General features: G+C 38.0%; 125 protein-coding genes (2 of these 125 running past the window's edge). 78 read left to right on the top strand and 47 right to left on the bottom strand.

The window, feature by feature from the left end; all coding sequences use genetic code 11:
• From carB to gdhA, 7 genes are all read left to right on the top strand, one after another.
• On the top strand, positions 1-365 hold the final stretch of the coding sequence (gene carB, locus ACHJH3_RS02990; protein WP_407063527.1) for a carbamoyl-phosphate synthase large subunit. Its footprint begins 2,911 nt before the window's first position; the window shows 365 of its 3,276 coding nt (coding positions 2,912-3,276); its start codon lies off the left edge, out of view; the stop codon is at positions 363-365.
• Between the two features lie 98 nt (positions 366-463).
• A complete protein-coding gene (locus tag ACHJH3_RS02985) occupies positions 464-1,168 on the top strand; it encodes a hypothetical protein (protein ID WP_407063526.1) in 705 nt (234 codons plus the stop codon).
• A complete protein-coding gene (locus ACHJH3_RS02980; protein ID WP_169943194.1) occupies positions 1,158-1,340 on the top strand; it encodes a DpnD/PcfM family protein in 183 nt (60 codons plus the stop codon). The genes ACHJH3_RS02985 and ACHJH3_RS02980 overlap by 11 nt, the downstream gene beginning before the upstream one ends.
• A gap of 14 nt (positions 1,341-1,354) precedes the next feature.
• Entirely contained in the window at positions 1,355-2,179 is an 825-nt protein-coding gene (locus tag ACHJH3_RS02975; protein ID WP_407063525.1) for a type II restriction endonuclease, read from the top strand.
• Positions 2,169-2,990, top strand: a complete 822-nt coding sequence (locus ACHJH3_RS02970; RefSeq protein ID WP_407063524.1) for a DNA-methyltransferase — start codon at positions 2,169-2,171, stop codon at positions 2,988-2,990. The genes ACHJH3_RS02975 and ACHJH3_RS02970 overlap by 11 nt, the downstream gene beginning before the upstream one ends.
• 81 nt (positions 2,991-3,071) lie before the next feature.
• Positions 3,072-3,494 carry a Sua5/YciO/YrdC/YwlC family protein gene (locus ACHJH3_RS02965; protein ID WP_169942105.1) on the top strand — a complete coding sequence of 141 codons (423 nt, stop codon included), beginning with the start codon at positions 3,072-3,074 and terminating at the stop codon, positions 3,492-3,494.
• Between the two features lie 250 nt (positions 3,495-3,744).
• Entirely contained in the window at positions 3,745-5,103 is a 1,359-nt protein-coding gene (gene gdhA, locus ACHJH3_RS02960; RefSeq protein ID WP_407063523.1) for an NADP-specific glutamate dehydrogenase, read from the top strand.
• Positions 5,104-5,151: 48 nt separating this feature from the next.
• Here gdhA and ACHJH3_RS02955 read toward each other — a convergent pair whose 3' ends face one another.
• Complete coding sequence (locus ACHJH3_RS02955) at positions 5,152-7,008, bottom strand: autotransporter outer membrane beta-barrel domain-containing protein (protein ID WP_407063522.1); 1,857 nt, start codon at positions 7,006-7,008, stop codon at positions 5,152-5,154.
• A 40-nt stretch (positions 7,009-7,048) separates the two neighbouring features.
• Between ACHJH3_RS02955 and ACHJH3_RS02950 the strand changes: the two genes are divergently transcribed.
• Positions 7,049-7,300 carry a hypothetical protein gene (locus tag ACHJH3_RS02950; RefSeq protein ID WP_407063521.1) on the top strand — a complete coding sequence of 84 codons (252 nt, stop codon included), beginning with the start codon at positions 7,049-7,051 and terminating at the stop codon, positions 7,298-7,300.
• Between the two features lie 478 nt (positions 7,301-7,778).
• Here ACHJH3_RS02950 and ACHJH3_RS02945 read toward each other — a convergent pair whose 3' ends face one another.
• Positions 7,779-7,919 carry a hypothetical protein gene (locus tag ACHJH3_RS02945; RefSeq protein WP_407063520.1) on the bottom strand — a complete coding sequence of 47 codons (141 nt, stop codon included), beginning with the start codon at positions 7,917-7,919 and terminating at the stop codon, positions 7,779-7,781.
• Positions 7,916-8,563 (bottom strand): MerR family transcriptional regulator, encoded by a 648-nt coding sequence (locus ACHJH3_RS02940; RefSeq protein ID WP_407063519.1) that lies wholly within the window; start codon positions 8,561-8,563, stop codon positions 7,916-7,918. The genes ACHJH3_RS02945 and ACHJH3_RS02940 overlap by 4 nt, the downstream gene beginning before the upstream one ends.
• Before the next feature lie 246 nt (positions 8,564-8,809).
• Here ACHJH3_RS02940 and ACHJH3_RS02935 point away from each other — a divergent pair, with 246 nt between their 5' ends.
• Both ACHJH3_RS02935 and ACHJH3_RS02930 read left to right on the top strand, forming a co-directional pair.
• Entirely contained in the window at positions 8,810-9,235 is a 426-nt protein-coding gene (locus ACHJH3_RS02935; RefSeq protein WP_407063518.1) for an isoleucyl-tRNA synthetase, read from the top strand.
• Positions 9,236-9,303: 68 nt separating this feature from the next.
• Positions 9,304-9,456 carry a hypothetical protein gene (locus ACHJH3_RS02930; protein WP_407063517.1) on the top strand — a complete coding sequence of 51 codons (153 nt, stop codon included), beginning with the start codon at positions 9,304-9,306 and terminating at the stop codon, positions 9,454-9,456.
• A 136-nt stretch (positions 9,457-9,592) separates the two neighbouring features.
• On the opposite strand, the gene ACHJH3_RS02925 is transcribed toward ACHJH3_RS02930, so the two are convergent.
• Positions 9,593-10,231 carry a tRNA threonylcarbamoyladenosine dehydratase gene (locus tag ACHJH3_RS02925; RefSeq protein ID WP_407063516.1) on the bottom strand — a complete coding sequence of 213 codons (639 nt, stop codon included), beginning with the start codon at positions 10,229-10,231 and terminating at the stop codon, positions 9,593-9,595.
• Complete coding sequence (surE, locus tag ACHJH3_RS02920; RefSeq protein WP_407063515.1) at positions 10,224-10,997, bottom strand: 5'/3'-nucleotidase SurE; 774 nt, start codon at positions 10,995-10,997, stop codon at positions 10,224-10,226. The genes ACHJH3_RS02925 and surE overlap by 8 nt, the downstream gene beginning before the upstream one ends.
• Positions 10,998-11,125: 128 nt before the next feature.
• Between surE and ACHJH3_RS02915 the strand changes: the two genes are divergently transcribed.
• The 23 genes from ACHJH3_RS02915 to ACHJH3_RS02805 all read left to right on the top strand — a co-directional run bounded on the left by ACHJH3_RS02915 (position 11,126) and on the right by ACHJH3_RS02805 (position 34,139).
• Positions 11,126-11,563: a lysozyme inhibitor LprI family protein gene (locus ACHJH3_RS02915; protein ID WP_407063514.1), complete on the top strand. Its 438-nt coding sequence runs from the start codon at positions 11,126-11,128 to the stop codon at positions 11,561-11,563.
• The gene (gene lpxB / locus ACHJH3_RS02910) at positions 11,560-12,591 is read left to right on the top strand and encodes a lipid-A-disaccharide synthase (protein WP_407063513.1); all 1,032 of its coding nucleotides are present in this window, start codon (positions 11,560-11,562) and stop codon (positions 12,589-12,591) included. Before ACHJH3_RS02915 ends, lpxB begins: the two co-directional genes overlap by 4 nt.
• A gap of 2 nt (positions 12,592-12,593) precedes the next feature.
• Positions 12,594-13,082 carry a transcription elongation factor GreA gene (gene greA / locus ACHJH3_RS02905; protein WP_173031655.1) on the top strand — a complete coding sequence of 163 codons (489 nt, stop codon included), beginning with the start codon at positions 12,594-12,596 and terminating at the stop codon, positions 13,080-13,082.
• On the top strand, positions 13,083-14,087 hold the full coding sequence (argC, locus tag ACHJH3_RS02900; protein WP_407063511.1) for an N-acetyl-gamma-glutamyl-phosphate reductase: 1,005 nt from the start codon (positions 13,083-13,085) through the stop codon (positions 14,085-14,087).
• A 1-nt stretch (position 14,088) separates the two neighbouring features.
• Entirely contained in the window at positions 14,089-14,823 is a 735-nt protein-coding gene (locus ACHJH3_RS02895) for a UDP-2,3-diacylglucosamine diphosphatase (RefSeq protein ID WP_407063510.1), read from the top strand.
• On the top strand, positions 14,816-15,763 hold the full coding sequence (locus ACHJH3_RS02890) for a chemotaxis protein (RefSeq protein ID WP_407063509.1): 948 nt from the start codon (positions 14,816-14,818) through the stop codon (positions 15,761-15,763). Before ACHJH3_RS02895 ends, ACHJH3_RS02890 begins: the two co-directional genes overlap by 8 nt.
• Positions 15,764-15,772: 9 nt before the next feature.
• Positions 15,773-18,118: a hybrid sensor histidine kinase/response regulator gene (locus tag ACHJH3_RS02885; RefSeq protein ID WP_407063508.1), complete on the top strand. Its 2,346-nt coding sequence runs from the start codon at positions 15,773-15,775 to the stop codon at positions 18,116-18,118.
• 3 nt (positions 18,119-18,121) lie between these two features.
• Positions 18,122-18,622: a chemotaxis protein CheW gene (locus ACHJH3_RS02880; RefSeq protein ID WP_169942137.1), complete on the top strand. Its 501-nt coding sequence runs from the start codon at positions 18,122-18,124 to the stop codon at positions 18,620-18,622.
• A gap of 10 nt (positions 18,623-18,632) precedes the next feature.
• Positions 18,633-19,256: a phosphoserine phosphatase SerB gene (serB, locus tag ACHJH3_RS02875; protein ID WP_407063507.1), complete on the top strand. Its 624-nt coding sequence runs from the start codon at positions 18,633-18,635 to the stop codon at positions 19,254-19,256.
• Between the two features lie 11 nt (positions 19,257-19,267).
• Positions 19,268-20,272: a transaldolase gene (locus ACHJH3_RS02870; protein WP_407063506.1), complete on the top strand. Its 1,005-nt coding sequence runs from the start codon at positions 19,268-19,270 to the stop codon at positions 20,270-20,272.
• 17 nt (positions 20,273-20,289) lie between these two features.
• On the top strand, positions 20,290-21,501 hold the full coding sequence (locus ACHJH3_RS02865; protein ID WP_407063505.1) for a type IV pilus twitching motility protein PilT: 1,212 nt from the start codon (positions 20,290-20,292) through the stop codon (positions 21,499-21,501).
• Positions 21,502-21,564: 63 nt separating this feature from the next.
• Entirely contained in the window at positions 21,565-22,101 is a 537-nt protein-coding gene (locus ACHJH3_RS02860) for a 50S ribosomal protein L25/general stress protein Ctc (RefSeq protein ID WP_172201712.1), read from the top strand.
• Between the two features lie 15 nt (positions 22,102-22,116).
• The gene (pth, locus tag ACHJH3_RS02855) at positions 22,117-22,668 is read left to right on the top strand and encodes an aminoacyl-tRNA hydrolase (protein ID WP_407063504.1); all 552 of its coding nucleotides are present in this window, start codon (positions 22,117-22,119) and stop codon (positions 22,666-22,668) included.
• Positions 22,669-22,915: 247 nt separating this feature from the next.
• Complete coding sequence (locus ACHJH3_RS02850; RefSeq protein WP_407063503.1) at positions 22,916-23,977, top strand: LptF/LptG family permease; 1,062 nt, start codon at positions 22,916-22,918, stop codon at positions 23,975-23,977.
• A gap of 56 nt (positions 23,978-24,033) precedes the next feature.
• Positions 24,034-25,272 carry a diaminopimelate decarboxylase gene (gene lysA / locus ACHJH3_RS02845; protein WP_407063502.1) on the top strand — a complete coding sequence of 413 codons (1,239 nt, stop codon included), beginning with the start codon at positions 24,034-24,036 and terminating at the stop codon, positions 25,270-25,272.
• Positions 25,269-26,051: an HAD-IIA family hydrolase gene (locus ACHJH3_RS02840; protein ID WP_407063501.1), complete on the top strand. Its 783-nt coding sequence runs from the start codon at positions 25,269-25,271 to the stop codon at positions 26,049-26,051. The genes lysA and ACHJH3_RS02840 overlap by 4 nt, the downstream gene beginning before the upstream one ends.
• Positions 26,035-27,114 carry a prephenate dehydratase gene (gene pheA, locus ACHJH3_RS02835; protein ID WP_407063500.1) on the top strand — a complete coding sequence of 360 codons (1,080 nt, stop codon included), beginning with the start codon at positions 26,035-26,037 and terminating at the stop codon, positions 27,112-27,114. The genes ACHJH3_RS02840 and pheA overlap by 17 nt, the downstream gene beginning before the upstream one ends.
• A complete protein-coding gene (gene hisC, locus ACHJH3_RS02830; protein ID WP_407063499.1) occupies positions 27,111-28,211 on the top strand; it encodes a histidinol-phosphate transaminase in 1,101 nt (366 codons plus the stop codon). Before pheA ends, hisC begins: the two co-directional genes overlap by 4 nt.
• A gap of 3 nt (positions 28,212-28,214) precedes the next feature.
• Complete coding sequence (gene fliF / locus ACHJH3_RS02825) at positions 28,215-29,912, top strand: flagellar basal-body MS-ring/collar protein FliF (RefSeq protein ID WP_407063498.1); 1,698 nt, start codon at positions 28,215-28,217, stop codon at positions 29,910-29,912.
• On the top strand, positions 29,912-30,943 hold the full coding sequence (gene fliG, locus ACHJH3_RS02820; RefSeq protein WP_407063497.1) for a flagellar motor switch protein FliG: 1,032 nt from the start codon (positions 29,912-29,914) through the stop codon (positions 30,941-30,943). The genes fliF and fliG overlap by 1 nt, the downstream gene beginning before the upstream one ends.
• Positions 30,940-31,824: a flagellar assembly protein FliH gene (gene fliH / locus ACHJH3_RS02815; protein ID WP_407063496.1), complete on the top strand. Its 885-nt coding sequence runs from the start codon at positions 30,940-30,942 to the stop codon at positions 31,822-31,824. The genes fliG and fliH overlap by 4 nt, the downstream gene beginning before the upstream one ends.
• Positions 31,825-31,835: 11 nt before the next feature.
• Complete coding sequence (gene dxs, locus ACHJH3_RS02810; RefSeq protein WP_407063598.1) at positions 31,836-33,665, top strand: 1-deoxy-D-xylulose-5-phosphate synthase; 1,830 nt, start codon at positions 31,836-31,838, stop codon at positions 33,663-33,665.
• Positions 33,666-33,728: 63 nt separating this feature from the next.
• Positions 33,729-34,139 carry a Fur family transcriptional regulator gene (locus ACHJH3_RS02805; protein ID WP_169942163.1) on the top strand — a complete coding sequence of 137 codons (411 nt, stop codon included), beginning with the start codon at positions 33,729-33,731 and terminating at the stop codon, positions 34,137-34,139.
• Between the two features lie 157 nt (positions 34,140-34,296).
• On the opposite strand, the gene ACHJH3_RS02800 is transcribed toward ACHJH3_RS02805, so the two are convergent.
• The 4 genes from ACHJH3_RS02800 to ACHJH3_RS02785 form a co-directional block, all read right to left on the bottom strand.
• Entirely contained in the window at positions 34,297-34,863 is a 567-nt protein-coding gene (locus ACHJH3_RS02800; RefSeq protein ID WP_407063495.1) for a hypothetical protein, read from the bottom strand.
• Positions 34,864-35,111: 248 nt separating this feature from the next.
• Positions 35,112-35,564, bottom strand: a complete 453-nt coding sequence (locus ACHJH3_RS02795; protein ID WP_407063494.1) for a DIP1984 family protein — start codon at positions 35,562-35,564, stop codon at positions 35,112-35,114.
• An 83-nt stretch (positions 35,565-35,647) separates the two neighbouring features.
• Positions 35,648-36,715 (bottom strand): DUF7821 domain-containing protein, encoded by a 1,068-nt coding sequence (locus ACHJH3_RS02790; RefSeq protein ID WP_407063493.1) that lies wholly within the window; start codon positions 36,713-36,715, stop codon positions 35,648-35,650.
• Positions 36,716-36,717: 2 nt separating this feature from the next.
• Positions 36,718-37,749, bottom strand: coding sequence for a DUF6630 family protein (locus ACHJH3_RS02785; RefSeq protein ID WP_407063492.1), 1,032 nt, complete (start codon positions 37,747-37,749; stop codon positions 36,718-36,720).
• A 93-nt stretch (positions 37,750-37,842) separates the two neighbouring features.
• On the opposite strand from ACHJH3_RS02785, the gene ACHJH3_RS02780 reads away from it, so the two are divergent.
• Positions 37,843-38,565 (top strand): ankyrin repeat domain-containing protein, encoded by a 723-nt coding sequence (locus ACHJH3_RS02780; RefSeq protein WP_407063491.1) that lies wholly within the window; start codon positions 37,843-37,845, stop codon positions 38,563-38,565.
• 60 nt (positions 38,566-38,625) lie between these two features.
• On the opposite strand, the gene ACHJH3_RS02775 is transcribed toward ACHJH3_RS02780, so the two are convergent.
• From ACHJH3_RS02775 to ACHJH3_RS02730, 10 genes are all read right to left on the bottom strand, one after another.
• The gene (locus ACHJH3_RS02775; RefSeq protein WP_407063490.1) at positions 38,626-39,174 is read right to left on the bottom strand and encodes a DUF7821 domain-containing protein; all 549 of its coding nucleotides are present in this window, start codon (positions 39,172-39,174) and stop codon (positions 38,626-38,628) included.
• A 2-nt stretch (positions 39,175-39,176) separates the two neighbouring features.
• Positions 39,177-39,848 (bottom strand): DUF799 domain-containing protein, encoded by a 672-nt coding sequence (locus tag ACHJH3_RS02770; RefSeq protein WP_407063489.1) that lies wholly within the window; start codon positions 39,846-39,848, stop codon positions 39,177-39,179.
• Positions 39,838-40,209 (bottom strand): DUF4810 domain-containing protein, encoded by a 372-nt coding sequence (locus ACHJH3_RS02765; protein WP_169942179.1) that lies wholly within the window; start codon positions 40,207-40,209, stop codon positions 39,838-39,840. Before ACHJH3_RS02765 ends, ACHJH3_RS02770 begins: the two co-directional genes overlap by 11 nt.
• A gap of 9 nt (positions 40,210-40,218) precedes the next feature.
• On the bottom strand, positions 40,219-40,890 hold the full coding sequence (locus ACHJH3_RS02760) for a CsgG/HfaB family protein (RefSeq protein WP_407063488.1): 672 nt from the start codon (positions 40,888-40,890) through the stop codon (positions 40,219-40,221).
• A gap of 81 nt (positions 40,891-40,971) precedes the next feature.
• Positions 40,972-41,547, bottom strand: coding sequence for a hypothetical protein (locus tag ACHJH3_RS02755; protein ID WP_407063487.1), 576 nt, complete (start codon positions 41,545-41,547; stop codon positions 40,972-40,974).
• 75 nt (positions 41,548-41,622) lie between these two features.
• Positions 41,623-42,459 (bottom strand): DUF1266 domain-containing protein, encoded by an 837-nt coding sequence (locus ACHJH3_RS02750; RefSeq protein WP_407063486.1) that lies wholly within the window; start codon positions 42,457-42,459, stop codon positions 41,623-41,625.
• Entirely contained in the window at positions 42,456-43,958 is a 1,503-nt protein-coding gene (locus ACHJH3_RS02745) for a DUF1266 domain-containing protein (protein WP_407063485.1), read from the bottom strand. Before ACHJH3_RS02745 ends, ACHJH3_RS02750 begins: the two co-directional genes overlap by 4 nt.
• A 9-nt stretch (positions 43,959-43,967) precedes the next feature.
• Positions 43,968-45,131 (bottom strand): exodeoxyribonuclease VII large subunit, encoded by a 1,164-nt coding sequence (xseA, locus tag ACHJH3_RS02740; RefSeq protein WP_407063484.1) that lies wholly within the window; start codon positions 45,129-45,131, stop codon positions 43,968-43,970.
• Positions 45,125-45,841, bottom strand: a complete 717-nt coding sequence (gene ubiE / locus ACHJH3_RS02735) for a bifunctional demethylmenaquinone methyltransferase/2-methoxy-6-polyprenyl-1,4-benzoquinol methylase UbiE (protein WP_407063483.1) — start codon at positions 45,839-45,841, stop codon at positions 45,125-45,127. The genes xseA and ubiE overlap by 7 nt, the downstream gene beginning before the upstream one ends.
• Before the next feature lie 10 nt (positions 45,842-45,851).
• Positions 45,852-47,279 (bottom strand): CYTH and CHAD domain-containing protein, encoded by a 1,428-nt coding sequence (locus ACHJH3_RS02730; protein WP_407063482.1) that lies wholly within the window; start codon positions 47,277-47,279, stop codon positions 45,852-45,854.
• Between the two features lie 143 nt (positions 47,280-47,422).
• On the opposite strand from ACHJH3_RS02730, the gene serC reads away from it, so the two are divergent.
• Positions 47,423-48,502: a phosphoserine transaminase gene (gene serC / locus ACHJH3_RS02725; protein WP_407063481.1), complete on the top strand. Its 1,080-nt coding sequence runs from the start codon at positions 47,423-47,425 to the stop codon at positions 48,500-48,502.
• A 201-nt stretch (positions 48,503-48,703) separates the two neighbouring features.
• Complete coding sequence (locus ACHJH3_RS02720) at positions 48,704-49,342, top strand: Crp/Fnr family transcriptional regulator (protein WP_407063480.1); 639 nt, start codon at positions 48,704-48,706, stop codon at positions 49,340-49,342.
• Between the two features lie 533 nt (positions 49,343-49,875).
• Here the strand turns inward: ACHJH3_RS02720 and ACHJH3_RS02715 are convergent.
• The 6 genes from ACHJH3_RS02715 to ACHJH3_RS02690 all read right to left on the bottom strand — a co-directional run bounded on the left by ACHJH3_RS02715 (position 49,876) and on the right by ACHJH3_RS02690 (position 53,182).
• On the bottom strand, positions 49,876-50,862 hold the full coding sequence (locus tag ACHJH3_RS02715; RefSeq protein ID WP_407063479.1) for a beta-ketoacyl-ACP synthase III: 987 nt from the start codon (positions 50,860-50,862) through the stop codon (positions 49,876-49,878).
• A gap of 4 nt (positions 50,863-50,866) precedes the next feature.
• Complete coding sequence (plsX, locus tag ACHJH3_RS02710) at positions 50,867-51,856, bottom strand: phosphate acyltransferase PlsX (RefSeq protein ID WP_407063478.1); 990 nt, start codon at positions 51,854-51,856, stop codon at positions 50,867-50,869.
• A 5-nt stretch (positions 51,857-51,861) separates the two neighbouring features.
• A complete protein-coding gene (gene rpmF, locus ACHJH3_RS02705; protein ID WP_169942201.1) occupies positions 51,862-52,008 on the bottom strand; it encodes a 50S ribosomal protein L32 in 147 nt (48 codons plus the stop codon).
• Between the two features lie 11 nt (positions 52,009-52,019).
• Entirely contained in the window at positions 52,020-52,376 is a 357-nt protein-coding gene (locus tag ACHJH3_RS02700) for a DUF177 domain-containing protein (protein WP_407063477.1), read from the bottom strand.
• An 8-nt stretch (positions 52,377-52,384) separates the two neighbouring features.
• Positions 52,385-52,798, bottom strand: coding sequence for a nucleoside-diphosphate kinase (gene ndk, locus ACHJH3_RS02695; RefSeq protein WP_407063476.1), 414 nt, complete (start codon positions 52,796-52,798; stop codon positions 52,385-52,387).
• Positions 52,799-52,897: 99 nt separating this feature from the next.
• Positions 52,898-53,182, bottom strand: coding sequence for a DUF362 domain-containing protein (locus ACHJH3_RS02690; protein ID WP_172201024.1), 285 nt, complete (start codon positions 53,180-53,182; stop codon positions 52,898-52,900).
• 202 nt (positions 53,183-53,384) lie between these two features.
• Between ACHJH3_RS02690 and ACHJH3_RS02685 the strand changes: the two genes are divergently transcribed.
• The 9 genes from ACHJH3_RS02685 (at position 53,385) to ACHJH3_RS02645 (ending at position 62,420) form a co-directional block, all read left to right on the top strand.
• Positions 53,385-53,984 (top strand): peroxiredoxin, encoded by a 600-nt coding sequence (locus ACHJH3_RS02685; RefSeq protein WP_169942208.1) that lies wholly within the window; start codon positions 53,385-53,387, stop codon positions 53,982-53,984.
• Between the two features lie 177 nt (positions 53,985-54,161).
• Positions 54,162-54,872, top strand: a complete 711-nt coding sequence (locus tag ACHJH3_RS02680) for a PilZ domain-containing protein (protein ID WP_407063475.1) — start codon at positions 54,162-54,164, stop codon at positions 54,870-54,872.
• Positions 54,873-54,893: 21 nt separating this feature from the next.
• Positions 54,894-57,182, top strand: a complete 2,289-nt coding sequence (locus ACHJH3_RS02675; RefSeq protein ID WP_407063474.1) for an ATP-binding protein — start codon at positions 54,894-54,896, stop codon at positions 57,180-57,182.
• An 80-nt stretch (positions 57,183-57,262) separates the two neighbouring features.
• A complete protein-coding gene (locus ACHJH3_RS02670; protein ID WP_407063473.1) occupies positions 57,263-57,853 on the top strand; it encodes a hypothetical protein in 591 nt (196 codons plus the stop codon).
• A 94-nt stretch (positions 57,854-57,947) separates the two neighbouring features.
• Entirely contained in the window at positions 57,948-58,562 is a 615-nt protein-coding gene (plsY, locus tag ACHJH3_RS02665; RefSeq protein WP_407063472.1) for a glycerol-3-phosphate 1-O-acyltransferase PlsY, read from the top strand.
• Positions 58,559-58,876, top strand: coding sequence for a dihydroneopterin aldolase (locus ACHJH3_RS02660; RefSeq protein ID WP_407063471.1), 318 nt, complete (start codon positions 58,559-58,561; stop codon positions 58,874-58,876). The genes plsY and ACHJH3_RS02660 overlap by 4 nt, the downstream gene beginning before the upstream one ends.
• A 78-nt stretch (positions 58,877-58,954) precedes the next feature.
• Positions 58,955-59,626, top strand: a complete 672-nt coding sequence (gene hsrA, locus ACHJH3_RS02655; RefSeq protein WP_169942216.1) for a homeostatic response regulator transcription factor HsrA — start codon at positions 58,955-58,957, stop codon at positions 59,624-59,626.
• 38 nt (positions 59,627-59,664) lie between these two features.
• Positions 59,665-60,927 (top strand): sensor histidine kinase, encoded by a 1,263-nt coding sequence (locus ACHJH3_RS02650; protein WP_407063470.1) that lies wholly within the window; start codon positions 59,665-59,667, stop codon positions 60,925-60,927.
• 44 nt (positions 60,928-60,971) lie between these two features.
• Positions 60,972-62,420, top strand: a complete 1,449-nt coding sequence (locus ACHJH3_RS02645; RefSeq protein WP_407063469.1) for a Ppx/GppA phosphatase family protein — start codon at positions 60,972-60,974, stop codon at positions 62,418-62,420.
• Between the two features lie 283 nt (positions 62,421-62,703).
• Here the strand turns inward: ACHJH3_RS02645 and ACHJH3_RS02640 are convergent, their stop codons facing one another.
• From ACHJH3_RS02640 to trpB, 5 genes are all read right to left on the bottom strand, one after another.
• Entirely contained in the window at positions 62,704-63,549 is an 846-nt protein-coding gene (locus ACHJH3_RS02640) for an excinuclease ABC subunit A (RefSeq protein WP_407063468.1), read from the bottom strand.
• Positions 63,546-63,860, bottom strand: a complete 315-nt coding sequence (fliN, locus tag ACHJH3_RS02635) for a flagellar motor switch protein FliN (RefSeq protein WP_407063467.1) — start codon at positions 63,858-63,860, stop codon at positions 63,546-63,548. The genes ACHJH3_RS02640 and fliN overlap by 4 nt, the downstream gene beginning before the upstream one ends.
• Positions 63,857-64,276, bottom strand: a complete 420-nt coding sequence (locus tag ACHJH3_RS02630; protein ID WP_172200989.1) for a chemotaxis protein CheX — start codon at positions 64,274-64,276, stop codon at positions 63,857-63,859. The genes fliN and ACHJH3_RS02630 overlap by 4 nt, the downstream gene beginning before the upstream one ends.
• A 63-nt stretch (positions 64,277-64,339) precedes the next feature.
• Positions 64,340-65,089, bottom strand: coding sequence for a tryptophan synthase subunit alpha (trpA, locus tag ACHJH3_RS02625; RefSeq protein WP_407063466.1), 750 nt, complete (start codon positions 65,087-65,089; stop codon positions 64,340-64,342).
• Positions 65,082-66,263: a tryptophan synthase subunit beta gene (trpB, locus tag ACHJH3_RS02620; protein ID WP_172129296.1), complete on the bottom strand. Its 1,182-nt coding sequence runs from the start codon at positions 66,261-66,263 to the stop codon at positions 65,082-65,084. The genes trpA and trpB overlap by 8 nt, the downstream gene beginning before the upstream one ends.
• Positions 66,264-66,417: 154 nt before the next feature.
• Between trpB and ACHJH3_RS02615 the strand changes: the two genes are divergently transcribed.
• Both ACHJH3_RS02615 and ACHJH3_RS02610 read left to right on the top strand, forming a co-directional pair.
• Complete coding sequence (locus ACHJH3_RS02615; protein ID WP_407063465.1) at positions 66,418-68,412, top strand: DEAD/DEAH box helicase; 1,995 nt, start codon at positions 66,418-66,420, stop codon at positions 68,410-68,412.
• Positions 68,413-68,421: 9 nt separating this feature from the next.
• A complete protein-coding gene (locus tag ACHJH3_RS02610; protein ID WP_407063464.1) occupies positions 68,422-69,069 on the top strand; it encodes a hypothetical protein in 648 nt (215 codons plus the stop codon).
• Here ACHJH3_RS02610 and ACHJH3_RS02605 read toward each other — a convergent pair.
• The 4 genes from ACHJH3_RS02605 to ACHJH3_RS02590 form a co-directional block, all read right to left on the bottom strand.
• Positions 69,041-69,694 carry a phosphoribosylanthranilate isomerase gene (locus ACHJH3_RS02605; protein ID WP_407063463.1) on the bottom strand — a complete coding sequence of 218 codons (654 nt, stop codon included), beginning with the start codon at positions 69,692-69,694 and terminating at the stop codon, positions 69,041-69,043. The genes ACHJH3_RS02610 and ACHJH3_RS02605 overlap by 29 nt on opposite strands.
• Positions 69,691-71,295, bottom strand: a complete 1,605-nt coding sequence (gene trpD / locus ACHJH3_RS02600; protein WP_407063462.1) for an anthranilate phosphoribosyltransferase — start codon at positions 71,293-71,295, stop codon at positions 69,691-69,693. The genes ACHJH3_RS02605 and trpD overlap by 4 nt, the downstream gene beginning before the upstream one ends.
• Positions 71,292-72,560: an anthranilate synthase component I family protein gene (locus tag ACHJH3_RS02595; RefSeq protein ID WP_407063461.1), complete on the bottom strand. Its 1,269-nt coding sequence runs from the start codon at positions 72,558-72,560 to the stop codon at positions 71,292-71,294. The genes trpD and ACHJH3_RS02595 overlap by 4 nt, the downstream gene beginning before the upstream one ends.
• Positions 72,561-72,705: 145 nt before the next feature.
• Positions 72,706-73,143 carry a DUF302 domain-containing protein gene (locus ACHJH3_RS02590; RefSeq protein WP_170018881.1) on the bottom strand — a complete coding sequence of 146 codons (438 nt, stop codon included), beginning with the start codon at positions 73,141-73,143 and terminating at the stop codon, positions 72,706-72,708.
• An 87-nt stretch (positions 73,144-73,230) separates the two neighbouring features.
• On the opposite strand from ACHJH3_RS02590, the gene ACHJH3_RS02585 reads away from it, so the two are divergent.
• Positions 73,231-73,968, top strand: coding sequence for a sulfite exporter TauE/SafE family protein (locus ACHJH3_RS02585; protein WP_172200968.1), 738 nt, complete (start codon positions 73,231-73,233; stop codon positions 73,966-73,968).
• On the opposite strand, the gene ACHJH3_RS02580 is transcribed toward ACHJH3_RS02585, so the two are convergent.
• Positions 73,965-75,572: a methyltransferase domain-containing protein gene (locus ACHJH3_RS02580; protein WP_407063460.1), complete on the bottom strand. Its 1,608-nt coding sequence runs from the start codon at positions 75,570-75,572 to the stop codon at positions 73,965-73,967. The two genes, ACHJH3_RS02585 and ACHJH3_RS02580, sit on opposite strands and share 4 nt — an antisense overlap.
• A gap of 109 nt (positions 75,573-75,681) precedes the next feature.
• On the opposite strand from ACHJH3_RS02580, the gene uvrA reads away from it, so the two are divergent.
• From uvrA to polA, 8 genes are all read left to right on the top strand, one after another.
• On the top strand, positions 75,682-78,528 hold the full coding sequence (uvrA, locus tag ACHJH3_RS02575) for an excinuclease ABC subunit UvrA (RefSeq protein ID WP_407063459.1): 2,847 nt from the start codon (positions 75,682-75,684) through the stop codon (positions 78,526-78,528).
• Between the two features lie 4 nt (positions 78,529-78,532).
• Entirely contained in the window at positions 78,533-79,420 is an 888-nt protein-coding gene (locus tag ACHJH3_RS02570) for an AbiTii domain-containing protein (protein WP_407063458.1), read from the top strand.
• 231 nt (positions 79,421-79,651) lie between these two features.
• Positions 79,652-80,368 carry a hypothetical protein gene (locus tag ACHJH3_RS02565; RefSeq protein ID WP_407063457.1) on the top strand — a complete coding sequence of 239 codons (717 nt, stop codon included), beginning with the start codon at positions 79,652-79,654 and terminating at the stop codon, positions 80,366-80,368.
• A complete protein-coding gene (locus ACHJH3_RS02560) occupies positions 80,365-80,805 on the top strand; it encodes a pyrimidine dimer DNA glycosylase/endonuclease V (protein WP_407063456.1) in 441 nt (146 codons plus the stop codon). Before ACHJH3_RS02565 ends, ACHJH3_RS02560 begins: the two co-directional genes overlap by 4 nt.
• Positions 80,784-81,617, top strand: coding sequence for a hypothetical protein (locus ACHJH3_RS02555; protein WP_407063455.1), 834 nt, complete (start codon positions 80,784-80,786; stop codon positions 81,615-81,617). Before ACHJH3_RS02560 ends, ACHJH3_RS02555 begins: the two co-directional genes overlap by 22 nt.
• Before the next feature lie 81 nt (positions 81,618-81,698).
• Positions 81,699-83,297, top strand: a complete 1,599-nt coding sequence (locus tag ACHJH3_RS02550; protein ID WP_407063454.1) for a hypothetical protein — start codon at positions 81,699-81,701, stop codon at positions 83,295-83,297.
• A 128-nt stretch (positions 83,298-83,425) separates the two neighbouring features.
• Positions 83,426-84,013 (top strand): DJ-1/PfpI family protein, encoded by a 588-nt coding sequence (locus ACHJH3_RS02545; RefSeq protein WP_407063453.1) that lies wholly within the window; start codon positions 83,426-83,428, stop codon positions 84,011-84,013.
• Positions 84,014-84,082: 69 nt separating this feature from the next.
• Positions 84,083-86,731 (top strand): DNA polymerase I, encoded by a 2,649-nt coding sequence (gene polA / locus ACHJH3_RS02540; protein ID WP_407063452.1) that lies wholly within the window; start codon positions 84,083-84,085, stop codon positions 86,729-86,731.
• 34 nt (positions 86,732-86,765) lie between these two features.
• Here polA and ACHJH3_RS02535 read toward each other — a convergent pair whose 3' ends face one another.
• From ACHJH3_RS02535 to ACHJH3_RS02505, 7 genes are all read right to left on the bottom strand, one after another.
• Positions 86,766-87,461, bottom strand: a complete 696-nt coding sequence (locus ACHJH3_RS02535) for a response regulator transcription factor (protein ID WP_407063451.1) — start codon at positions 87,459-87,461, stop codon at positions 86,766-86,768.
• Positions 87,462-87,508: 47 nt separating this feature from the next.
• Positions 87,509-89,431 (bottom strand): ATP-binding protein, encoded by a 1,923-nt coding sequence (locus ACHJH3_RS02530; protein ID WP_407063450.1) that lies wholly within the window; start codon positions 89,429-89,431, stop codon positions 87,509-87,511.
• Positions 89,432-89,584: 153 nt separating this feature from the next.
• The gene (locus ACHJH3_RS02525) at positions 89,585-89,863 is read right to left on the bottom strand and encodes a molybdopterin dinucleotide binding domain-containing protein (protein WP_407063597.1); all 279 of its coding nucleotides are present in this window, start codon (positions 89,861-89,863) and stop codon (positions 89,585-89,587) included.
• A gap of 20 nt (positions 89,864-89,883) precedes the next feature.
• The gene (locus ACHJH3_RS02520) at positions 89,884-90,132 is read right to left on the bottom strand and encodes a hypothetical protein (protein ID WP_407063449.1); all 249 of its coding nucleotides are present in this window, start codon (positions 90,130-90,132) and stop codon (positions 89,884-89,886) included.
• A 36-nt stretch (positions 90,133-90,168) separates the two neighbouring features.
• Positions 90,169-90,921 (bottom strand): molybdopterin-dependent oxidoreductase, encoded by a 753-nt coding sequence (locus tag ACHJH3_RS02515; protein ID WP_407063448.1) that lies wholly within the window; start codon positions 90,919-90,921, stop codon positions 90,169-90,171.
• Positions 90,922-90,962: 41 nt separating this feature from the next.
• A complete protein-coding gene (locus ACHJH3_RS02510; RefSeq protein ID WP_407063447.1) occupies positions 90,963-91,937 on the bottom strand; it encodes a molybdopterin-dependent oxidoreductase in 975 nt (324 codons plus the stop codon).
• Positions 91,938-91,948: 11 nt separating this feature from the next.
• The gene (locus ACHJH3_RS02505) at positions 91,949-92,509 is read right to left on the bottom strand and encodes a hypothetical protein (RefSeq protein WP_407063446.1); all 561 of its coding nucleotides are present in this window, start codon (positions 92,507-92,509) and stop codon (positions 91,949-91,951) included.
• Between the two features lie 402 nt (positions 92,510-92,911).
• Between ACHJH3_RS02505 and ACHJH3_RS02500 the strand changes: the two genes are divergently transcribed.
• Positions 92,912-94,579 carry an anaerobic C4-dicarboxylate transporter gene (locus ACHJH3_RS02500; protein ID WP_407063445.1) on the top strand — a complete coding sequence of 556 codons (1,668 nt, stop codon included), beginning with the start codon at positions 92,912-92,914 and terminating at the stop codon, positions 94,577-94,579.
• 143 nt (positions 94,580-94,722) lie between these two features.
• Here ACHJH3_RS02500 and flhB read toward each other — a convergent pair whose 3' ends face one another.
• Together flhB and ACHJH3_RS02490 are read right to left on the bottom strand one after the other, a co-directional pair.
• Positions 94,723-95,799 (bottom strand): flagellar biosynthesis protein FlhB, encoded by a 1,077-nt coding sequence (gene flhB, locus ACHJH3_RS02495; protein ID WP_407063444.1) that lies wholly within the window; start codon positions 95,797-95,799, stop codon positions 94,723-94,725.
• 13 nt (positions 95,800-95,812) lie between these two features.
• Positions 95,813-95,977, bottom strand: coding sequence for a hypothetical protein (locus ACHJH3_RS02490; protein WP_407063443.1), 165 nt, complete (start codon positions 95,975-95,977; stop codon positions 95,813-95,815).
• A gap of 222 nt (positions 95,978-96,199) precedes the next feature.
• Between ACHJH3_RS02490 and ACHJH3_RS02485 the strand changes: the two genes are divergently transcribed.
• From ACHJH3_RS02485 to ACHJH3_RS02470, 4 genes are all read left to right on the top strand, one after another.
• On the top strand, positions 96,200-97,234 hold the full coding sequence (locus ACHJH3_RS02485; RefSeq protein WP_407063442.1) for a cytochrome-c peroxidase: 1,035 nt from the start codon (positions 96,200-96,202) through the stop codon (positions 97,232-97,234).
• A gap of 145 nt (positions 97,235-97,379) precedes the next feature.
• Positions 97,380-97,694 carry a 50S ribosomal protein L21 gene (gene rplU, locus ACHJH3_RS02480; protein ID WP_169942268.1) on the top strand — a complete coding sequence of 105 codons (315 nt, stop codon included), beginning with the start codon at positions 97,380-97,382 and terminating at the stop codon, positions 97,692-97,694.
• A gap of 11 nt (positions 97,695-97,705) precedes the next feature.
• Positions 97,706-97,963 (top strand): 50S ribosomal protein L27, encoded by a 258-nt coding sequence (gene rpmA / locus ACHJH3_RS02475; RefSeq protein ID WP_407063441.1) that lies wholly within the window; start codon positions 97,706-97,708, stop codon positions 97,961-97,963.
• Between the two features lie 248 nt (positions 97,964-98,211).
• Positions 98,212-98,664, top strand: a complete 453-nt coding sequence (locus ACHJH3_RS02470; RefSeq protein WP_407063440.1) for a hypothetical protein — start codon at positions 98,212-98,214, stop codon at positions 98,662-98,664.
• Here ACHJH3_RS02470 and ACHJH3_RS02465 read toward each other — a convergent pair.
• The 3 genes from ACHJH3_RS02465 to ACHJH3_RS02455 all read right to left on the bottom strand — a co-directional run bounded on the left by ACHJH3_RS02465 (position 98,661) and on the right by ACHJH3_RS02455 (position 100,849).
• Positions 98,661-99,047, bottom strand: coding sequence for a hypothetical protein (locus ACHJH3_RS02465; protein WP_407063439.1), 387 nt, complete (start codon positions 99,045-99,047; stop codon positions 98,661-98,663). The two genes, ACHJH3_RS02470 and ACHJH3_RS02465, sit on opposite strands and share 4 nt — an antisense overlap.
• Positions 99,048-99,295: 248 nt before the next feature.
• Entirely contained in the window at positions 99,296-99,856 is a 561-nt protein-coding gene (locus ACHJH3_RS02460) for a hypothetical protein (protein ID WP_407063438.1), read from the bottom strand.
• A 291-nt stretch (positions 99,857-100,147) separates the two neighbouring features.
• Positions 100,148-100,849: a hypothetical protein gene (locus tag ACHJH3_RS02455; RefSeq protein WP_407063437.1), complete on the bottom strand. Its 702-nt coding sequence runs from the start codon at positions 100,847-100,849 to the stop codon at positions 100,148-100,150.
• 108 nt (positions 100,850-100,957) lie between these two features.
• Here ACHJH3_RS02455 and obgE point away from each other — a divergent pair, with 108 nt between their 5' ends.
• The 17 genes from obgE to tolB all read left to right on the top strand — a co-directional run.
• Entirely contained in the window at positions 100,958-102,010 is a 1,053-nt protein-coding gene (gene obgE, locus ACHJH3_RS02450) for a GTPase ObgE (RefSeq protein WP_407063436.1), read from the top strand.
• Between the two features lie 117 nt (positions 102,011-102,127).
• On the top strand, positions 102,128-102,781 hold the full coding sequence (locus ACHJH3_RS02445; protein ID WP_407063435.1) for an NAD(P)H-binding protein: 654 nt from the start codon (positions 102,128-102,130) through the stop codon (positions 102,779-102,781).
• Positions 102,782-102,785: 4 nt separating this feature from the next.
• Positions 102,786-103,736 carry a methionyl-tRNA formyltransferase gene (gene fmt, locus ACHJH3_RS02440; RefSeq protein ID WP_407063434.1) on the top strand — a complete coding sequence of 317 codons (951 nt, stop codon included), beginning with the start codon at positions 102,786-102,788 and terminating at the stop codon, positions 103,734-103,736.
• A 12-nt stretch (positions 103,737-103,748) separates the two neighbouring features.
• The gene (locus ACHJH3_RS02435; protein ID WP_407063433.1) at positions 103,749-104,384 is read left to right on the top strand and encodes a biotin--[acetyl-CoA-carboxylase] ligase; all 636 of its coding nucleotides are present in this window, start codon (positions 103,749-103,751) and stop codon (positions 104,382-104,384) included.
• Positions 104,381-105,163, top strand: a complete 783-nt coding sequence (locus tag ACHJH3_RS02430) for a ParA family protein (RefSeq protein WP_169942782.1) — start codon at positions 104,381-104,383, stop codon at positions 105,161-105,163. Before ACHJH3_RS02435 ends, ACHJH3_RS02430 begins: the two co-directional genes overlap by 4 nt.
• Positions 105,164-105,166: 3 nt before the next feature.
• Complete coding sequence (locus ACHJH3_RS02425) at positions 105,167-106,027, top strand: ParB/RepB/Spo0J family partition protein (protein WP_172200908.1); 861 nt, start codon at positions 105,167-105,169, stop codon at positions 106,025-106,027.
• 102 nt (positions 106,028-106,129) lie between these two features.
• Positions 106,130-106,552 carry a FoF1 ATP synthase subunit B' gene (locus tag ACHJH3_RS02420; RefSeq protein WP_407063432.1) on the top strand — a complete coding sequence of 141 codons (423 nt, stop codon included), beginning with the start codon at positions 106,130-106,132 and terminating at the stop codon, positions 106,550-106,552.
• A 9-nt stretch (positions 106,553-106,561) separates the two neighbouring features.
• Complete coding sequence (locus ACHJH3_RS02415; RefSeq protein WP_169942776.1) at positions 106,562-107,071, top strand: F0F1 ATP synthase subunit B; 510 nt, start codon at positions 106,562-106,564, stop codon at positions 107,069-107,071.
• A complete protein-coding gene (locus ACHJH3_RS02410) occupies positions 107,071-107,601 on the top strand; it encodes a F0F1 ATP synthase subunit delta (RefSeq protein WP_407063431.1) in 531 nt (176 codons plus the stop codon). Before ACHJH3_RS02415 ends, ACHJH3_RS02410 begins: the two co-directional genes overlap by 1 nt.
• 13 nt (positions 107,602-107,614) lie before the next feature.
• Positions 107,615-109,132: a F0F1 ATP synthase subunit alpha gene (atpA, locus tag ACHJH3_RS02405; protein WP_173031585.1), complete on the top strand. Its 1,518-nt coding sequence runs from the start codon at positions 107,615-107,617 to the stop codon at positions 109,130-109,132.
• A gap of 9 nt (positions 109,133-109,141) precedes the next feature.
• Positions 109,142-110,026, top strand: a complete 885-nt coding sequence (gene atpG / locus ACHJH3_RS02400) for an ATP synthase F1 subunit gamma (RefSeq protein ID WP_407063430.1) — start codon at positions 109,142-109,144, stop codon at positions 110,024-110,026.
• A gap of 15 nt (positions 110,027-110,041) precedes the next feature.
• Positions 110,042-111,439 carry a F0F1 ATP synthase subunit beta gene (gene atpD, locus ACHJH3_RS02395; RefSeq protein ID WP_169942768.1) on the top strand — a complete coding sequence of 466 codons (1,398 nt, stop codon included), beginning with the start codon at positions 110,042-110,044 and terminating at the stop codon, positions 111,437-111,439.
• Positions 111,440-111,456: 17 nt separating this feature from the next.
• Entirely contained in the window at positions 111,457-111,852 is a 396-nt protein-coding gene (atpC, locus tag ACHJH3_RS02390; RefSeq protein WP_169942766.1) for an ATP synthase F1 subunit epsilon, read from the top strand.
• Positions 111,852-112,427: a MotA/TolQ/ExbB proton channel family protein gene (locus tag ACHJH3_RS02385; RefSeq protein ID WP_407063429.1), complete on the top strand. Its 576-nt coding sequence runs from the start codon at positions 111,852-111,854 to the stop codon at positions 112,425-112,427. The genes atpC and ACHJH3_RS02385 overlap by 1 nt, the downstream gene beginning before the upstream one ends.
• Positions 112,427-112,819: a biopolymer transporter ExbD gene (locus ACHJH3_RS02380; RefSeq protein ID WP_169942763.1), complete on the top strand. Its 393-nt coding sequence runs from the start codon at positions 112,427-112,429 to the stop codon at positions 112,817-112,819. The genes ACHJH3_RS02385 and ACHJH3_RS02380 overlap by 1 nt, the downstream gene beginning before the upstream one ends.
• The gene (locus ACHJH3_RS02375) at positions 112,812-113,645 is read left to right on the top strand and encodes a TonB C-terminal domain-containing protein (protein WP_407063428.1); all 834 of its coding nucleotides are present in this window, start codon (positions 112,812-112,814) and stop codon (positions 113,643-113,645) included. The genes ACHJH3_RS02380 and ACHJH3_RS02375 overlap by 8 nt, the downstream gene beginning before the upstream one ends.
• A gap of 14 nt (positions 113,646-113,659) precedes the next feature.
• Positions 113,660-114,280 carry the start of a Tol-Pal system protein TolB gene (tolB, locus tag ACHJH3_RS02370; RefSeq protein ID WP_407063427.1) on the top strand. The gene runs 654 nt beyond the window's last position, so 621 of the gene's 1,275 nt are visible here — the first part of the coding sequence; its start codon is at positions 113,660-113,662; its stop codon lies beyond the right edge, outside the window.

The raw sequence follows: 114,280 nt of genomic DNA, 5'->3' as shown, positions 1-114,280 counted from the left end.
ATAAAATCTATGCCGCATCTCTTGCAAACGAGCTTATAAACCTAGGCTTTAATATAATAGCCACCGGTGGAACGCATAAAATTTTAGCAGACAGCGGCATAGAGGCTGAATTCGTCTATAAGATCAGCGAAGGTCGTCCAAGCGTTGAGGACAGGCTTAAAAACGGCGATATCTCGCTTGTGATAAATACCAGCGATAGCAAATCAAATGCCGAGGACGGAAAGAAAATTCGCCAAAATATCTTGCGCTTTAAAATTCCTTATTTTACCACTATCGCCGCTGCACTTGCTGCCGCAAAATCAATTAGAAGCGTTCAAGACGGCTCTGCTCTTGAGGTGAAAAGCCTGCAGGAGTATTTGGGGTAAATCTAACTTGGCAGGTTGATTTCGCCTGCCGATATTTTAAAAAATAGGATTAAAGTCGTTAAATTTATGGGCTGATTTTGGAGAATTTATAAATTACTATGAAGCAAAAAGATTTTGTCATACAAGCTATGCTGAAAAACGGAAATTTAGCCACTCTTTCTCAGCTTTATAAGCTAACCGACGTTAGTTCGTGGCAGACTAAAACGCCTTTTGCTACGATACGCAGGATAGTTCAGACAAATAAAGAGTTTTTTAAAATTCAGCCCGGGCTTTGGGGGCTTAGCGCATTTAAAGATGAAATTTTGTCAAAATTTAATCTAAAAGAAATTGCGACACAGAGCGAATTTACCCACTCTTATTTTCAAGGCATTATCACACAAATTGGAAATTTAAGAAATTTTCATACCTATGTACCGCCACAAGATAAAAATAAATTGTTTGTCGATAAAAAGCTTCACGAAGTAGCTACAGCTAGCGAAATTTATGAATTTTCATATCCGAAAATTATAAAATTTGCCAAAACCATCGATGTGATATGGTTTAACGAGCGCAAGCTGCCCCATTCGTTTTTTGAAGTAGAACATAGCACCGATTTTAAAAATTCTCTTAATAAATTTTATGAGCTTCAAGACTTTAACGCCAAAATGTTTATAGTTGCTAATAAAAATAGACGAGCACAATTTGAAAGCGTAATAGGCGCATCGATATATGAAAGCATAGCAGGTAGTGTGCGTTTTGTCGATTATGACAGCGTAGTAAATCTATATGAAAAAGAAAATTTAAGGGTACAAGTTGGAATTTGAAGTACAAATCACCGAGACTCTTGTAAAAAAGATCTTTGTTAAAGCTAAAAATAAGGAAGTTGCACGTAAGATCGTAAAATCGGCTTACGAGAAATGCGAAGTGGTTTTAAGTGCGGATGATTTTTATTGTGTGGAGTTTGAAGCCAAAGAGCAATCTAAGCCTGAAATCTAAAATTTAGGTTTTAAATGGGGCCAAATGTAACGAATTTTGATGAGTTTTTGGGACTGCTTAAGAAAACTAATGCGAATTTGAGCTATTTTACCGACTTTGAAAAGTGCGATAAAAATTTGCAATCAGTTTGTATAAAGCTTCATACTCTTAATTTTCTACTCGGTAAAAATGATTTGAAAACAAATATTAACAGACTTTTTAACGAGAACAAAGAGTGCTTTGAAGTGTTAAATTTACTTATAGCGGTTCATAAAGACAATACCGACGTACTTAATAAAAATAACGTTTTAACAAGCGTTAAAGCATATTTTAAAAGTCCTGAAAAAATTTATGAGTTTTTTTGCGAAACTGGACTTGATGAAGTTTTTACGAGCGGAAAAATTAAAAATTTATATGATTATGTATTTGGAGTAGAAGTGGGTCTTGATACTAATGCCCGCAAAAATCGCAGCGGAAAGAATTTCGCTCGGATTATTTCAGAATATTTTAGGAGTGAAAATATTTGTTTTCAAACTGAAGTTAGCAGCCAAGAGCTCAGCTTAAATTTAGGTAGCGATAACAAAGTATTTGACTTTGTAATAAAATCAGATAGCCTAACCTATATGATTGAGACGAATTTTTATAGCGTAGGAGGCTCGAAACTAAATGAGGTAGCAAGAGCTTATACAAAAATCGCTCAAGAAATTTCAAAATTTAACGGATTTGAATTCATCTGGATAACGGATGGGCAAGGCTGGCTAAATGCTAAAAACAAACTTCAAGAAGCCTATGAGAACGTTAAGATTTATAACCTAGCCACGCTTCATCTTTTTGCTCGCGAGATAAAAAATGATAGATAGTATGACAAGCGAGTTTAATCTTATCCAAGGCGATTGCTTTGAAATCTTGCCGAAATTCACAAAAGAATTTGATCTAATCTTTGCCGATCCGCCGTATTTTTTATCAAACGACGGCTTAAGTATCCAAAGCGGGCGGATAGTTAGCGTCAATAAGGGCGCGTGGGATAAGAGTTACGGAATAGACGAGATTGACGGGTTTAACCTAACTTGGTTAAATTTAGCAAAAAATGCGCTAACGGATAATGGGAGCGTGATGATAAGCGGAACGTATCACAATATCTTTTCTATCGGGCGGGCTTTGCAGAAGCTTGATTATAAAATTTTAAATATCATCACATGGCAAAAGACAAATCCGCCGCCAAATTTTAGTTGCAGGTATCTTACCCACTCTACAGAGCAGATCATATGGGCGAGAAAGAGCGAAAAACATAAGCATATCTTTAACTATGAGCTCATGAAAAAGCTAAATAATGATAAGCAGATGAAGGATGTTTGGAGTTTTCCGGCTATTGCGCCTTGGGAGAAAGCTTGCGGTAAACATCCGACGCAAAAACCGCTTTCGCTTTTGGTTAGATTGATATTGATGGCAAGCGTTGAAAATTCCGTCATTTGCGACCCTTTTAGCGGTTCAAGCACAACCGGAATCGCTGCAAATTTACTTGGGCGAAAATTTGTAGGCATAGAAAAAGAGGATGAGTTTATAAAAATTTCTTTGGATAGAAAAAGAGAGTTAGATCAAAATTTGAATAAATTTAAGAGTAAAATTTTCGATTTGAAGCTTATTTCAAAGATAAATTCAAGCCTTATCTAATGTAAATTTATAGATTTAAGCTAGCTATAATTTTACAGCGATAAACTCACAAATAATTTATCTTTAAAGAAAAGGAAAATTTTGATCTACCTAGCGCAAACAGACACTACGGCGGGATTTTTAAGCAAGGATTTTAAGGAGATAAACCGCTTAAAAAACCGCCCTTTGCATAAGCCTTGCCTTATCACTACGTCAAAATTTAGCGAGCTAAAAACTCTTGTGCGGGTTCCTGATAAATTTAAAAATTTGGTGCGCCGAGCAAGAAAAACTACATTTTTATATCCGAATTTAAAGGCCGTGCGGGTTGTCAAAGAGTGTGCGCACGCTAAATTTCTTGATCAAAACGGCTGGTTTTACTCAAGTAGTGCGAATTTAAGCTCGGAGAAATTTGACGAAGTTTGGGCTAGAAGCGTTGCTGATGTCGTTGTCGATGAAAATTTTCAAGAAAATTCAAGCTCGAAAATCTACAAACTCTCAAAAAGAAATTTAAAAAAGATAAGATAGATAAAACTCAAAACACACTTACTTTTTATATATTGAGTAATTAGGTTATATAAAATTTCAATTTATCAAAGTTAAATTTCAAACAAAATATTTTGTTTGTGTAAATTTGTTTCTATTTAAGAAGTTAATTTACTCATAGTTTCGATATGTAACATCAAATAGTTAAGATAAAAATATAAAATTAAATTTAAAAAAATAAAAAATCATATCGTGCTAATATTTCACCATAAATTGTTACAAAGGAGATGGCGTGAGTGAGTATGTAAGCAAAATGATGGAGCATATCAAAAGAGCAAATCCGGGGCAAGATGTGTTCGTGCAAGCTGCAACCGAAGTGCTTTATAGTCTCGAGCCGCTTTTAAAAAGAGAAAGTAAATACCAAAAGCACGCCATCTTAGAGCGCATCACGGTGCCTGAAAGAAGCGTAATATTTCGCGTTACATATACGGGCGATGACGGTAGCGTGCATGTGCATAACGGATATCGCATCCAGTTTAACTCAGCCGTCGGTCCTTATAAGGGCGGGCTTAGGTTTCATCCGAGCGTTGATCTTGGAGTTTTGAAATTTCTTGGATTCGAGCAGATTTTTAAAAATTCTCTTACTGGCGTGCGAATAGGCGGCGCAAAGGGCGGAAGCAACTTTGATCCTAAAGGAAAGAGCGATAATGAGATCATGCGATTTTGTCACTCTTTCATGAACGAGCTTTACCGACATATCGGCGATACGACCGATGTGCCAGCAGGCGATATCGGCGTGGGAGCGCGCGAAATCGGATATATGTTTGGTCAGTATAAGAAGCTTACGGGCAAATTTGACGGAATTTTTACGGGCAAGGGGCTAAACTGGGGCGGAAGTTTGGCTAGGACGGAGGCTACGGGATATGGGGTTGTTTATTTTACGCAAAATATGTTAAGGCGCGCAGGACTTAGCCTAGAAGGTAAAAAATGCGCAGTGAGTGGCTCTGGTAACGTGGCGATTTATACGATTAAAAAGCTTTATGACGTGGGCGCTTTACCCATAACAGCTTCTGACTCTAGCGGGTTTATTTACGATGATGAGGGCATTGATATAAACGCTCTTAGAGAGATTAAAGAGGTGCAAAGAGGGCGTATAAGCGAGTATTTGAAATTTCGTCCGCATGCTAAATTTACTCCTGTTAGCGATTATGAGCAAGGCAGAAACGCGGTGTGGAACACGCCTTGTGACGGAGCTTTTCCGTGTGCAACGCAAAACGAGCTGCGACTTGCGGATATTAAGACGCTTTATGCTAACGGCTGTAGGTTTGTAGCAGAAGGAGCAAACATGCCAAGCACTTTGGATGCGATAAATTTTATGCTGGCGCAAAAGGATTTTTATTTCGCTCCGGCAAAAGCGGCAAATGCCGGCGGAGTCGCTACCAGCGGGCTTGAGATGATGCAAAATGCAAGCATGACTTCATGGAGCTTTGATGAGGTCGATGAGAAGCTTCACGGTATCATGGATCATATCTTTGAGCTAAGCTATGAGACGAGCAAGGAATTTGGCGATGAGGGCAATCTTGTGCTTGGCTCAAATATCGCAGGCTTTAGAAAAGTGGCTGATGCGATGATAGATCAGGGGTATGTGTGATATATAAATAAAATTTCAAGGGAAATAAATTCCCTTGAAATTTATTACCTAAAATCTAAGCGCAAATCCTAATTTTGCACTTGTTTCATCACGTTTGCCTACGATTTGATTTGCCTCTATATTGATTACGCTTGCTTTGCTAGGAGTAAATTTAACGCCCAAACCGGCACCGCCGCTAAATCCTTTTTGGCTAAGATTAATGCCGTTTGGTTGTTGGATTGTTTGCAGTTTTGAATCTCCGTCAAATTCATACTCAAGTTTAGCATTTATGTAAGGAGCAAATTTTTCAAATTCGTTATATGATATAACAGTATCAAATTTTACTCTATTTGAATTTATGCTATTAAATTTAATTTTTTCTTTGTCTATCTCTACATCATCGTCTTTTACATGTGTGAAACTATATCCTAGCTTAGAGTCTAAGTCTACAGCTCCTATATTTGCAAGGTATCCTATACCCACTCCCACACCATAATACATTGCGCTTGTTTTATAGCTAACTTCACCTAATGTTTTAAACACAGAGTCGTAATCGGTTTTATTTTTACCTACTCTTAGATGCCCGTCTATGTATATATTGTTGTCTAAGTTATATTTTGCTAGCGCTCCGACACCTATAGCCTTTGTCTTTCCGTCTGATTTAGCTCCGTTTATGTCGCCGTCAAATTTAGCATATCCGTATTCTAGGAACGCTCCTAAAAGAGAGTTGTCGTAACTCTTAGCAAGCCCGGCAATAGCGTTAAACCCATCGGCATCCACATTTCCATTGTCGTAGTTTGAACTAAAGCCGCTTATATTAGCAAAGCTAATTACGCCAAGATCCGCATCGTAATATGTAGGCTTTATAGCGTCGGTTTGTATATTTGCGGCATGTGCCACCAGCTTGCTATCTAGTCTTCGTTTGATGTCTATCATAGCTCCGTTTATACCGTCATTTAGTCTATTGTTTAGAGTCATAGACGCTACTGAACCGCTTAGTAAAGAGTAGGCTTGTTGATTTATCTTACCCTGAGGCTTTGGTTCTGGTTTAGGCTGTTCAGGCTTTGGTTGCGGTTGAGGTTTAGGCTCAGGAAGTGAATTTAGAGTAGCTACTAGAGTTTTATCTCCCTCTTTTTTAACGCTAAAATCATAAATTGTAGTTACGCCTTTAATAGCCTCTACTTTTATCTTTTCATCGGTGATTATTTTGCCTTCACCTTCACTTTTTATCAGATTTACTTTATCGTTAGCTTTTAGCATAGGAGAGTCGCCTTCTATAGTTACTCCTATTTTTGTATCTATAAGATTAGTATCGTATTTTCCCGTTAATGTTACTATCGTATCGCCGTTTTTCGTATCGCTTGGAAGGTAGAAATTATATTTTTCAAAGTTGCTTAAATATCCTGTTTTTATGTTTTTAGAGTGGATATTTAAAGTATTGCCAAGTGTCGTATATTCGGCTTTAATCTTGTTGTGTTGGTCTATATGCGTAAGTCCGCCTTGTATAGAGTTAGCAACCTCTATATCCCCATATAAATTTACTATGTTGTTTATATTTTTGCCACTTCCGCTTGCGCCTCCGTATATGGAATTAAATTTTGAGTCTTTTACGCTTACTACGTTTTTACTAGCCGAATTTTTATCGGAGTAGCCGCCAAATATATCGTTTCCTTTAGAATTTACTACATTTACGGTATTTTCCTCTACCAAACCGCTGTCAGACTTTCCTCCATATATATTTCTTACGCTAGAGTCAAGCACCTCCGCTTTGTTTCCTCTAGCCTCTTTACCTTTCCACGAATCCCCACCGTCAATACTTTTGTTATAAACTTTTGACTTTCTAACGATTACGGTGTTGAAATTCGCTCTTTCATCCCCATCTCCGCCATTTACTTCTCCGTATATATTTGAGTTATCTACTATCAAAGTATTGTGATTAGAAGAAGTTTCGGAAACCCCGCCTGATGTGTATCCGGCATCTTCGTCTTTACCTGCAGACTCTCTTCCTACCGTAGAATTTGTGATGGTTAGTTTATTGTATTCAGATTTTCCTTTGATGCTACCACCACCTTCTGCACCATCTATTATGGAGTTTTCTACAGCAACGGTATTTTTAGTAGAGTCTTTGCCGTATGATACTGCGCCTATAATATATCCTTTGGAAAGATTGGTTTTGTTTTTGATATTTACGGTATTGCCGCTTGCCGAGCCATCGTAAGAACCGGCTCCTATGATATTTAGATGATTTGCATTATTGTAGTTGTCTATCTCTGTTTTGATACCGCCTATATCTTCACTCTCTTTATATGCTCCAAATATAAAGCCTTCTATTTTTGAATCTGTTTTGTCGTTGATAACTAGAGGATTTTTAGTTCCTGTTCTATATGGATAAGATGTTCCGTCATCTTTATTAAGGTGTTCTACGATTTTGTTGCCTGTATTACTAGGCGGAGTGAGGTCGCTAGCTATTGTCGTTGTCGGAAGCCATAAGGCTACTGCCGCTGATATATATATATATATATCTTTTACTTGTCTGCCTAAAAGAATTTGCTTGAATGCAATCTTTCATATATACTCCTTGGTTGTAAATTATAAATTTTAAAAATTTATTTACGGATTATTATATTTAAAATTTATTGTTTTAAATATTAAACACAATTAAACTTAAATTTTTTATTTATTTAAGTTTCGTTTAGTTACAAGCTTGAAGTTTTTATTAGGAGCTTAAATTTCATATAATTATGGTAAATAAGCTTATGCGCTAGATCAACGCTTGCGTTTAAAAACGCGATAGCAAGATAAGGTAAAAATCCCTTGATGTATAGTAAATTTTTCATCTGTTTTCCTTTTGGTAAAACTCTAATGTATGCATGTTTAGTATGTATGGTTTTGCGATTAGCAAGATGTCAAAGAGGTGTTTTAAGCTTTCATTCCTGCTTGCTTCATCTACGCCTTCAAGCGATTTAAAAGTAAGCGCGACCTCTTCTTTGGCGAGCTTTTTGGCTAAATTTATATAAGCTTTTAGTATCTCAAGCTGGTTTTTATCCGACTTCATGATGATGGCTAAAATTTCTCTTTCTTTAGCCGTAAATTTGCCCTCTCGCGGTATTAAAAAGCCGTCTTTTACATATTTTTCAAGCGTTTTTTGATCTATCTTAAATTCCTTGCAAAGCTCATCGGCGCTATAAATTTGAGTAAGCGATGCTCCCATGACAAGCTCAAGCGTGCCTAAAAGCGCTTCGTATGGGCTTTTGATATCAAAATTTGGATGATTAAAAAGCGCTTTTATCTCCGCTATTGTTGAGTTAAAGTTGTTTTGGAGATATTTTATAAACTCAATTATATCCACGCACTCCTCGCTATAAAGGTGCAAATTCGCTTTTTCTTTAAAGGGCTCTGGCAGTAAGCCTTCTTTGATGTAGTAAAGGATGGTTGATTTGGGCGTTTTGCTACGCTCTATAAGTTCATTCATCTTTAGCATTTTCATGCTCCTTTTTAAAATTTATGAAATCTTACACCTTTTTAGCTTAAAATAGTGTTAAGTGACACTTTACACTATTTATATTTTAACTAGACTCGTTTAGCTTTTAAATTTTGCTTTTGACCTTGATGTTTTCAGATAAAATTTGAGTTTTTAAATTTGATAACTTGCTTTAAGATAGGCTTATTTGAGCCGCACTTTTGAATTCAAAGCCTAATTTCAATATAATTTCTCAAAAGGAATTAGATGAAATTTGTAAATGCGTTTTTTATCGGATTTTTATTTGTCTTAGCCGCTATCTTTACGCTTTTTGTGGGACTTAAGACTAGCTATTTTGATTACTACGGCGTAAATGAATACTTTAACGTCATATTCGTTGATAGCGTGCCGTGGCTTTTGATCTTGCCTATCTCTCTTGTGTTTGGACATCTCATTTTATACGCTCCTTTTAGAAAATTTATACGCGTAGTTTTTGTTTTGATTTTGCTTGTAGCCGCCACTTCTTGGCATGATAGCATTGGCAAAAAGGCCGGAGAAGCGTTATTTGCAAAGCCTACTATGCTAAAAGACGCAAAAGGAAATGAATTAAACGCGATTGAAATTTATAAAGGCAGAAGCAAGATTTATTATTTTGATGAAAATTCTCACAAGGGCTTTGAGAGGAAAATTTAAAGCGCTAGATGAATTTAAAGCCAAAGTGGCAAGTATAAAATTTACGTTGATGCGGATTAAAGAAAGTTATGCAGGAATTTTTACCGGATATCATAAAACTTTTAATGATCTTGGCTGTTGTTTTAGTTCATATTTACAGCCGTAAAATCACTAAAAGCATGGTTGTATTTTTTACGATTATCTCTTTTATCTTGATAATAGAAACATTTAGGGGAGTTTAGAGATGATGGACCGGCTTTTACTGGCAATTTACAGCATTTTTGAGATTGAAAGACGGATAAATAAAAAGACGATTTATCTTAGTATTTTGATTTTTATCGATTATATTTGTCTTAGTATGATTTTTGAATTTTAATTTTACTCGGTCAGCTTTTTAACCGCTAAACTCGCCAAATTTAGTCCAAAAACAGCCGTTACTCCCATAAAGCTTCCAAGCTCTTTGCAGTTTGGCTCTTCGGTTGAAAACACTACTTCAAAATCGCCTTTAAAGCCTGATTTTCTAAGTTCATATCTAAATTTCTTAGCCAAAGGATCATTGCAAGTTTTCCAAACCGAAGCGACGCAAATTTTAGTAGGATCAAGCCTTTTTGCTCCGCCCATCGAGGAGATGAGCTTGCCGTGCGCTGCATTTGCAAGAGCAACCTTAGCTGCCATATCGTCAATCGCATCGATTACCAAATCAAACTCGCTAAAGTTAAAATTCGCCACAAATTCAGGCGTTATAAGTTCGCAAATGGGCGTGATGTTAGGATAAATTTTAGCAAATTCGCCTACCTTCACCTCTCCGACCGCTTCGCTGTAAATTTGGCGATTTTGGTTTGTGATGTCAAATGTGTCTTTGTCTATGATGGTGATGTGCCCCACACCCGAACGAGCAAGTGCATCAACGCAAATTCCGCCCACGCCGCCAACTCCGCAAACTAAAATTTTAGCCTTTTGAAGTTTGGCGAATTTTTCATCGCCCAAAAGCCATCTAACTCGCGTAAATCTATCCATCAAGGCTCTTTTTAAGCGAATTTAAGCTCGCGTGCGCCGTCATATCAAGCATTATGGGCGTTAAGCTTGCGTAGCCTTCGTTTACTACGCTGATATCGCTTGGATCGCCTTGCTCGTAATCAAGCGCGGCAACTCCCAGCCAGTAGTACTCCACCCCGCGCGGATTGCGATTTAGCGTTGCGTGAGTCGCGTAGCTTCGCTTGCCCACAGGCACTACTTGATAGCCTTTAAAATCTTTTTGAGTAACGGCGGGGATATTTACGTTTAAAAACTGCCTTTCAGGCAGGCAAATTTGCCCTTCAAGCACGCGAGGAACGATAAATTTAACTATTTCGCGTGCTAAAGAAAAGCCAAGCATATCGATGCTGTCGTTTTTGTAAAATTGCGAAAACGCTATACTCTTAACTCCTTGTAAAACACCTTCCATAGCCGCTCCGCACGTGCCTGAGTAGGTTATATCCTCGCCTAAATTCGCGCCGTGATTTATGCCGCTTATGATGAGGTCGGGCTTTTTGTTATAAAGTGCGTGAAGCGCTAGATATACGCAATCACTCGGCGTTGCGTCATCGAGTTTAAAGAAGTTATCGTCTATCTTTATAAACCTAAGCGGCTTTGTAAGAGTAAGGGAGTGCGCGCAGGCTGATTTCTCGCTACTTGGGGCTACTATAGTAACGTTTGTATCAGGAATTTCTTTTAAGGCACGAGCAAGCTCATGAAGCCCTTTAGCCTCGAATCCGTCGTCGTTTGTGATAAGAATCTCTTTCAAATTTCACCTTTAAAATTTTTGCTATTTTAACATAGCTTTCGTTATAGCCTCATAAAGCCAAATTTTAAATTTATTATTTATTTAGCCACTTTTAGGGATAATCTTTGTCAAATTCCAAAGGATAAAATGTGCTTAAAAAATTTACATTTATCGTGCTTGCGACAAGCCTTGCTTTTAGCGCGCAGCAGCTTGTTGTTAAAACTGAAAGCGCTCCAAATTTAAGCAAAGGCGCAGCGGATGAATCCGAACTAAGAGTTAAAGCGTGCATAGAGGCCGATAGCTCTACGGCGGGGATGATAGAGTGCATAAATAAAGAGTTTGAAATTCAAGACAAAATTTTAAACGAAACTTATAAAAAAGCTATGAGTGTATTGAACGACGAAAATAAAAAGAGGCTAAAAGATATCCAAAGAAAATGGGTCGCTTATAAAGAGGCTAAATGCCCGTTTGTCCCACCTCAAGGCACGATGTATCTTGTTTATTCGGCGAATTGCTATCTAAAGATGACTAAGGAGCGAACGCAAGAGCTTAAGTATGTCATAGAAGAATTTGAGGGAAATCAGTGAAGCTGCTTGTTTCATGCCTTGAGGCGTCGGCGAATTTGCACTTGGCCGAGGTGCTTGAGTATCTGCATAATTACGAGCTTGAAGGAATTTTTGACGAGAAATTCGGTAAGCCTTTTATGCGAAGTAGCGAATTTTCGGCGATGGGTTTTGTGGAGGTTTTGCCGCTTTATTTTAAGGCAAAACGCGCTATCAAAGAGATGGTAAATTTGGCTCGCGAGTGCGATCACGTCTTGCTCATCGATAGTCCAGCCTTCAATTTACCGCTTGCAAAGGCGATTAAAGAAGCAGGCATTAAAACGCCTATAACTTACTACATCTTGCCGCAAGTTTGGGCTTGGAAAGCGGGCAGAGTGGCTAAAGTGCAGAAGTATTGCGATAACTTGGCTTCGATCTTGCCTTTTGATAAGATGTTTTATAACCGCGCTACTTATGTGGGACATCCTTTGATGGATGAGCTTAGAGTGCGTAAAAATACTCTTATAAATAGCGGCAAGATAGCCTTTTTACCGGGCTCTAGAAAGGCTGAGATAACTAGGCTTATGCCTGTTTTTAAAGAGGTTGCAAGGCAAATAGATGGCGAAAAGCTACTTTGCGTGCCTGAGTTTTTGATGAAAGAGCTTGAAATTTACGGTGATATAAGCGAATTTACGCTTACAAATAACGCACCAAGAGCGCTTTTGCAAAGCGAATTTGCATTTATCTGCTCGGGAACCGCCACGCTTCAATCAGCCCTTATCGCAACGCCGTTTGTGCTAGCTTACAAGGCAAAAGCCATTGATATGTTTATCGCTAGAAGGCTTGTGAAGGTGAAATTTGCAGGGCTTGCTAATATTATTTTTGATTTTTTGGGCAAAGAGCCGCTTCACGCCGAGCTTTTGCAAGATGAAGTAACTGCGCAAAATTTGCTTAAGGCTTATCAAGAGTGTGATAGGCAAAAATTTATAAACGGTTGTGCACAGCTTAGAGAGTACCTTGAGCACGGCTCTGCAAACGCAGTTGCAAATATGATACAAAATAAAAAAGGATAAAAATGACTGAACCGATGACTATATTTGGATACGAAAAAATCACAAACGAACTTAAAAATTTAAAAACCGTGGAGCGTCCCCGCATAGTCGAAGAGATCGACATCGCAAGAAGTCACGGCGATCTAAAAGAAAACGCCGAATATCACGCAGCGCGCGAGAAACAATCCTTCATCGAAAGCAGGATCGCCGAGCTTAGCGACATAGTAAGCAGAGCAAAAGTGATAGATCCCAGCGAATACGAGCATGATAAAGTGAAATTCGGCTCAACGGTTGTGATAATGGACGTTGAAACCGAGATAGAAAAGTCCTATACTCTAGTAGGAACGCCTGAGAGTAACCTGGAGCGAGGCTTAATCTCTATAAACTCACCCCTTGGCAGACAGCTTATCGGCAAGAGCGAGGGCGATGACGTGACGCTAAATTTGCCAAACGGCGCAAGCGAGATAGAGATCATCTCCGTTAGCTATAAACCTATCAAATTTGGAGAGTAGATGATAAATGTAGGCATCATCGGCGTTAGCGGATATACTGGATTTGAGCTTATAAAGCTGCTTTTAAATCACCCTGAATTTAAGATCACTTACCTTGCTGCAAGTTCTGCTTCTAGGATAGAGGAAATTTTCCCCTCTTTAAAAGGCGTTTTTGAGTTTGAAGTAAGTGCTGCAAACGCAAGCGAAGCGGCTAAAAAATGCGAACTTGTCTTTTTGGCGTTGCCGCATCAAGAGGCGATGAAATATGCAAAAGAGCTTTTGAAATTTGGCGTTAAGGTTGTTGATTTTTCTGCCGATTATCGCTTGAGTCTTGAGCTTTATGAGAAAAATTACTGCAAGCACCTAGATCTTGAAAATTTATCAAATGCGGCTTATGGACTAGTAGAGCTAAACCGCGACCGCATAAAAAGAGCAAATTTAATCGCAAATCCGGGATGTTATCCGACAGCTTCTATCTTAGCTATCGCGCCATTTTTGCAGTTTATCGACAGAGAATTTGGTGTGATAATAGATGCAAAAAGCGGAGTTAGCGGGGCAGGTAAAAAACTAAGCGCGACAAGCCATTTTGTGAGCGTGAATGAAAACGCAAACGCCTATAATCCGATAAAACACCGCCATAGTGACGAGATAAAAGAGCAAATTTCACTTCTTGCAGGCAGGCAAATACCTACACTTTTCGTGCCTCACTTGCTTCCTATAACGCGCGGGATGCTAGTAAGTGTTTATGCGAAACTTACTAGCAAGATAGATCCTTGCGAAATTTTAAATAAATTTTATGAAGCTGAAAAATTCGTGCGGATTAAAAATGAACCCGTTAGCATCAAAAGCGTTGCAGGAACGCATTTTTGCGATATAACGGCTTATGTTAATGAGGATAAAATTTTTATAAACTCGGCCATTGATAATCTCTTGCGGGGTGCCAGCTCGCAAGCCCTTGCAAATGCGAATTTGATCTGCGGATTTAGCGAAGATACGGCACTTCCGATCTATACCTGCCTTCCTTAAAATGCAAAATTTGACGATAAAAAATGGCGCGATTTTTATAGCCGATTCTCACGCTAACGAAAATCGCCCCGAATTTTTAAAATTTCTGCGAGCATTAAAAGAGGGCAAAATTTGCGCTCCGCAGCTATTTTTGATGGGCGATATGTTTGATTTTTTATCGGATTACTGCGATTATCCGCTTAAATTTGCAAGCGAGCATATAAGGCTTATAAATGAGCTTTCCAAATGTATAGAAATTTATTATTTTGAGGGAAATCACGACTTTAACCTTTCAAAAATCTTAAAAAACGTGCGAGTCTTTCCAATCACTGCGCAACCTGTCAAATTTAAGAGCGAATGCGCGCAAAACGTGGCTATTGCGCACGGAGATATATTTTTGCCTTTTGTTAGCAAATATGCTTTGAGATTTTTAAGGCTCAAGTTGTTTTTAAAATGTATGAATTTTATTGATAATTTGTTAAATTTTAAAATTTCAAAGGCGCTTTTTAAAAAATTACGACATAAAAATTTAACTTATAAAATTCCAAATTTTAAAAATTTAGCGGCAAAAAGAGTGGCAAATTATACCGAAGAAATCATAATCGAAGGGCATTTTCACCAAGGAGATATATTTGAGTTTCAAAATCAACAATATATCAACGTTCCGAGTTTTGCATGCGAGCAAAGTTATTTTATAGTAGAATACGCACCAAAGATTAAGTTTGCTCTAAAGAGCGCAAGGGGCCAAGATGTTTGATGATAACGTTTTAAAGACCGGTTCAAACGAGATGGAGCTTGTTGATTTTAGAATTTTTAAGCAGACGGGCGACAGAGTATATGAGGGTATATACGGCGTAAATGTCGCTAAGGTCCGCGAAATCATCAAGATGCCAAATTTGACCGAACTTCCGGGTGTTCCTGAATATATAGAAGGAATTTTTGATTTACGGGGCGTAGTGATACCGGTTATAAATTTAGCCAAATGGATGAATATAAAAGAGCCGCAAGAAGCCGTTATGAAACCGCGCGTAATAATTTCGGAATTTAGCGAAATTTTGATAGGTTTTATAGTTCACGAAGCTAAAAGAATTCGCAGAATTAATTGGGCGGATATAGAAGCTGCAAGCTTTTCTGCAAGCTCAGGCACGCTTGATAAAGGCAAAATAACAGGCGTAACTCGCATAGAAAACGATGAAGTTTTGTTGATACTGGATCTTGAAAGTATCGTTGAAGAGCTTGGAATTTATAGTCCTAAGATCGAGGTTGATATAGATGAGGCTAAGAAGCTTCACGGCGTGGCGCTTGTTCTTGATGATAGCTCGACTGCCAGAAAGCTCGTAAAAGATACTCTTGAAAAGATGGGGCTAAAGGTGGTCGAAGCAAAAGACGGTATCGAAGGACTTTCTAAGATGCAAGATCTTTACGAGATGTACGGAGATAAATTAAACGAACATTTAAGGATTATATTAAGCGATATCGAGATGCCTCAGATGGACGGATACCGCTTCGCGGCGACTCTTAAAGATGATAATAGATACTCAAACATACCTATTATCTTTAACTCCTCTTTGAGTAATGTTTATAGTGAGGCTCAGAGTAAAGAGGCGGGCGGTGCTGCGTACTTAACGAAATTTGATGCGACTATTCTTTATAATGAGGTGCTTCGTGTTATCGAAGCGCAAAAATCAGCGAAATAGGGGTAAGATATGGATGATATGAGAGAGATACTTGAAGACTTTTTGGTAGAAGCCTTTGAGCTAGTCGAGCAAATCGACCATGACCTTATCGAGCTTGAGTCAAACCCTGAGGATTTGGAGCTTTTAAATAGAATTTTCCGCGTTGCTCACACTGTAAAAGGATCATCTTCGTTTTTAAATTTTGATGTTTTAACCAAACTTACGCATCATATGGAAGATGTTTTAAACAAAGCCAGAAAAGATGAGCTTAAGATAACGCCTGACATCATGGACGTCGTACTTGAATCAATCGACATGATGAAGTCGCTTTTGCACGGAATTAGAGATAATGGAAATGACACCGATGTAGGCATAGATATAAATGATATCTGCACTAGACTTACTGCTATTTCAGAGGGCGAAAGCGCAGCTGTGGTTCAAGAAAGCCCAAAAGCCGAGCCTGTAGAGGAAGTGCAAGCCGAGCCTGAACCTGAGCCGATCAGCGATGAAAATTTATCAAATTTAAGCGATGATGAGATAGAGGCAGAGATAGAAAGACTGCTTAAAGTAAGAAAAGCGGAAGATCAAGCCCGTAGAGCGCAAAAAGCGGCAAGTACGCCTGTATCTAGTGCAAATTTGGCTCCTGAGGCTCCAAAAGCAGCTGCTAAGCCTGCACCTAAACCTGTTGCACCAAGCACGCCTAAAAAAGCTGAAGCCGAGAAGAAAGTTCCCGCTGCCTCAGCAGGCGGAAGTGATGCGGAGCAAACTATACGCGTAGAGGTTAAAAGACTTGATCATTTGATGAATTTAATCGGCGAGCTGGTACTTGGCAAAAACCGCTTGCTTAAAATTTATGATGACGTAGAGGAGAGATATGAGGGCGAAAAATTCCTTGAAGAGCTAAATCAAGTAGTTTCTAGCTTAAGCCTTGTAACTACGGATATCCAGCTTGCGGTTATGAAGACAAGAATGCTTCCTATCGCTAAAGTGTTTAACAAATTCCCTCGTATGATAAGGGATTTAAGTCGTGAGTTAAATAAACAGATCGATCTTGAAATCGCGGGTGAAGAGACCGAGCTTGATAAGTCCATAGTCGAGCAAATCGGCGATCCGCTTGTGCATATGATAAGAAATTCTTGTGATCACGGCATAGAAGACGGCGCGACCAGAATTGCCGCAGGCAAAAGCGAAAAAGGAACTATCCAGCTAAAAGCCTATAATGAAGGTAATCACATAGTAGTTGAGATCGCAGACGACGGTAAAGGCCTTGATGCCGATATGCTTAAGGCAAAATCGATCGAAAAAGGCATAATAACCGAGCGTGAAGCTGATGCGATGAGTGATAAAGAGGCGTTTAGTCTTATATTTAAGCCCGGATTTTCAACTGCGGCTAAGGTCACAAACGTAAGTGGACGCGGCGTAGGAATGGATGTCGTTAAGACAAATATAGAAAAGCTAAACGGATTAATCGATATAGATAGCGAGCTTGGAAAAGGAACGGTCGTAAAACTTAAAATTCCTCTTACTCTAGCTATCATCCAGTCGCTTTTAGTCGGCTCTCAAGAGGAATTTTTCGCTATCCCGCTTGCAAGTGTTCTTGAAACGGTTCGCGTGCCTATAGATGATATATACACTATCGACGGCAAGAACGTACTTAGGTTGCGAGACGAGGTTCTTTCGCTTGTTAAGCTTTCAGACATCTTTGGCGTTAAGCAGGTATTTGACGGAGGAGAGCAAACCTATGTCGTTATCATCGGTGTTGCGGAAGCTAAGCTTGGTATCATAGTAGATAGCCTTGTAGGTCAAGAAGAGATCGTTATAAAATCCATGGGCGACTATCTGCAAAATATCCCTGGAATCGCAGGCGCTACCATAAGAGGTGACGGACGTGTAACGCTTATAATCGACGTTGCCGCTATGATGGAGATGGCAAAAGATATCAAAGTAGATATCAGAGCCAGTCTTGAAGCTTCAAAAACGACTAAAGAAAAGCCAAGCGATTATAAGGTGCTGATAGTGGATGATTCCAAGATGGATAGAAATATCATGCAAAGATCGCTTGAGCCGCTTGGTGTAACCGTTATAGAAGCTACAAACGGCGTTGAAGCGCTTAGTATAGTAAAATCTGGCGAACACGCTCTTGATGCTATGCTTATAGATATAGAGATGCCAAGGATGGACGGATATACTTTGGCTGCGGAAATTCGCAAATACTCAAAGTATAGAAATTTACCGCTGATAGCAGTTACTTCAAGGACTTCAAAGACGGATAGATTAAGAGGAGTTGAAGTGGGAATGACTGAGTATATCACTAAGCCGTACTCATCAGAATACCTTGAAAACGTAGTTAGAAAAAATATTAAAATGATAGGATAGAACATGAATGACAAATTAAATCAGGTTCTAAAAAGACAGAAAAAGCAAATTTCAGATCCTAGTGAAAAGGATAGAGACGAAATAGTCCAACTTGTCGGATTTATAGTAGGAGACGAGGAGTATGCGATACCGATTTTAAACATCCAAGAGATTATTAAACCGATCGAATATACTCGCGTGCCAAGCGTTCCTGAGTATGTTTTAGGTGTATTTAATCTGCGCGGAAGCGTTATACCGCTAATTGATCTTAGGAAGCGTTTTTCTCTAAACGCCACAAAACCTAATGCAAATACGAGATATATCGTGATGAAGGATGATGAAAACAGAGTGGCGGGATTTGTTATAGATAGGCTAACCGAGGCAATTAGAATTAAAAAGAACAGGATCGATCCGCCGCCTGAGACTTTGCTGAAAGAAAAAGGCATGATCTATGGAATCGGCAAAAGAGATCAAAATATCCTTACGATTTTAAAAGTTGAGTCGCTCTTAAAGCGCGATTTTTAAAGGCTAAATTTTGATAAAACTTTGTGTTTTTGATTTTGACTCTACTTTGATGGACGGAGAGACTATTGATTTTTTAGCGCAGGCTCACGGAGTAGGCGATGAAGTTAGTGCTATAACCAAACGCGCTATGGCGGGCGAACTTGATTTTTTTGAGAGCTTAACTAAGCGCGTAAGCCTGCTAAAAGGACTTAGTGTAGAGAAAGTCGATGAAATTTGTGAAAATTTACCGCTTATGCCAGGAGCCTTTGAGCTGATAGCTCATCTAAAATCCAAAAGTGTAAAAGTGGTTGTTTTTAGCGGAGGATTTCATGCAGGAACGGATAGGGCGCAAGCTAAGCTTAAATTTGACGCTAGCTTTGCAAATATCTTGCACTCAAAAGACGGCGCTTTAAGCGGACTTGTGGGAGGCGAGATGATGTTTGGTTTCTCAAAAGGCACTATGATGCAAAATTTGCAAAATTTGCTAGGCATCAGCAAAGACGAAACTATGAGTGTAGGGGACGGAGCCAATGATATATCCATGTTTGAACATTCAAGTCTCAAAATCGCCTTTTGCGCTAAAGAAATTTTAAGAGCCAAAGCGACGCACTGTATAGATAAAAAAGATTTAAGAGAGATAATAAATTTAGTATAAAAGGCAAAAAGATGTTTAACGGTAATGTCAAATTTTCGCTATGGTGTGATTTTGTGGAGAGGGATTTTTTAAATGGAGAATTTGTAGAACTTATAAATTCAGACGCGATAAACGGAGCTACTTCAAACCCCGCGATATTTAAATCGGCCTTTTTAACTTCAAGCGCTTACAAAAGCACTATAGAGCAAAGCGAGAGAAAACATCCTAAAAATATCTACGAGACTCTTGCTATGCAAGATATCAAAATCGCAGCAAATAAGCTTATAAAAAATTTCGCAAACGAGGATGACGGGTTTATAAGTATCGAGGTTGATCCAAATCTTTGTGATGATACTCAAGGCACGATAGAAGAGGGCGTTAGGCTGTTTAATGAGATGGCTATGCCAAACGTTATGATCAAAATTCCTGCGACAAAAGCAGGATTTGAAGCGATGAGCGCGCTTATGGCAAGAGGAATTTCGGTTAATGCTACGCTTATATTTTCACCTGAGCAAGCGATATCTTGTCTTGAAGCCTTTGAGAGCGGAACACAAATTTACGGGAAAAAATTCCCAAATACAAAACTTCCTCAGGGCGTGATAAGTATTTTTGTAAGCCGTTTTGATAGATTGCTTGACGAAAAGATGCGTCAAAGCTCACTTCCTACGGGACAAATCGGCATAATGAATGCTACTAAAATTTATAAAATCATAGAGGCTAGGAATTTAGCCAACGTAAGAGCTCTCTTTGCAAGCACCGGCGTAAAGGGCGATGAGCTTAGCAAGGATTATTACGTAAAAGAGCTAATGTATAAAAACTCGATCAATACCGCCCCGCTTGATACGATCAAAGCTTTTATAAGCCAAAATAGCGAGCCAAAAGAAGCCGCAAGCGATGATAGTATCGAGAGATTTTTTGAAGTAGTAAAAAGAGCCGATATAGATATGAGCAGAGTTTATAAAGAGCTTTTAAATGACGGCATAAAACAGTTTGTGCAGGCATATGAAGAGATAATGAAAGCATTAAAACAAAACTAAAATTTGGGAGTTATAGCATGCAAAGTTCTCAATTTGAAGTAGATGTTTCTAAACTAGACTTCGTTTTAAGGGATGAGTTAAATGAGTATCTTTCCGAGCTTGTGCAAAATGGCGGAAGTGATCTTCATGTAAAATCGGGCGGATATATCTACGGTAGATTTAATGGCGAAATTAAAAAGATGAACGATAAGGTTATGACCCAATCAGAAGGAGTAACTCTAGCTAAAGAACTATTGCGTTCTCGTTTTAAAGAGCTTGTAGAGAAAAAAAGCGTAGATTTTACTCATAAACTAAATGAAGATTATCGATTTCGTGTAAATATATTTTTTCAAATGGATGGAGTTTCGGCAGTATTTAGAACAATAACAAGCAAAATTCCTACTATAAGTCAACTTTTTTTACCTGCCATAGTTGAAAAAATTTGCGATAGAGTAAATAGAGGTATTATCTTGGTAACAGGACCTACGGGAAGCGGTAAAACTACAACTCTTGCGAGTATGATTAATCGTATAAATAAAAAGAAAAATAGGCATATTATTACCATTGAAGATCCTATCGAGTATGTCTATACCGATCAAAAAAGTATCGTAAATCAAAGAGCTATAGGACAAGATGCGAGCGGATTTTCGGATGCTTTACGTGCATCTTTGCGCGAAGATCCAGATGTTATTTTGGTTGGCGAGATGAGAGATCTTGAAACAGTAAAAACAGCGATGGCTGCGGCTGAAACAGGACACTTGGTGCTTTCTACTCTACATACTTTGGACGCTAAAGAGACTGTGGGGCGAATTATAAATATGTTTCCAAAAGAGGAGCAAAATCGTATAAAGATGACCTTTGCTTCTGTTGTTGAAGCAATAATTTCTCAAAGGCTTGTTAGAACTCTTCAAAATACACGAAGACCCGCCGTTGAAGTGATGATTAAAAACGTAAGAATTAAAAATATGATAATGGACGGCAGAGATGGTGAAATTTATGACGCGATAGAGCAGAGTAAAAACACCTATGGCATGCAGACTTTTGATCAGCATCTGCTTGAGCTTTATAATGAAGAGATAATAGATCTTGAAGAGGCACTAGAAAAATCAACTAATAGAAACAACCTTGAAATCAAAATTAAAAACGCAAATTTAGCAAAAGAGGGCATGCTGGATCTTGCAAGCGGAGAAGAGGATTACACTGAAAGGTTAAAACGCGACGTAATCGCGCTTAAAGACTTGGACAGTTAAATTTAGGCTAAATTTATAAAATTTTGGCTAAAATCGGCATTTATTTTTTATGAAAGGAAAACGATGTTAGAAGGTATCGTTAGAGAGAGTATCGGCAAAAAAGCTTCTAAAGCTTTGAGAAGAGATGGTTATCTAATCGCAAATATTTACGGAAAAGGATTAGAGAATATTGAGGCGGCTTTTAAGGTAAATGAATTTATCAAAGAGGTGCGCAAAAAAGATAGTCTTGCATTTGATGTAAAGGTTGGCGATAAGGTACTTAAAGTCGTTATTGTAGAGTATCAAAAAGATCCTATCACAAACGCTCTTAAGCACGTGGATCTAAAAGTTGCACTTCCTGGTGTTGTATCAAAATATCTAATTCCAGTTAAGCCTTTTGGAACACCGATCGGTCTTAAAAATAAAGGCGTTTTGATCCTATCAAAAAAGAGACTTGCGGTAAAATGTACAGCTGAAAACCTACCAAATTCATTTGCGCTTGACGTTAGCAAGCTTGACGTAGAAGATACTATATTAGTAAGAGATATCACCGTTCCTGCGGGCGTTAGCATGGTTGATGCCGGTCATGTTGCAGTTGTCGGAGTTGTAAAAGCTAAGTAGTTTAAGGCTTATAGATTGATCCTTATAGTTGGGCTGGGAAATCCCGGCTCACAATACGAAAAAACAAGACACAATATCGGGTTTATGCTTGTAGACCTACTTAAAACCGAGAAATTTGCCGACGTTAGTTCTAGCAAATTTCAAGGCGAACTTTTTAAATTTTCAAATTTGCTTCTTTTAAAACCGCAAACTTTCATGAACCTATCAGGAAACAGCGTAAAAGCGGTAAATGATTTTTACAAACCGGAGCGCATTATAGTAATTCACGATGACTTAGACCTTAAGCTTGGAACGGTTAAATTTAAAATAGGCGGTAGTAGCGGCGGGCATAATGGACTAAAATCGATTGATAGCTTAATTGGAAGCGAGTATGAACGAGTCCGCATAGGCATAGGCAGAAGCGATAAAGCAAGTGTCACAAGTCATGTACTTGGTGCCTTTATCGAAGATGAAAATGAATGCTTGCAAAAAGTTTTAAGCTATACTAAAGAGGCGGTTTTAGAGCTTATCAGAAGCGATGTCGCTAGTATTTCTCAAAAATACTCTACAAAAAAGGGAATTTGTTAAATTAAAATCCTAAATTTCGCTTTGATTTTAAAGAGTTAAATTTAAACAATAAAAATTTCCAGATGAGTTTTTATTCTTTTATTAAAAAACTACCCATTTAAAAGAAATCTCAAGATTCTTATAAATTTCAGTATCGCAAAAGTCAAAAATATCTTATTTGTCAAATTAAAGCTTAAAATTTATCCTTAAATAGGCTGGATTTAATTTAAATTAGATAAAATTCGACAAATTTAATGAAGGTGTTTTAGTGAATTTGTACGCAAGATATGTCGGCTGGCTATATTTTAAATCTTTTTTTGTGATATTTTTAGCCCTCATATTTTTTTACGTGGGTATCGACATACTTACAAATCTAAAAGACATGCCCACAAGTGCGAACTTAAGGCTGCTTTATTTCTCGCTGACATCGCTTACTGCCGTTAATTACGTGCTTCCGCTATCTTTGATTTTTGCCTTGATTGTTAGTAAATTTAGCATGATTAGAAACAACGAGCTTATTAGCTTTTACGCTCTTGGTATCAGCAAAAACACGCTTATTAAGCCGCCTTTTATCATTGCTCTTGTGATTACCCTTATGTATGTCGGCTTAAATTTTACCCCATTTGCCTATTCTTACGAATTTCAAAGAAATTTGATGAAAACTTCTCAAATTTCGCGTGTTAGTTCTGATATATTTTTGAAATTTGAGGGCAAATTTATCTACATCAAAGAGCTTAATCCCGTAACGGCTACGGTAAAAGACATAAGGATATTTGATGTGTCTAATGGAAAGCTGCTAAGCGCTACTTTTGGTAACGAAGCAAGCTTTAGCGATAACAAATGGTTGCTTAAAGATGTAAATGCAACTACTATGCCGGAAATCGTAAAGCTTGGCGCAAAAGGGCTTGATATAAGGCACTTTGACACTCTTGAGAGTTTAGAGGGTTTTAAACCAAAAATTATCGAAAATGCTTATAGATCAAGCTCTTCCTTATCCATTTTAGACGCGCTTGATTTTATATTTGCATTTGAAAAAGAAGGCGTTGGGCTAAATGCGGCTAAAACCACCTTGTACAATCTAGCCTTTTCTCCGTTTTTTGCGCCTCTAATGGTTTTTATAATCTATTATTTCTTGCCTGTTACTGGTAGATTTTTTAATCTCGCACTTGCCAGTTTTATGTTTATTATAGTAACACTTTGTGTTTGGGGTGCTCTATTTGTACTCATGAGATTTGCTCATAACGGTGTTATACTGCCGGAGATTGGAGTCTTGTTGCCGATAGTTTGTATATTTGGGGTCGCTTTATATCTTTATTTTAAGCACCGTTAAGTCAAATTTAGGCGAAAATTCAGTAAAATCTAATCATTTCTATCAAGGTTAATTTTATGGATTTTACAAATTTAGCCAAAACTTACGGCACCCCTCTTTATGTTTATGATTTTGATTATATAGCCGCTAGATATGAGGCTTTAAAGCAGGCTTTTCACGCTAGAAAATCTTTGGTTTGCTATGCCGTTAAGGCAAATTCAAATTTAAGCGTTTTGAAGCATCTTGCAAATTTAGGTGCAGGGTTTGATTGCGTAAGCCAAGGCGAAGTAAGGCGAGCTTTGATGGCGGGAGCTAAAAAATACCAGATCATTTTTAGCGGCGTGGGTAAGAGCGATGATGAGCTCAAATTCGCTCTTGAAAATGAAATTTTGATGATAAATTTAGAGAGCGAAGCCGAGATGTATAGTCTTGAAAAGGTTGCAAAAGAACTTGGCAAAACGGCTCGCATAAGTATAAGAGTAAATCCCGATATAGACGCCAAAACCCACCCTTATATCTCAACGGGACTTAATGAAAATAAATTTGGCGTTGATATTAAAACCGCTAAAAAAATGTACTTACACGCTAAAAATTCGGCCTTCCTTGAGCCTGTCGGGATACACTCTCATATCGGCTCGCAAATCACCGATATAGAGCCTATAGTGCAGGCTTCAAAGGTCGTTTCAAATCTGCTTAGGGAATTAAAATCAATTGAGATCGATATCAAATTTTTTGACGTTGGCGGCGGACTTGGTATCGTATATGGCGATGAAAAAGAGCCGAATTTATATGAGTACGCGCAGGGAATTTTGAGCAATTTAAGCGGTCTTGACGTAACGATCGTTTGTGAGCCGGGTAGATTTATCGTAGGCAATAGCGGATATTTTTTAACTAGCGTTTTGTATGAGAAATTTAATAAACAAAAGCGTTTTGTCGTGGTTGACGGAGCGATGAACGACTTGCTTCGCCCAAGCCTTTACGGAGCGGAGCATAAAATTTTTGCAGTTAAAGACGGACAAGCGGTCTGTGGCTGCAAGCAAGAGGATTTGGACAAATTTGACTTTAGCCTTTGCGATGTGGTAGGTCCAGTATGCGAAAGCGGCGATTTTTTAGCCAAAAATGTAAATTTACCGACTTGCGATAGCAAGGATCTGCTTGTGGTAAAATCAGCAGGAGCCTACGGCTTTAGCATGAGTAGCAACTACAACACGCGCTTAAGAGCCGCAGAAGTTGGCATAAAAGAGGGTAAGGATTTTTTGATTAGGCATCGCGAAAGTTTTGAGGATCTGATCGCTCTTGAGAAGGATCTTTTGTGATATTTATCGACGTTCAAGGCACTTTGATAAGCGATAGCGACAAAAGCCCTATAAACGGCGCTTGCGAGCTGATTGAGTTTTTAAATTTGCAAAGCATTCCATATGTCGTCATAACAAATAACACGAAATTTAAAAGCGATGAGTTTTTAGCAGAGCTTAGAAACAAGGGGCTAGCGATAAAAGAGGGTGCTTATATAGATCCTTTTTGTGTGCTTGAAAGCATCTTGCCGCCTTGTAAAATCGCAGCCTTTGGAGCCGATAAATTCAAGCAAACCATGAGAAATTTAGGCTATGAGCTTGATGAAAATTTCGCTAAAGCCGTGATAGTGGCTAGCGGAGATGACTTCAAATTTGATGAATTCGCTTCAATGATAGAAATTTTGCAAAACGGTGCAAAACTAATTGCAATGAGTGAAACTAGCGTATATAAAAAAAATAATAGAAGCTATCCCGGCGTAGGAGCGATAGCCAAGATGCTAAATTACGCTACGGGACGCGAATATGAAGTCATCGGAAAGCCAAGCAAGGAGTTTTATAAATCCGCCTTGGATTTATTAAATTTACAAAATGCAAAGGCTAATTTTAACGATATTTTGATAATCAGCGATGATGCTAAGGGCGATTTGGTGGGTGCAAAAGAGCTTGGCATGAAAACGGCTCTTGTTTTAAGCGGCAAGGTAAAGGATGCTAAAAATTCAGGCGTTAAGCCACACGTAGTAGATAAAATTTACGCCGATGTTTCCGAGTTTTTAAAGGAGCTAAATGCAAAATATAAATGATTTGCGAAGTGAAATCGACAAGATTGATGATGAAATTTTAAAAAAATTAAACGAACGCATGAAGTTTGTCAAAAAAATCGGCGAATTAAAGCAGACCAGCGGCACTTCTATATATCGTCCCGAGCGAGAAAGAGCGATACTAAACCGCCTTGAAAGTAGCGGCTCAAATATCTTGAATAAATCGGCAATCGAAGCGATATATCTTGAAATTTTCGCAGTTAGCAGAAATCTTGAAATGCCCGAGAAAGTCGCCTACTTAGGGCCTGAAGGCACTTACACTCATCAGGCTGCCGAGAGTAGATTTGGCGCGATGAGCTCGTATCTGCCACTTGCTACGATCGAGTCGGTTTTTACTAAGCTTAAGCACAAAGAGGCAAAATACGGTGTAGTTCCTATCGAAAACAACACCGAAGGCGCAGTTGGCGCGACGCTTGATTGTCTTGGCAGGTTTGAGGGCGTTAAAGTAGTGGCTGAAATTTACATGGATATACACCACAGCTTTGCAAGTACTTGCGAGAATTTAGGCGACATTAAGCGTATTTATTCACATCCGCAAGGATACAACCAGTGCCTTAAATTTTTAGATGATCATCTGCTTTCAAGTGCCGAATTTATCCCTACAAAATCAACCGCAGAGGCTGCGAAATTCGCTTCGACCGAGCCAAATTCGGCGGCGATCTGCTCAAAGATTGCAGCCAAGCTTTATAATGTACCGATTTTGTTTGAGACGATCGAGGATAATATGGCAAATCGCACGAGATTTTTTATACTGAGTGATTTTAAAAACGAGCGCGCTCAGAGAAACAAAACATCTATCTTAGCTCGCACCGATCACCGTCCCGGTGGGCTTGCCGACTTGCTTGGAGCCTTTAGGGATGAGGGGATAAATTTAACCAAGCTTGAAAGCCGTCCTATAAAAGAGCGCGAGTTTAGGACTGTCTTTTATATAGATTTTGAAGGTCATATAGACGATGAAAACGTCATTAGAGCCATTGAAAAAGTAAAGACATTCGGCGATGAGATAACATGGCTTGGAAGCTACATTTCAGGAGATGAGAGATGAAATTTAACGAGAATTTGGCAAATTTGATAAATTACGAAGCGGGTAAGCCGATCGAACTTGTGGTTAGAGAATTTGGCATAGCTGCAAATGACGTGATCAAGCTAGCTAGTAACGAAAATCCGTTTGGCACGAGCAAAGCCGTCGTTGAAGCCATAAGAGAGTATGCAAGCAAGATGAGCTTATATCCTGATGATAGCTATTTTGAGCTAAAAGAAGCTCTTGCAAAGAAATTTGGCGTAGATGAAAAGTGCCTTATAATAGGCTCGGGAAGCGATCAAGTGATAGAGTTTGCCGTTCATGCAAAGGCAAATGCTAAAAACGCCGTGCTGATGGCGGGAGTAACCTTTGCTATGTATGAAATTTATGCCAAACAAACCGGCACTAAAATCTATAAAACCAAAGCCAAAGAACATGATTTAAACGAATTTAGAGAAATTTATAATGCGCATAAAGACGAGATTGCTATGATATTTCTTTGCTTGCCGAACAACCCGCTTGGCGAGTGTGTAGATGCGGATGAAGTATATAAATTTCTTGGCGAAGTTGATGAAAACGTCCTTGTGGTGATCGACGGCGCGTATCAGGAATTTGCAAAATTTAAAGACGCTAAAAAAGAGATAAAACCAAACGAGCTTATAGCGAAATTTAAAAACGCCGTTTATCTTGGCACCTTTTCTAAGGCTTATGGGCTTGGCGGTATGCGAGTGGGGTACGGTATCGCAGACGCTAGCGTCATAGGCGAGCTTGGCAAGCTTAGAGCGCCTTTTAACATCACGAATTTAAGTCTTAAAGCGGCGATTGAAGCTCTAAAAGATGAGGAGTTCGTAAGGCGCTCGATAGAAGCGAATTTTAAAGAGATGATAAGGTATGAAGAATTTGCAAAGAAAAACCAAATCGAGTTTATAAATAGCTATACAAATTTCATAACTTATAAATTTAATGAGCTAAATGCAAGCGATATCGCGCAAATTCTGCTAAAAAAAGGTATAATTTTACGTGATTTAAAAAGTTATGGACTAAATGCCGTTCGTATCACGATAGGACTACAGTGGCAAAATGATAGAGTTTTAAGCGAATTAGAGGGGACTATAAGATAGGAAATGGATTTTAAAGCGATATTTCAGCAGATTGGACAAATTTATCAAAATCTCTCTTTAAAACAGCGTATAATCGCGGCAAGCTCGGTTGTGTTTGTCGTGGGTTTTTTGGTCTTTCTTAGTATTTATAAAAGCTCTCAAGCTCAAAGCTATGATGGATATAGCGTACTTTTTGAAAACATCTCTCCGAGTGATTCTGCGCTTATCGTTCAGCAGCTTGAAAAAAACGGCGTAAAATATAAAATTTACAATGAAGGCACCATCTTAGTGCCGACTGCCGACGTTTATAAAGAGCGAATTTCCGTAGCTTCTATGGGAATTTTAAAGGACAATAAAGTCGGTTTTGAAATTTTTGACAAGCAGGAATTCGGAGCTACGGATGCCGAGCAAAAGGTCAAATTTCAAAGAGCTCTTGAAGGCGAGTTAGCGCGCACGATAGAAAGCCTAGCGCCTATAGATAAGGCGCTTGTGCGAATAGCAATCCCAAAAGAGACGTTATTTACGGAGCGAACGACTCCTCCTTCAGCCTCTATAGTATTGAATCTAAAAGACGGACAGAGTCTTAATTTAAAGCAGATTACCGGAATTAAAAATTTAGTCTCTTCGGCGGTTGCAAATCTCACTCCTCAAAACGTAAAAATCGTAAATCAAGACGGAATTCCTTTGGGAGAAGAGGATGGCGACTATGATAGCGATATGATCGCTCAGCAGATAAGATACAAGCGCGAAGCCGAAAATGCGCTCGAGCAAAAGATACTGAATGTGCTTTCGCCTATCGTAGGCGGCATGCATAAGGTCGTGGCTAAGGTTACGATTGATTTTGATTTTTCGCGCAAAGATAGCGAAAGCGAGACTTTTGATCCAAATTCGGTCGCAAGAAGCGAGCAGAGTATCGAAGAAAAGCGCCAAGGCTCTAAAGCGCCTGAAGTGCAGGGCGTGCCGGGAGCCGTTAGCAATATAGGTCCTGTCGAGGGTCTTGAAGATAAAAAGCTTGAGGAACTTTATACTAAAAGCTCGGCAACTACGAATTATGAAATTTCAAAGAAAGTTATGCGTATCAAGGATCAGTTCGCTACTATCAAGCGTTTAAGCGCTGCGGTAGTGGTTGACGGAAGATACGAAAACAAAAAAGATGAGAGCGGAAATTTAACAAAAGAGATCGAATACATACCGCTTAACAAAGAACAGCTTGATCAGATAAACGCACTTATCAAGCAGTCCGTAGGCTTTGATGCAAATAGGGGCGATGAAGTTACGCTGAGCAATTTTGAATTCCAGCGCCCGAGCAACGAAACGCCTGCAAGTAAGGTGAATTCGTTTTTTGATGCTTACGTAACGCCGTTTTTGCCGATACTTAAGTATCTTTTCGTCGCACTTTTATTATTTATATTTTATAAGAAAATCATTGTGCCGTTCATGGAAAAAATGGTTGAAAATATCAAAGAAGAAGAGCCTGAAGAGTTGCCTGATATGATAGATCTTGACGATAGCGAAGACGCTTTGGAGAAATTTAAAGCCGCTAAGAAAAAAGTAGAAGAGCAGCTTGGAATCGGTGAAAATTTCAACGAAGACGAGCTAAGATACGATGTCTTGCTTGAAAAGACTAAGCTTATCGTGCAGGAGCGAAGCGAGGAGATATCGGTATTGCTTCAGGATATGATTAAAAATGACGTTGATTTTAGCAACCGCAAGGATTTTTGATGGCTACTAAGTTAAACGAACAACAAAAGCTTGTTTATGACGATCTTTCAATGCCAGAAAAGGTAGCGATACTTCTAATCCAACTTGGAGAAGATGCCACTACGCTTTTATTTTCTCATATGGAAGTTGATGTTATAACTGAAATTTCACGCTACATCGCTACGGCAAAAAGCGTAGATAGACAGGTTGCGGCTGCGGTTTTGGAAGAATTTTACGCACTTATGCAGTCAAATCAATACATGAGAAGCGGCGGTCTTGAATATGCTAAGGAAATTTTATACCGCACTTTTGGTCCTGAAACCGCACAAAAAATTCTTGACAAACTTGCTAAAAGCATGGAAAGCACTAAGAGCTTTGGCTATCTAACCAAGATCAAGCCTCAGCAGTTAGCGGACTTCATCACCAAAGAGCACCCTCAAACCATAGCCTTGATACTTGCTCATATGGACTCAACTAGCGCTGCGGAAACGCTTTCTTATTTTAGCGACGATCTTAGAGGCGAAGTCGTGATGAGAATGGCAAATTTAGGCGATATCAGCCCTTCTGTTATCAAAAGAGTTTCAACCGTGCTTGAAGGCAAGCTTGAAAGTCTCACTTCGTATAAAGTTGAGGTCGGCGGTCCAAGAGCGGTTGCCGAAGTGCTTAATAGACTTGGGCAAAAAGCCTCAAAATCAACGCTTGAGCATATCGAAGACAGCGATGAAAAGCTTGCTACCGTTATCAAAGAGCTTATGTTTACATTTGAAGATATCAACACGCTTAATCAAATTGCCATTAGAGAAATTCTTAAAAACGTCGATAAAAAAGATCTTATGGTTGCACTTAAGGGCTCAGGCGATGCGCTTAAAGAGAAATTTATGTCCAGTATGTCACAGCGTGCAAGCGAAGCGTTTAAAGAGGAGATGCAGTATCTTGGCGCCGTTCGCGTAAAAGATGTCGAAGAGGCGCAACGCCGAATAGTAGAACAAGTCCAAGCCTTAGCCGATCAAGGAGTCTTCCAAGTCGGTGAAGCTGATGAGATGATAGAATGAGAAGTAGTGTTATATCCAACGAAGATGCTAAAAAGCACTTTGTTGAAAATTATCGGTTTAAGGTTTTGGGTCAGGAAAAAAAAGTTGAAGACAGACATGATAATGGTGACACTATAGATGCTCATAGCGCTGATGATAGCAGCGTTTTTGTCGGTAGAGGCTTAAAATACAACAAAGATATAGGTTTGACTGACGATGTTAGAATTTTTGATTCAAATTTTGCTTCAATGAAAGAAGCACCTCAAAAAACTTTGCAGGCTAATGTTTTACAGGATCAATCTGGTCAGTCAAATTTCGTAGAGGAGCTTTTAAAGCGAATCGATGAGCTATCAGGCAGTATCATAAAGCTTCAAATGCAGATAGAAAATCAAGAGAGCGAATTTGCCAGACGCCTTGAAAACGAAGTTGCAAGAGCTAAAGATGAAGGCTTGCAGCAAGGCAATACAGAGGCTAAAGCGAAATTTGAAGAGAAATTAAAAGAGCTTGAAAGTAGATATAGCTCTTCTGTTTCAAGGCTTGATAACGAGTCTGCTAAATTTGAGCGTTTTTTGGTTTCAAGCGAGGAGGAGCTCTCAAATACGGCTATTGATATCGCAAGACAGATAGTTAAAAAAGAAATTTCAACAAGCTCTTCAAGCGTGGCTTACGCACTGGCAAAAGCCTTGATGAAGGATTTAAGCGAGGCTAAAGATGTGCAAATTCGCGTTAGTCAAAAGGATTTTGAGTTCTTAAAAGAGCAGTTTGGCGCAAGCGACAATATACAAGTTGTGCCTGATGAAGCCATCAATGTAGGCGGCGTGATCGTGATGAGCGATATCGGAAATCTTGACGGCACTATAGAATCAAGATTTGAAAAGATCAAAAAGATAATTAGCGAATGAAAATGGATGAGATAAATTTAAAAGCGATGAGTGTGAGCGAGCTAGAAGAGCTTGCTCAAAAACTTAGAGATAAAATTTTACAAACCGTGAGTAAAAACGGCGGACATCTTAGTTCAAACATCGGTGCGGTAGAGCTTATAGTTGCTATGCATTACGTGTTTGACGTGAGCAAAGACCCGTTTATATTTGACGTGAGCCACCAAAGCTATGCGCATAAGCTCTTAACGGGTCGTTGGGATAAATTTGACTCGCTAAGGCAATTTGGCGGCATAAGCGGCTACACTAAACCAAGCGAAAGCGAATTTGATTATTTTATAGCGGGGCACAGCTCTACTTCTATCTCCCTTGCCGTAGGAGCCGCTAAGGCGATAAGACTTAAAGGCGAAGATCGCTTGCCCGTAGCTATGATAGGTGACGGCTCGATGAGTGCGGGCATGGCATACGAGGCGCTAAATGAGCTTGGGGACCGTAAATACCCTTGCGTCATCATCTTAAACGACAACGAGATGAGCATAAGTAAGCCGATAGGTGCGCTTAGTAAATATCTAAGCCAGATGATGGCGGGGCAGCCTTATCAGAAATTTAAAAGCAGAGTCGAGAAATTTTTAAGCTACATGCCTGATTCTGCTGCTTACATGGCGCGCAGGATGGAAGAGGGGATTAGGCTTATAACTCCGGGAATGTTTTTTGAAGAGCTTGGACTTGAATATATAGGTCCTGTCGATGGACACGACATCAAAGCCCTAATAGAAGCACTTGAAGTTGCAAAAGCTATGAAAAAACCCGTTATAGTGCATGCTCAAACCTTAAAAGGCAAAGGCTACGAAAAGGCCGAAGGACACTACGCAAACTGGCATGGAGTTGGTCCGTTTGATCTTAAAAGCGGAGAGAGTATCAAAAAATCCTCCTCAAAATCGGCAACCGCTCTTTATAGCGAGTATCTTATAGAGCTTGCAACCAAGCATGAAAATATAGTAGGCGTTACCGCTGCGATGCCTACAGGAACTGGGCTTGACGCACTTATAGAGAAGTTTCCGCATAGGTTTTGGGATGTAGCAATCGCCGAGCAGCATGCCGTAACTTCGATGGCTGCGATGGCAAAAGAGGGTTTTAAGCCTTTTATCACTATATACTCAACTTTCTTGCAGCGAGCTTACGATCAGGTTATTCACGATGCTTGCATTATGAATTTAAACGTCGTCTTTGCTATGGATAGAGCAGGTATCGTGGGTGAAGACGGAGAGACTCATCAGGGTGCTTTTGATATCAGTTATCTAAATTTAGTTCCAAATATCACGCTTTTTGCTCCAAGGTGCGCGGCAAATTTTAAATTCGCTATGGAGTATGCATATATGCATATCGGAGCCTGTGCTTTTAGATACCCGCGCGGAAATTTTCTGCTTGAAGAGGGCGAATTTGAAGCTGGTGAATTTAAGCTTGGTAAAGGCGAAATTTTATCTCCTGCAGATGGAAAAATAGCATTTATAGGATACGGAAACGCGGTCGGAAAAGCAAATTTGGTTAGAAAAGAGCTTATCGGTAAGCTTGATGCAACTCTTGTTGATTTGGTTTTTGTAAAGCCGCTTGATAGGGAGCTTCTTTTAAATTTAGCTCAAGAAAAAAAGATATGGTATGTATTTTCGGATGGTGCCAAAAAGGGTGGCGTAGGCGAAATTCTTGCGGCATTTTTACAGGATGAGAAAATTTATGACGTTAAAATCACCAGTTTTGAGTATGAGGATAAATTTATAAGCCACGGTAAAACCGAGGCCGTTGAGCGATATCTTGGAGTGGACGTTAAAAGTATTTCTGAAAAAATACTAAAAGATAATTTATATTAACAACTATAATAAACTTTTAAATAAATTTTTTGTATAGTTAGCTAAAAAAATTGGGAGAGAAGCATGAACTATATGAATTTATTGAAAGAACACGGACTAAAAGCAACTCCGCAGCGCATCAGCGTGCTAAAAATTTTAAATCGTCATATGCACCCGACCATTGACGAGCTTTATGAAGAAATTTGTATCGAAAATCCTTCAGTATCGCTTGCTACGGTATATAAAAACTTAAATATGTTAAAAGATGAAGGTTTAGTAGTTGAAGTAAATATGCCAAACCAAAAGGCAAGATATGATATCTTTGAAGAGCCTCATATCCACGTGGTATGCGAAAAATGCGGTAAAGTCAGCGACGTAGCCCATAGTGATATATCGCTTGATGATTGCAAGCAGAAGCTTGAAAAAAGGCTTGGAAACATAGTTGAGAGAATGAATGTCCTAGCCACAGTTAAGGATTGCAAGCATTGCAGGTAAGGGCTAAATTTAGCCCTTACCGCTTCTTTTTGTTTTAGTCAATTCATAAAATTTAAATACAAAACAACCAAATCTTATTTTATAAATTTACTCAAATTTTCATTTTTGATTTCAGTTTATTTTTCTATCTTGCTATAAAAAATCGTTTGAAAGCTCTTTAAAGTCTTTTTATCTCGACTCTGATTTGCTTTTTATCTTCGGTTAGCTTTGCTTCATAATCAAGCGTAGAAATTTTAGGAAAATTTGTCACATTTATATCGGGAATTATTTTTTGAGTATCTTTAATCCCGATATCCGCACTGCAAGAGATAGCGTTTCCGTCACTGCTTTTATCTGTGGTATTAAAGCTGTTAAGCACAATCATATCCAAAGTGGCTTTTTCATTAAATTTATCCGATACTTTAATGATTTTACAAAGCAGATCGTCTTTGTCACACTCTTTGGAGGGATCAAATTTTTGCGCGACATGGCTTGTTTGAAGAACTTTTTTGAGCGAAAATCCTGAGGATAGATTGGATACTACGTCTTTTACTGCCTTGTTTGAGCTAAGCTCGTCTTTATAAACGCTTGCCGCAAAAAGATCGCCAAGATGAGGTTTGATAAGTTTTTTAATGGTCTCTTGAACATTTTTATCATCGCAAGCCAGCTCTTTCTTAGTTTCAAAGCAACCTGAAAACAAAGCCGCGGTTATCGCTAGGCTTAAAAATTTAATATATCCCGACATTTATCTTCCTTTTTGTTTTAAATTTTAGCGGATCAAATTTAAACCGAATTTTTGATTAACCGCCTGGTTTATCTGCCCCCAAACCCACCCTGTATCATCAAATCAGTATATGGTAGTAACATTACTCGCTAACTTTGCCCTTGTAAGATTACTGAGATAAATCTGCTTGTTTGCGATCTCTCCGAATCGCGGGTGTAGCATAGTTTTAAACGGATTTATACTCGCTTTTGATGATATTTAACCAAAATTTAAATCAGATCAACCTGCCAATTTGCTCTTTGAAGTAGCGTATCGGTCTGGCGAATCTCTTTTGAAATTTCGTCAAGCTCTTTTTGCAGGCTTGCTACGTCCACCGTGCTTAAGATTCGAATCTCTTTGCTTGAATACATCTCGACTTTTCTGCTGGCGTTTTCTATAAAGCCCCTCAAAATTCCCGCTTTCATCGTCATAGTATCGCGCTTAGCTATAAGATCGACCAAATTTTGCCCTTCGATTTGCGAAGCACAGTTGGTTTTATTGATCTTTGATATGAGAGAATTTAGCTCGTTTATACAGCCGTCAAGTTCTTTTAAAAGTTCGCTTGGTTGCTCCGCAACTTCGTCGTTTTCTTGAACTTTTGCATTGTTGTTAAGTCGCACACGAAGCTGTTCGATGCGTTTTTGCAAATCCGCGCGCAGGATAAGGGCCTCTGCCAGTTTCATAGCTGCTCCTAAAATTTATTTTGTAAAAATTATACCTTTAATTTTTAAGACGGCGTTAAAATTTCTTGATTTATCTTGAAAAATCAAAATTCGTGGATATTTAAAGTTAAAAACTCCGCCAGCTTTAAAATCCTATCTTTATCCTCTTTCTTGCAGACAAAGAAGCAATACCCCTCTAAGCTATCTTTACTCGGATTTACGTTTAGTATCGTGTAGTCTGAAATTTCTTCCAGCCTTAAAGCTATCTTGTAAGGCTCTAAGATATCGCTTTTGCTGATTTTAAGCTCATCGTCCGTTGTTTTCTTTATGTATCTTTTAAGCCCTGAAATATCTATCTCCCAATGGCTTTCAAAGCTTTTAAGCGTGTCTTTTAAGATAAAGTTATAGATTAGAAATTCCCGGCTTGGAGTATGGTTTTCGTATCCTTGCCATAAAATTCCTTTTTCTATTAAAATTTTCGCACACTTTTGGGGTTCATTTTGAACCAAGAAAAATCTTTTTATAAATTCCGCTTCGTTTTTAGCGCTCATCTGAGCCAGATTTGCAAATTCGCTAAGAGCGTCTTGGGTGCTTAAATTTATATCTTCGGTTTCATCTACACTTAAATTTAGCCTTTTGTGGATGAAATTTACAGCTTTTATGAATACTTCTATATATTTTTTCTCTTGCTGATCCTTTAAATCTTCGCCCAAAAGCCTGCAGTCTCTCATCTCAAAAAACAAATCTCCCGTAGTAGGCGACTTGATGAGTATCTTAAAGCCCTCGTTGCCCTCATCATCTTCAAACGGCAAGCAGATGAAGGCGATATCTTCTAAGTGCAGATATTTTTTCATATCAAGCTTTATCACCGGCTTTACGCACACTCCTATAACGGTAAAAGCACAGCCTTCACCACTATCAATCCTCTCTTTTGAAGGCGGAATTAGCTTGGCGTTTTGCATAAGTTTTGCAAGCGGTTCGTATAGGTTCTTAAATTTAGCTCTTTTTAACGCGTTTTGCGCCTCGTCATCATTTAAAAATTCCTGCGGATAAAAATAATAATCAACCGTTACGTCTGCGGCAAAAGGCGATTTGTCAAAGCTTATAGTCGTAGCCTCGTTCTCGTTTAAATATCTCTCTATGTCTTTAAATTTCTCAACTGCGTTTTTCAATCTTAAAATCCTTTAATATCAAATCCAAGCATTCGCCCAAGATCTACGATCTTTTCTTTATGATCTTTTTTGCATACAAAAACACAGATGCTATCCGTCTGCGTATCAATCTCAATCAGCGAAAATTCCGACCTTTTTTCAAGCCTATCTGCGACATCAAAAAGCTCCATATCCTCACTTAAGCGCAACCTTTTACCTGTAAATTTAAATATATAAGCGCTTAAATCCTTCGTGTCAAATTTCCAGTCGTCCTCATAGGCTTCAAGCATCGGTGCAAGTAAAAAACTATAAAATAGATCTTTTTCACTAAGAGTTTCATCAGGATCGGCATAACCCTGCTCGGCAAGCTCGGCGCTACAAATTTCAGGCTCAAGAAGCACTTTATAAAAGCAGCTTTTAAACTCCTCTTTGTCTTTTACTTCGCATAAATTCATAAATTCGCTCAAAGCCTCATCGGTGGTTAAATTTAAAAGCTCATCATTAACCACTATGCCAAGTCTTTTGCAGATAAATTTAATCGCTTTGCTAAGTGTATTAAGGTAGATTTGATCCTCTTTATCCTCGCTATTTGGATCTAAAATCCTACTCTCTTTCATATCTAAAAATATATTTTCGTTTGGCTCTGATTTGAGTAAAATTTTATAATCCTCTTCGCTTTCTCCATAGGGGATAACGAAAAATAACAGCTTTTCATTAGCGTATAGCTTTTTTAATTTATTTGATATAGCCGGATAATGATAAAAGCTAATCATTAAAAATACATCGTTGTAGTCGTCGTTTAATTCCTCTTTTGGTATTGCGCTAAAGCCTGCTTTGCTCATAAATTCCTTAAGTGGTGTATAAGTGTCGGTATAACCCGCTTTTGATAAGAAGTGATTTGTAAGCCCTTTGGTTGCGTAAGATATGCTAAAAGGATAGAAAAACTGCCAAACTTTCATATAGCTGCCGCCAAAAGGAGGGTTTGCAAAATGACCTCCCGAAAGCTCTTCTTGGATCAAATCTATAATATCGGGTATATATTGTAACTCTTTCATAACGACCTTTTTAAAATTTTAACTATTTTATTGAAATAGCGTTAATAATAAATCATAAATTCTTTGATAAAATTCGCACTTCAAGGAGTAAAAATGCAAAAAAATTTTAAAATTTTAGCCGCTGTTTTGGCTATTTGTTCGGTTTTTGGCGTGGCAAACGCAAAGGATGCGGATCTGAGTAAATTTCGCTTTAGTTTAGAAGAGATGCAAGATATCGCAAGTCCTACCAAACTAAAGTGGAGGATATTTTACAAAGAGGCTTCAAGCGGGAAAGATGCCGAGTGGTTTGATGCCGTAAAGCAAGGAAATTTGCAAAAAGTTAAGCAGATGGTTGCTAGCGGTCAGGATATAGAGGCTAAAGACAGCGCAAGTCTTGATCAAACGGCGCTTGGCTGGGCTGCGTTTATCGGATATGAAGATATGGTTGATTATCTCATAGCGCAAGGCGCTGATGTCTTTGCAACCGACAGGGGAGATGTTTATAACTCTTTAAAGTCAGCCGTTTTAGGTAAAAATCTTAACATTGTTCGTAAAATTCAAGCCAAGATAGAGGAAAAGACAGGCAAGAAGGTTGATTTTAACGACCAGACCGTAGAAAGTGACGCAGAGACGCTTTTAATCGTAGCCGCAAGCAATAACCGTATAGAGATAGCAAAGTATCTTATATCTCAGGGTGCAAACGTAAATTTGATAGCGACTCCAAAGGATCAAAGCGCACTATCCTTTGCTTGCGATAATAATCATCCCGAGATGGTTAAGCTGCTTATAGAAAACGGAGCGATAAATCACCGCACAGGCAAGCCAAGCTGCAAATAATTTTAAAAGGAGCTTTTGCTCCTTTTGATTTATATTTTAAGACGAATTTGCGTCATCTTTTTAGCGAATTTCTAATTCTTCGCAGATAAAATTTGCAGCCTCGTTAAAAATTTCAAAATATTTTTTATCTGTTTCATCGCTATTTTTTAGCAGCCTACAAGACTTCATCTCCAAAAACAGCCTTCCGGTTGATGGCGATGAGATGAGGAGACTAAAATCTCTTTGATTTTGGCTATTTATAAAAGGCACGCAGATAAAGGTTATCTTTTCTTCATTAAAATATTTTTTAAAACTCTCTTTTATCGGCGGAGATACTTTTAAATTTATAAAGCAAAATGCCCAATTGTTTTCACTATCCATCTCATGTTCGGGCGGAGGTGTTATATTTGCCGTTTTCATCATATCTCTAAGCGGTATGTAGAGCTTTTGATAGCCGGCTTGTTTCAAAGAGGCTTCTATGGTGTCGTTAGTAGCCTCTTTTGCGTCGTGAGGATAGTAGTAGTACCTTAAAGCTATATCGGTTTTTAAAGGCGAATTTTCAAAATAGAGACTTGCTAAGTGATTTTTTAGCAAGTGCTCTTCTATCTTGATAAAATTTTTAACTTCCATAGCTACTTTGTAAGCTGGCTGTCTTTGCCATAATACGGCGAATACGGTCCATAAAGCAAGCAGTCGTAGCAATCTTGAGCAAATAAAATTCTATCCGCTCTAGCCGATAACTCATAGCTAACATCGCTTAAAGTGTCGGCTACCTGTTTTATCAGCGCGTTTAAGAGCATGCTTGCTATATCGCTACTGCCTTGGGAGCTGTTTGTCGCCGATGCTGTTTTTTGCCACATGATATTGCCCGTATTTGTATCAACCAGCTTTGCTTCAACGGATACTTTAGTAACACTATCAAGCACCATATAAGTTGAGCCATACTCTTTGATATTTATATAAAGAACGCTATCGGCACCGAAAATTTGCTTTAGCTTATTTACTGAAATTTGATGAATTTCGCTTGGCTCGTAAACTCCGTTAAATTTAAACGTGTCATTTACTAAGGAAGGGTCAAATACGTAATACCCGGCTTCGCTTAGCGGAAATATAGCATTTGAAAGCACTGCCGAGGATGCTTTTATCTCGGTTGATTCGTTTGTGGGCATTAATACCAGTATCGATCTTGGCTTGGTTTGTAAAAATGCAAAGTAGTCATACTGCGGTCTAGGATCGCTTGCGCATGCCGAAAAAAGAATCGCAAATAAACCCAAAATAAGAGTTGATCTAAATTTATTTACCATTTTTGCGACCTTTTTTTAGCTTTTGTTGTTTTAAAAACTCGATATAAGCTCTTGATTCAGGGAAAATTTCAGCCTCTTTTTCAAGATACATGCTTGCTTTTTGATCGTTGCCTATGTTTGAGTATAAAAGACCAATATGAGCTAGCAGTCCGGGCGGTATCTTGCGCCCTGAAGCGTATGCGTACTCAACCGTTTCTTCAAGCTCGTCTATATGCTTATAAAAATCGCTTGTTTCGTTTAAATAATCATACGTAGAAGCCGTATAAGAGCCGTTCCAATAATAAATTTGCCTTGGGGTGCTAGATGCGCAGCCTGCAAAAAGCAATGCAAAAAGCACGGGCAATATGATTTTAGTGTTCAAATTTTAGCCTTATTTTGCTGTCCAAGCGCCGCTTTCAAGCCCTGCAACAAGGTTATTTACCGCTTCTATTATGGCTAGACTTAAAACTTTGCCGTTTAGCGTAGAGTCATATCCTGCCGTTCCGCCAAATCCTATAACCTCTCTGTTTGATAGCGCGTATTCTCCGGCACCCTGAGACGAATAGACAACCTCGGAAGTTTCAACCTCAACTACGTTTAAATTTACCTTTGCGTATGCGGTTTGAGTCTTACCTTTGCCAAGGATTCCAAATAGCTGATGATCGCCTGTAGTTTTTCTACCAAATTCGGTTACGTCGCCCGTGATAACGTATTTAGCGCCTTTTAAATTTTGCGCTTTTTTGTTTATGTTGCTCTCTTGTTTAATAGCATTCATATTTGTTCTATCCATCACGGAAAATCTACCGGTTTGTTGCAGATTGCTTACTAAAATAGTTTGGGCTTGATTGCCTAACCTATCTTCTCCGTCGCCGAAAATTCCGTTTTGATAGGAGGATTGGTTGTTAAACCTGCCTATTGATATCGCTACTTTTGTGCCGCCATAGTATGTATTTACGGTATTTACTTTTGGAGTTTCAACCACTCTTGAGCTCTCTTTTGCACAACCGGCCAGCAGCGCTATCATAGCTCCTGCGGCTATAAATTTCAAGCCTGTTTTTAGCATGTTTTTCCTTTTGTTTGTAAATTTTTATAATGATAACTAATTAAGATAACAAACAGATAAATTTACAACTGTATTTTATCTTTAAGATTTTGCAATACTCTTTAGCTTGTTAAACGCAAGCCAGAGTGCTTCTATTTCATCTTTAAAGATTAAATCGTTCTTGTCATCTTCTACTCCTAGTTTTTTGCCCGTTAGCTTTTCATACTCGTTGGTGCATATCTCAAAATAGTCGTTTTGATTAACGAAGCAGCGAATTTTTCCTGTGTAATGCGTCTTAATCTTAAAATCAGCCTCGTTTAGCGCAACTCTTTTAAGCTTTTTAAACATCAGTATTCCGCTTAGTATATAAACTGCTTTATTTGTGATAAGCCAGCTTTTGCCGCTTAAATTTACCACAATCGGAAATTCGTCACTTTGCAATAAAATTTTAGCCTTTTTTATGAATGTATCTGAACTAGCGTAGAAGTTAAGTTCAAGCTCGTCTCGCGGAGTAAAGATTAAATTTTGATCGGGGATTGATACGAGAGTCTCCACTCTATACTCTTTTAGGATGTTGTAGAAATTTTCGTAAAACAGATCAAGCGTTTGAGTAAAAATTTCAAAGCTAAAGCCGTGTTTTTTGATATCTTGCTTTAGATTATCAAGAAGCGAGTTCATCTCATCAAGCTTCTTTTGATTTTCGTTTTTGTCTATATGCCTGCTTAAAATTTCGTTCAGTTTAGCTCGCTCGGTTTACAGGTTATCAGCCCAAATTCCGCTTTCTTTAAACATATCGTAAGGCGAATTCAGCGCGACGTAAAGAGCTTTTATGCGCTCGTTTATATCTTTTATAAAATCCGTTTTATCATCGCTATAGCTTAAATTCATAAACGCCGAACCAAGTAAAAAGCTTGCCATAAATTCGCCAAATCCGCTAAAAATTTGAGTTATTAAATTCATATAAAAATTATATTGCTCGAAGTATTCTTTTTCGTCTATGTAATTTGCCGCGTAGCTGCAACTTAGGATTTGAAGCACTCTAGCATAATCAAATGCGCTAATGCTCGTGCGCTCACAAAGAGTAAAAAGCTCGCTTGTTTGATTGCAGAAATTTACAAATTTAGGAACTAAATTTCGCTCACCTTCGCCTAAACCGAAAAAGCCCTTGCTAAAGCTTTCAAATCTCTCTTTGTAGGCTTTAAAATCCTCATCGTTAAAATTTATAAGATAAATTTTAAGCGCATCTTTTAAGTTGCTCTCATTTAGGTATCTAGGCGTAAATTCAGCCCAAGTCATATCCGTAAGTTCGGCACCAAATTCCTTGTAAGCTTGATAAAACAGATGAGTTAAAACCCCTTCAAATTCCGAGCTGTCATAGTGCATGATCGCCTGATACATGCTATTTTTATCGGTTATGTCGTAAAATTCCTGTAAGGCTTGCTTGATCTCTTGCAGATTTTTTGGGTGATTGAAATCCACAAGGCTAAAAATCCGCTCCTTTGCAAGCTCTTTTGAGATGAAAATCCTGTCTATGTCGCTTACTTTGTAAATAACTTGAAATATATTGCCCGCTATAAAATCTTTTTTCACAAATTCTCCCCTAAAGTTTTCGCAGTTTTCTTAAGCTCGTTTATTGCTAAATTTAGCGATGAAATTTCATTATCAAAAAAGTTTTTATGACTTACGACTTTAAGCGGCTTTTTGCCCGTTAAATTTAAATATTCTTTGATACTTATACAAAAATACTCTTTCTCGTTTAAATAGCAGTGAATTTCATCAGGATAGGCGAATTTTACCTCGCAACTTATCTCTTGTAAGTTAAATTTTTTAAGCTTTTTAAATAGTACTCCGCTATAGATATATACGGCTTGGTTGGTTATTAGCGTCTTTTTAGGAGCCAAGATAAGAAGGACGGGAAATTCTTTGTCGCCAAATTTAAAGCCCGTTTCATCCATGAAAATTTTAACTTCTTTGTATAAGGAATGCTCCAGCTCAAGCGTTTTTATAGGTGTTATTACGCCGTTATTTTTTGATTCAAGCATAAATTCGATGCGAGAGTTTTTAAGAGTGCCGTAAAAACACTTGTAATAAATTTCCGTCGCTTGTTGCAAGTGTTTAAATTCCAAACCGCATTTTTGCGTCTCTTTTTCAAGCCAATTTAGGATATTTTGGGTGTATTCTTTATCGTTTTTCTCTTCTTTGAAATCGGCGTATTTATCAAGCAGATTTAAAATGTTTATCTTTGCTTTGTCAAAATTCTGCGTCCAAATTCCGCTTGTGCTAAAGACGTCGTAAGCCGAGTTTAGTAACCTATGAAAGGCGTTTATCTGATCGTAGCTTTCTTTGATGTAATCAATCTCGCCCTCGTCAAAAAATCTAAATGCGCCTCCAAGAACGCAGCTGGCGATAAACTCGTTCCAACCGCTAAATATCTTTTGTACTTTTTCTGCGTAAAAGTTCATCAGCTCACAAAATTCGCTCTCGTTGATATAACCCACCGCAAAGCTATCAGATATGATTTCAAAAATTTTTGAGAGTTCATAGCCTCTGTTACCCACGTTTTTACAAAGCGCATAAATTTCACTTGTCTGCTTGCAAAATTTCACAAATTTAGGCACGTCGTTTTCGTCGTGCTCTTCGCCGCTAACGCCAAAAAACGACTTTGCAAAATAAGCAAAATTCTCTTTATGAAGCTCAAATTTTCTATATGAAAAGTTAGTTTGAACCGCTTTTAAAGCGTTTTTTAGATACTCGTCCGTAAGATACGTGCTCATAAACTCTTCGCAAGTCATACTTTCAAGTCTCTCACCAAGCTCCTCGTAAGCTTTATACAAAAGATCTAAGATGATATTGTAGTAACAAGCATAGCTAATGACCTCATCTATAGCGGTATAGACGCTATCTTTGCTCGTTACTTTGTGAGTTTCTTTTAGGTTTTGCCTCAGTTCTTGTAAGAAAGACGGGTGGTTTGAGCTTGTGAAACTAAAAAACTGATCTACAAAAAGCTCTTTAGACAAGAAGGCTCTATCGAGGTGATTTGTTCTTTGTGTAGCCTGAAAGACGTTTTGAGGGATAAATTTTAGATTCATTTTTATAGTTTATAAAATTTTTGCTTTTTTAGTCGTTTGAACCGAGCTTAAAACGACCTCATCGCCTGATTGCAGATCGGCTAGACTTATTGTTTTTCCGTCCTTTTGAACTCTTACAAATGATGAAATTTGCTCGAAAAACGCCTCTTGTTGGGCGTAGCTTTTTTGTAGAGTTAAAATTTTGTTTTCGAATTTAAGAAATTTTGTGCCGATTGCATTTTTTAAATTTGATCTGAAATTAATTAAAATTTGCTCTTTGTGGGCGATTTTTTGCTCTAAACTTGCTTGAGAAAATTTAGTTTGCAAATTTTTTAATAGATTTTCTTTGCGCTCAAGTGCCAGTTCAAACGCTCTTTGAAGGCTTTGGCTCATCATATCGATCGTTTGAAAAATTTCTTCTTTATTTGGCATTAGCGAATTTATCGCAGCGCTTGGAGTAGGCGCTCTAAAATCAGCCGCAAAATCGCTTATAACGTAGTCTATCTCGTGTCCGATTGCGCTTATGATAGGAGTTGTCGCGGCATAAATTTCACGCGCTAAATTTTCATCGTTAAAGCACCACAAGTCCTCTCTGCTGCCCCCGCCTCTAGCCAAAATAATCACATCAAGCGAGCTTGCTTCGGCTCTTTTTAAAGCTTTTATAAGGGACGAGGGAGCATTTTCGCCTTGCGTGAGCGAGTCAAATATATAAATTTCGCTAAGATGCCAGCGCTCGTTTATGAGCCTAAGCATATCTTGAAGCGCTGCTGAGGTGCGCGAAGTGATGATGCCGACTTTGCGCGGAAATTTAGGAAGCGATTTTTTGCGCGAAATTTCAAATAGACCCTCTTGTTCAAGCTTTTTTTTAAGCTGCTTAAATGCAAGTTCAAGCTCTCCTTCACCGCTTGGCTTGATGGAAGTTGCGATAAACTGATAGCTTCCGCTTGGGCTGTAGAGTGAAATTTTGCCATACAGAACGACCTTCATGCCGTCTTTGATTTCAAATTTCAGTTTTGCGTTGTTAAATTTATAAATTATCGCCGAGATCGAGGCTTTTTCGTCTTTAAGCGTGAAGTACCAGTGCCCTGAATTGTGCTTGGTAAGGCGCGAAATTTCACCCTCAACCTCCACGTAAGAAAATGTAGTCTCAAGTAGAGTTTTTGCTTGTTCGTTTAGCTCGCTGACACTTAGCAATCTTTAAATTTCCTAGCTATAAAAAGTGTCGAGATATCCATCGAAAAGCCCTTACAGACCTCTATCTCAAAGCCTGCCGCGCGCAGTTCATCAACGAAGCTTTGCTTGTCAAGGAAATTTTCTATCGAGCTTGGCAGATATTCGTAAGCCTCTTTGTTTTTTGAGATAAATCCGCCGATTTTAGGTAAAATTTTGCTTAGATAAAAGTCTCTTACCTGTGTCGTCATGCCTTTTTTATTGCGCTTGGTAAATTCTAAAACCACCAAATAGCCGCCATTTTTTAGCACGCGGTTAAATTCTTTTAGCGCAAGCTCTCTTTCAACGACGTTTCTTATGCCGTAACTGATACTTAGCACATCTATGCCGGCGCTTTGTAGCGTAGTGTCCGTAGCGCTTGCTTCTATGAATTTAAAGCTTGGAAATTTCTGCTTTGCTACTTTTAGCATGCCGCTTGACGGATCAATGCCTGTTAGGTTGTTTATATTTACGTTAAAATCTTTTGCGATATTGTTCCAAAATCCCATCATATCGCCCGTACCGCAAGCTACATCGGCTATATCCACGCTTTGATTTTTAAATTTTTCAAGCACGTTTTTGCAAGCTATCTTGCGCCATCTGATATCAATCCCCGCGCTTAAAACCCTATTTGCAAGGTCGTAAGTTGGAGCTATCTCGTTAAACATCTGAACTATTTTTTCTTGTTTTTGCATATATCTTTCTTTACATGTAATAAATTTTTAAATTTTTTGAAATTTTGCCTAAATTTCTCATAAATTTCGGTTTTTTATCTAAAATTTTATCTCTTAGTTTAAACATCTGTTTGTAAATTTTAGTTTTTAATTTTGATGAAATTTCAATCGAATCTTTGCTGTTTTGCTCTAAATCTTTTAAAATTTCAAGCCAGATATCCCTATCTTGCAGATCGCCAAATATTTCTTGTATCTCTTTTGCTCTTTGCTTGCACTTTTCAAGCGATTTTATCGCAAACATATCTATGAAAATTTCAAGAAGATATCTTAATCTTTTTATCTGAATTCTGGTGTTGTGAAAATGTAAATTTTCGCACTCGTTATTTAGAAGCGCAAGTGATTTTTGAAGTCTTAATATCTGCAGTCTAAGTGCGTATGCGACGACTTTTTTGATAGGCTTATCATAGTCTTTTCCTTGATAAAAGTCGCTTTGCTCTTTTAAAAATATCTCCCAGTCTTTAAAGACTTCTTCGCTTTTTGGTGCATTTAGCATAGCTGTGATTTTTATATTTTCGGACTCTTTTACTTCTTGGCCGATTAAAATTAGCGGTTTGGTTCGTTTTTCTTCTTTTAAAAAGTCTAAAAATACGTCTATATCGCGTTTTTTATTTGTTGAGTTGGCTATGGTTTTGAAATTTTTATTGAAGTGATCTGCTGTTTTTTTATCAAAAACCGAGCTTAAAAGCTTAAGCATTGAGCGGGTTTTGCGTAAATTTACACGAAACTGATGAAGCGCTTCTTCATCTTTTGTTTCCAGGTATATTTGCCGATATTTTCGTATCTGTTTGTAAATTTGAAAAAACATAACCCTAGCGGCGTCAAAAGAGCGCAAGGAACTTGGAAAAGCAAGTTTTAAATCGTGATTTTGATCTATTATTTTAAGGGTTGATTGTATGTCAAATTTGATTTTGGGCACGCCAAAAAGCGCCAATGATTTGTTTTTATAGCGCTCATCTTCGGTAATTTCTGATGTTATATATCTTGCTAAAAATTCAGGTATGGCGAAATTTTGAGCGTCATGCACTGTTAAAAATTCAATCTCAAGCGTAGCAAGCCCTTCAAGAAATTCGTGATAGATATCGATATTGCATGGAAGATTGTTGATCTTAAACTCAAAACGAGTCTTTTTTATAGGCATTCCTACGATCTCTTTAAGAGCGTCTTTGTAGCTTTTTTTATCGCTTGGAATTTCGCTCTCTTTGCGAACGAGTCCTTTGCCGATTTTTTGCGTTACAGTGAATTTGTCGCCCGATTTACGAAACCTGATCTCTTCAAGCTGTGTGATTTTCGTATAAAACTGAATTATCTCGTTAGAAGTTGCTAAGATACCGTCTTTTTCGAGGGTTTGTATAGCTGAAATTCCGTCTAATATAAATTTACGTTCAATCTCTAAAACCAAAATTCGCCCCTTTGGAAAGTAATAGATTGTATCAAAACATAGCTTAAAGTGTAAATTTTGAAAATTTAGTTTAAAAAACGGGATTAAAATTAATTTTTAACTCAAATTGTGCTAAATTTTAAAAAATTTTTAAAGGAGCTTTCGTGGATAGAAAAATAAATTTCAGCGCAGGACCTAGCGGATTGCCTTTAAGCGTGCTGGAGCATGCTCAAAAAGAGCTGACCGGCTATCAAGGCAAGGGATATTCTATAATGGAAATAAGCCATAGAAGCAAGGTTTTTGAAGAGATTCATTTCGGTGCGATGGATAAGATAAAAAGGCTTTACGGCATAAGCGATGATTATGAAATTTTGTTTTTGCAAGGCGGCGCAAGCTTGCAGTTTGCAATGATCCCTATGAATTTATGCAAAGGCGGCAAAGCCGAGTATGTAGATACGGGAGTCTGGACGAGTAAGGCGATCAAGGAAGCCAAGATACAAGGCATAAACTACGAAGTGATCGCAAGCTCAAAAGATACGAATTTCGACAGAATTCCCGAAAATATAAATTTCAGCGACGATGCGGATTATGCCTATATCTGCACGAACAATACAATCTACGGCACTCAGTATAAGAGCTTACCAAAGACAAAAGCGCCACTTGTGATTGACGCTTCAAGCGACTTTTTCTCTTATAAAATGGATTTTTCAAATATCGGCGTGCTCTACGGCGGAGCTCAGAAAAATGCCGGCCCAAGTGGCGTTACCGTAGTGATAATCAGAAAAGACCTGCTTGATAGAGCAGGCGAAAGTGTGCCTACGATGCTTAAATACAAAACTCACACCGACGCAAAATCGCTTTTTAATACGCCGCCGACATTTGGAATTTATCTACTAAATTTAACTCTTGGGTGGATCGAGTCTCAAGGCGGACTTGACGTGATAAAAGGCATAAACGAGCAAAAAGCTTCGATTTTATATGAAGCCATTGATAATTCGGGCGGTTTTTATAAAGGGCACTCTATCAAAAAAGATCGCTCCATAATGAACGTAAGCTACAATATCGCCGCAAATTCCGAGCTTGAGCCGGTGTTTGTAGCGGAAGCCGAAAAAGCGGGCATGATAGGTCTAAAAGGACACCGTCATCTTGGCGGAATTCGAGCCTCTATCTATAATGCCGTAAGCCTTGAAAACGTTAAAACTTTAGTTTCGTTTATGGGCGAATTCGCTAAGAAATTCGGCTAGAGATTATTCGCCCGCTATGGCTTTATATATTGTTTCAAGGGGCTTTGGCGGGCGAATCTGCTTTTAAATGACCAAACGAGCTATCTTTGGCGTTAAATTAGCTTAAATTTATATTATTATAAATTTGACACTCCGGTTAAATATTGAAAATTTATTTTAGATTTTATAAAATCCAAAAAAAGCAAGAAAAGGCGGAAAATAATGCTTAAGGATATTCAGATATTTAGTTCGCTTGATGACGAACGTTTGCAAAAACTTGCCGATATAAGCATAATCAGAGGCTATAAGCGCGACGAAATACTATTTATCGAAGGCGAAACGCCAAAGTGGTTTTATATACTTTTAAAGGGGCGAGTTAAAATTTACAAAACCCTGCCAAACGGTAAAGAGCTGTTTGTGCATGAGTTTTTGCCGGGTTCGCCTGTGGCTAAATTTGCAAATTTCGACGACACTCCTTTTCCTGCTTCGGCTATTTTTGTCGAGGATTCGGAAGTTTTGATGATAGACTTTTCTAAATTTAAGAAAAATTTTATGAATGATGTTAATGTCTGTATGGAGATCATAAGGTCGCTTTCGCAAAATTTTAGGATGATACAAGGACTTTTACACCGAGAAATAGCCCTTGGCGTGGAGGGTAAGATAGCTCTTTTTATCAGCGAATATCAAAACGAATTGCCGATGCAAAAGTACTCGCAAATCGCTCAAATGCTAAATACTACGCCTGAAACTTTTTCTCGCGTTATTACTAAATTTAAGAAAAACGGCTACATAGCAATAGACGCCAAGAAGAATATAACCATACTTGAACATGACAAGCTAAAGGAGCTTTACGAGGCTTAAATATCCGACCGTTTTGCTTGATAAATTATCCTTGCGTGGCTTAAGCCTTGTATTTTTTGTAGATTTACTATAATTAATAAGAGATTTTGATATACCCTAAGAGCTATAGCGGCTCTTTTTGCAAGAGCTTTAGTCAAAGCAACTTTGGCAAATTTAGAGAGTTAAAATTTTAGTTTTATTATTGATCTTTGCGAGTATCTCTTAGGGTGCTTTATTAAATTTAGTGAGCAATTTATCCATAAATTTGCTCAGTGAAATTTGTGAAGTTACTCTACAGATATGCATACCAAAGTTAAGTATGGTTTAGGCGCAAAATATTGTTACATACACCTTTTTCATATACTTTTTAATTCATGTAAAGTTATCAACAGCTCATTTGTTTAGTTTGAGAGCTTATATTGCGTAAAATCTGAAAATTTTAAAATATAGAATTAGTTTTATTGGTATAAAATTTTAAATTTATTAAAGCCGATAAACTACATTAAAAAGATTTAGAACAGGCTGTAAAAGAATTAGTTTTGATTTAATGAATTTTATTTACCGCCAAATCTAAGTAGAGCGCTTCCCCAAGTAAATCCGCCGCCAAATGCGTCAAGAAGCATCAAATCTCCGTTTTTTAATCTCCCATCTTCATAAGCGTCATTCATCGCCATAGGAATTGATGCGGAGCTTGTATTGCCGTATTTACCGACGGTTACTATGCATTGGGAGTCGTTGAAATTTAGTCTTTGTTTTACGGCATCGATTATGCGTAAATTTGCTTGATGCGGTATAAAAAGATCGATTTCATCGCTTGCAATGCCGTTTTTATCAAGTATGTCAATTACATCTTTGGTTAGCGTTTGAACTGCTATTTTAAAGACCTCGTTACCCGCCATTTGTATAAAATTTAGCCTCTCTTCAAGCATCTGAGGCGAGCAAGGATGTACGCTTCCGCACCCCGGAGTTATGAGTAAGTCGGCGAAATTTCCATCACTTGCAGTATGCACGTCGATGATCTCGTTTTTTTCACTTGCCGTAACGATAGCCGCACCCGCTCCATCGCCAAATAGTATGCAAGTGCTTCGGTCTTTGTAATCAACTATTGAGCTAAGTTTTTCTGCGCCTACGATAAGTACATTTTTTTTCGCACCGCTTTCTATGAGTGATTTTGCAAGCTCAAGCAGGTAGATGAAACCCGTGCATGCCGCACTTATGTCAAAAGCGGTTACATTATCTATGCCTAAAATTTTAGCTATCTTGCAAGCGGTTGAGGGCATACAAAGATGATCCGGGCTTATTGTTGCGCAGATCACTGCGTCGATGTCGTTTGTGGATATACCCGCTCTTTTAATTGCAACTTGCGCCGCCTTTGCGCCTATTTCACTTGTTATCTCGCCTGTGGCTATGTGTCTAGTGTGAATTCCTGTTCGTTTTACTATCCACTCGTCGCTTGTTTCTACCATTTTTTCAAGATCAAAGTTAGTAAGAGTGTCCTTTGGAACGTAAGCACCGATTGAGATAAGAGAGGCTTTTGGCATAAATCTACCTTGCAAAATGTGAAAGTTCGTCTTTGATGACTTCGTTGATGTTTGAATCCGCAAAATTTAAAGCTTGAAAGATAGCGTTTTTAATGGCTTTTGCGTTACTCTTGCCATGACTTATAATAACACAACCATCCACTCCAAGAAGCGGTGCGCCGCCGTATTCGTCGTAATCAACCTGTTGCTTAAGCGTCTTAAAAACTTTTTTCATTAGTAGTGAGCCGGCTATCGCGATAGGGGACTTTTTAACGTGCTTTTTGATGATTTTAGTTATAGCATCGGCTACGCCTTCGCTGGTTTTAAGCAAGATATTTCCGACAAAGCCGTCGCAGATTATCACATCTACGCTTCCGTCAAATACTTGATTGCCTTCGGCATTTCCGACAAAGCTATCTAGTTTGGAAAGTAAAGCGTAAGCCTCTTTTGTAACTTCGTTGCCTTTGCTTTTTTCTTCGCCGTTTGACAAAAGCCCTATTTTGGGATTTTTGATTTTTAAAATCTCTTTTGCGTAAGCTTCGCCCATTACGGCAAACTGAAATAGATGTTCGGCTTTGCAGTCAACATTTGCTCCGACGTCCAAAACAAGAGTTTTTTTGCCTAAAACATTTGGCATAAGCGTAGCTATCGCGGGTCTTGAGACATTTTTAAGTCTACCTACTCGTAATGTAGCTAAACTCATCGTAGCTCCACTGTGACCCGCAGATACGACTGCTTTAACTTCTTTTGCTTTAAGTAGCTCGATAGCTTTATAGATTGTACTTTCTTTTTTCTTAAGAGCGTCCGTTGCGCCGTCTTCCATGGATACTATTTCGGAAGCTTCTACGTAGCTTATGTATTTTTCTAAGTGCGGAGGGATAAGAGGTTTTAAAATTTTAGATTCTCCCGCCAAAACAGCGTTAAATTTAGTTATTTTTAAAGCCTCTATTACACCTTCTATTATGGGTTTGGGACCAAAATCCCCGCCCATTGCATCAATGCAAATGCTTGTCATATATTTTAATACTCACCGGTTGTTTTGTTTGCGCGGTGAGGCATTTTCCATGAACCGTCTTTATCTTTAACCGGCATAGGAAGTGTTACTTTATAGTGAGTTCTTCTTTTTGCCGCACGTGCGTGGCTAACTCTTCGCTTAGGTACTGCCATTTCATTCTCCTTTATAAATTTTTACATTTTTCGCAATAAAAATAATCGCTTTTAAAAGCCTCTATTTCGCTTATAAAAACTTCATCTAAATCTACAAATCCGTCAAAAAATTCGACTACATCGTCTAAATTTTCTTCCGAGCCTTTGTAAATTCCATCGCTTATAATTAATTTTAAATTTTCATCCAAATTTAGCCTAATGTCATCGCCGCATCTATCGCAGGTATGCTCTAAAGAGCCGTTTATGCTAGCTTTGCAATCAATTAAACTAGGACTAGTTCTTTTTAAATTTCCGCTAAATTTCAGATCTTCCTTTTTTATCTCAAAAGGAATTTCGTTGTTTGCAATCTTTGCAAATGCTATTTTCAAATTTTTCCTTAGCAGATTTCTCTTGCGGCAAAGAAAAAGTTAATTTCAATTTTCGCGTTTTCTAGGCTATCGCTTCCGTGAACCGCGTTTGCATCGATATTTTCGGCAAAGTCAGCTCTGATAGTGCCGGGTGCCGCTTCCTTAGGATTTGTAGCTCCCATTAGTTCGCGGTTTTTAGATACCGCATTTTCACCTTCAAGAACCATAACTACAACCGGTCCACTAGTCATAAATTCAACCAAATCGTTAAAGAAAGGTCTTTCTTTATGAACCGCATAAAATGCCTTAGCGTCGCATTTGCTAAGTCTTAATTTCTTCATAGCTGCGATTCTTAGTCCGTTGCTCTCAAATCTATCGACTATCTTGCCGATCACACCTTTTTTTACAGCATCAGGCTTAATGATAGAAAGTGTTTGTTGCATCAAATTTCCTTGTGTTGTTGATTTTTTTCAAGAGTTGGGGATTATATCAAAAAAAATATTAAAAACAAAATAAGCCTGCTAAAACAGGCTTATTGAAATTTAAGCTATAACAGGAGTTGCGCTTTTTCTCATATCAGAGCTTATCTCATCGCGTGACGGCTGTCCTTCGTAAGGCATATCCCATACGATACAACCGTCGGTCGGACAGGCTGAAGCGCAAGCCGGTTCGTCGTTGTGTCCTACGCACTCAACGCATTTATCGGCATATACGTAGTATATATCTTCTCCTGTCGGGTTATCGCTATCATCTACTATGGCTTCTACCGGACACTCGTCTATACAAGAGCCGCAGCTTATGCAAATATCTGTAATTTTTACTGACATATTTTCTCCTTGGGTTTAAAAATTTTTGTAACGATATCAAAATATTAGTAAATTTGATATAAAAAATAAAATTTATTTCAAGGGTTTAAATTTATAAATTTCTGTTTAATAGCAAATTTAAAATATAAAATTTAACTGTAATTTAAATAATAAATGATACAATCTAGCCATTAATAAAAATTATTACAAGGAGAGACATATAATGTTAGTAACAAAACAAGCGCCTGACTTTACGGCTGCAGCGGTTTTAGGAAACAATGAGATCGTAGATGATTTTAACCTATATAAAAATATAGGAGATAAGGGCGCGGTGGTATTTTTCTACCCGATGGACTTTACTTTTGTTTGTCCAAGCGAGATAATAGCGTTTGATAAAAGATATGATGAATTTAAAGCTCGCGGTATCGAGGTTATAGCAGTTTCAACAGACAATCAATTCTCACACTTTGCATGGAAAGAAACACCTGTAAATAAAGGTGGCATAGGCAAAGTTCGCTTCCCGATCGTAGCTGATACAAATCACGCTATATCAAAAGGATTTGACGTGCTTATCGAAGAGGCTGGAGTTGCTCTTCGCGGATCATTTTTGATCGACAAATGCGGTAAGGTTCGCCATGCGGTTATAAATGACTTGCCACTTGGAAGAAATATCGACGAGATGATAAGAATGGTTGATACTATGCTATTTACTAACGAGCATGGAGAAGTTTGCCCTGCTGGTTGGAACAAGGGCGATAAAGGCATGAAAGCTGACACCGCCGGAGTTGCTGATTACCTAGCTAATAACTGCGACAAGTTATAGGACTTGATATAAATTTAGGGGCTAAATTCGCCCCTAAATTTTAGAAATTACATTGATACTTAAATTTGATTGATCCTAATTTTTCATACTTGAACTATTATATTTTTAAAAATTAAAAAATTTCACTATAATTTTGAATAGACTTTATCTTTCAATTAATAAATTTAAGGAAGTAATGTGAATAATAAAAATTATAGTAGCTATGGTGGCTCAATTATCCTTAAAAGATCTCTTGATATTCTTGAAAATATTATGAAAAACGACGGTTTCTTGCACTTTTTAAACTTGTACAACGGTGTAAAAATTGAGTGTTTCGGTCAAATTTTATCTATTGAAAATGATATAGTCGTATGCAAAACTACTTTATTGCAAATTTTAGCAATAAAAGAGGAAAGAAATGCATTTATAGTGAAAGATGAAAATTTTTCTGAAAATTTAAAAGCAGATATTGTTAGCGTGGACATATCAAACTCTACAGTTGCTTTAAAAAATTTTATTTATATGCCAAATTTGCACGCGAATTTAAGAAAGTATCAGCGTGTTCATCCTAATAGATATACAAGAGTTGTATTAAGACAAAACAATTTTGAAGTAAAGGGAAATTTGTACGATATTTCTGAGGGCGGGCTTGGTATAGTAAGCACAGAGTGCGCGCCTTTTGATAAGAAAAATCCTATTATGTCCGAATTTGACCTTGAAATAAATTCTTCTAAAGATATATTAAGTATAGGTATAGAGTTGAAATTGATTGCCGACTTGGTATATCGAGGCGCAGTGAGATATTGTTGTCAGATTATTGCAGGTCAATCCATACAAGTGGATATAGCAAAATTTTCAAATGAAAGAGTTAGAGATACCATAAAGGAATTACAGTCTCAAATTGATTAATTTTAAAGAAAAGTAAAATTTATGAAAACTATACAAGAAAATTTAAAACTGTTTTATGTGGGACTTAAGGATAAAGAGCCGTTTTTATATAAAAATAAAGACTTAACGACCCATGCGGCGATTATCGGTATGACCGGAAGCGGCAAAACAGGTCTTGGCATAACGATTTTAGAAGAGGCTTGTATAGATAATATCCCTTCTATCATCATCGATCCAAAGGGTGATATGACGAATTTAGCGCTTGCTTTTGAGGAGATGAAGGCTGAGGATTTCTTGCCTTATATAGAAGAAAGCGAGGCTCAAAACAAGGGATTACGCGTAGAGGAATTTGCGCAAAATGAGAGCCAAACTTGGAAAAAAGGTATAGAGAATTCGTTTCAAAGTTTAGAGCGCGTAAAAACTTTCAAAGATAGCGTAGAGCTTAAAATTTACACTCCAAAGAGCTCTGCGGGAGTCGGTGTGGCTCTGCTTGGCGATTTTGCTTGTCCTTATATGGATAACGAAGAGGAATTTAGCGAGTATGTAAGCTCGCTTGCAAGCTCGATTTTATCGCTTATAGGTGTTGATAACGATGTAAATTCCAAAGAACATTTGCTCATATCAAATATCTTTACTCACAAATTTAAAGAAAACTCAGACGTTACACTTGAAGAGCTCATAGGTTTTATCGCAACTCCGCCATTTGCGAAAATAGGCGTATTTGATGTGGAGAAATTTTACCCTTCAAGCGAGCGCATGAAGCTTGCCATAAAGATAAACACTCTTCTTGCAAGCCCTGATTTTAAGGCTTGGCTAAACGGCGAGCGCCTAGATATAGGCAAGATGCTGTTTGATAAAAACGGCAAGGCGCGTTGCAATGTCTTTACTATCTCACACCTTAAAGATAGCGAGCGCATGTTTTTCGTGACACTTTTGCTTAATGAGATCATCGCTTGGATGAGAAAGACCGAGGGAACAAGCTCGCTTAGGGCGATTTTATATATGGATGAAATTTTTGGCTTCTTTCCGCCAAACGGCAATCCTCCTTCAAAAACTCCGATGCTTACACTTTTAAAGCAGGCTCGCGCGCACGGACTGGGCGTTATCTTAAGCACGCAAAACCCTGTTGATCTTGATTATAAAGGTCTTAGCAATATCGGAACATGGTTTATCGGCAGACTTCAAACCGCCCAAGATAAAGCTCGTGTCATTGACGGCATGACGGGAATTTCAGGCTCGGACATGGATAAAAAAGAGATAGAGGATCTAATCTCAAATTTAGCCAAGCGAAATTTCTTGGTTAAAAACATTCACGAAGACGGGCTTAGCGTTATCTCAACCAGATGGGCGCTAAGCTATCTAAAGGGACCTTTGAGTCGCGAGCAAATTTCAAATTTGATGCAAGACAAAAAGGCTCAATCTGATAGTTTAAGCCAGAAAATTAAAAGCTCAAAAACTAGCGCTAAACCTATAATCTCACCGCAGATTGAGCAAATTTACGCATCAAATAGCGATGAGCTTGAAGGTTATCTTTACGCTAAAGCCAAAGTGAGGTTTTATGACGCTAAAAAGGGGCTTGATCACACCAAGGAAGTGAGTTTTCTTTATAGGCTCGATGAGGAGCAAAACGAGATTGATTGGAGTGAGGCGGCGCAGGATATACGCATAGCTACTGTCGGCGAGCCAAGCGGTAAGGTGTCCTTTGCTCAGTTGCCCGCTATGATAACCAACGCAAAAGACTTTAAGGCGGTAAGTAAAAATTTTAAAGATTATGTTTATAGAAATGTAAAACTTAGTCTTTTTAGCGCTCTTGGACTAAATTCGTCTCCAAGTGAGAGCAGGGAGGAATTTTATCTAAGATTAAGCGATAAGTGTAATGAAATTTTAGAAGATGAGACGGCAAAACTTACCGAGAAATTTCAAAAAGAAAAGGCTAAGCTTGAAGATAAGCTAAATAAAGCCTTGTTAAAATTAGACAAAGAGCAAAAAGAGGTTAAGTCAAAGGGGCTTGAAGCTGCTATTAGTGTAGGGACAAGCATAATAGGAGCAATCTTTGGTAGAAATTTGCTAAGTCGCACAAATTTGAGTAAGGTGGCAAGTTCTGCAAAAAGCGCAAACAAAATCCTAAAAGAGCGTGATGATGTAAAACTTAGCGAACAAACCGTAGCTGAAATAAACGCGGATATAGAAGCCTTAATGGCTAAATTTGAAGAAGAGACCGGCAAGCTAAAAGAGAAAAACGATGTAAAAAATATCGACATAAACGAGATAGAAATTTCTCCAAAAAATAGTGATATATACGATGAAAAGGTAGTTATCCTCTGGCGATAACCCTTATCGTACCAAAGTACAATACACTAAAGCCTTATTTTTTACTACAATAACGTCAAAAATAGAAAATAAGGATTTTTATGCTTGATAAAGGAATTGTAAAAGAGATTATCGGCAATGTATCGGTAAAAGATAGTGGTGAAGAGGAAAGAATTTTGACCGTCAATGACAGTCTAAAACTAGGCGATACGGTAATAACAAACTCTGAAAATGACAAGATATCATTTGAATTTAATGATGTTAAAGTAAGTTTGGCTGGCGGGGATTTATTAAAAATAGATCAGAGTGTTGTTTTGTCCGAGTCATTTGGTAACGAATCAAATGTACAACTAAGTTCTATTCAAGATTTTTTAAATTTGTTTTTCAGTGATATTTCTATGAATGATATGACGGTTTCTATAGGCGATGACACTGTGCTTGATTTCAATGAGGTGGAAAGACTAAAACAAGTTAGCGAAGGGCTTGAGATTAATGGCAAGGATGTTTTGGCAAAAGTATCTCCGAATGATTTATTTACGGATTATCAAAACTCAATCGGTATTTTAAGTAAGCATGATTTATCTGATTTGGTTGTTAAGCATAGTAAATCACCTCAAAACGATCTCGTTTCTGAATCTGATGCTACATTTTCCATAAAAATCGACACCGACATACAAACGGATTTTAGCTAATACCGCGGAGAATTCTCTCTGCCGGTTTTAAATTTATAAGAAAATCAGAGAAATTTAACTACTATAATATTTTTAAATAAACTCAGGAAAAAAAATGAATGAAAATATTATAGCTTATATACTTGCTTATCTGCTTGGCGGAATTCCTTTCGGGCTTATACTGGCTAAAATTTTTGCAAATGTAAATATCAAAGATGAGGGTAGCAAAAGTATCGGAGCGACCAATGTGCTTCGCGTTTTAAAGCAAAAAGATCCCAAGCTTGCCAAAAAAATAGCTGTTTTAACTGTCGTGCTTGATGTCTTAAAGGGCGTTTTGCCTATCCTTATAGCCAAATTTGCGGGCTTAAGCGATGCTACTCTTTGGGCTATGGCGGTTCTTGCGGTTATCGGACATTGCTACTCTCCTTTTTTGAAATTTGAAGGTGGCAAGGGTGTAGCTACCGGAGCAGGAGTTCTGGCACTATTTTTACCGATAGAAATTTGTATCGCGCTTGCTGTTTGGTTTGTAGTGGGGCGCGTGCTTAAAATTTCATCTCTTGCTTCGCTTAGCGCGCTACTTGCGCTTATCGTTTCATCTTTTATCATTCATCCGCAAATTCCTGAAATCAATTCGTACGCACCGATTTTTATAATCGCTTTTGTAGTATTTTACAAGCATATTCCAAACATTAAAAGGCTATTTAGCGGCCAAGAGAGCAAAGTGATATGATAACTACGCTTATTAAGGATTATGAGTTTGAAACTATTATCGGTATGTTTGAATTTGAGCGAACAAATCCGCAAAAGGTTAGGATAAATGCCGAATTTGCAAGCAAAGATTTTATAGATTATGTTGAAGTGATTGAATTTATCGAGTCGGTTTATAAGGAATTTAAATTTCAAACCGTTGAAAATTCTCTTGAAATTTGCAGTCAAAAATTAAAAGAAAAATTTAGCGGTTTAAAATTTTTAAAAATGGAAATTTTAAAAACCGAAATTTTAAAAAACGTATTGGTAGGAGCGAAGATAGAGCTTGAATATTAAATTTTTTTTAAAGTATCTTGAAATCTCGCTTAATTTATGCTACAATCTACAAAATTTACACCCCCAAGGATTAATAAAATGAGAATTTTAATAGTAGAAGATGAAGTAACGTTAAATAAAACGATTGCTGAAGGTTTGCAGGAATTTGGCTATCAGACGGATAGCTCTGAGAATTTTAAAGACGCTGAGTATTATATCGGAATTAGAAATTATGACTTAGTGCTTACCGATTGGATGCTTCCTGACGGTGACGGCGTAGATCTAATCAGTATCATAAAGAGCAAATCACCTCGCACGGCTGTAGTTGTGCTTTCTGCAAAAGATGACAAAGAGAGCGAAGTTAAGGCATTTAGAGTAGGCGCTGATGATTATATTAAAAAGCCTTTTGACTTTGACGTGCTTGTGGCAAGAATCGAAGCAAGACTTAGATTTGGCGGAACTAATGTAATCAAGATTGATGATCTTATAATTGATCCGGATGAGGAAAAAATCACATATCTTGGTCAAGATATCGAGTTAAAAGGCAAGCCGTTTGAGGTTTTAACTCACCTTGCTCGCCACTCCGATCAAATCGTATCTAAAGAGCAGCTACTAGATGCTATCTGGGAGGAGCCTGAGCTAGTTACTCCAAACGTAATCGAAGTTGCCATCAACCAAATTCGCCAAAAAATGGATAAACCGCTAAATATCTCCACGATAGAAACCGTTAGAAGACGCGGATATCGATTTTGCTTTCCAAAAAAAGCTTAAGAACTAGATTTATACTGCAATTAGCATCGGCTTCAACGATGCTAATTCTTATCATTTCAGTGATGCTTTATCACTATATAAAAGTAACGATATATGAAAGCATCTCGCAATCCTTAATGTATGAAGCCAAACTTATCTCCACAAGCTCAAATTTAGCTAAGATGAGAGAAGGCTTTGAGTACATGACACTAAACGACAACTCAACTCAAATAAAAATCATAAATGAAGAGCTCAAGGCTAAAAATCCTTACTTCGTAAATGAAAAAATAGGCAAAAAAACTTATTTAAAGCTTTATTATCCATACGTTGAAAATACGCATATAACTCTTACTAAAGAGACAACTCAGCAAAGCAAGCTGATAGATCAAATTTTGATTGATATTTTAATCGTCAATGCGACCTCTATCTTACTGGTGCTTTTTTACGCCCTGTTTTTATCCAGAATGCTTTTGGTGCCTATTAAAATTTTAAGCTTTAAGCTAAGCCAACTTAACGAGAGGTTTTTAAAAGAGGTTAGTCTAGATGAAATTCCTTCCGAATTTGAGCCGCTTGGCAAGAGTATAAACCGCTTAATAGAGCGAATCCAAACTTTCGTAATGTATCAAAAAGAGCTTTTTATAGGGGTTGCACACGAGCTTAAAACTCCGCTTGCGGTTATGAAAACCAAAAACGAAGTTACGCTTATTAAGCCAAGGGAGCCTGAGCGCTACATAGAAGCGCTTAAAAACAATAACGAATCGATAAATTCAATGAACAAGATGATAGGCTCTATCCTTGAGATAGGTCGTCAAGAGGGTGCGCAATTTGAAGAGGCGACAAACATTGATATCATCGAGTTTTTAAACGAAATGGCGAATAATTTTAAAATTTTAGCTCGTGGCGATGATAAAGACATCTCCACCGATCTTTCTCCCGCCTCGCTTCATATGACGCTTCAGCCTACGCTACTAACTCACGTTGTGCAAAATTTTGTCCAAAATGCAATTAAATTTTCACCGCCAAAATCAACCATAACCCTTGTTTCAAGGCTTAAAGAGAGCGAATTTGTGATTGAAGTTATCGATGAGGGTATAGGCATTGACGAAAGCAAGGATCTTTTTGCTCCGTTTAAGCGATTTGGTGACAAGGGCGGAGCAGGGCTTGGACTATTTTTAGCCAAAGGTGCGGCTCAAGCGCTTGGTGGAAGCGTTAGTATCAAAAACCGAACAGATGGCGTTAGCGGAGCTGTTTCCACGCTTGTTTTACCGATCGGAAAAAATATAAAGAATAAATTTAAAAAGATAGCAAAAAATGAAAAATAAAAAGATAAAATTTAGCCTAAATTTAACTCAAAAAAGGGCGAACAATGGCTAAGAGAACCGCCGTTATAGACCTTGGCTCAAACTCTATGAGAATGGCGATATTTGAAAAGACTTCAAGGTACGCTTTTTATATACCGGGCGAATTTAAGATGAAAGTAAGGCTCGGAGAGGGCGCTTATGAAGACGGCGGAGCGATAAGCGAAAAATCTATGAAAAAGGCTCTTGACGCACTTGGCGAGTTTAAAAATATCGCAAAGAGTTATAAGTGTCATAAAGTCTTTTGTATGGGGACTTCAGCCCTTAGAGACGCACCTAATGCAAATGAGTTTATAAAGCTGGTAAAGCGAAATTTGGGGCTAAATTTAAAGGTAGTAAAGGGTGTTGATGAGGCGAATTTCGGAGCGATAGCGGCTTTGAATTTGCTTGAGCCGCTTGATGAGTTTGTTACTATCGATATCGGTGGTGGCTCAACCGAGCTTGCGCTGGTAAAAGACGGCAAGATACTTGAAAGCATCTCTCTTGATGTGGGCACAGTTAGGCTTAAAGAGCTGTTTTTTGATAAGAAAAATCTAAAAGGGCTTGATGGCTTCATGAAAGATGTTTTAAAGCAACTTCCGCAAAGCTTTAAGTCCAAAAATGTCGTAGCCATAGGCGGAAGCCTCAGAGCCATATCAAACTGCATAATGCAGATGCAAAACTACGCGCTAAAAAGCGTGCATAACTTTAGCTACAAATTTAGCGACTACAAGGGCTTTATCAAGGATTTAACCGAAGCTAGCGTGCTTGATCTGGCTAAATTTTACGTCAAAAAGGATCGTTTTGATACGATTAGAGAGGGTGCGTTTATATTTTTAAGTATCGTTTCGCGTCTTGACTGTGAGCGCGTTTATACTAGCGGAGCCGGACTTAGAGAAGGCGTTTATCTAAGTGATCTTTTGCGTCCAAGCAAGAAATTTCCGCCGAATTTCAACCCAAGCGTAAAGAGCTTGCAGGATCGATTTTTAGACACTTCAAATAAGTCTGTAGTAAAGTATGCAAAAGATATATTTGAATCGCTAAAGCCTCTGCACGGGATTGATGATAAATTTGCGCGAGAGCTTGAGGTGGCGGCTAAACTTTATAATATAGGCGGATGTCTTGGGTTTTACGGCGAGCATATAAACTCGTCAAATTTCGTGATAAATGCTCTAAACTACGGATTTTCGCATGAACAAAAGAGTCTTATTGCTACTATTATCGGTATGAACGGCAAGAAAAATTTAGGCGAATTTGAAAAATTTAAAAGCCTGCTTCCTAGTGAAGATACTGTTAGATGGCTTAGTTTTATGCTAAATTTGGCTAAAAATTTAGATATTAACTGCACGCATAAAAAGCTTAAATTCGAGTTTATAAATCATACTTTGCAAATTAGCGGCGCAAAAGAAAATTTTATGGCGAAAGAGAGCTTAAAAAAGATCGCAAAACCTGCTACCTTTGCGCTGATTTTTGTTTAAGATTTTTAAGTCATTTAAGCGTTTTTTAATTTTCTTTTTCGGATTCGCGGCACAAAGTTTTCTTTTTGTGATTGTATACAGACTAAGATATCCAATCCAAATTTGCCTATTATGTTTAGTCTACCACAACTATCTTTTATCGCTAGAAGCTACATTAATTTCAAGTAATATACCAAGGCTCTTGTTAGTCATTTTATAATGGATTTTAATTTGATTTTTGTGAGACATCAAGATTGCAAAAAATCGCTTTTAATCTTGTAAATTTCCAAATCGCCAACTAGGCTTAATCCTTACTAGCCTTATCCTTATAAGCGCTTAGCGAGTTTTGGCGCTCTTCTAAAAACTGCCCGAGTTTTCGTTTGTTCTCTTCAAAAAACGCTTCAAAATCATCTTCGTTTTCTATCCTGTCTTCGCCGAATTTATCAAGCAAGACATTGGAATTTCCTACAAGTACGAGGTATTTTTTATTCATATGACTTAAGAGCATTACTTTGTTAAGCCTATCAAGCGGCTTTTCGTAAAGCACCTCAACGCCGCCGTTTTTATTTTTACTAAAGAGATTTGCAAATTTCGGCGCTTTTGCATAGGGTATGCCGCCTTTTGCCTTGATGGCTCTTTTGATGATAAAAAGAGTTATAAGAAGCGCAAAGAGCACGCCGATCACCATATAATACCTTGCTCCGACCAAGCTCTCTTCGCTTTGAGACGGGATAGGGCTTGGAGCATTTATCTGAACGCTACTTAGTCTGTTTTCATTTTCGGCTGAGCCTAAAGCCGTTTGGGTTACTCTTACTCTAAGACCAAATCCATCAGTTGTCTTTGATGCCGTAACTGCGACGTTTGAGCTGCTTTTTAGGCTCAAGACTACGCTATTTTGTTTTGGCTCTATGTAAATTTCTTGCAAAATTTTAGAATTTATATTTTTATCGACTACCTGATCGAAATTTAGCGCATTAAATATCAGCATAGTCATATCGTTTTCATGTTTTTGAAAGATATTTCCCTCATAAGGCGCGTCAAAGCTAAGCATAATATCTACTCTATCGCTTCTTTCGTAGATGTTGTAAGTGAGTAAATTTGATGCAAATAAAGAGATAGCTAAGGCAAAAATCGCGCTTAAAATTCTCATAACTGCTCTCTTTTGAAATACTGAATTACCGATTTGGAGTCAAGAATTTCATTGATACGGATGGCTAAATTTTTCTCATATACCATCACTTCGCCTTTTCCGAAAATTCTATTGTTGATAAAAAGCTCGACACTCTCTCCTGCAGGCTTTTCAAGATCGATTACCGAGCCGTTTTCAAGCTTAAGCAGCTCACGTACGCTAATAGTCGTCGTTCCAAGCTCGGATATAAAATCTACACTGATATCCATAAGCTCGTCATAGCTTTTAAAAAGTCCGCCTGCATCGGCTATTTGCTCAATATCTGCACTCATGCTTTCTTGTACCCTATCTGAAAAGTTCTGTTTTTTATCTTATAAATTCTCTTATCTTCAAGTTTGATTTTAAAATTTTCTATACGCCCCAAATACTCAGGCGTTCCAAGTTTATAAGCGCCGTTTTCCTTCTCGTTTAGCAAATTTTTAGAGTATCCTACGATCAAATTTGCAACCTCTTTGCAAAGATCGCTCAGATCGTCTTCGTTAAGCTTATCGCTACCTAATAAAATTTTTGCAAAGTGATTTAAAGTATCTTTTTTAAAATAAAGATAAAAATGAAACTCGCTTTTGCCCTTATAAATCGGTAGCGCCGAACCGTAAAATTCACCCTTTGTAGTGCTTGCCGAACTTACTTCGTAGCCTAAAATTTCATTACAAAGATGCTTTACGCCAAGCTCAACAACCTCCAACATCTACTATCCTTAAAGTGCTAAATAGTGCTAATTATACTTAAAATTTATGGAATTTAGCCTAAATCAAAAAAGCTTTTCGATCTCGCGCATAAGCTCTTTGCCCTTAAATTTAGCCGTTAGCTTGACGATTTCGGTGCCGATTATCGCTCCGTCTGCAAAGCTTTTCACCTCGATAACGTCAGAGCTGTTTTTCACGCCAAAGCCTACGGCTACGGGCAAATCGCTCTTTTGCTTTAAATCTGAGACTAAATTCTTAAGCCTATCTATGCTAGCTCGCTGCGATCCGCTTACTCCTACCGCGCCAAGAGCATAGATAAATCCTGATCCAATGCTTAAAATTTTATCCGTTCTGTGAGCCGAGGTAACGCTTATTAATGGCACCAGATCAAGCCCGAATTTAGAGCATAGCCCGCTTACCTCTTCGCTCTCTTCAAAGGGCAGATCGGGTATGATAAATCCGCTTATGCCGACATCGCTTGAGCGCGCGATGAATTTTTCCACTCCGTAAGCGAAAATGATATTGTAATAAACCAAAAAGACAAGCGGCTTATTTACGCTTTGCTTGTACTCTTCAAGAAGGCTAAAAATTCTCTCGGTATTTACGCCGTTTGTTACCGCTTCAAAGCTTGCTTCGGCTATAAGCTTGCCGTCTGCCAGCGGGTCTGAGTAAGGAATTCCAAGCTCAAGCAGATCAAGCGAGCTAGCGTCTAAATTTAGTAAAAATTCGCGCGTGTGCTCAATGCTCGGATAGCCCGCTACTATGTAGCCGATGTTTGCTTTTTTGCCCTCAAAGGCTTTGGATATCTTAGCCATAAATTTTTCCTTTCTCATAGCTCATTACCGTGTTCATATCTTTATCGCCTCTGCCCGATACGTTTACTACGATAACGCTTTTTTTATCTAAATTCGGACATAGTTTTTCTAAATACGCAAGCGCATGTGAGCTTTCTATCGCAGGGATTATGCCTTCAAGGCGGCTTGTAAGACGAAGCGCGTTTATGCACTCATCATCGCTTACGGCTTGATATTTTACGCGCTTTATATCGTGCAGGTGCGCATGCTCAGGACCCACTCCTGGGTAGTCAAGACCCGCCGAGATACTATGTACGGGCGCTATCATGCCGAAGTCATCTTGTAGCACGATAGTCTTCATGCCGTGTATGATACCTTCGCGCCCTTTGGTAAGCGTGGCTGCGTGATATGGAGTATCCGCTCCAAGACCGGCCGCTTCTATGCCTACTAAATTTACGCTAATATCTTCTAAAAATCCGCTAAAAATTCCTATCGCATTGCTTCCGCCGCCTACGCAAGCTATTATGTAGTCGGCTTTTACTCCGTATTCTTTTAACTGCTCTTTTGTCTCGCTACCGATGACGCTTTGAAGCTCGCGCACGATCTTTGGATAAGGGTGCGGACCCACGGCAGAGCCTATGACGTAAAAGCTGCTTTCTATCTCATTTACCCACGCTTGAATCGCTGCGGTTGTAGCCTCTTTAAGCGTTTTTAAGCCGTCGTGAATGCTTACAACCTTTGCGCCGAGCAGATCCATTCTAAAGGCATTTAGTTGCTGGCGCGCTACATCGGTTGCGCCCATATACACATCGCATTCTAGCCCAAGAAGTGCCGCAGCAGTCGCAGTCGCTACTCCGTGCTGCCCCGCTCCCGTTTCGGCTAAGAGCTTTTTTTTGCCCATTTTTTTAGCTAATAGGGCTTGACCGAGAGCATTGTTTATCTTATGAGCGCCGGTGTGGTTTAGATCTTCGCGTTTTAGATAAATTTCATGTCCGTAATGCTCGCTTAGTCGCTTTGCGTGATAAAGCGGGCTAGGGCGACCGACGTAGTGCTTTAGCAGATCGTTAAGCTCGTCTTTAAACTCCTGCGTACCAGCTATCTTTTCGTAAGCCTCTTCAAGCTCTTCAAGCGCAAACATAACCGTTTCAGGCACGAACTGCCCGCCAAATTTGCCAAAATATGCTTTAGTGTTCATTGCTTACCTCTTTAGTTTTGAATTGCTTATTGTGTAAAATAATATCTAAAATTTTATAAGATTAATACTTTTGTTTTTTATAGAAAATAAAGAATTATGAAGATAATATAAAATGTTTACTTTTTAAATAATTTTTTCTAAAAGAGTATATTTTATGGAAAAGAGTTTATTTTATAGTCATGTTGACAAAAATGATAATAATTCGACGTTTCTTGAAAAGATAGAAAAATATTGTAATGAAAATCCAACAGAGCAAGTTTATATAATAAATAAGCCATTGGGGGAAAATAAATATAACTATCGCTACGAGGAGAATGCAATAGTTATTCTTTCTCCTAAGCATAAAGTTATATTTTTAGATTTGGCTAATAATGAAGATGAATTTGAGGAGTATTATGATGATTTTATAGAGGATTTGAGTTCATTATCTGATAAATTTAAATATAAGGAACATATAGGAAGACCAAGGGAGTGGAAAAAACATTTAACACATAAAGAAAAATATGATAAAAATACACAAATTAACGATTTGTTAATTAATAATATTTTATCAAATGAGCTACAAAGAAAAAATCAGTTATTAATTTCTCTTCTTATAGGCAGTATAAATAATATAGAAAAAATAGGAGTCGATGTACCAAAAACAATACTTGATAAAATTAAGAAAAATATAGTTTTATTTGACGGTCAGCAAACTCGTTTCATATATAAAGAATTTGATAATAAATCCGTTTTTATACAAGGATTATCAGGAACAGGAAAAACAGAGCTGCTTCTGCACAAGCTGAAAGAATTATATGGCTCTAAAGAATATTTGAAAATATTTTTTACCTGTCACAATATAGCATTGGCTAATAATTTAAAAAATAGAATTCCTGAATTTTTTAACTTTATGAAAGTTGAAAAACAGATAGATTGGAATAATCAACTTTGGGTTAATCATGCATGGGGGTCAGGTAGTGATAAAAATTCCGGATTATATAGTTATATTTGCGATTTTTATAAAATACCATTTTTAAATTTTAAACAAGGGCATGATTATGAAACAATTTTTAGCAAAGCGTTGAAATATATAGAGCATATTGAAGATTTTAGCTATGCATTTGATTATATTCTGGTTGATGAAAGGCAAGATTTTCCTGATATATTTTTTGAATTATGTGAGAAAATAACGCGACATAAAGTTTATATAGCAGGCGATGTATTTCAGGACATATTTGATAATATAAGTGATACAGAGCTTAATGTAGATATAGTGCTTAATAGATGTTATAGAACAGATCCAAGAACTTTAATGTTTGCTCAGGCTATAGGCATGGGTCTTTTTGAGAGTAAAAAGCTAAATTGGCTATCTGATGATTATTGGAGAATATGCGGATATAATATCAAGAGAGAGAAGGGCAATTTTTATTTGTCTAGAGAGCCAATAAGAAGATTTGATGAATTGGATTTAGAAAATATTCCTAGTGTTGAAATAAAAGAATATACAAAAAATAATATATTAAATACTATAAAACAAATTCAATTAGAAAATAATACACTAAAACCAGATGATATAGCTATAATTTGTTTGGATGATAGTAAAAATATTTATGAAATAATAGATAGACTAGCGTTTGCAATACAAAGTGAAATTGGTTGGGATATTAATAGAGCTTATGAAAGTAAAGAAAAAATAGAAAATAAGTTATTTATTAGCAATAGAAATAATGTTAAAGGGCTCGAGTTTCCATTTGTTATTTGTGTGACTAAAAGATTGGAAAATAATTATAGATATAGAAATAGTTTATATACTATGCTAACTAGATCTTTTATCAAGTCTTATTTGTTTATTGAGGATTACAATAATGAGAATATAGAATTGCAAAATAAAGGCTTAGAGATTATTAATAATGAAAAGCGCATAAAAACAGTTGAACCTACAGAAGAAGAAAAAGAGCAGATTAGAAAAACTATAATTAAAGTTAAAGAAGAGATGAATATGTCTTTTGATGAATTGTTAATAAATATCTTTAATGAATTAAAAATAGATTCAAAAGATAGAAAAAAGCTTACAAGGCACATTAATATAGAATTTGAAAATGAATCCAATGAACGCAAATTTGATAAAGATAAAATCAAAGAATTTATTAAAAAAATTAAGTCATAAGATTATATTGTGATGAAAGTACAAAAAGAATTTCATATATATGAAAATTTTATCGAAAACTTCTTTTTTAGAATTGATAGCAAAAAGCATATTATTCAGCTATTTATGGAGACTATTAGATACATATTGTCTTATGAAAATAAAAAATGCAACTATGCAGGCAAAATAATTTTGCATAAAAATAAGATGAGCAGAATATTTTTCTTTACTGAGGGAAAATATTTTTCTGTGTATTTTCCTTTTTCTATTGATTTTAATGATAAAGAGCTAAAAATTTATTATAAATCCATAGAAATTAATTATTATATTGTTACTAAAATACTAGAGATCATCAAGAGTGAAAAGTTTATATCAGAGGATATATATACCTTCATGGAAGCTTTTGAAGATACTTCAATAGATAGCGATATTTGCTTTTTTACTATATTGCGAGATCTTATACTTCTGGAAGACGGCTATATTAGATACGATGTTGATAAAAAGACTTATGAAGAGTATAGAGCAAAAGATATGCCGAATGTGCATCCGGAGCATCACTATGATTTATTTTATTCAAATCAAGCTACTTTTAAGCTTGGATTAAAGAAACATATTAATGAGCAACATTTTATTGATTTATTGGATATAACTACAGATTGTAATTTTGTTGCAAAATAATTAGCTGTAAAATCCGCTCAATTTTAATAGGCTCTTTTATTCCGTTTTCATCTTCGACTCGTGAGTTTATATCCAAAATTTTAGGCTTAAATTTAAGCGCTTCAAACGCGTTTGTTTCGTCTATACCGCCTGCTAATGCGAAACTAAAAGGCTTTAGGTCTTTTAAAATTTCCCAGTTAAAACTTGCTCCGTTTCCGCCTAAATTTTCGCCTTTATAATCATAAAGCACCAAATCATGTGGTTCGTTTGTGGCGATAAGTTTGTCTTTTACGCTTAAAACTTTCCAAACGCTTACGCCAAGATCATTTAAATTCGCATATAAATTTTCGCTTATCTCTCCGTAAATTTGAGCCACGTCAAGTCCTGCAAATTCGCAAATTTCCATTATCTCACAACTGCTTTGCTCGCCTCTTGACGTTAAAGAGCACTCGCTTGCACCGACAAATACCCCTACGCATTTTGCACCGAATTTATGAGCTAAATTCGCTATTTGCCGAGCGGTTTTGATATCCACTTGCCTTGGGCTTTTTGCAAGGATTACGCCGATAAATTTTACTCCGAGTTCAAGCACGCTTTTAGCCTCGTCCTCGCTTTTGATACCGCAAATTTTAAGCTCTGTTTTCATGATTTTGCCCCGATATAATCTTTAAAATACTCATAAACTTGCCCGCTATCAATCGCCTTGATTATAACGGCTTTTGCGTCCGTCGGGTTTGCGACGAAATTTGCCGTATAAAGCGCAAACATCGCGTTTAGCACGACTATATCAAATTTCGCTCCTCTTTCCTCGCCTTTTAAAATTTTAACCAAAGTTTGTGCGTTTTCTTCGGGAGTCCCACCCTCTATCTCGCTGTGAAATGCTCGCTTAAAGCCAAACTGCTCCGGAGTTACGGAGTATTCGTAAATTTCGCCGTTTTTAAGCTCGATTATCTTTGTCTCATCGCACAAGCTTATTTCATCAAGACCGTCCTCGCCGCGCACCACTAGCGCATGCTCGCGTCCAAGTAGCTTTAAAGTCTGCGCATAAAGCTTTAAAACAGGCTTGTGATATACGCCTACAAGTTGGTTCTTAAGGCTTAAATTTGGATTTAGCATAGGCCCGAGCACGTTAAACACCGTCCTTATGCCAAGGCGTGCTCGCACCTCTTTGACCTCGGCAACTAGCGGATGAAAAAACGGCGCATGGAAAAAGGCTAAATTTTTCTCATCAAGCAGCTCTCTTAGGGTGCTTAGTGAATTTGACATGGTTAAATTTATGCCTTCAAGCACATCCGAGCTGCCAGATCTGCTTGAAATCGCCTTGTTGCCGTGCTTTGCGACTTTAACGCCAAGGCTTGCAAGGATAAACGAAACCGCAGTTGAGATATTTATCGTCTTAAGCCCATCGCCACCCGTTCCGCACAGATCTATCATCGGCGAAGCGTCGCGGTAGGTTTGGGAGTATTTTAAGATGTTCTTAACGAGGCTTGCAAGACTCTTTGGATAAAGACTCTTTTCGCTAATTAGCACCAAAAGCGCTGCAAGCTGCGTTATCTCGTAATCCTTTGAAGCTATCAGCGCGCAAATTTGCTCAAAATCCCTATCGTCAAGTCCGACGTTATCTTGAAGCTTGATTAAAAACCTCTTGAAATTCGCAGGTTCGCTCTCTTGTATTTTGGCTTCGCTTTTAAAGTTTAGAAAATTTTCGATTATCTTTTTACCGTATTGCGTGAAGTAGCTTTCAGGGTGAAACTGTATGCCAAAAACGGGGCGATTAACTTCGCGAAGCGCCATTATTACACCATCATCGCTGATCGCAAGCGGTTTTAAATTTGACGGCAATTCATCAACATAAAGCGAGTGGTAGCGCATAACCTCAAATTTGGCCGGCAATCCTTCAAAAGGCGGGCTTTCTTCAAGCACATCGATAAATGAAGTCTTGCCGTGAAACGGCTTTTCAAGACGCTTTATGACTGCACCGCCTACTAGTCCGATCGCCTGATGTCCAAGGCAAATTCCCAAAATAGGCACGTTTAGATCGCTTTTTAAAATTTCAAGACAAATTCCGCTGTCTTTTGGATGTTTAGGTCCCGGGCTCAGCACGATCTTGCTTGGATTTAGCTTGCGAATTTCTTCAAGCGTGATCTTGTCGTTTCTTACGCTTATGACCTCTTCGTCGGTTAGCTCTTTGATGTATTGCTCGACGTTAAATACGAAGCTGTCGTAGTTGTCTATCAGAAGTATCATGTATGAGTTTCCCTTGCGTTATTTTTAAATACATTTAGCACCGAGGCGCGTTTTTTGCAAATTTCTTTGTATTCGTTCTCGCCCACACTGTCTATGACGATGCCCGCACCGGCTTGGATAAACACCTCGCTAGCGCCGTTTTTAGGCACAAAAACCGCACTTCGTATGAGGATAGCTTGCTGAGCATCGCCGTTAAAGTGAAAAAATCCTATCCCGCCTCCGTATGCGTTTCGCTTATAGCTTTCAAGCTCAGAGATGATCTCCATGGCGCGAATTTTTGGCGTTCCGCTGAGCGTGCCTGCGGGAAATACGCTAGAGACTACTTCAAACGAGCTTATATCGTCGCGTTTCATGCCATAAACATCGCTAGCCATGTGCATAACACTTTCATAAAAGACCACGTGCATCGGGTTTTTCACGCTTACGCTTGAGCTTTTTGCGACGCGTCCGATGTCGTTTCTGGCTAGATCGATTAGCATTTTATGCTCGGCGAGCTCTTTTTCGTCATTTATGAGCTCGTTTTTAAGCCTTTCATCTTCTATGGCGTCCTTGCCTCGCCCTCTTGTACCTGCGATCGGGGCTGCGAAAATTTGAGAGTTTTTTACTTCGCATACCAGCTCCGGGCTTGAGCCTACGATATCACCGTGCGGAGTCGGAAAGTGAAACATATAAGGGCTTGGGTTTGCCTCGCTTAATAACCTATAAAACTCAAGGCTGTCCATGTCGCTTATTAGTTTCATCTGCTCGCTAAGCACGACTTGAAAGATATCTCCGCTGTATAGATACTCCTTGGCTTTTTGAGTCATGTCTAAAAAGTGCTCGCGCTCTTTATCTAAATCCGTACAAATTTGATAAAAGCTATCTTTAGCTTTTAAATTTGACTCTTTGATCTCTTTTAAAAAGTCGTAATATCTGCTCTTTTCGCCGTAAAACGAGTAAATTTTGCTTGTCTTGTTAAAATGCAGATAGGCTCTTGCATTTGCGTATAAGAAATTTGGAAATTCATACTGCGAGCTTTGAAATTCGGGAATTTTTTCAAAATATCTCACGCTTTCATAGCCTAAAACTCCAAAAAGCCCCGCAAACGGCGCGCTGTGTTTTTGAGTTAAAAAATAGCTCTTAAGTCCTGCAAAATCAACATCATCGCTACTTATATACTCGCAATCTATCCCAATGATGGCTTGAGCGGTATCTTCTGCTAAAAAGCTGTTTTTAAATTTTTGTCTTATCGCTTCGTAATAAACTAAAGGCTCTAGTAAAAGCATATTAAATCCTAAAAAATAAGTAAAATATTATATGTAAAAAGAGCTTTTATATGCATAAAGGGCTAAATTTGGGTCGCTAAAGTAGAGTGCGCTGAGTAAAAAAGAGTAAAATTTAAGCGGGATAGACCTCAAAAGAGGTCTAAGATTATTCCGTTAAAGCTTTGTGGAAATTTGCTTGTATTCCGCTTATTTTTTCGACTATGTCGCAGTTTTGAGCGCCGTATCTTTTAGCGATATTTTTGATATCCTCGTAAGCTACGGTTGTTTTGCCCCCGTCTTTATAGATTAAAAATTTCATCGGCAGCTCAAGCGCGATTTGCGGTTCGCACTTCATTAAAAGCGTTCCGACTTTAGGTGCGCCAAATACCACCACGCTGGTTTCAGTCATCTCAAGACCTGCCTCTTTGGCTAGTTTTGAGTGGTTAAATACGTCAAAAAGCATAACTCCTTTTTCTTTAAGGATATTGCTAAATTTAGCTACCGTTTCATCTACGCTTAGACTGTTTGTGCCTTTTATAAGCATACTTTCACCTCCAAATGCCAGCGACGCTATCGCAGCTACCGATATGAGCAGTTTTTTCACCTATTCTCCTTTATAAATTTTAGATTTAGATTAAAACGTAATTATACTTTAACAAGCTTAATGCTAAAATTTGCCAAAAGGTTAAAGATGTTTATCGGATATGTTTTTTTGGGCGTTTTAGTCGGTTTTGTTTCGGGATTTTTCGGTATCGGAGGCGGCGCGGTAGTCGTGCCTGCGATGATACTTTTGGGATACGATATCAAATACGCAATCGGCGTTAGCATAATGCAGATGGTATTTAGCTCCATCTTTGGCTCGTTTGTAAATTTACGCTCCAAGATGCTTGATTTAAGACCCGCTTTGGTGCTTGGACTTGGAGGGTTTTGCGGTGCGCTTAGCAGTGGATTTATAGTCTCTCACTTTTCGTCTAAATTTCTACTTGGCGCGCTTATTACCGCTCAGATGATAAATTTAACCAAGCTTTTAACCAGCCCGCTTGAGCCAAAAGGAGAGCAAAACAGCTCGCAAATTTTACTGTTTGCCATAGGGCTTATCACGGGAGCTGTCGCTATTAGCGTGGGTATCGGCGGATCGGTTTTTGTTATGCCAGCACTTATCGGCTTTTTAAATTATGATATTAAAAAAGCAGTCAGCACCGGGCTATTTTTCGTAGTGTTTAGCTCAACTGCGGGCTTTATCAGCCTTGCTTCACATGGGCTGGTTCATTACGATATAGGTGTTGCTATCGGAATTGGTTCTTTGTTTGGGGTGTATTTTGGCGTAAAGACATCACACGCCATAGATAAAAAGAAACAAAAATACTGGATGATCGCTCTTATAACGACCATCCTTGTAATTACGATTAGAAAATTTCTAGCTGCTTAAAGGTTATTATTTAAATATTCAAACATATAAGATTTAGTTAGTTTATCTTCAAGATCTTTAACGTAATCTTTCACAGCTTTATCAAATTCCTTTTTGGTTTGAGTTTTTACAACCGAATTGCCGTTTCCAATAGTAAAGTTCAGCCCTCGCTCTTGTGCAAATTTTGAGGTTTGGTTTATAATGTCTTCTATCGTGTTTTTGCCGTTAAATTTAAGTGCTATAAATGCGTCGAAATTTGATAGATTTAAAACAGTGTTAAACATATCTGCAGGCAATATAACGGGACTACTTTCTATACTAAAATATTTAATATATTCTATAAATCTTTCTTTTAGTCTTGTTTTTCCTGGTTCATAATCTATTTTGTGTTTTTCATGAGTGCTAAATAGCGCGCAATCGGCGGATAAAATTTCCATAAAGCCCAGATATGCGGACTTCAGAGAGTTTTCATTGTCTTTTAAAAGTTCGGCAACTTGAGCAAAATTTATACTTGCCGGAAATACTTCGCTAAATACTTGATATAGCCAGTTGTAATTTGGATGCATAGGTTCATTGATTAAATTTTTATAATTTCCGTCTTTATCCTTGCTAAATGTTGCAATTAAATGCAATTTTGTAAGTTGATCAGGTCCTATATCGACATGAAAATTTTCTCCTAATAGATCTTTATGCACTATAAGACTTTTTCTAAAATCTTTATTTGTAAAAAAATCAATAGCCTGTTCCTTGTCTATCCTGTTTGTAAAATTTGCGTTTATATACCCGTCAAAGGCATCTAAGCCTAGATCTGCACGAAATACGTCATCAAGGTTTACATCCGTTAGGTAAGCAAGTTCGTTATCGTCAAGATTTTTTGCAAAATCTTTAAAGTACATAGGATTATTAAAAAATTCCAAATACTCATGTACTATATAAGAATCTGATCCTATTTTTTCTATTCCTTCAATATGCTCAAGTAGTAGCTTTGCGTTCATAAAATCGGCTTTTACACTATCTTGAGAGCAAAATTTCATATACTCTTTAAAAACCGTTAAGAGCTCCTTTGCTTTATTTGCCTTTACCATCTCGCTTTCGTCTTTTAATTCTTTTGTGCCAAATATCAAAAAATCCCTGATGATATCTTTTATCTTCCAGCCCGGATAGACGTTATAGCTTACATAGGCGATGCCGTTTTTACCAAGAAGCCTCTTGATACTTTTTAGTATCGCATCTTTTACCGCATCAGGAACCCAGCTATAAACTCCATGGCAGATGATATAGTCAAATTTGCCAAATTCTTTTACATCCTCATCGCTTAACTCACAGATATCCTTTTGGATAAATTTTATATTATCCACACGCATCTGTTTTGCAAGCTCTTTTGCTTTATTTATCTGAACTTCGCTTAGATCTATGCCGACAACTTTGGCATCCGGATTTGCTATAGCAAAAGGAAATATATTCCCGCCATAGCTACACCCTATCTCTAGGACTTTTGCACTTTTACTACTTGGCGGAGTGAAAGATAGAAAAGATGCAATAGCTTCAATACGGGTCGGAGAACATTCGGGAAATGCCATAGAAAAATAGGGGAGATTGTCATATGAATTTTGAATTTCTTTCATTAAAACCACCTTAAAATATTTTTATTGATTATATCTTAAATTTTCAAAATTAATCAGATATTTATACCGCTTTGATTAAAATAAATAACTTAAAATTTAGGCGATAATCATGAACGATACAATAAAAATCACAGGTGCGCGCGAGCACAACTTAAAAAATATAAATTTAGAAATTCCAAAAAACAAATTAGTGGTTTTTACGGGGCTTTCAGGCTCGGGCAAGAGCACTCTAGCCTTTGATACGCTTTATGCAGAGGGACAAAGACGATATATCGAGAGTCTTTCTGCTTATGCAAGGCAGTTTTTGGATAAGGTCGGAAAGCCTGATGTGGATAAGATCGAAGGGCTAACGCCTGCAATCGCAATTGATCAAAAGACCACAAGTAAAAACCCTCGCTCTACAGTCGGCACGATAACCGAAATTTACGACTATCTAAGGTTGCTTTATGCACGCGTTGGGATTCAGCATTGTCATCAGTGCGGTAAGCCGATCTCAAAGATGAGCGCAAGCGATATCATAAACGAAATTTCAAAGCTTCCTAAGGGCGCTAAAGTAGTGATTTACGCTCCGCTTGTGCGAGAAAAAAAGGGAACTTGGGCGGACTTAATCGAAAATTTGCGCGCAAAAGGCTTCGTGAGAGCGCAAATAGACGGTGTGATGGTAAGGCTTGATGAGGAAATCGAGCTAGCTAAAACTAAAAAGCACACCATAAAAGTCATAGTTGATCGCTTGGTTATCGATGATGAAAACCTTCAGCGTCTGGCTCAAGACGTAGAGAAGGCTTTGAGCGAGAGTTACGGCGAAGTCGAGATCGAGATAACTAATGCCGACGAGTTAAATTTAAAAGAGAAATTTATACATTACAGCGAGCATATGGCGTGCTTTGATTGCAAAATTTCATTTACTCCGCTTGAGCCGCTTAGCTTTAGTTTCAACTCTCCAAAAGGAGCTTGCGAGCATTGCGACGGACTTGGAATTCGCTACAGCCTTGATATGAATAAGATAATAGACGAGGAAAAAAGCGTAGAAACCGGCGCTATCAAGCTACTTTACGGCTACAATATGAGCTATTATTATAAATTTCTGCTTGCATTTTGCGAACAAAACGGCATTGACGTGAAAAAGCCATATTTTGAGCTAAATGAAGATGAAAAGCGCCTTGTGCTTTACGGCAATGCAAAAGAGGTTGAGTTTTTCTGGAAAAGACACAAGATAGCGCGTAAATTTGAAGGTGCGGTCAAGATTAGCTACGATTTATTAAAAGACTCCAAGGATTTTGGCGAGTATATGAGTGAAAGAGGCTGCTCTGAGTGCGGCGGACACAGGCTTAGACCGCAATCTTTAGCCGTGCGCGTAGCGGGGCTTGGGATCGGTGAAATTTTGGATATGAGTATAGAAAATTGCGTTGCGTTTTTCTCAGACTCTAGCAAATTTGACTACTTAAGCGAGCAAGATGGCATGATAGCTTCGCCTATCTTAAAAGAGATAAACGAGCGACTTTATTTTCTTTATGACGTGGGGCTTGGCTATCTCTCGCTTGGGCGGGACGCGCGCACGATTAGCGGCGGAGAAGCTCAGAGAATTCGCATCGCAAGCCAGATAGGAAGCGGTCTAAGTGGCGTTATGTACGTGCTTGATGAGCCAAGTATCGGACTTCATGAAAGAGATACTTTAAAGCTTATTAAAACTCTTAGAAATTTGCAGTCAAAAGGCAACTCCGTAATCGTGGTAGAGCATGATAAAAAGACGATAGAGGAGGCTGATTTTGTGGTTGATATCGGTCCTGCAGCGGGTAAATTTGGAGGCGAGATTATATTTAGCGGCGATGTAAAAAGCCTTATGCAAACCAACACCTCAACCGCTTTATATCTAAGCGGTGAGAAAAACATCAACTATCAAAAAAACAGAAAGCAAGAGAAGTGGATAGAAATTTCAAACGTAAATATCAATAACATTTCAAATTTAAGCGCCAAATTTCCTCTTAGAAATTTAGTCGGTATTACGGGCGTTTCGGGCTCTGGTAAAAGCTCGCTCATACTTCAAACCCTGCTTCCTGAAGCACAAGAGCAGCTAAATAGAGCCAGAAAAGTTAAAAAGATAGCGGGCGTGAATTTAAGCGGACTTGAAAATTTAGACAAGGTTATCTACCTTGACCAAAGCCCGATAGGTCGCACTCCACGCTCAAATCCTGCGACATATACGGGCGTGATGGACGAGATAAGAAATCTCTTTGCACAGACCAAAGAAGCAAAGCTTAGAGGCTATAAGATCGGGCGTTTTAGTTTTAACGTCAAGGGCGGCAGGTGCGAGAAGTGCCAAGGTGAGGGCGAGATAAAGATAGAGATGCACTTTTTGCCCGATGTGATGGTGGTTTGTGATGCTTGCAACGGCTCCAGATATAACGCTCAGACGCTAGAAATTTTATACAAAGGCAAGAGTATTGCAGATGTGCTAAATATGAGTATCGATGAGGCGATAGAGTTTTTTAAAGCGGTTCCTAAAATTTACGCTAAGCTTAAAACCCTGCAAGATGTCGGGCTTGGCTACATCACGCTTGGGCAAAACGCAACCACGCTAAGCGGCGGCGAAGCTCAGCGCGTGAAGCTCTCAAAGGAGCTTGGCAGAAGCGATACGGGAAATACGCTTTATATACTTGATGAGCCTACAACGGGGCTTCACTTTGCCGATGTCGATCGCCTTACGCAAGTGCTTCATCATCTAGTCGAGCTTGGGAATTCGGTATTTGTGATCGAGCATAATATGGACGTGATTAAAAATTGCGATTATATCGTTGATATGGGACCTGAAGGCGGCTCAAAAGGCGGCAAGATCATAGCCGTAGGAAGCGTGAAAGAGGTCGCTAAAAATCACAAAAAAACAGGCTCTTACACGGGTAAATTTTTAGCCGAGGAGCTTGATGAGATGAAAAGCAAGCTAAAGTCTAAACAAGGATAGTTTTATGAGCTCAATAGTTATTGACATTCAAAAGCAAATATTGAGCAAAAGCACCACTGATGTTCTTAGGCAAGCATATATTATTGCCAGAAAATTAAAGATTAAAGATTTTGAAATTTGGATTAACAATGAGTTGAATGGATATAAAGAAGACGCTAATATTCCAGAGTATAGAAATATTTTTGGAGATATTAAGGCATGGAATCCGTATCATGGTTGGGTTCCTGTAGTAATTGAAAATATTGAAATGTATGATAAATTAACTATGTCTAAAATTGGACAAGGGATTCCAGGGCTGGAAAATATAATCAATCAATCTGGGGATAACAGTATGATAAGCATAAATTTACCAAACTCTTTTAATCAGCTTATAAACTATCGTTTCTCAACTAAATATATACAAAAAATAAGCGCTACTAGTATAATTGACATTATTGAAACCGTAAAAAATATTATTATGGAGTGGATATTGAAATTAGAAGAAGATGGGATTATAGGAGTGGATATGAAATTTACAGATGAAGAAAAGAAAATCGCAAGTGAAAAGAACTATACAGTAAATAATTTTTATGGCAATGTATCAGGAAGTCAGATACAGCAAAATAGTAATTACTCTTCGCAAGAGATACATAGTGGATTTGATGATGCTAAATTTATAGAGATACTAAAGATACTTAATGACCATAAAGATGAAATTGTAAAATCATTAGACGATTCAAAAAATTTTGAAAAAGAATTAGAAAAGCTTAATAATGAAATCAAAAAAGACAGACCATCAAATAATATATTAAATCAATCTTTATTGACTATCAGAAATATTATTGAAGGAATTTCTGGCAACATAATAGCTGCTGGTATTTTATATAAAATTCAATCAATATATACAATATAATAATTTAATATAATTTAAGGAATGTAAAAAATAATCAAAAAATATTTAGAAATATGTCAGCATATACTTGATATATCTAAACAAGAAGCTATATATGAGGATTTTATCGCTAAAATCATAAATCAGATCTCGTTTAGGCATACAAAAGAGCTTTATGAAATTTGGCTTAAGGAGTGCATTGAAAAGTGCGACTGGCAAGGTGTAAACAGCCTGATATTTCAGCAAAACCGCTTGGAACTAATTCCTGGAAGAGCAAGCGGATATGATCACTGTATTAGGTTTTCTAAGTTGCTAAATAGCGTTGCGTGCGGTGATTTTGAAGCTGTTAATAAAATTATCCCGCCTGATATCGTAGCTAGCAAAAACGGTTATACTCTGCTAGTTGTTGGCATAAATTTGTTCTTTGCGATGTGGCACAAAGATGAGGCTAAGCTTGAGGCGGCGTTAAAGGCAGCTAGGAAATTTATAAACTCAAAAAAGCCTGCTAACGAGCGAGCTCAAATCGCCTCTATAGTAGGAATTTGTGATAAGGACGCAGAGGCGGTAAGTGAGAATTTACAAGCCTTTTGTGCCAGATACAACAGAACTGACGTTTTGCCTTACAAAAAGCTACTTTGCATACCCGCACACGGCATTTACTGCCTTGCGAAAATTTTGCTTGACGAGGAAATTTTTAGTCAAATAAAAATGCCAAAACATCAAAATTTTTCCCGCGAATTTGCCGCTTGGCGAAACGACAATCAAAAGCCTGAGCTAAATTTATATTTTACTTATCCAAAAGAGCTTGAAATTTTTAACCAAATTTTTATGCATCCGCCCGTAAAAAGCATGCTTCATCAGCCATATAAGGATTACGAGCGAGTGCCGTACTGGTATATGGATGAAAAAGCGATGGTAACGGCTCTTGCAAAGCAGATCGCAGATAAATTAAGGAGTGAAATAAAATGAGACTTTGGACGATCAGTCCTGTTTATCTGGACGCAAAAGGTTTGGTGGCGTTATGGAGAGAGGCGCTTTTAGCAAAGCATGTTTTAAATGGGCTTACAAAAGGATATAAAAACCATCCGCAGCTTGATAGATTTTACGCACACAAAAACCCAAAAGAGCTTATAAATGCCTATTTGCAAGAAGTTTATGAGGAGGCCTTAAAAAGAGGATATAAATTTGACAAAAGCAAGATAGGCGCCTTTAGTAGCCAGAATTTATCGCCAGTGCAAGTTACCAGCGGTCAGATAGAGTATGAATTTGCTTTTTTGCAAGATAAGTTAAGAGTGCGAGATACCGCGATGTATGAGCGAAATTTGCGCGTGAGCGAAGTTAAGATAATGAGTCTTTTTAAAGCTGTAAATGGAGATGTCGAGCCGTGGGAAAAGATAAAGAGTTAAAAGAAATTCAGCGTAAAGGCGCAAGATCGATTAGTGAAATTTCCGCAGAAATTTTAGAGCGGTTAAATTCAGGCGAGATCCAAACGGCAAATTTGACCGAATGGCTGGCAGTAAATCAAGAAATTTTGCTTGCAAACGTGCTTGCACAAATAAATAAAAGCGAATTTTTAGAGCAAATTTTAGCTCATATTAAAAGCCTTAAAAACAAAAGCGCAAATTCCATCAGCAAGACGATCGGTGCCGAGCTTTTTAAGATTGTAAGCGTGGATAAAAGCGAACAAATTTTAAAAGCTCTTAGCACTCACAGATCTGATACTGTGAGGTGCTGGGCGGCTTATATGACGGCTTGCGATGAGAGACTTGATATAAGCGCCACTCTTAACGCCATAAAGCCGTTTGCAGCGGACTCTCACTTTGGCGTTAGAGAGATCGCTTGGCTTTGCGTGAGAGGTAAAGTCATCTCAAATTTGGACGAAAGCATAGAAATTCTCTCAAAATTTGCACTTGATGAAGACGCTAATATCAGGCGATTTGCAAGCGAGGCTACAAGACCGCGCGGAGTTTGGTGCGAGCATATATTGGTACTCAAAGCCGAGCCTTGGCGCGCACTAGCCATACTTGAGCCGCTTAAAAGCGATAGCTCAAAATATGTGCAAGATAGCGTGGCAAACTGGCTAAATGACGCGAGCAAAACGCAAGCTGAATTTGTGCGTGAAATTTGCTCTCGGTGGAGCGAGCAAAGCAAAAGCAAGCAGACTGCCTATATCATAAAAAGAGCGCTTAGAACGCTAAATAAAAACTCAGGTCTTTAAAAAATTTGTTTGCATTGTGTAAAATTTAGTAGTGTAAAATAATCTCAGATATTAATCCTGGCAATTCATCAAAGGAGCTTTATGAGTAAATATAGAACCTCGCCGTGGTCAGGCGGAGAAAGTTTTAAGAGTCCTGATGGAAAATTTAGGCTCTCATATTTCGCTTGCACCGAAATTGCGATGGGTGGTCCAACTTCGGGCGAAACTTGGCTATTTGATAAAGAGGGCAGATGTAAGATGCTTGGAGACAGCACTGCTCCTGCTATCATATGGTCTGATGACTCAAAGTATCTTGCTTATGCTAAATGGAATGGTAAGTATTCTCAAGATATCATTATGATAAGGCTTGAAGATATGGCGATAAAGCAGACTGAAGGCGTGGATATGATGATATTTGAAAGCTTTGATGGTGGAATTTTAAAGCTTTTTTACGATCATGAGCGAGATAAACGCGTTATGGGTAGTTTATATGTGCCAAAAAAGGAGATAGTGGTAAACGCGCATGAGCTCTTTGCAGATGAGCCTATCGGCGAAAAAATGCAGCTTAAAATCCCATCTCCTTACAGCTACTACATAAGACTAGTTAGCCCTAATGGTAAATTTACGCTTGAGTATGTGAGGTATGATAGGCATAGAAGTATGCGCGGCAGGGTCTATCTAAGCGGGGAGGGGATGGCGCGAAGCAAGCTCGAGGATAATGCTAAAGGCGCCATTATGTTCTCTAACGACTCCAGATATCTTGCATATGTGAAGCGAGTGGGAAATGCTAAAAAGATTATTATCATGCGCCTTAGCGATATGAAAAAAGTGGAGGAAGGTGGCACATATTGCTTCGAAACGATGTTTGAGAGCTTTGAAGGGGGAATTTTAAAAGTTGATTATCCGTTTGGATATGAGTATGATGATAAAATTCGTTTAAATGCCGATGATCTTTTTAAAAGGCTTGATAAAAGATCTGATATGGAGTGTATAAAGGAGTTTAGGATCAAAAACTATCCTTTTAATAATACTCCGATCGTTAGAGTGTTTGACGAGTATTTTACCTATCTTATCTTTGAAGAATTTCCTATGAATGACGAGAGATATTTTAGCAAGCAAGAAGAAGAGAGTCTTGAATACAGGCTATCGCGACTACTTGATGTGCGAGTAGATGAGGAGGAGGACGGCAAACTTTTTGTGATCTATTCTAATGACTTAGGGGTGGCTCAAAAACTCGTGAGATTTTTGGAGTTTAGAAAGAGAAGATGGATAGACGCTACTTCCGTACTGGCACATGGTGGTGAACTATTTTGTTTTGAAGAGGCAAAGTATCTATTTGATAAGATACATTGGAAGTATAAAAGTAACTATTTTAAGCTTTTATTCGGAGATTCGTTTTTGCGGTTTGGCAGGACTGAAAATAGCGAAATTTTAAGAGCGGAAATTTTGCTTAATAGCGATGATAATATAGTTGCGACTAAAGAAGTTTCTAAAAAAGAGGCTTTAAAACTCATCGAGTACTATTTTGAGCATAACGATGTGGGCGATATCTCTGATTTTAAGACCGAGAAGTTAAGCGACCCCAAAGAAGATACAAATGAATACACAAAGAATTCTCGTCTTAGCAACATGCAGATATTTAGCTTGATATGCGCGGCAGCCTTTGTTCTTGGAGCAGGATATATCTTGTGGGATTTATAGATAAATTTTAGGAGACGAGCTTCATAACGGCTTTAGCTTTTATGGGTTAATGAAGCTTGAAATTTATTAAAAGATATAAGAAAATTTATTAAATTTCTGCACGAATTTCAGATATTTAAGGAAAAGCTATGCAGCACATAAATGTCTTGCTTTTTGATGATTACACCAGTCTTGATGCGCTTGGACCGCTTGAAGTGTTTTCAAGGCTTAAGCGGCACTATGAGATAGAGTATTTCTCTCTTTACGGCGGAGCGGTTAAAAGCTCCGTAAATTCTCAAATTTTAACTCGTAAATTAAGCGAAATAAAAAGCCATGACATCTTGCTCGTGCCGGGCGGATTTGCTACAAGAGAGCTTATAAACGATGAGAAATTTTTAAGCGAGTTAAGAAATTTAGCCGATATGAGCAAGGTTGTTTTAAGCGTGTGCACGGGGTCTGTTTTGTTAGCTCGTGCAGGAGTTTTAAAAAACAAAAGAGCCACTGGCAACAAATCATCTTGGGAATTTGTAACCTCTGCAAGCAAAGAAGTAGAGTGGATGAAGCCCGCCAGATGGGTTAAAGACGGCAAATTTTACACTTCAAGCGGAGTTGCTGTGGGAATTGATATGGCGCTTGGGTTTGTTTCTGAAATTCACGGCTTGCAAACCGCACGTGATATCGCCAAATTAATGGAATACATCTGGAATGAAGATATGAATTTTGATCCTTTTGCGTGAAAACATGAGTATCTTAAAAGTAAAATTCGTCAAATAAAGATACAATATATGAAAATTTAAGGAAATACAATGAACGGCAAAAAAACTCTAACGATAATCGATACTTTCGGCTTTTTTTTCAGACTTTATTATGCGATGCCGAATTTAAAAAACCGTGACGGCAAGCCAAGCGGGATGATAAGCGGATTTGCAAATTTTATTATGAATTTAAAAAACGAATTTCAAAGCGATTATATTATCTTTGCGCTTGACAGCAAGGGCAAAACGCTTCGCCATGAGATCGCGGGTGATTATAAAGCCAACCGCCAAGAGCCGCCCGCACCGCTAAAAGAACAGCTTCCTGTCTGCATAGATATGATAGAAAAGATGGGTCTTTGCTCGTTTAGCAAGGAGGGCTATGAGGCTGATGACATCATAGCAACCGCCGTTAAAATCGCAAAAGAGCAAGATATCTTCGTGCGAATCGTAACGCACGATAAGGATCTTTATCAGCTCATAGAAGACGGCAAGACAAGCATTTACAGCCCGCAAAGCAAAATCGATCACGATAGTGCAAGTTGTGTCGAAAAATACGGTGTTTTGCCTAGTCAAATTCGTGATTTTTTAGCGCTTACCGGAGATAGCTCGGATAATATACCGGGCGTTAAAGGCATCGGCGCAAAGGGAGCTAAAAAACTACTTGACGAGTTTGGAAATCTGGAAAACATATATGAAAATTTAGCATTTATAAGAAACGATCGCACCAAAGATATGCTAGTAGAGGGCAAAGAGAGTGCGTTTTTAAGCAAGAGACTAACATCGCTTTTTGATGATGTTGTCGATGTGATGGATTTTGAAAAGGCGAAATTCCCCTCGTCAAATCCGCTTTTAAAAGTCGCCGGGCTACTTAGAGAGTATGATCTTAACCGTATCTTAAAATTGCTTCAAAACAGCGATGAAAATGCCGAATTTAAGCTAGGGTTTAACGCTCATCTTTTAACCGAAGAAAGCGAGATAGAAAGGCTGCTTGAAGATATATCTGAAGATACTATCGTTGCTTTTGATACCGAAACTACGGGCATTGACGCGGCAAACGCCAAGATAGTCGGCTTTAGCTTTTGTTTTAACGACACCGATAGCTACTACGTGCCTATTGCGCACAGTTATCTTGGTGCACCTAAGCAGATAAGCCTCAAATTTGCGGCTTGGGCGGTAGCTCAAATTTATAAAGGTTGCGTTATCGGGCAAAATTTAAAATACGATTTTAAAGTGGTGAAACAAAATTTAAATCTCAATCCTCCTGCAAATTTTAAAGACACGATGATCTTAGCTTGGCTTAGCGAGCCCTCGCAAGCGGTTGGAATGGACGCTTTGGCAAAGCGACTTTATGACTATGATACGATCAAATTTGAAGATGTAGTGAAAAAGGGAGAAACTTTTGCGAGCATAAATTTGGAAAATGCGGCAAAATACGCAGCCGAGGATGCTTGGATAACTTTAAAATTTTATAAAAGCTTTTTAAATTTGCTAGATCCAAAGCTCATAAAACTTGCCAATGAGCATGAATTTCCTTTTATCTTGACGCTTTTTGATATGGAGAACGAAGGTATCAAGCTAAATACGCAAAAAATGCAAAAGCTCATCTTGAAAAATGACACAAACATCAAGGCTTTAACTGCTGAAATTTACGAATTAAGCGGGGAGAGTTTTAATATAAATTCCGTTAAGCAGCTTGGCGAAGTGCTGTTTGAGCACTTAAAACTGCCTGCAAAAAAGAAAACAAAAACCGGATATAGTACCGATGAGGCGGTCTTAACCGAGCTTCTTAACGAACATCCCGTGATAGAAAAGTTACTTAGCTACCGCGAGCTTTATAAGCTTCAAAGCACGTATTGCGAGCCGCTTTTAAGCCTAGCTAAAAAAGATGAAAATCATAGAATTTACACCAATTTTATGCAAACCGGCACCAGCACGGGTAGGCTTTCAAGCAAAAATCCGAATTTGCAAAATATCCCTGCCAGAGGAAGCCTTGCTTACGAGGTTAGAGAGACCTTTGAGGCAAAAGAGGGCTTTAGCTTCGTAGGGCTTGACTATAGTCAAATCGAGCTTAGGCTGCTTGCGCATTTTAGTAAAGACAGTGCGCTTCTTGAGGCGTTTGCAAACGATGAAGATATCCACGCGCGCACGGCGATTAGTATATTTGGCGACGCAGGCGGAGATAACCGTGCGGTTGCAAAGAGCATAAATTTCGGGCTTATCTACGGTATGGGCTCAAGCAAACTCTCAGGTCAAGTAGGTATCTCGCGCGCTGAAGCAAAGGAGTATATAGAGCGCTATTTCAAGGCTTTTCCAAGCATTAAGGGCTTTTTGGAAGGCATTAAAACCGAAGTTAAAAATAACGGTTTTGTAAAAACTCTGCTTGGCAGAAAGCGGTTTTTTGACTTTAGCACGGCAACTCCCATGCAAGTAGCCATGTATGAGCGCGAGGCTGTAAATACGATATTTCAGGGCTCTGCTGCGGATATCATAAAGCTTGCTATGGTAAAAATCAGAGAAATTTTAGACGCTAGAGCTAGGATGCTGCTTCAAATTCACGATGAGCTCATCTTTGAGGTTGAGGATAGCTATGCGCAGGAATTTGGCGAGCGAGCCAAAGCGATAATGCAAGATATATATAAACTCAACGTGCCCCTTAAAAGCTCGCTAAATATAGCTAAAAATTGGGGCGAGCTTAAGTAGATTGGGTAAAATATAAAATGCGGCGTGATTTAATTTATTCAAGCTGCATTTTATATCCGATTCCTTGTACGTTTTTTATTAGCTTAGGATAAATTTTGCTCCTTAAGCGATTTATGTAGTTGCGTATGGTATCGGGTGAAGCGAATTTGCCTTGCCATGTGTAAGATTCGATAGTCTCATAAGATATAACTCTGTTTTTATTGTTTGCCAGCAGGCGCAAAAGTCTTTGTTCTGTTCTTGTTAATTCAATCGCTAGACCCTCTTTAGCTAAAATTTTAGCTTCAATATCATATGTAAAGCCGTTTTTAAGATCTATTAAATTCGCTCTATCATCTCCCCTTTCCTCGGATAGAGCCATTATCATCGATATTAAAAGTTGTTGCTTGTCAAAAGGCTTTTTAAGGAAAAATTTGCTGTTTAAGCTTATGCTTTCTGTTAAATTTTGCTCGGTGTCATAGGCGGTTATAAATATTATCGGCACTATTTTATCGACTTTTCTTATCTGCTTAGCCATATTTATACCGCTCATATAAAGCATATTTATATCGCTTATTATCAGGTTGATCTCATTTAAATTAAACTGCTCAAGTCCGTCTTCGCCGTTTGTCGCCTCATAAATTTTATGAACATATGGGGAGATTAATTCTTTTATGATCTCTTTTAAGGAGATATCATCTTCTACTAATAAGACGTTAGCGTTTTTTAGCGTTTCGTAAATTTTGCTATTCATTTTGATCCTTGTGTAAAACAACCGAAAATTTAGCCCCGTGTTCGGTATTATCCATATATATCGCCTTTTAGCTTGTGCTTAAATAGCAATTTGCAGATATAAAGCCCCATGCCCGTTCCGTCATCTTTGGTGCTGAAAAACGGCTCGAATATCTTATCTTTCAGATCTTTAGGCACGCCTCTTGCGTTATCTTCTATATGGATTATATAGCTTTGCTCATTCTCGTTTATGCCTACCTTAATCTCGCCCTTAAAATTCACGTCACTTTGAGATATTTTGACAAGCTCGTCCTTGGCGTTTGCCAAAAGGTTTATTAAAATTTGTTTCAAAAACGCCTGATAGCTGTTTATATAGTATCTTTTATCTTCGTAATCAACCTTTAGCGCTATGCCTTTTATCTCTATTTGCGGTCTATAAATATACAGCACGTCCTCTAGCACGTCGACTATATCAAAGCTCTTTTTTTCAAAATCCTCTTTATAAAAATCTCTAAAAATATTAATTGTTTCATTCATAAGCTCAATGCTCGTGCGAGCTCGTTTTAGGTGTGAAAATATACGATTTTTTAAAATTTCATCCGCGGTTATTTTGACATACATATCATCTAGGTCGCTGATTAAAAGCAGGAGAGAATTTAAAGGCTGTCTCCACTGATGAGAAATTGCGCCTATCATCTCGCCAAGAGCCGCCATTTTGGCGTTTTGTATTAGAATTTGTTCTTGTTGTTTTTTCTGGGCTTCAAGTTGCGCTTCATGCGTTATGTCATATACGCTTATTAGCGTGCCTTCGAATTTTTCGCCTCTTTCAAATAGAGCCGTGGCTAAAATTCTATAAGTTTTATCGTCTAAATTTATGTGAGAAAATTCTATATGTCGTGTTTTGAGTTCTGACAAATTTGACCCCAAAACATTAGATAGCTCGCTTATGTTTTTGCCTAAAAATTTCTTTGGATTTAATGAAAACGTATTTTCAAAAGCTTTATTTAAAAAGACTATTGAGCCGTTTTTATCAGCTATTAAGACTCCTCCGCTTTGATTTTTAGCAAATAAATTTAGCAGATATCTGTTTTTTAAAAGCCTCTTTTGAGCCAAAGAGATCCATATCAAAATTCCAAAGCCAAATAGTATTAAAAATAGCGAAACTAAAAAATCGTTTATGGTTTTTTGATATAGCTTTTCGTAAATTTTATCCTCTTGAAGCAAGGATACAAACACTAGCGGGCTATTTACAAGTGAGTTGTATATGAAGATAAAGGATTTATCGGCTACTTTAAATTTCTCTATACCGCTACTTTTTGATCCAAAAGAGCGCAGAAAGTCCTTTGAAATTCCTTTGGTAAAAATTTCGTCCGTGGCATTTAAAATATCCGCGTTATTAGTCATTAAGAAGGCCGACCCGTCCTTGATAGGAAATAAAAGCGCAATCTCTTTTTGTAAAATTTCAAAATCCAAATCCGCGGTTAAAACCCCGTAAAGAGATGCGCCCTTAAAAATAGGCGTAGCGATGGAAATGACGTTTTTGTTTAGCGTATAGTCCATATAAGGAGCCGTTATGGCTGTTTGGTTGGTGTCTGCCACCGCCTTATACCACGGACGTTGCGTGAAGCTGTAATCATACCCTCTAAACTCGGTTTCGTTGTTTGAGATTGTCTTGTTTATATCGCCGTAACCTACATAAACCTCTGAAAATTCACCCGCTCTTTTTAAAATTCTAAGCGTTTGTTTTATAAGAGCGTAGTCCTTTATCGCATCTTTTTCTATTATGAATTTAGATGTCTCTTCAAGTAGTTTTTTATAATACTCAAGCCTGTCATCGATTCTTATCTTATAGCTTTGCACCAGTTTGATTTGACCTGATATGGCTGTTTCGTAGATGTAGTTTTTGTTTTCTTGGTAGTTGTTAAATATGATGTAAAAATAGAGCGCGAAAATAGGAATAAAAATATAAAATATGATATTTTTTATATTCATTTCGCCCTCTTTGAGTTTTTTAAAGCATAGCTAAAAAGGGCTTAAACTATAAATTTAAGTCCGATCTTTTATGCTTTAGGTTTGGAAAATACCTTAACTTCAGGAATACTTCCCGTAAATTTCTCTATATTTACAAGCGCAGTGTGGGCTATGTTACCTTGAGCAAGCTTGCTTGTGCCCTTTATCTATGGTTAGTACATTTACATCTCCATGAACGCAAAGCGAGTCAATCTCGCCCGGATTTTGCGGATCATACCAAGCGCCTTCGGCTATGCAAACCACATCTTTTCTTATATCCTCGCTTATAATCGCACCGGCTAAAATTTTACCTCTTTTACTGCTAACTAACACCACATCGCCGTCTTTTATCCCTTTTTCTTTTGCGTTTTGAGGATTTATGATAACAGGTTCGCGACCGCTTACTTCATATATGTTTTTTAAGATAGTGTTGTTTAGCTGCGAGTGCAGTCTGTATCGAGGGTGCGGAGAGAGAGTAGGTGATACGGATACTCTTTAGTCGCGTTTCCAAGATACTCGGCAGGCTCGTAAAATTTAGCATATCCTTCGCAATCGTCATATCCGTAGCTTGCGACTTTACGAGAGAACAGCTCTATCCTTCCTGATGGCGTTCCTAGAGGATTTTCTATAGGATCTTCTATGAAATACTTAAATGCCACGTAGTTATCTCCTCCTTCTGCCATTTGCGTAAATTCGTGGTATCCTTTCTCCCAAAATTCCTAAAAACTAGGCATCTCTATGCCTTTTTCTACTGCTTTTTCAAGACCTTTTTCATAAAATTCCTTCGCCCAGCCTTTTGCATCTTTTCCTTCGGTAAATTCTGCTTTTTTACCGAATTTTTCAGCCAAATCGCTAAAAATTTCATAGTCTGATTTTGATTCGCCAAGCGGTTCTATACCCTTTTTAAGAGCCAAAATTCCCGTTTTTGATTCAGAGCAGATATAGCTTATATCATCTCTTTCTATCTCCGTAGTTGCAGGCAGCACGATATCCTCCATCCTTGAACTTGCCGTCCAATACGGATCTTGATTTATGATTACTTGCGGTTTTTGCCAAGCTTTTATCATCAAATTTCTATCTTGATGTTGGTGCATAGGATTTCCGCCCGCCCAATAAATAAGCTTTATGTCGGTGTAAGTATGTTTATTTCCCGCAAAATCTATCACCTTGCCCGGATTTAAAAGCATGTCTGAAATTTTAGCCGCAGGGATTGTGTATTTTGCCGTATCTACATGCGCCCATTTTTCAAGCTTTACCGGCTTGCCAGATGTTATGCCCGGTATCGTTACTCCAAGTCTTTCGGTTGAGCCTACGTTACCGTCTCCGTGATAGCTGGCTCCAAATCCGCCTCCATCAAGCCCTACTTGACCTAAGATCGCTCCAAGAGTATATACCGCCCAGTTGCCCATCTCGCCGTGATCTTGTCTTTGTAGCGACCAGCCAGGCATTATCATCGTTCTTGTTTTTGCCATAGTCTCTGCAAGCTCTTTTATCTCTTGTTCGCTTACGCCCGTTATTTTGCTTGCCCATTTTGGAGTCTTTTTATGCCGTCTTTAACGCCCAGAAGATACTCTTTAAACTCATCAAATCCCACGGTATATCTATCTAGGAATTTTTGATTGTGCAGTTTTTGATCATATAGGTGATAGCACATCGCAACTATCATTGCAACGTCCGTATTTGGCACTATCTTAATGCTCTTTGCGTCTAAGAATTTATCGGTGTCAGTTCTAAGAGGGTTGATGGATATAACCTTCATCTTACCCTCTTTAACGGATTTTTGGATATTTACAAATCCGTCGTAAGCCTTATTAGAAGGAGTATCCCAATTTATCTGCGTAGTGACGATAGGATCGCAGCCAAAAAGCATTAGCGTCTGCGTGTGTTTAGCTATATTGTCTAAGCTTGTATGTCTAAAATAGTGGTTTGTGCCAAGAACGATAGGAGTTACAACCGAAACCGCTCCTGTTGAATACGTCCCTCTTCTAGCCACATATCCGCCCGTTAAATTTAAAAGCCTTTGAAGCAGGGTTGCCGGATTGTTTAAACTTCCTACGCAACACCAACCGATACTGCCTCCGTATATGCTAGTAGGTCCAAATTCGTTTTGACATCTTGAAATTTCTTCGTATATGATCTGATTTACCTCTTCCCAGCTTACGCGGATAAATTTCTCTTTGCCGCGCTTTGTGGTGTCGCTTTTATGGCGATTTTTTAAAAATTCCTCTCTGACATAAGGATATAAGACTCTGGTTTCGCTGTATGTTCTGCTCTCTATTCCCTTATTCATTAAAGACGGATTTGAATCTAGCTCTAACGGCTTAACATCCTCTATAACCCCGTCTTTTATAGTTGCATATACGGCTCCCCAGTGGGTGCCTGTGGTGACTTTTTTGATCTTAGTATTTACTAAAGTATCAGCACTTAGCAGACTAGGTAGAGCAGCTCCGGCAACTGCGGAACTTTTTAAAAATGATCTTCTATTCATAATCTATCCTTTTATTTATGATGTTTTAAAGCAAGATATTGCATATATGCGCCGACTGATCTGGTTTCGTCTTTGGTAAGACCCGATCTTTCGCTCATTGTTTTAATTACGTTAGGCCATTGATTTACGGTATATTCTTCAGCGTGAAAAGATGCGTGACAGCTACCGCATCTTTGATAAAGCTCTTCTTCCTTAGCCCATATATTTGTATTTTTAGGAGCTATTTTGCCTCCGTCTTTTAAGTTAAAGGTCAGCTCGACCTCTTTCCATTTAACTCCATACACATCTTGACTTTGTGAAATGACTTTGTAAAAACCAGTAAATTCGTCTTTTATCCTCGCAAGACGAATTCTGTTTTCGTTGCTGTAAAAAAGCATGTATTCATTTCCGCTCATAACATAGCCTTTTATCTTATAGCCGCTTCCTTCATTGATAACTTCCGCGCCTTTGTAAATTTGACCTATCTCCTTACTATCTATCATTATCTGCTGATTTTCAGAGATAATATCCTCTCCAAACGCACCGTGAGCCAAAAGCATAACGGTGAATATAAATTTCAAAGATCTGCTCATCTTTTCTCCTTTTTAAATTTTAATGCGGTTATCGCACTTAATAATTCTTTCCTTAAGGTAAGTTGTTGATGAAATTTTAAATTACAAAAATAATAAAAGTATAATTTCTTACTTCGTGCAAAAATAAGATTAAACGATAGTGAGTAAATAAATTCAAGTATCTATTCTTGGGATTTTTTGTTTGGGGTGAATTTTATTTATAGTTCAAATTTAAGTTTAGTAATATCTAAATTTGGTGATTGAGTATTTTAAGATGGAGAATTTAAAAGACAAATTTAGCGTTAATAATCTTAAATTATCTTATTAAAAAATAAATTTAATAAAAACTATAAATTTAAGCTAATTAACCCCCTATATTTGCTAAAATTATTGCGGAAAAATAATATTCCAAAAGGAGAATCAATGGAGTTTCTAACCGGTTTAAGCGAAGGCACTCAGTTTGCCATTCAGCTTTTAGTTGTTCTTATTTGTCTGTTTTACGGAGCTAAAAAGGGCGGTATAGCGCTTGGTTTATTAGGCGGTATCGGGCTTATCGTTTTGGTTTTCGGATTTAATATACAGCCTGGCAAGCCTGCAATTGCCGTTATGCTTACCATACTTGCCGTTGTCGTTGCGAGCGCAACCTTGCAAGCAAGCGGCGGACTTGACGTTATGCTTCAAATAGCGGAGAGAATTTTAAGGAAAAATCCAAAATACGTAAGTATCCTAGCGCCTTTTGTAACGTGCTTTTTAACGATACTTTGCGGAACGGGACACGTTGTATATACGATTTTGCCGATAGTTTATGATATAGCGATTAAAAACGGCATTCGTCCGGAGCGTCCTATGGCGGCAAGCTCGGTATCCGCACAAATGGGAATCATAGCAAGTCCGGTTTCGGTGGCCGTTGTAACCTTAACCGCGTTTTTGGTAAATGCAAAGACTCCTTTAGCCGGCTTTGACGGATATATCGATCTTCTTAAGATAACGATACCTTCTACTTTTTGCGGTGTTTTGGCTATCGGAATTTTTAGCTGGTTTAGAGGAAAAGATCTTGATAAAGACGAGGAATTTCAAGAAAAAATTAAAGATCCTGAATTTAAGAAATATGTTTACGGAGAAGGCGTGTCTTTGCTTGGACAAAAGCTTCCTCAGTCAAGCTGGAATGCGATGTGGATATTTTTAGGAGCCATCGCTGTTGTTGCGCTACTTGGATACTTTAAGGAATTTCGCCCTGCATGGCCGAAATCAAACCCTGCGAAAGTTGTTGAAGTTGTAGCTGACGGCAAAACCGTAAAGAGCTTTAACATAAAAGACGGCAAAATAGTCGCGATAGTAAAAGACGGCAAGATCGAAGAGAGCGTTGTTGCAAGTAAGGCAAAAAGCTCTATGAGTTATGAAAATATCGAAATTTACGCCAAAGACGGCAAGCTGACTCAAAAGTTAAGCGCTCAAAACGGAGGCGTGGAGTTGATAGAAGAGGGCAAGAGCGAAACCATAGCTTCGGCTAAAATTTTAGTAAAAGATAGCGTTAAAAAGCCGGCTCCTATGGGCATGGTTGATGTTATTCAGATTTTCATGCTGTTAGCCGGAGCGCTTATCATCATCTTTACAAAAACGGATGCGAGTAAGATTAGCAAAAACGAAATTTTCCGCTCGGGTATGATCGCGCTTGTTGCGGTGTTTGGAATTTCGTGGATGGCTGAGACGATGTTTGCCGTGCATACTCCGATGATGAAAGAAGCTCTTGGCGATATCGTTAAACAGCACCCTTGGACGTATGCGGTTATGTTGCTTTTGGTTTCTAAATTCGTAAATTCCCAAGCCGCCGCACTTGTAGCTTTCGTGCCGCTAGCTCTTGGTATCGGTGTTAGCCCTGCGGTTATTTTGGCTTTTGCGCCTGCTTGCTATGGATATTATATACTTCCTACCTATCCAAGCGATCTTGCCGCTATCCAGTTTGACCGCTCGGGAACTACCAAAATAGGCAAATTCGTTATCAATCACAGCTTTATCATACCCGGTCTTCTTGGTGTGTTTGTATCTTGTGTGGTTGGTTATATCTTAGCCGGAGTATTTGGCTACTTATAAAATTTAAGGGAGATTTCTCCCTTAAATTTGCTTGTCGGCACTTTGTAATTTCTTGAATTTATGTAAATTTGCGCGTTTTAAAAATATCGGAAATTATTTCCTAAAGCCTGTTGCCGCTTGAGTGGATGTTGAAATTTGTATATTTACCTAAGCCTATCGCCAAATTTGCTTTTATCGCTCATATAAACAAAGCTTAGCACCTCCGCAACCGCTCTAAAAAGCTCTGCAGGGATCATATCGTTTATATCACATACCTTATAAAGCTCTCTTGCAAGGGGTGGATTTTCTACGATTTTTACTCCGTTTTTGATGCCTATATCTTTTATCCTGAGAGCTAAGAAATCAACCCCTTTAGCCAGAACTATCGGAGCTTTTTCTTTAGTTTTGTCATATCTTAACGCTACCGCATAGTGTGTCGGGTTTGTGATGATAACATCAGCTTCCGGGATATTTTGCATCATTCTTTTACGGCTTGCTTCCATTTGAAGGCGCCGAATTCTAGCCTTAACCTGCGGATCTCCCTCCATCTGCTTATATTCGTCTTTTACCTCTTGTTTTGTCATTCTTAAATCTTTAAAATACTGAAATCTCACTATCAAGACATCAATTAGTCCTATCGCAAAAAGCACTATAAGCATGACAAAGGCGAGTATTATCATCTTTTCTTTTAGCCACTCAAGTTGAGCTATCATAGGTAAAAATATAGTATGCGGAAGCTCTTTTATGAAGCTTAAAAACATAAAAAATCCCACGCCAAATACGATCGTAACCTTTAAAGTCATCTTGATGGATTCGATAAGTTTTTTTAGAGAAAATAGATTTTTAAGACCTTTGATCGGATTTATTTTGTTTAAATTCGGTTCAAGAGGCTTTGTGGTAAATATAAAACCAAATTGGATTAAATTCGCGATAATTCCTGCGATAGCCACGCAAATGGTAATCGGCAAAATCATCAAAAGAACCCTAAGTATCGTATCGATAGCGACGGTATAAATTAATTTTGCGTCTATCTCTTGACCTATCAAGCTTTGGTAATATCTATAAAGGGCAAAAAACTGATCACCAAGAAAGCCAAGGAGTAAAATTACTGCAAAAATCGCCACAAAAAGAGTTATAAAGCCTGCTAAATCTTGGCTTTTGGGGACATTGCCGTCTTTTTTTGCGTCCTCTATTTTTTTGGAGGTGGCTTCTTCGGTTTTTTCCTGATCGTTTTCTGCCATGATCTAATCGCGTTTAAAAGTTAAACCAAGCGGCTTGGTTTATGGTGATAGATACTACAATTTTATCACTCTTGATTGAGCATTTGCACGCAGGCTCTTGGTATATATTTCTACTTGCCGGCAAAGTGAAATTTGATAAATTTGGATCGGTAGTTGGACTCGCGATAAACTTTGTCATGAAATTTCCTTTTTTGGTTTAATGATTATATCAAAACTGCTTTGTATTTTTAAATTCTTAAATTAAATTTTAAATCAAAATTTCAAATAGTAATAAGAGATATTTTATCTTATTTAAGGAAAATTATTTAAAAATAATTTATTATAACTAATAAAATTTATTAGAAATTAATTTAAAATGTTTTATTATTGTCACTTTAATTTTTAAATTAAAGGAGTAGTTGTGAAATCTAAGATTTTATTTTTAGGTTCGGTTGTTTTGGCGAATTCTCTTTTTGCCGATAGTCTGATAAAAGAGGCGCTTGATTCTGGTCTTATCGCGATTCCTAGCGATTCTAAAGCTCTTACAAAGATGATAAACGATGCTTCGCCGGATTCCAAGCAGTATCCTACGACAGAGGCCGCTTATGAGCTTGGCAAGAGGCTTTATTTTGATCCTCGCCTTTCAAAATCAGGTATCATAAGCTGTAACACCTGTCATAACTTAGGTCTTGGAGGCGTTGATGGAGTGCCTGCATCAACAGGTCACAAATGGGCTCCAAATCCTCATCATATAAACGCACCTACCGTATATAACTCCGTTTTTAACTCGGTTCAGTTTTGGGACGGTCGCGCGGAGCACTTGGCTGCACAAGCGGCGGGCCCTATGACGGCTTTGCCTGAAATGGCATCAACTCCTGAGCTTGTCGTAGATAGACTAAAATCAATACCTGCTTATGTAGATGAGTTTAAAAAAGCGTTTAACAGCGAGATAAATTTCGACCTTGTAACTACGGCTATAGGGATTTTTGAAAGAACGCTTGTAACTCCGTCAAGATTTGATAAATTTTTAGAGGGCGACGCTAATGCTTTAAATTCAGCCGAGAAAAAAGGTCTTAAAGTATTCATTGATAAAGGATGCGCTACTTGCCATAATGGCGTAAATTTGGGCGGTACATTGCAGCCGTTTGAAGTTGCGGCGAAGTATGAATTCGCAAATGTAGGTGATTTTAAAGGCGACGCAAACGGAATGATAAAGGCTCCTACACTTAGAAACATCGAGCTAACCGCTCCTTATTTTCATAACGGTGCTATTTGGTCTCTAAAAGATGCGGTAAAAGCCATGGGTAGTATTCAGCTTGGAATCGAGATAAGCGAGCAAGAAGCTAACGATATGGTAACGTTTTTAAATTCCTTAACGGGAACTATGCCAAAGGTTGAATATCCGATGTTTCCTGCTTCAACAGAAAAAACTTCAAAGCCTGAATTAGACTACTAAAATTTATGATCGGGAGGTTATCCTCCTGATTAAATTCAACTTAAATTTATAAAAAAAAGTATATAATCCACTCCTTACAACCAACAAAGCTCCATAAATCTTTTTTAAAAGTGCTTTTTGGTAACTTACCAAAGAAGGGATAGCAATGTCAAAATATGCTATTATAAAACATGGCGGAAAGCAGTATAGAGTGAGCGAAGGTGAATACCTTAAGCTTGATCGCTTTGAAGCCGAGCCAAAAGCAAACATCGAAATAAACGAAGTTTTAGCTCTTGGCGGAGATGAAGTGAAGGTAGGTGCGCCGTTTGTTAAGGGTGCAAAAGTTGTCTTAGAGGTCGTAAATTTAGGTAAAGACAAAAAAGTCGTCATCTATAAAAAACGCAGAAGAAAAGACTCTAAATTAAAACGCGGTTTTAGAAGACAATTTACTCGCGTTAAAGTTTTAAGCATACAAGCCTAAGGAGATAAAGTATGGCACACAAAAAAGGTCAAGGTTCAACCCAGAATAACCGAGATTCCATCGGTCGCCGCTTAGGCGTTAAAAAATTCGGAGGCGAATTTGTTCGCGCCGGCAATATATTAATCCGCCAAAGAGGCACAGCAACTCACGCTGGAAGCAACGTAGGTCTTGGCAAAGATCACACTATATTTGCATTGATAGACGGATTTGTTAAATTCGAAAGATTTGACAAAAAAAGAAAAAAAGTTTCCGTTTATCCTGCAGCTTAAATCTTAGGGGCGAAAGCCCCGACTCTTCTTTAGGCACGCCGATAATAAGATCCAAAGAGTTTCTGCTATTTAAAAATTTATTATCTTAATTATGTGCGAAGAAATCTTGAATTTATAACAATTATTGTATTAAAAAACATAGCCAAATAATATGTTGAATTTTAAAAAACTAAACATTTAAATTTCGCCAAAGGCAATCTCTATAAATAGCCTTAATGGGCGGATTGTTTGATCTTTTGAGGGGTAAGATGATAAGGATAGACAAGAGTGAAATACTAAAATATATCGCTGAAAATTTAATCAATAAAGAGCTGCTAAATCAGATAAATAAAGCTATAGATGAGAGTATAAAAGAGCTTAAGATAGATATCTTGGATAATAAAATAAGCCCAAATGATGCGCAAAAAGTTATAGAGCATATCCAAAGTAGCGATGAATTTGGCGCTTTGATAAGTTGTTTTGCAAACAAGGAAAAATCAGCCTCTAAAAACGGCAACAAATTTTGGCTAGGTTTTATCGTAGCCGGCGGACTGGCTTACGGCGGATACGATATGTTTTTAGAGCGATATGAGATAGAACAAGAGTATGCGTTTATCTCTATTTGTGTCGGCGAGCAAGGTAGCAGATATCAAAAAGAAAGATGTATGAATAAACTAAAGCAGTGCTTGAAGGAGGATAAGAAATTTAAAGAGTGCTATTAGTTTTCTAAGCTCTTATCCAAAAATAGCTGGTTTGCCGTTTTTTCAACTCTTTTGCGGTGCTCATCGCCCAAAATTTCTCTTTCAAAGCCGTTATCTAAAAGCGGTTTGTATGCGCTAAGCTTTTGATACTCGTCTTTATCAAGTAAAAATCTATAAATTTCTTTAAGCTTGCATAGACTCTCTTTTGTGCAAGATTCGCCCCTTTTAATCCTTTGGAACATTTTTTCTATAGATTTGCCTTGAGCTTTGTTCTCGCCTTCATCGTTTGTTTCATATTTGTGCGCTACAAAATTCACAAAAAAGCTCTTCTTTGATTTGCAAATTTCTTTTATGCCGTTTTCAATGGTTTTGACTAGCTCTTTGCACTGATTTATTGTCGCCATTTGTCGCCTTATGAAATTTTATAATTTCACTAAATTATAACAAAACTCAAAAAGAGAATATAGTTATTTTTGGTTGCTCAAATTTAAAAAAAATGAAGCAAATTTATCGCAGACAATAAATCTTACTAGAAAGGAGACGAAATGGCAAAATCAGGCGTTAGACCGCCAAACGGTCCAAGCACCACAGGTAACCCAAGCGGAAAAGGTCGCGGAAACAATCCGCCTAAAAAATAATCATATAGCCCGTTTTATCGGGCTATTAACTCTCTTTGTTTGCCGTAGATCAAATTTGAATCAATTTCAAATTTTTTACCGTCTTTTGTTTCTAAAAGATAAAATTTACCCAAAGTAGATAAAGTTTTAATATTATAAATTTTAAAAGTATCATTGTCTTGGTTTTTGATGTAAGTCATGCAAATTTTGGGATTTGATTTTAAAGAGATGTTTTTGTATGTTTTAGCATTGCCATCTTTTTGTGTGTCTAAAGTTTTGTCTTTAAAGATTATTTTACTATCTTTTGGAATTTCAACTATCGTCTGATTTTCATCCAAAAAGCTAAAACATTCATTTGATGCGCTCTTGATGCTATGAATCGTATTCGTATCGTTGTTTTTGTATGTGAAATTTCCGTCTATATAAGAAATTGGGGTTATATAGCTATTTTTGCAAGCGTAATTTCTTTTTGTGTTGCTTATGCAAAAATATTTATCGCAATCCTCTTTACAAATTTCATCGGGCAGAGAATTTAAAGCTTTTTTGTCTATGGATATGAATTTGTAATCAACCTCTTTATACCCGATCAAGCTCATAGTAAAATTAGGCGCCGTTGTCATCGCGCTTAATAATGTAGATATAATAGTAAAATACATAATATAAATTATAGATGATTTATTTGTTGCATTAGATATAGCCATTAGCCAGATGAGTAAAAATGACATCAACCATAAAAAAGTGCTAAGTACATATGTTTGAAAATAAACGCTTATTACAATAGATGATATAAACATACAAAACAAAATAATTGCACATAAGACGAGCATTATTCTTTCATGCTTTCTAAATCTTACGGATATGTTTATAATGACATAAGTAATTAGAAGCTATACTAGTAAGTTACACTTAAAATTTAACTTATCTTTGAGTAGATAAACAGGTATCCATACAATTAAAAATAAAGAGATATAAACAAACAAAGATTTAGGGAATAAAAAGTAAAGTATTGGTTTTTTAAAATCTCCGCTTTTTTCAAAACTAACGTATAAATATGCTATGATAAAGCAAAACATACCCCAAAGTGTAGTAAATGTAACATTTGCAACGGATATTAATACAAGTTGCAGCTGTGATATGTCTTTTATATCGTTTAATGGATTTTCAAAATAAATCAAAACTCCAAATATACCAAATGCAAAAAATACTATCGTAGAAAGCCATTTGTGTAAAAATATAAAATTTATTATCTCTTTTAAAACTTGAGCTTTGATTTCGCTTGACTTATCGGATAAGTATTTTTTAGCGTATTTGCTTTGATCGGAAATTTTTAAATTTTCATCTTTTTCTAGTATATAAATTTGCCTATAAATTTTTTCGTCTATATCTTTTAGTCCTAGTGAAATTTGATCGCCGTTATCACATTTTAAGCTATCATACATTCGCTTTTTGCAATTTAGTAGATATATTAGCGTGTCTATTTCTGAATTTACGTTTCTATCGTTGTTTATGTTTTTTAGCTCTTTTATAAATTCCTTACACTCTTGTGTTTGAGTCTTCTTTTGTATAGCGAGATCTTCAAAAGTTTTCATTTTTATCTCTTTTTACTAAATTTTGCTTTTTGCTAATTGAATTTTGGCAAAAAATCAAATTTTAATCAACAAAAAGCTATAATGAAAAGAAAAATTTAAGGTAAATTTATGTTTATAGATAGTGTAAGTTTGACATTAAGCTCGGGTCACGGCGGAGCAGGTGCGGTTAGCTTTAGACGCGAAAAGCACGTTATACTAGGTGGACCTGACGGTGGAGATGGCGGAGACGGCGGAGATGTGTATTTTATCGTTGATAACAATACCCACACCCTAGCCGCATATAAAGGAAAACGTGCTCTTAAGGCTCAAAACGGAGAACCGGGCATGGGCCGTAGAATGACAGGTAAAAAAGGCGAAAATTTAGAACTTATAGTACCTCCCGGAACTGCCGTATATGACGCTGATAGCGGAGAGCTCTTGCTTGATCTAACCAAGCAGGGCGAGCGAAAGATGTTTTTAAAGGGCGGTAAAGGCGGACTTGGTAACGTTCATTTTAAAAGCTCGACCAATCAAGCTCCCGAATACGCCCAAAAGGGCACTCCGGAAGAAATTTGCAACGTTCGTCTTGAGCTTAAGCTCATAGCCGACGTAGGGCTTGTAGGCTTTCCAAATGTCGGCAAAAGCACGCTCATTTCAACCGTTTCAAACGCCAAGCCGCAGATTGCCAACTATGAATTTACGACACTTACACCAAAGCTCGGTCTTGTAGAAGTTGATGAATATAGCGGCTTTGTTATGGCCGATATCCCCGGTATCATTGAGGGGGCAAGCGACGGAAGAGGGCTTGGAGTGCAGTTTTTAAAGCATATTGAGCGGACTAAAGTTTTACTTTATATGCTAGATCTTGCCAACTACCGAACCCTTAAAGAGCAGTTTAGCACTCTTAAAGCAGAGGTTAGCAAATTTTCAAGCGAGCTTGGCGGCAGAGATTATGCTATAGCACTTACTAGGCTTGATGCTTGCGAAGAGGTGGATAAAATTTCGGACTTCATTAAGAGTCTTGGGCTTGGAAGCGATCTTTTAAGCTACAAGCAAGACGTGTATGAATTTGATGCTGCCAAGCCGTTTTTCATCATGCCGATATCGTCTGCAAGTGGGGAAAATATAAATGAGCTTAAATTTAACCTGCTTGAGCTTTTGCAAAAAGACAAACTCAAATAGTTCGTTTGGTCAAATTTTGTGCTTAAATTTGCTTTTTATAAGCCAAATTCTCACAAATAATGAGCTATTGTTTTGAAATTTTACGGCTCCAAAATACAAAAGAGAAACGGAGAAGATATGAGCGGTCATAAAACAGCCTTAGTCGTAGGGGCGACTGGAGTCGTCGGACGCGAGATAGTAAGGCAGCTTTGCGAGGATGAGGATTATTTGAGGGTTTTTGTCTGGACAAGACGTGAACTTGATTTTGCGCATGAAAAACTAGATATAAAAAAGATTGATTTTGACAAGATAAGCGAGATAAAGCCGTTTTATATGGATGAAATTTACTGCGCACTCGGCACGACTTTAAGAAAAGCCAGAAGTAAAGAGCGGTTTTTAAAAGTGGACGTAGAGTATGTGAAAGAAGTTGCCAAATGGGGCAAGCTATCGGGAGCTAAGAGCTTTTCGATGATATCTTCGCTTAAGGCCGATGTAAATTCAGGCGTATTTTATTTTAGAGCAAAAGGCGAGGCTGAAAATGCGGTTAAAGAGCTTGGATATGACTCTTTGATGATATTTCATCCCTCGCTTATCAAGGGTCAGCGAGAGGAGTTTAGGGTTTTTGAAAATTTCATGATAACCATGTTTAAATTGATACCTAAAAAATTCTTTTCGTCCATGCGGCCTATGAGTGGAAAGCAGATCGCGCAAGCGGTTTTGAAAGTGGCCAAAAACCCGCCTGCGGGAGCTAAAATTTACCGCCCGCAAGATGTAATTAAAACTAACGGATAGAGATATGAATGTAATTTTTATGGGAACGCCCGATTATGCGGTCAAAATTTTAGACGCTATGGTTAAATTTAACGCTAATCAACTTAGCTTAGACGGCGCTAAAAAAGAGCCGAAATTTAATATCGTAGCCGTTTTCACCCAACCTGATAAGCCCGTGGGAAGGAAGCAGATACTAACTCCTAGTAGCGTTAAGATTTATAGCGAGGCGAATTTGCCCACTGTGCCGATATTTCAGCCAAAGACTTTGCGAGATGAAGCGGTGGCTGAGCAAATTTCAAACTTGAAGCCTGATTTTATAGTTGTGGCGGCGTATGGAAAAATTTTGCCTAAAAGCATACTTGACATCGCTCCTTGTATAAATTTACACGCTTCGATTTTGCCGAAATACCGCGGTGCAAGCCCTATTCAAAGCGCGATTTTAGAAGGCGAAAAACAAACCGGAGTAACGGCTATGCTTATGAACGAAGGGCTTGATACAGGCGATATGCTTGATTTTGCCTATACAAACTGCGAAAACAAAATGGCGCAAGAACTTTTTAGCGAACTTGGCGATATGGCGGGCGAACTGATAGTAAGAACGCTCTTAAATTTTCAAAATTTAACCCATATCAAGCAAGACGACAACCTCGCAACCGAATGTAAAAAGATACAAAAAACGGATGGGCTTTTTAGCTTTAACGAAGATGCACATGAAATTTATAATAAATTTAGAGCGCTTACTCCTTGGCCGGGAATTTATCTTGAGAGCGGACTTAAAATTTTATCTTTGGAGCTATTTGAAGGCTCAAGCGGTGAAGCAGGAGAGATTTTAAGCATTTATAAAGATAGTTTTGTAGTGGGGTGCAATAGCGGAGCCGTTAAAATTTATTCCCTGCAAGAACCTGCCAAAAAGGCCGTCGATGCAAATTCTTATATAAACGGCAAACGCCTTAGAGCGGGCGATAAAATTTTATGATAAGAGCTGATTTTGGTAGTTGAATTTATTGATTCAATCCCGTCAACACAGGAATTTGTCTGCGAAGGCGTGCGCGCAGGAGCGATAAAGCCGCCTTTTATGATCGTTGCAAACGAACAAACCAAAGGCATAGGCAGCAGAAATAACGAGTGGCAAGGATTTAGAGGGAATTTGTTTTTTTCTTTTTGTGTGGATAAGAGCTTTTTGCCAAATGATCTGCATGAGGCCTCCATATCTATTTATTTTTCGATGATTATGCGTGAATTTTTAGCTTCGCAAGGCTCTGAAATTTGGATTAAGTGGCCTAATGATTTTTACATAGAAGATAAAAAAATCGGCGGAACAATTACTTCAAAGATAAGTGAAAATTATATTTGCGGTATGGGCTTAAATCTCGTCGGTGCACCAAAAAATGCGGGTATTTTGGATATACAAATTAGTCAAAATGAAGCAGTTTGGGGATTTTGTGAATTATTAGAAAAAAAGATTTTATGGAAGCAGATTTTTAGCAAATTTAGGTTAGACTTTCAGAAATCAAAAAAATTCATCACGCATATAGACGGGCAAGAAATATCGCTGCAAGGTGCAGAAATTTGCGATGATGGAGCTATTTTAGTAAATGAAAAAAAGGTGTATTCTTTAAGATGAGCGAGATAATAACCATAGCAAACCAAAAAGGCGGTGTGGGCAAAACGACCACAGCGGTAAATTTGGCGGCTTCTTTGGCGGTTGCGGAAAAGAGAGTTTTACTCATAGATATCGATCCTCAGGCAAATGCGACTACGGGAATGGGCTTTAGTAGAAATGACTATGAATACAATATCTATCACGTTTTAACAGGGCGCAAGAAGCTTTCTCAGATAGTTCTAAAAACTGAAATTCCTACACTTTTTCTAGCTCCTTCAAACATCGGTTTAGTGGGTATCGAGCAAGAATTTAACGATCAGAGCAAGGATTACAAACTAATCCTTAAAAATAAAATTGCAGAAGTTTTACACGAGTATGATTTCATCATCATCGATAGCCCGCCCGCACTTGGTAGCATAACCGTAAACGCTTTAAGTGCAAGCGATAGCGTGATTATACCTATACAATGCGAATTTTACGCACTTGAAGGATTGGCGCAAATTTTAAACACGGTTAAAATAATCAAAAAAACTATAAATCCGAAGCTTGCCATAAAGGGCTTTTTACCGACTATGTACAGCTCTCAAAACAACCTTTCAAAAGAAACTGTGGCGAATTTAAAGCAGCATTTTGAAAACAAGCTGTTTAAACTAAAAGACGATAGTGAGGATTTTGTGATCGTGCCTAGAAATGTAAAGCTTGCCGAGTCTCCAAGCTTTGGTAAGCCGGTGATACTTTACGATATAAAATCCCCGGGCTCTCAGGCGTATCAAAATTTAGCTTACGCGATCTTAGGATAAAAGATGGCTAAAAAGAGTAGTTTAGGACGCGGATTGGGAGCTATACTTGAAGATGTTGAGCTTGCTTACAAGGCTGAGTTAAGCGGCGGAAATCGCGATATAGTAACCGAAATCGATCTGAATTTAATAACCGAAAACCCTTATCAGCCACGAAAACACTTTGATGAAACAGCCTTAAAAGAGCTAAGCGAATCAATAAAAAGACACGGACTTATCCAGCCTATAATCGTCATACAAAAAGATGACGGATATATGCTGATAGCAGGCGAAAGAAGATTTAGAGCGACTAAAATTTTAGGTGCCGAGAAAATAAAAGCCATAGTTGCCGATATCGAGAGTAAAAATTTAAGAGAACTTGCGCTTATTGAAAATATCCAAAGAGAAGATCTTAATCCTATCGAGCTTGCAAATTCATACAAAGAGCTTATCGATGAGTATAAGATCACGCAAGAAGGACTTGCAAACATCATACATAAGAGCAGAACTCAGATAACAAACACAATGCGGCTTTTGTCTTTAAGCCTTCATACTCAAGATCTCATAAAAGAAGGAAAGATAACTCAAGGACATGCTAAAGTAATCGTAGGACTTGAGCCAAATGATGAAAAGATGGCTGTTGATACGATAATCGGACAGAGATTAAGCGTTCGCGAAACTGAAAATTTGGTTAAAAATTTAAAAGACAAAAGCAAAGGCTCACAAAAAATCGGTTTTAAAATCGATGAAAAATACACTCAAAAGCTAGATCATTTAAAAGAGCTTCTAGAAAAACTCCACATAAAATCAAAAATTAAAAATAGAAATTTGATACTTGAATTTAAAGATATATCAGATATTGAGAATTTTATAGGCAAAATTAGCTGAAATTTAACTGTAAAATTTAGCTAATTTTTTCCTAACATATTGTAAAATAAGTGCGATTTTTGTTTTTTAGTAATAAAATCATAATTGTCATAAGGAGATTTAATGTTAGAAATCGAATTGCCATTAGTTCTACTAACGGCGGTTGTTTTTCTAGGGCTTATCTTTGTTTTAAACAACATTCTTTACAAGCCGCTTCTCAAATTTATCGATGCGAGGAACGAAGCTATCAGGAATGACGAAGAGAGTGCTAGTAAAAACACGAGCGATCTTAGCGTTCATGAGGCTGAGATTGAGCAGATTATCTTGGCTGCTAGAAGCGAAGCAGGCAAGATAAAGCAAGACGCAATGGGTGCGGCAAAAGAGAGCGCGGCTAAGATAATCAGCGAGAAACGCGCTGTTTTAGAGGCTGATTATGAGGCATTCATGCAAAATTTACAAACTCAAAAAGATGAGTTTAAGGCGGATCTGGTTACAAAACTTCCTGATCTTAAAAATGTTCTTAAAACTAAACTTGCGAAAATTTAAGGAGTAAATATGAAGAAATTTTATCTTGTTTTATTTATTCCGTTTTTGCTTACCGCAAGCGAACCTAGCGGAAATGGCTATGATATCGTAGCGAGAACTATCAACTTTGTTTTATTCTTTGGAATTTTATACTACTTCATCGCTACTCCTATCAAAAACGCTTATAAAGCCAGAATACAAAGCATAGCAAATAGACTTGACGGTATCCAAAAGAAGCTTAAAGAGTCGCAAGTCAAAAAAGACGATGCCTTAAGAAGGGTTGAGGAGGCTAAAAGCAATGCGATTAGTCTTGTTGAAACTTCCAAAAAAGAGGCAATGATACTATCTGAAAAGATCAAAAACGAAACTAATCAAGAGCTTTTGAATATGGAAAAGAGCTTTGAAGAGCAGAAAGAATTCGAAAGAAGACGCATGACGAAAGTCGTGGTTGGAGAAGTTTTGAATGAAATTTTCGCAAGCGATAGTATGAAAATAGATCAAAACGAACTTGTCAATATCGTGCTTAAGAAGGTTGGCTAATGAAAGAGTTAATAGCAAAAAAATATGTCAAAGCTCTGATGGCTGAGCTAAGCAAGAGCGAGCTTGAGAAATTTATAGACAGCTTAAATGTTATTGCAAATGCGTTTAAAATTCATAAATTTAGGAATATTATAATCTCGCCCAATGTTAAAAGTTGCGAAAAAGTGAAATTTATTTTATCGCTTGTTGATGAAACAGATACTAAATTTACGAATTTTATCAAGTTGCTTGGAGAAAACAAGCGTCTTGAACTTTTGCCTGCGATCGTAGCTGAGCTAATGGCTCAAAAAGCTCGCATAGATAATGTGTATCGAGGTAAAATTTATGGCAATTTTGATATCAGCGCAACTCAAATCGAGGAACTTGAGAAGAGTTTTTCAAAGAGATTTGATGCAAAAATTATGCTTGAAGCCATAAAGAGTGATTATAACGGTATAAAAATCGAGTTGGACGATTTGGGTGTGGAAGCGAGTTTTTCTATCGACAGACTCAAAGCCCAAATGACTGAATATATATTAAAAGCAATTTAAAAGGAGAAAAAGCGTGAGTGCAAAAATAAAAGCAGATGAAATTAGCGCTATCATCAAGGAAAGAATCGAAAATTTCGATCTAAACGTTGATGTTGAAGAGACTGGCAAGGTTATCTCGGTAGCTGATGGTGTTGCTAATGTTTACGGACTAAAAAATGTTATGGCCGGTGAGATGGTTGAGTTTGAAAGTGGCGAAAAGGGCATGGCTCTTAACCTTGAAGAGAGTAGTGTCGGTATCGTTATCCTTGGTAAAACTGACAACATTAAAGAAGGAAGTTCCGTAAAACGCCTTGGAAAACTTCTTCGTGTACCTGTCGGCGACGCGCTTATCGGACGTGTTGTAAACTCTCTTGGCGAGCCGATTGATGCAAAAGGTCCGATTGACGCGAGTGAAACAAGATTCGTTGAAGAAAAAGCAAAAGGTATCATGGCTAGAAAATCAGTTCATGAGCCGCTTCAAACGGGTATCAAAGCTATCGACGCACTTGTGCCGATCGGCCGTGGACAGCGTGAGCTTATCATCGGTGACCGTCAAACAGGTAAAACAACGGTTGCTATAGATACTATCATTAATCAAAGAGGACAAGATGTTGTTTGTATCTATGTAGCTATCGGACAAAAACAATCAACTGTTGCACAAGTTGTTAAAAAGCTTGAAGAATACGGTGCAATGGATTATACGATAGTTGTAAATGCCGGCGCATCTGACGCTGCCGCGCTTCAGTACCTTGCTCCTTATGCGGGTGTAACTATGGGCGAGTATTTCCGTGATAATTCACGTCACGCGCTAATCATTTATGATGACCTTTCAAAACACGCCGTAGCATACCGCGAAATGTCGCTTATTCTTCGCCGTCCTCCGGGTCGTGAAGCATATCCGGGTGATGTTTTTTACCTTCATTCAAGACTTCTTGAGCGAGCAAGTAAGTTAAATGACAAGCTAGGTGGAGGATCGCTTACCGCGCTTCCTATTATCGAGACTCAAGCCGGTGACGTTTCTGCGTATATTCCGACAAACGTTATTTCTATTACGGACGGTCAAATTTTCCTTGAGTCGGATCTATTTAACTCAGGTATCCGCCCTGCGATTAACGTCGGTCTATCTGTTTCTCGTGTCGGTGGTGCTGCTCAGATTAAAGCTATTAAGCAAGTTTCAGGTAACCTAAGACTTGACCTTGCGCAATACCGCGAGCTTCAAGCGTTTGCTCAGTTCGCAAGCGATCTTGACGAAAGCTCGAGAAAGCAGCTTGAGCGCGGTCAAAGAATGGTTGAAGTCCTAAAACAGCCTCCTTATAGTCCGCTTCCTGTTGAGAACCAAGTTGTGCTAATCTTTGCCGGAGCGAAGGGTTATCTTGATGATATAGCTACTTTAAACGTTACAAAATTTGAGTCTGAACTATATCCATATATAGAAGCAAAATATCCTGAAATTTTTGAACAAATCAGAACTAAAAAAGTGCTTGATAAAGAGATTGAAGAGCTTTTACATAAAGCGCTGAAAGATTTTAAAGCGACATTTGCTGTTAACTAAGGCTAAAATATGTCAAATTTAAAAGATATAAAACGAAAGATCAAGAGCGTCCAAAATACTCAAAAGACGACTCGCGCGATGAAGCTGGTTTCTACTGCTAAACTTAGAAAAGCAGAAGAGGCCGCTCGCCAGTCAAGAGTGTATGCGCTTAAGATCAATGAAGTTTTATCGGAGATAGCTTATAAGATCAACCAGTATCGCTCGGTAAATGCGGAGAGTAAATTCTTTGACATCAAAGAGAATGTAGAGAAGGTTGATATCATATTTGTTACCGCTGATAAGGGACTTTGTGGTGGTTTTAATATCCAAACTATCAAAACTGTAAGAAGAATGATAAATGAATTTAAAGCCAAAAAAGTAAAAATTAGACTTAGAGCCGTCGGCAAAAAAGGCATTGAGTTTTTCAACTTCCAAGGCATTGATCTGCTTCAGACTTATGTCGGAGTTAGTTCATCGCCAACATATGAAAAAGCTCAAAGCGTCATAAAAGATGCGGTAAATGACTTTATAAACGGAGTTACCGATAAAGTAATTCTTGTTCATAACGGCTATAAAAATATGATTTCTCAAGAAATTCGCATAAATGACATTGTGCCTGTTGAGCCACCTAAAATGGTTGAAGTAGATACAAATTCTTTGATGGAATTTGAGCCTGAAAATGACAACAAAATTTTAGACGAGTTGCTTGAAAAATACTTCGAGTACAGCATGTATTACGCGCTTGTCGACTCTCTTGCGGCTGAGCATAGTGCCAGAATGCAAGCAATGGATAATGCGACAAATAATGCAAAAGAGCGTGTTCGTCAGTTAAATTTAGCTTATAACAAAGCTAGACAAGAGTCTATTACCACTGAGCTTATCGAGATTATCAGTGGCGTTGAATCAATGAAATAATAAAAAGGAGAATGAATGAAAGGTGTTATTAGTCAGATAATGGGCCCTGTGGTCGATGTCGATTTCAATGACTATTTGCCAAAGATAAATGAAGCTATCGAAGTAAATTATGAAGTGGAAGGCAAGCAAAACAAGCTAGTTCTTGAAGTCGCGGCCCATCTTGGGGATAACCGCGTAAGAACCATCGCTATGGATATGAGTGAGGGTCTAACTCGTGGTCTTGAGGCTGTTGCGCTTGGAGCACCTATAACTGTTCCTGTCGGCGAGAAAGTTTTGGGTAGAATTTTTAACGTTATCGGCGATCTTATCGATGAGGGCGAAAACGTAGATTTTGATAAAAAATGGTCTATCCACCGCGATCCTCCTGCGTTTGAAGAGCAAAGCACAAAAAGCGAAATTTTTGAAACAGGTATTAAGGTAGTTGACCTTCTTGCTCCTTATGCAAAAGGTGGCAAGGTAGGACTATTCGGTGGTGCCGGTGTTGGTAAGACAGTTATTATTATGGAGCTTATCCACAACGTTGCGTTTAAGCACAGCGGTTATTCCGTATTTGCAGGTGTTGGTGAGAGAACTCGTGAAGGAAACGACCTTTATCACGAGATGAAAGAATCCAACGTTTTGGATAAAGTTGCCTTATGCTATGGTCAGATGAACGAACCACCGGGAGCAAGAAACAGAATCGCGCTAACAGGTCTTACTATGGCTGAATATTTCCGTGACGAGATGGGACTTGACGTTCTTATGTTTATTGATAACATCTTTAGATTTTCTCAATCAGGTGCAGAGATGTCGGCACTTCTTGGACGTATCCCTTCAGCGGTTGGCTATCAACCTACGCTTGCAAGCGAAATGGGTAAATTCCAAGAGAGAATTACATCAACTAAAAAAGGATCTATTACATCTGTTCAGGCTGTTTACGTTCCAGCTGACGACCTTACAGACCCTGCTCCTGCGACAGTTTTTGCTCACCTTGACGCTACAACGGTTCTTAACCGTGCTATTGCAGAGAAGGGAATTTATCCTGCGGTTGACCCGCTTGACTCAACTTCACGTATGCTTGATCCGCAAATTTTAGGACAAGATCACTATAGAGTTGCGCGTGGTGTTCAAGCTGTTTTGCAAAAATATAAAGACCTTCAAGATATCATTGCGATCCTTGGTATGGACGAGCTTAGCGAAGAAGATAAGGTAACTGTTGATAGAGCAAGAAAGATAGAGAGATTTCTATCTCAACCATTCTTTGTTGCTGAAGTCTTTACAGGAAGCCCTGGAAAATATGTAAGCCTAGAAGAAAACATTGCCGGATTTAAGGGAATTTTAGACGGCAAATATGACGATCTTCCTGAAGCTGCGTTTTATATGGTAGGTAATATCGACGAGGTAATGCAAAAAGCTGAAAAACTTAAAGGCTAAATTTAAAAGGAATCTTAATGAATAAATTGCATTTAGAGATTGTAACGCCTGAAGGTCTAGTTTTTTCAAATGATGTTAAGAGTGTGGTGCTTCCGGGTACAGAGGGCGAATTTGGTGTCCTTCCGGGACACGCATCTTTGATATCTTTGCTAAAAGCTGGACTTATTGACATTGAAGATGAAGATAAAAACCACGATGTAGTGGCGATAAATTGGGGTTATGTCAAAATCGATGAAGGTAAGGCTGTTGTGCTTGCCGACGGAGCCGTATATGTTTCCGGAAATTCAGAAGGAGAGATAGCAAACTCTCTAGAAAAAGCCAAAGAGTTGATTCAAAGTATGAGTAGCGATACAAATGCCTTTGCATCGACAGTATCAAAGCTAGACAGCATGGCTAGAGCGAAAGTAAAATAGTGGCTGGGCTTGATATATTTTTAAACTATGCATCACGAAGTAGTTTTATAACTATTTTTGTACTTAGTTGGCTCTCTTTGTATCTGATAATGAGCTTTACCATACTTTTTTCTCGTATGGTAGGGCTTGGTCTTTGGCAAAGAAGAGAAAATGCCTCGCTTGAGTCTTTGCTTATGGGTGCTAAAACTCTTAGCAATGACTCGGCTCTTAAAAAATGCGCTTCAGGCAGAATAAGCAAAGAAAAGCTTGGAATTTGTATCAGCATAGCCGAAAAAAACGCTACAAGCGGAGTTACTTGGCTTGCTATCATCGCTTCTACTTCCCCGTTTATAGGGCTTTTTGGAACTGTTGTCTCTATCCTTGAGACGTTTTCACAGCTTGGGCAAGGCGGCAACTCATCCCTTGGTGTAATCGCTCCTGCTATCAGTGAGGCTTTGGTTGCAACGGGAGCGGGAATTTTCGTAGCGATACCGGCATATACATTTAACTTGTTAATTAAAAGAAAAGCTTACGAACTTATGAGTACAATCAGGCGAGAAGCCGACATACTCATAGCAAGTAAAGAAGAATTTTAATGATAAATCTTGAAGAGACTCCCGAGCTAAATATCACTCCGCTAGTTGATATTATGCTCGTGCTTTTAGCTATCCTTATGGTGACTACTCCTGCGATTATCTACGAAGAGCAGATAGTGCTTCCTGACGGCTCAAAGACCAAGTCATCGACCGCCATGCAAAAGGATCTCATGGTAATCGTTGATGCGCAAAGAAAAGTAAGGATAGATCAAAGCACTATGAGTCTGCAAGAGCTTCCCGATAATATCGTCTTGCTTGGTGCAAAATATGATAAAAATTCGCCGGTTTATATAAAGGCGGATAAAAATTTGATTTATGATGATGTTATGTTTGTTTTAAAAAGCATTAAAAATGCCGGATTTACAAAGGTGGCACTTCAAACTAATGGATAAAATTTTAAAGCCAAATTTCAATACTTTTAATTATTTTATACTCTCTTTTGTTCTTTATATTTGTATGATAGTCGGAATTTTCGTCAAGCTTACTTATTTTAAGGAAGAAGCAAAAAGATATACCGATACTAAAGACGCTTTTATGGACATTACGATAGTCGAGCGTGAGCCCGATATAGTAGTAAAAGCACCTGAAAAAAAAGAAGAAGTAGTAAAGAGTGAAGAGCCTGAAAAAAAGGTTGAAGAGCCAAAAGAGGAGTCAAAGCCCGATACTACAAACAAGCCTGTAGAGCCTGAGGTTATTCCTGAAGTAGTGCCTGAGTCAAAACCTGCTGAGAAAGAAAAGCCAAATTTAAAAGATCTCTTTAAAGACATCGACACTTCAAAGCTAAAAGAGGATAAGGTGGTTAAGAAAAAAGAGACGCCAAAAGATCAAAGCAGGATAAAACCTGAAAAAAAAGAGGCAAAAAAAGAGTCAAAAGCCGCAAGTGACGTGATAAATTCTTTGCAGCTTGACAAAGTAGCCAAGACACCAAAATCGCAAAGGACTGGCGAGTACAATCCTTATGCTGGAGAAATAAGCAGAATTTTAGAGACAAAATGGACGGCATATAAAGCTGATTCTAATGATAATGCTAAAGTTGAGATCAGTATAGATGTCAACGGAAATTTTAGTTACAATATAAAACAGCTGTCATATAATAGTGAATTTAACGATAAAGTAAGAGAATTTTTGCAAAAGATGACATTTGAAAAATTTCCGCCTTCTCAATTAGGAAGGCCATTTGTTTTTGAAACAACATTATTGGATAAAATAGAAAATTAAACAACGGAGGATAGATGAAAAAGATTGTATTATTAATAAGCCTAGCTATCGGCTTATTTGCTGCAGATGCAACGATAGCCATCGTAAATAAAGGACTTGCGCTTCCTAAAATCGTTTTGCAAGATGCGACGACTATGGTTAGCGATCAAGCGTTTAAAAGCAGATTTCACAAGATCATGCTTGGAGATTTAAAGGTAAGTTCTGATTTTGAAGTGGTTGATGAATACATCCAAAGCAGCTACGAAGGGGATTCAAACACAAACGTGATGAGCGAAAAGGGCGCACAACTGATTTTTAGATACGCACTTGAAGGCTCTCCTTCAACTCCGCTTAGACTCAAAGTAAAGCTAATAAATGCCAAAACCGCTACTACACAATACGAGCGTGCTTACACTATGGATGACGGAGCCAAATTTCCGTTTTTGGCGCACAAAGCTATAGTCGAGCTTGTAAATGAGCTAAAAATGCCTCCTGTAAATTGGATGGAGAAATTTATCGTATTTGCCAAAGGAACAGGCTCAAAACAAAGCGAAATCGTAGTGGCCGACTATACTCTAACATATCAAAAAGTAATTGTTCGCGGCGGATTAAATATATTTCCTAAATGGTCGGGAGTCGATCAAAGTGCGTTTTAC

This window comes from Campylobacter canis (assembly GCF_045504005.1).
GTDB lineage: Bacteria > Campylobacterota > Campylobacteria > Campylobacterales > Campylobacteraceae > Campylobacter_A > Campylobacter_A canis.
This window is presented reverse-complemented; position numbering and strand designations above follow the sequence as displayed.

Coding starts and splice junctions, on each gene's coding strand:
- ACHJH3_RS02985 (WP_407063526.1), top strand. CDS start 464: ATGAAGCAAAAAGATTTTGTCATACAAGCTATGCTGAAAAACGGAAAT.
- ACHJH3_RS02975 (WP_407063525.1), top strand. CDS start 1,355: ATGGGGCCAAATGTAACGAATTTTGATGAGTTTTTGGGACTGCTTAAG.
- ACHJH3_RS02970 (WP_407063524.1), top strand. CDS start 2,169: ATGATAGATAGTATGACAAGCGAGTTTAATCTTATCCAAGGCGATTGC.
- ACHJH3_RS02945 (WP_407063520.1), bottom strand. CDS start 7,919: ATGAAAAATTTACTATACATCAAGGGATTTTTACCTTATCTTGCTATC.
- ACHJH3_RS02940 (WP_407063519.1), bottom strand. CDS start 8,563: ATGCTAAAGATGAATGAACTTATAGAGCGTAGCAAAACGCCCAAATCA.
- ACHJH3_RS02935 (WP_407063518.1), top strand. CDS start 8,810: ATGAAATTTGTAAATGCGTTTTTTATCGGATTTTTATTTGTCTTAGCC.
- ACHJH3_RS02930 (WP_407063517.1), top strand. CDS start 9,304: ATGCAGGAATTTTTACCGGATATCATAAAACTTTTAATGATCTTGGCT.
- ACHJH3_RS02925 (WP_407063516.1), bottom strand. CDS start 10,231: ATGGATAGATTTACGCGAGTTAGATGGCTTTTGGGCGATGAAAAATTC.
- greA (WP_173031655.1), top strand. CDS start 12,594: ATGACTGAACCGATGACTATATTTGGATACGAAAAAATCACAAACGAA.
- argC (WP_407063511.1), top strand. CDS start 13,083: ATGATAAATGTAGGCATCATCGGCGTTAGCGGATATACTGGATTTGAG.
- ACHJH3_RS02895 (WP_407063510.1), top strand. CDS start 14,089: ATGCAAAATTTGACGATAAAAAATGGCGCGATTTTTATAGCCGATTCT.
- ACHJH3_RS02890 (WP_407063509.1), top strand. CDS start 14,816: ATGTTTGATGATAACGTTTTAAAGACCGGTTCAAACGAGATGGAGCTT.
- ACHJH3_RS02885 (WP_407063508.1), top strand. CDS start 15,773: ATGGATGATATGAGAGAGATACTTGAAGACTTTTTGGTAGAAGCCTTT.
- ACHJH3_RS02880 (WP_169942137.1), top strand. CDS start 18,122: ATGAATGACAAATTAAATCAGGTTCTAAAAAGACAGAAAAAGCAAATT.
- ACHJH3_RS02870 (WP_407063506.1), top strand. CDS start 19,268: ATGTTTAACGGTAATGTCAAATTTTCGCTATGGTGTGATTTTGTGGAG.
- ACHJH3_RS02865 (WP_407063505.1), top strand. CDS start 20,290: ATGCAAAGTTCTCAATTTGAAGTAGATGTTTCTAAACTAGACTTCGTT.
- ACHJH3_RS02860 (WP_172201712.1), top strand. CDS start 21,565: ATGTTAGAAGGTATCGTTAGAGAGAGTATCGGCAAAAAAGCTTCTAAA.
- lysA (WP_407063502.1), top strand. CDS start 24,034: ATGGATTTTACAAATTTAGCCAAAACTTACGGCACCCCTCTTTATGTT.
- pheA (WP_407063500.1), top strand. CDS start 26,035: ATGCAAAATATAAATGATTTGCGAAGTGAAATCGACAAGATTGATGAT.
- hisC (WP_407063499.1), top strand. CDS start 27,111: ATGAAATTTAACGAGAATTTGGCAAATTTGATAAATTACGAAGCGGGT.
- fliF (WP_407063498.1), top strand. CDS start 28,215: ATGGATTTTAAAGCGATATTTCAGCAGATTGGACAAATTTATCAAAAT.
- fliG (WP_407063497.1), top strand. CDS start 29,912: ATGGCTACTAAGTTAAACGAACAACAAAAGCTTGTTTATGACGATCTT.
- fliH (WP_407063496.1), top strand. CDS start 30,940: ATGAGAAGTAGTGTTATATCCAACGAAGATGCTAAAAAGCACTTTGTT.
- ACHJH3_RS02805 (WP_169942163.1), top strand. CDS start 33,729: ATGAACTATATGAATTTATTGAAAGAACACGGACTAAAAGCAACTCCG.
- ACHJH3_RS02800 (WP_407063495.1), bottom strand. CDS start 34,863: ATGTCGGGATATATTAAATTTTTAAGCCTAGCGATAACCGCGGCTTTG.
- ACHJH3_RS02795 (WP_407063494.1), bottom strand. CDS start 35,564: ATGAAACTGGCAGAGGCCCTTATCCTGCGCGCGGATTTGCAAAAACGC.
- ACHJH3_RS02785 (WP_407063492.1), bottom strand. CDS start 37,749: ATGAAAGAGTTACAATATATACCCGATATTATAGATTTGATCCAAGAA.
- ACHJH3_RS02780 (WP_407063491.1), top strand. CDS start 37,843: ATGCAAAAAAATTTTAAAATTTTAGCCGCTGTTTTGGCTATTTGTTCG.
- ACHJH3_RS02775 (WP_407063490.1), bottom strand. CDS start 39,174: ATGGAAGTTAAAAATTTTATCAAGATAGAAGAGCACTTGCTAAAAAAT.
- ACHJH3_RS02770 (WP_407063489.1), bottom strand. CDS start 39,848: ATGGTAAATAAATTTAGATCAACTCTTATTTTGGGTTTATTTGCGATT.
- ACHJH3_RS02760 (WP_407063488.1), bottom strand. CDS start 40,890: ATGCTAAAAACAGGCTTGAAATTTATAGCCGCAGGAGCTATGATAGCG.
- ACHJH3_RS02755 (WP_407063487.1), bottom strand. CDS start 41,547: ATGAACTCGCTTCTTGATAATCTAAAGCAAGATATCAAAAAACACGGC.
- ACHJH3_RS02745 (WP_407063485.1), bottom strand. CDS start 43,958: ATGAATCTAAAATTTATCCCTCAAAACGTCTTTCAGGCTACACAAAGA.
- ubiE (WP_407063483.1), bottom strand. CDS start 45,841: ATGCAAAAACAAGAAAAAATAGTTCAGATGTTTAACGAGATAGCTCCA.
- ACHJH3_RS02720 (WP_407063480.1), top strand. CDS start 48,704: ATGCTTAAGGATATTCAGATATTTAGTTCGCTTGATGACGAACGTTTG.
- ACHJH3_RS02715 (WP_407063479.1), bottom strand. CDS start 50,862: ATGCCAAAAGCCTCTCTTATCTCAATCGGTGCTTACGTTCCAAAGGAC.
- plsX (WP_407063478.1), bottom strand. CDS start 51,856: ATGACAAGCATTTGCATTGATGCAATGGGCGGGGATTTTGGTCCCAAA.
- rpmF (WP_169942201.1), bottom strand. CDS start 52,008: ATGGCAGTACCTAAGCGAAGAGTTAGCCACGCACGTGCGGCAAAAAGA.
- ndk (WP_407063476.1), bottom strand. CDS start 52,798: ATGCAACAAACACTTTCTATCATTAAGCCTGATGCTGTAAAAAAAGGT.
- ACHJH3_RS02690 (WP_172201024.1), bottom strand. CDS start 53,182: ATGTCAGTAAAAATTACAGATATTTGCATAAGCTGCGGCTCTTGTATA.
- ACHJH3_RS02685 (WP_169942208.1), top strand. CDS start 53,385: ATGTTAGTAACAAAACAAGCGCCTGACTTTACGGCTGCAGCGGTTTTA.
- ACHJH3_RS02675 (WP_407063474.1), top strand. CDS start 54,894: ATGAAAACTATACAAGAAAATTTAAAACTGTTTTATGTGGGACTTAAG.
- ACHJH3_RS02670 (WP_407063473.1), top strand. CDS start 57,263: ATGCTTGATAAAGGAATTGTAAAAGAGATTATCGGCAATGTATCGGTA.
- plsY (WP_407063472.1), top strand. CDS start 57,948: ATGAATGAAAATATTATAGCTTATATACTTGCTTATCTGCTTGGCGGA.
- ACHJH3_RS02660 (WP_407063471.1), top strand. CDS start 58,559: ATGATAACTACGCTTATTAAGGATTATGAGTTTGAAACTATTATCGGT.
- hsrA (WP_169942216.1), top strand. CDS start 58,955: ATGAGAATTTTAATAGTAGAAGATGAAGTAACGTTAAATAAAACGATT.
- ACHJH3_RS02650 (WP_407063470.1), top strand. CDS start 59,665: ATGCTAATTCTTATCATTTCAGTGATGCTTTATCACTATATAAAAGTA.
- ACHJH3_RS02645 (WP_407063469.1), top strand. CDS start 60,972: ATGGCTAAGAGAACCGCCGTTATAGACCTTGGCTCAAACTCTATGAGA.
- ACHJH3_RS02640 (WP_407063468.1), bottom strand. CDS start 63,549: ATGAGAATTTTAAGCGCGATTTTTGCCTTAGCTATCTCTTTATTTGCA.
- fliN (WP_407063467.1), bottom strand. CDS start 63,860: ATGAGTGCAGATATTGAGCAAATAGCCGATGCAGGCGGACTTTTTAAA.
- ACHJH3_RS02630 (WP_172200989.1), bottom strand. CDS start 64,276: ATGTTGGAGGTTGTTGAGCTTGGCGTAAAGCATCTTTGTAATGAAATT.
- trpA (WP_407063466.1), bottom strand. CDS start 65,089: ATGGCTAAGATATCCAAAGCCTTTGAGGGCAAAAAAGCAAACATCGGC.
- trpB (WP_172129296.1), bottom strand. CDS start 66,263: ATGAACACTAAAGCATATTTTGGCAAATTTGGCGGGCAGTTCGTGCCT.
- ACHJH3_RS02615 (WP_407063465.1), top strand. CDS start 66,418: ATGGAAAAGAGTTTATTTTATAGTCATGTTGACAAAAATGATAATAAT.
- ACHJH3_RS02605 (WP_407063463.1), bottom strand. CDS start 69,694: ATGAAAACAGAGCTTAAAATTTGCGGTATCAAAAGCGAGGACGAGGCT.
- trpD (WP_407063462.1), bottom strand. CDS start 71,295: ATGATACTTCTGATAGACAACTACGACAGCTTCGTATTTAACGTCGAG.
- ACHJH3_RS02595 (WP_407063461.1), bottom strand. CDS start 72,560: ATGCTTTTACTAGAGCCTTTAGTTTATTACGAAGCGATAAGACAAAAA.
- ACHJH3_RS02585 (WP_172200968.1), top strand. CDS start 73,231: ATGTTTATCGGATATGTTTTTTTGGGCGTTTTAGTCGGTTTTGTTTCG.
- ACHJH3_RS02580 (WP_407063460.1), bottom strand. CDS start 75,572: ATGAAAGAAATTCAAAATTCATATGACAATCTCCCCTATTTTTCTATG.
- uvrA (WP_407063459.1), top strand. CDS start 75,682: ATGAACGATACAATAAAAATCACAGGTGCGCGCGAGCACAACTTAAAA.
- ACHJH3_RS02570 (WP_407063458.1), top strand. CDS start 78,533: ATGAGCTCAATAGTTATTGACATTCAAAAGCAAATATTGAGCAAAAGC.
- ACHJH3_RS02560 (WP_407063456.1), top strand. CDS start 80,365: ATGAGACTTTGGACGATCAGTCCTGTTTATCTGGACGCAAAAGGTTTG.
- ACHJH3_RS02550 (WP_407063454.1), top strand. CDS start 81,699: ATGAGTAAATATAGAACCTCGCCGTGGTCAGGCGGAGAAAGTTTTAAG.
- ACHJH3_RS02545 (WP_407063453.1), top strand. CDS start 83,426: ATGCAGCACATAAATGTCTTGCTTTTTGATGATTACACCAGTCTTGAT.
- polA (WP_407063452.1), top strand. CDS start 84,083: ATGAACGGCAAAAAAACTCTAACGATAATCGATACTTTCGGCTTTTTT.
- ACHJH3_RS02535 (WP_407063451.1), bottom strand. CDS start 87,461: ATGAATAGCAAAATTTACGAAACGCTAAAAAACGCTAACGTCTTATTA.
- ACHJH3_RS02530 (WP_407063450.1), bottom strand. CDS start 89,431: ATGAATATAAAAAATATCATATTTTATATTTTTATTCCTATTTTCGCG.
- ACHJH3_RS02520 (WP_407063449.1), bottom strand. CDS start 90,132: ATGGCAGAAGGAGGAGATAACTACGTGGCATTTAAGTATTTCATAGAA.
- ACHJH3_RS02515 (WP_407063448.1), bottom strand. CDS start 90,921: ATGGCAAAAACAAGAACGATGATAATGCCTGGCTGGTCGCTACAAAGA.
- ACHJH3_RS02510 (WP_407063447.1), bottom strand. CDS start 91,937: ATGAATAGAAGATCATTTTTAAAAAGTTCCGCAGTTGCCGGAGCTGCT.
- ACHJH3_RS02505 (WP_407063446.1), bottom strand. CDS start 92,509: ATGAGCAGATCTTTGAAATTTATATTCACCGTTATGCTTTTGGCTCAC.
- ACHJH3_RS02500 (WP_407063445.1), top strand. CDS start 92,912: ATGGAGTTTCTAACCGGTTTAAGCGAAGGCACTCAGTTTGCCATTCAG.
- flhB (WP_407063444.1), bottom strand. CDS start 95,799: ATGGCAGAAAACGATCAGGAAAAAACCGAAGAAGCCACCTCCAAAAAA.
- ACHJH3_RS02490 (WP_407063443.1), bottom strand. CDS start 95,977: ATGACAAAGTTTATCGCGAGTCCAACTACCGATCCAAATTTATCAAAT.
- rplU (WP_169942268.1), top strand. CDS start 97,380: ATGTCAAAATATGCTATTATAAAACATGGCGGAAAGCAGTATAGAGTG.
- rpmA (WP_407063441.1), top strand. CDS start 97,706: ATGGCACACAAAAAAGGTCAAGGTTCAACCCAGAATAACCGAGATTCC.
- ACHJH3_RS02470 (WP_407063440.1), top strand. CDS start 98,212: ATGATAAGGATAGACAAGAGTGAAATACTAAAATATATCGCTGAAAAT.
- ACHJH3_RS02465 (WP_407063439.1), bottom strand. CDS start 99,047: ATGGCGACAATAAATCAGTGCAAAGAGCTAGTCAAAACCATTGAAAAC.
- ACHJH3_RS02460 (WP_407063438.1), bottom strand. CDS start 99,856: ATGAGCTTGATCGGGTATAAAGAGGTTGATTACAAATTCATATCCATA.
- ACHJH3_RS02455 (WP_407063437.1), bottom strand. CDS start 100,849: ATGAAAACTTTTGAAGATCTCGCTATACAAAAGAAGACTCAAACACAA.
- obgE (WP_407063436.1), top strand. CDS start 100,958: ATGTTTATAGATAGTGTAAGTTTGACATTAAGCTCGGGTCACGGCGGA.
- ACHJH3_RS02445 (WP_407063435.1), top strand. CDS start 102,128: ATGAGCGGTCATAAAACAGCCTTAGTCGTAGGGGCGACTGGAGTCGTC.
- fmt (WP_407063434.1), top strand. CDS start 102,786: ATGAATGTAATTTTTATGGGAACGCCCGATTATGCGGTCAAAATTTTA.
- ACHJH3_RS02430 (WP_169942782.1), top strand. CDS start 104,381: ATGAGCGAGATAATAACCATAGCAAACCAAAAAGGCGGTGTGGGCAAA.
- ACHJH3_RS02425 (WP_172200908.1), top strand. CDS start 105,167: ATGGCTAAAAAGAGTAGTTTAGGACGCGGATTGGGAGCTATACTTGAA.
- ACHJH3_RS02420 (WP_407063432.1), top strand. CDS start 106,130: ATGTTAGAAATCGAATTGCCATTAGTTCTACTAACGGCGGTTGTTTTT.
- ACHJH3_RS02415 (WP_169942776.1), top strand. CDS start 106,562: ATGAAGAAATTTTATCTTGTTTTATTTATTCCGTTTTTGCTTACCGCA.
- ACHJH3_RS02410 (WP_407063431.1), top strand. CDS start 107,071: ATGAAAGAGTTAATAGCAAAAAAATATGTCAAAGCTCTGATGGCTGAG.
- atpG (WP_407063430.1), top strand. CDS start 109,142: ATGTCAAATTTAAAAGATATAAAACGAAAGATCAAGAGCGTCCAAAAT.
- atpD (WP_169942768.1), top strand. CDS start 110,042: ATGAAAGGTGTTATTAGTCAGATAATGGGCCCTGTGGTCGATGTCGAT.
- atpC (WP_169942766.1), top strand. CDS start 111,457: ATGAATAAATTGCATTTAGAGATTGTAACGCCTGAAGGTCTAGTTTTT.
- ACHJH3_RS02380 (WP_169942763.1), top strand. CDS start 112,427: ATGATAAATCTTGAAGAGACTCCCGAGCTAAATATCACTCCGCTAGTT.
- ACHJH3_RS02375 (WP_407063428.1), top strand. CDS start 112,812: ATGGATAAAATTTTAAAGCCAAATTTCAATACTTTTAATTATTTTATA.